Raw genomic sequence first — 110965 nt, 5'->3', positions numbered from 1 at the left:
CCGCGTCGCTGACCAGCCGCGATCCGGATTCCACGCGGTCCACGCTCGTGGCGATCAGCGTCTTGATCTCCTTGGCCGCCTGCGCGCTGCGCTGCGCCAGCGAGCGCACCTCGCTCGCCACCACCGCGAAGCCCCGGCCCTGCTCGCCGGCCCGCGCCGCCTCGACCGCCGCGTTCAGCGCCAGGATGTTGGTCTGGAACGCGATGCCGTCGATCACGCCGATGATGTCGGCAATGCGCCGCGAGCTGTCGCTGATCTCGCCCATCGTCGCCACGACCTGACCCATCACCGCGCCGCCGCGCTGCGCCGTCTCCGCCGCCGATCCGGCCAGTTGATTGGCCGTCGTCGCCGCGTCCGCGGTCTGCCGCACCGTGCCCGTCAGCTGCGTCAGCGACGCCGCCGCCTGCTGCAGGTTGGACGCCGTCTGCTCCGTGCGCGCCGACAGGTCCATGTTGCCCGTGGCGATCTCCGCGCTCGCCGTGCTGATGCTGTCCGTCGATCCGCGCACCTCGCCGATCAGGCGGACCAGCGCGCCCTGCATCTCGCTCAGCGACCGCAGCAGCTGGCCCGTCTCGTCGCCGCCCGTCGTCTCGATGCGGCCCGTCAGGTCGAAGCGCGCGATGGCATCGGCCACCTCCGCCGCCTGGGCGAGCGGACGCGTGATCGATCGCGTCAGCCACACCGCCAGGGCCCCGCCCGCCACCAGCGCCACCAGCCCGAACACCACCAAGGCGGTCCGCGCCCGCGCGTTGGTCTTCGCCAGCGCCTTCAGCGCCGAGTCGAGCTGATCACGCTGCTGCTGCGCGATCACGCGGATGCTCTCCAGATACGCCGCCGCGGCCGGCTTGAACTGCTCGTCGAAGAGCTGCTTCGCCCGCGCCGGATCGCCTTGCTTCTTCGCCTCGGTGATCGTGTCGCGCACCTTGATGTAGGTCTTGCGCAGATCGATCACGCGGTCGAAGGCGGCGCGTTCCTCCGGCGAGTTCAGCAGCTTGTCCATCCGACCCTGCAGCTCCGTCGAGGACTTGGTCGACTCCGCCGCCTGCTCGGCGAAGAAGGTCGCCAGGGCCGGGTCCGCGCTCACGGCGATCGCCGTCGTGCGCGTCCCGCCGTTGAAGACGTTGCGGTACCAGTCGGAGGCCACCCGCTCGGTGACGATGGTCTCCTGGTACATGGACTCCGTCTGCGCCGCCACGCGGCTCAGACCCAGATATCCCATCGCCGATCCGATCAGCGCAATCACCAGCACCAGGGCCTGCACCAAGCCCAGTCGCCGGCCGATGGACCCGCGGACGTTCACGTTGGACGCCATGTTTTTTCTCCTCGGTCGCCGGCCCGAAGGGAGATCGGACCCCGCGCGGCACGATGTTGGCACCCCCACCGTACACCCATCTCAAGCCGCCGTTAAGAGGCGTCGGCCCTGTGGAAAGCTTGGCACAGGTGTGGGCGATGCTCAGATCCGGGGCGTCAATCGCACCTGAGGGAGGGGCTTGAGCGAGCCGACATCCAGCGTGCGCGGCTGACCGGAAAGCTTGCGCGGCGTCGCGGCGCCGATGCGGTCCAGGCCGGTGAGGAACCGCGCCGCCTCGGCCCGCATCGCCGACGAGCGCTGGTAACGCGTATCCGTGTCGAGCAGCACCAGCCAGTCCGCCACCGTCCCCGACCCGGTGCTCCTGCTCGTGCCTGTCGCCATCACCGACGCCATCACCGACGCCAACTCCACGGTCGCCGGCTGCATCACGCCGAGGAAGGTCGTCAGCCTGGCGCGCCGATGGCTGTCCCAGCCTGCCCCGCCCTCGGCGCCCGACGGGTGGAAACGCGCCACCAGGCGCCGAGCCGCCATGTCGCCCGCCTCCGCCAGCGCGGCGATCGTGCCGGCGGGCATCGCGAGGTTGAGCCCGCCCTCGTCGGCCTTCTGGCTGATCTGGACGATGCGGTCGCGGAAGCCCGGCGTGGGGAACAGGATCTCGTCGCGCCAGTTCTGCATCGTGGCGACGATGCTCCACAGGAAGCCGGCCAGGCCCACCAGCGGCGCCTTCTCCCGCGCCTGCGGCGCTTGGTGCTCCCAGCCGTCGACCAGGTCCGGCTCCGGCCAGTAGCGCAGGCGGCCGCCGCGGTCGTCCTCGGGCAGGTAGATCCGCCCGCCCTCGTTGCCCGGGTCCTCGGGTCGGATCACGTGGTCCGGATGCGGGCGCTTCAGGTTGACCGCGAAGGTCGGATGGCGCGGCAGCATCGCGTCGAACAGGTGCAGCGGCAGGTTGCTGCCGATGCCGCCGTCCGAGAACCAGATGCGCGTCGCCCGCAGTCTCAGGCCGCGGCGCTCCTCGGCCGTCACCGCGGCGCGGACCGCGGCCTGCGTGCGCTGGTTGGCCGTGCGCGACCAGTCCACGGCGTACAGCGGTACCGCCGACAGCAGCAGCGGAAAGCTGAGGCTCATCCGGATCGCCACCACCACCGGCAGATCGCCATGCCGGGGCAGCGGGCGCAGCTCGCGGCCCTGGGCGCTCTCGATCACCGGACCGTCATGGCCACTGCCGAACTGGGCCACCAACGCCGCCATCACCGCAGGAGGGAACAGCCGCGACCACTCCGCCGGGTCGTAATAGAACATCGGCGTCCCGGGCCGGAACGGGATGCTGTAGACCATCTGCTGGCTGACCGCGCTGGTGATCACCTCGAGGTTGATGCGCCGCGTCGCCGGGTCCGGTCCCCACAGGTCGCCGAAGCTCAACGGCGGGCCATCGACGCTCTTGCCGGCGAGCTCGTTGAAATAGACGTGGAGCCAGTCGGTGAGCGCGGCTGGTCCCTCGTGGCCCGGCTGGGTCTGGCCGCTGCACAGGCCATAGCCGTTGTCCTTGAGCCCGCGGAGCAAGCCTCGGGTGAAGAGCAGCAGCACGGTCCCGGCAACGGCTGCCGCCACGAGTGCGACGATCACCGCCAGCCCCACGACCGCGAACAGCTTCTGCCAGGGCCCGGTCCCTGCGTCCGGCATGAGCAGCCCGGCATAGGGCACGAGCAAGGCGGCGCCAATGCCGGCGATCGCCAGTGCCGCGAAGCCGTGCATCGCGACCATCCCGCCGAGGACCGACGCCACCGCCGCGCCCACCGGCTTGCCGAGCGCCCGCGTCAGCACGTCGAAGTGGCGGCGCAGCGCGGGGACCGGCTGGAAGAGCGTGAACAGCCGACTGCGAGCGGGGCCACGTCTTGCCCCGGGGAGTTCGGCGCCGAGTTCCTCCGGCAGCCGGGCCAGCCGCTCGAAAGCGCCGGCATGGCCGCGCTGACGGCCGAATTCCGCCGCGGCGCTCGCCCCGGCCGCGATCGCGCCGGCCGAGGTGCCGCCGATGTTCTTGAACCGGTATCGATCGGAGAGCCCGGCCACCAGCCGCGGGTAGATGACGCCGCTGGTGACACCGCCCTTCATGACAAGGTCGCAATGACTGACCCCGTCCGCCTCCGGCACCGCCTCTGACTGCCGCATGTCGTCGCTTCCCACGTCGCCCTCCATGACGCCCGATTCTCAGGGTCCGGACGACGAGCGCTGTCAGGATCCTTCGGACTCGGCCTCGCGCACCCTGCCGTCGCGGAGCATCACGCGGTGGTCGCCGAAGCGCGCCAGATCCTCGGGGTCGTGCGTGATCATCAGCATCGGCACACCGACGCGCTCGAGCAGCGTATCGAGCTCCGTCCGCATGCGGCCGCGCAAGGCCGGATCCAGCGCGGAGAACGGCTCGTCGAGCAGCAGCGCGCGCGGCTCGTTCACCAGCGCGCGCGCCAGCGCGGTGCGCTGACGCTGTCCTCCGGACAACTGGTGCGGTCGCTGCTGCGCGACGCGTTCCAGCTCGAAGGCCTGGATCCAGCGGTCGACCGCCTCGCCGCCCTCGTGGCGTGACGGGTTCCGCCAACCGCGCTTCAGGGCGAAGGCGATGTTCTGCCGCACCGTCAGCCGCGGGAACAGCGCGTAGTCCTGGAACAGATAGCCCAGCCGCCGCTCGCGGGCCGGCACGTCGATGCGCGATGCGCTGTCGAAGACCGGATGACCGTCGATGTGGATCGTGCCGGCGTCGGGCTTCAACAGGCCCGCGATCGCCTGCAGCGTCAGGCTCTTGCCGGCGCCCGACGGCCCGTAGATCACCGTCCGCCGCGCATCGGTGCGGAAGGCGACATCGAGCTCGAAGCGACGCCCGCCGCCCTCGACGTGCTTGCGGATGCGCACCTCGAAGCTCATGCGCCGCTCCTCGGTCCGGCCAGCCGGCCGGCGGCCAGCAGCACCACGACACAGGTCAGCGACACGATCAGCACCAGCAGGTTGGCGGTGTCGTCCTGCCCGGCCTGCACCGCCTCGTAGACCGCGACCGACAGCGTCTGCGTCTTGCCCGGGATGCTGCCCGCGACCATCAGCGTCGCCCCGAACTCGCCCAGCGCGCGGGCGAAGGCCAGCAGCACGCCGGCCAGCACGCCGCGCCACGCCATCGGCAGTGTCACGCGGAAGAACAGCGCCCATTCATTGAGCCCCAGCACGCGGCCGGCGCGCTCCAGCTGCGGATCGACGCCCTCGAACGCGGCGCGCGCGGACTTCATGACCAGCGGGAAGGCGACGATCGTTGCCGCGATCACCGCGCCCTGCCAGGTGAAGATCAGGTTGATGCCGAAGGTCTCCCACAGCCACGCGCCCAGCCAGCCGCGCTTGCCGATGACCACGAGCAGGTAGTAGCCGAGCACCGTCGGCGGCAGCACCATCGGGAGCGTCAGCACGGCGTCGAGCAGCTCCCGGCCCGGAAAGCGCAGACGCGCGAGCGCGAAGCCGGCGACCACCCCGAGCACCAGATTGAGCGCGGTCGCCCAGCCGGCGACCTTCAGCGACAAGGCGAGCGCGATCCAGGCAGGTTCCACGGGGGTGCCGCTCCTCAGCCGGATATCAACGGCCGTTCAGGGCTTCTGGAAGCCATGTCTGGCCAGCACCGCCTGACCGGCGGCCGAGGCGACGAAGTCCAGGAACTGCCTGCCGCCCTGGGCATTCGTGCCGCCGTTGGTGACGGCGATCGGATAGGAGATCGGCGTCTCGGTCGGCACGCTGAACAGGATGCGGACCTTGTCCTTCAGCACGAGGGCGTCGGTCGCGTAGACGAAGCCGGCCTCGGTCTCGCCGCGCGACACGTAGTCCAGCGCCTGGCGCACGTTCTGCGCGTAGACCGCCTTCGGCTCGACGGCCGTCCACAGCTTGGCCTTCTCCAGCGCGCCCTTGGCATAACGGCCGGCAGGCACGCCTTCCGGCTTGCCGAGGGCGATGCGCTTCACGCCCGGCTGCTGCAGATCGGCGAGCGTCTTCAGCGCGACACCGTTCTCGGCCGGCGTGATGACGACCAGCGCGTTGCTGACGAAGTTGCGCCGCGTGCCGTCGACCAGCAGCTTCTGCTGCTGGGCCTTGTCCATCGTCTCCTGGTCGGCCGACGCGAAGACGTCGACCGGCGCGCCCTTGGTGATCTGTGCGAGCAGCGCGTCCGACGCGGCGAAGTTGAACTGGACCTTGGTGCCCGGATGCGCAGCCTCGAAAGCCGGGGCCAGTTCCTTGAACGCGTTGGTCAGGCTGGCGGCGGCGGAGACGGTCACGTCCGCTGCCTGCGCGAGGCTGGCGGCCATCAGCGCGAGGCCCAGCACGGCGGCTCGGCGAGCGATCTGGACGGGAAGAATCGAGCGCATGGCGAGTCCCTCGAAGGGCGGACACGGAGGAGGCTCGCAATATATCCCAGGATATTGCGCCTCAGGCGGCTAGGAGCTTCATCAGCTGCTTGATCTCGCCTTTGCAGGCTGCCAGTGCGGTCTCCTCGATCTGCCGATAGAGCGAGATCAGCGCCCGACCGGACTCGGTGAGCGCGCTCCCGCCGCCTTTGGCGCCACCGGCGGCGGTGGCAACGGCGGGTTCCTTGAGCGCGCGGTTGGTCTCATCGATCAGCAGCCACGCGCGGCGATAGGACATGTCCAGCGACTTCGCCGCCGCGGTGATGGAGCCGGTGTCGTCGAGCGCTTCCAGCAACGCGATCTTGCCCGGCCCGATGGCGATGACTTCGCCGATGGTGACGCGCATGCGGAACTTGAGCGCTGGCTTCAGCGCCGGTTTGGGCGTGGACGGAGCGGGAGTCGAGCGGGCAACCATGTCGCGCATTACACCCGAAGCCGCGCCCGGAGCGCGCGCTCAGTCCGCCAACTTCCAGCAGCCTCGTCCGGCGGCCTTCGCGGCGTAGAGCGCGTTGTCGGCGCGGCCCAGCAGGGCCACGTCGCCCTCGGCCCCGCCGTCATGGCAGGCGATGCCGATGCTGGTCGACAGCTGCAGGTCGTGTCCTTGCAAGGTCAGCGGCGCCTTCACCACCGCCAGCACCTTCTCCGCGACGAGCGCCGCCTCCTGAGGGGCATGCAGGTTCTCGATGATCAGGACGAACTCGTCGCCGGCCAGGCGGCAGAGCTGGTCGGTCTCGCGGATCGCGCCGCGCACGCGGTCGGCGAAGGCCCTCAGCACCACGTCCCCCGCCGCATGCCCCATCGAATCGTTCACCTGCTTGAAGTGGTCCAGGTCCAGGAACATCAGCGCCATCGTGCGCTCGTTCCGACGCGTGCGGGCGATGGCGTCGGCGAGGCGGGACTCGAACTGGCGCCGGTTCGGCAACCCGGTCAACGGGTCCACGCGGCTGAGCTGGTCCAGTTCCCGCTCCACCTGCTTGAAGGGCGTGATGTCGGTCGCCAACGTGTACACGCCCGCGACGCTGCCGTCGGGACGCAGGTCGGGCACGTACTCGGCGAGCATGTCGCGCACCACGCCGTTGGATTCGGAGCGCGTCTCGAAACGCTGCCGCACACCGGCCAGCGCCGCCTTCAGGAAGGGTTGCCGCTGCGCATGCAGCACCGGCCCGATGACCTCGGCCAGCGGCCGGTCCAGCGCGGCCTCCGGCTCCATGCCCATCCAGGTCCGGAAGGTCGCGTTGAGGAAACGCAGGCGCTCCTCCGCGTCGATGTAGGAGATCAGCACCGGGAGGTTGTCCGCGATCGTGCGCAGCCGGCGCTCGCTGGCCTCCTGTCGCAGCATCGCATCGTGCAGCTCCAGCGTGCGCGCCTCGACGCGCAGCTCCAGCGACGCGTTCAGCTCCGCCAGCGAGCGGTCCTGCGCCACCTGCCGTTCCGCCAGCTCGTTCAGCGCGTGCGACAGCACCGCCGCCTCGCGGTAGCCGCCGACAGTGGGGAGCGCGTCCTCGCTCAGGTGACGGCGCTGCGCGATCGCCTTGGCCAGCTGGTGCAGCGGCCGGCTCATGCGCCGCGCCAGCCACCAGCTCAGCGGCACGGCCATCGCCAGCAGCAGCAACGCGCTGAGCATGATCTGGCGCCGCAACCCGTAGTAGTCCGCCAGCGCCACCGCCACCGGCTGCCTCACCAGCACCGTCCAGCCCAGGCCGGGATAAAGGCCGTAACCCTGGCTGGGCACGCTGACGGCGAAGTAGTCGACCCCGTCGGCCTCGTGGTGCCGCAGGCCCTGGCCGTGCTCGGTGCCGATCGGCATCGGCTTGCCCTCTCGGTCCGACGGCCCCAGGATCACGACGCCATCCTTGCCGAGCACCAGTGCATCGGCCTGGTGGGAGGCCATCGTCGCGTCGATCAGCTCGCTCTTGATCTGCCGCGCCCAGCCCCAGCTCAGGTGAACGCCGAACACGCCCTGCAGCTGGCCGCGGCTGTCGAGCAACGGGATCGCGAAGTCGACGAAGCGCCACGGCTCGTTCTGGCGCGGCAGCAGCTTCTCCAGCAGCAGGGCCGCATGCACGTCGCCGACGAAAGGCTGGCCGCCCTTCGCCCCCTGCCACCATGGACGCTTGGAAACGTCGACACCGTCCAGCAGCCCCCCGGCGGCCGCCAGCACCTTGCCCTGCCCGTCGGTCACGCCCAGCCACGCGAAGTGGTCGAAGCCCACCTGCACCTGATCCAGCGCGCGGCGCATCGCCTCGGGATCGTCGAAACGTCGGAAGGGCTCCAGCTGGGCCAGCACCCGGACTTCCTTGAACTGCTGCGCCATGCCGCGATCGAGCGCGTCGCGGAAGTCGACCGCGACCTGCCGCAGCGACTCGACCGCGCGGCGCTCGGCATGGGCGCGGGCGAAGTTCTCGATCAGCACCGCGGAGGTCAGCAGCGCCACCGCCACCGCCGCGAGCACCATGGCGGTCAGCCAGCGGCCCAGCGAGGCGCGCGAGCCGCGCGGGGGGACGAAGCCGTCGGCGTTCACGCCGCCGGAACCGGGGGGACCGCCAGGGGCTGGCGGGGAGGGCAGGACCTGCGTGTTCTCATGCATCGCGACAGTTGTAGCGAGAGCCGGGCCGACCCGCAACGCGGGATAGTGCCACTGCACCAGCGGCGGGCAAAGACCGACCCTGCCCGGGCACCGTCGCGGGGCGGGCTTTGCAGGCGCACCAAAAGCGATCAAGCTGGAGGCGTTGCCCGCCCGTCCGCCGGACCGGGGTGGGCACGAGGCTTGCAACCTGCCCTTCCCGACCGCCAACCGGAGGCGGTCCGTCCCCTGGAGACCTCATGCATGCGCTGACCCTTCCGGCCGCTGGCCACTATGACGAGATGCTGCTGCAAAGCGGCGCGATCCGGCCCAGTTACCAGGACTTCGCGGACTGGCTGCACGCGCAGACGCCCGACGCCCTCGCCAAGAAGCGGGCCGAGGCCGACCTGCTGTTCCACAAGGTCGGCATCACCTTCGCCGTCTACGGGGACGAGGCCGGCGCCGAGCGCCTGATCCCCTTCGACACCGTCCCGCGCATCGTGCCCGCCGACGACTGGCGGATGCTGGAGCGCGGTCTGCGCCAGCGCGTCACCGCGCTCAACCGCTTCCTGTGGGACATCTACCACGACCATGAGATCGTGAAGGCCGGCCTGATCCCGGCCGAGCAGGTCTTCGCCAACGCGCAGTACCAGCCGGCGATGCAGGGGCTGGACCTGCCGCTGGGCGTCTACGCCCACATCACCGGGGTGGACCTGATCCGGCACTCCGACGGCGGTTATTACGTGCTGGAAGACAACCTGCGGGTGCCTTCCGGCGTCAGCTACATGCTGGAGAACCGCAAGATGATGATGCGGCTCTTCCCGGAGCTGTTCGCGAAGTATCCGATCGCGCCGGTCGCGCACTACCCGGCGCTGCTGCTGAACACGCTGCGCCAGGCCAGCCTGGCGGACAACCCGACCGTCGTCGTGATGACGCCGGGGCCGTTCAATTCCGCCTACTTCGAGCATGCCTTCCTCGCGCAGCAGATGGGCGTGGAGCTGGTCGAGGGCCAGGACCTGTTCGTCAAGGACGGCTTCGTGTTCATGCGGACCACCGTCGGCCCCAAGCGCGTCGACGTGATCTACCGCCGCATCGACGACGCCTTCCTCGACCCGCTGGCCTTCCGGTCGGATTCGATGCTGGGCGTGCCGGGGCTGCTGTCGGTCTACAAGCAGGGCCACGTGGTGCTGGCCAACGCGGTCGGCACCGGCGTGGCGGACGACAAGTCCATCTACCCCTACGTGCCGGACATGGTCCGCTTCTACCTCGGCGAGGAACCCATCCTGCACAACGTGCCGACCTGGCAGTGCCGCAAGCCGCAGGACCTGGACCACGTGCTCGCCAACATGGCCGAGCTGGTGGTGAAGGAGGTGCACGGCGCCGGCGGTTACGGGATGCTGGTCGGACCGGCCTCGACCGCCGCCGAGGTCGCGGCCTTCAAGGAACGCGTCAAGGCCGACCCCTCGAACTACATCGCGCAGCCGACGCTGTGCCTGTCGAGCTGCCCGACCTTCGTCGAGCGCGGCATCGCGCCGCGTCACATCGACCTGCGGCCCTTCGTGCTCTCGGGGCGCGAGGTCAACATGGTCGCCGGCGGCCTGACGCGCGTGGCGCTGAAGGCAGGCTCGCTGGTCGTCAATTCGTCCCAGGGTGGCGGCACCAAGGACACCTGGATCCTGGAGAACTAATGATGAAGCCCCCACGCTCACTTCGTTCGCTGCCCCCCGAGGGGGCGCACGCCCCCCTTGGGTCGGCCCGGCGGGAGGCTTGAATGCTCAGCCGTACCGCCGCACAGCTCTACTGGATGAGCCGCTACATGGAGCGCGCCGAGAACCTGGTGCGCATGCTCGACGTCACGCATTCGCTGTCGCTGCTGCCGCAATCGCGCGGCGCGGCGACGGAACTCGCCGCGCCGCTCGCCGTGACCGGCACGCTCGAGGCCTATCAGGCGCGGCATCCGCAGTTGAGCGCCGCGCAGCTCTTCCGCTTCATGGGGATCGACCTGGAGAACCCGGCCTCGGTGCTGTCCTGCATCCGGCAGGCGCGCGAGAACGCGCATGCGGTGCGCGGCCAGATCACCGCCGAGATGTGGGAAGCCATCAACACCAGCTGGCTGGAAGCCCGCGAGCTCGCGCGCAAGGGCGTGGCCGAGCCCTCGTCGTTCTTCGACTGGGTGAAGGAGCGCTCCCACCTCTTCCGCGGCGCGACCTACGGCACGCTGCAGCGCAACGACGCGTACTGCTTCATCCGGCTGGGCACCTTCGTCGAGCGCGCGGACAACACCGCGCGGCTGCTCGACGTGAAGTCGCAGCTGATCGCGCCGGCCGTGGACACGCTGGCGCCGGTCGACGCGCCGAGCGAAAGCGCGCCCGACTTCTACGCCTGGAACGCGCTGTTGCGGTCGCTGTCGGCCTTCGAGGCGTACCACGCGGCCTATCGCGACAGCCTGAACGGCCGCCGCGTGACCGAACTGCTGATCCTGCGTCCGGACGTGCCGCGCTCGCTGCGCGCCTGCTGCGACGAGATCCGCGCGGTGCTGCCGCAGATCGAAGCGCGCGAGGGCGCCGAGGACGCGGGCCGCAATGTCAAGCAGAGCGCCGGCCGGCTCGCGCTGCGGCTGGAGTATGGTGCGGTGGATGAGATCCTCGACCAGGGGCTGCACCCCTGGTTGACGGGCTTCCTGCAGGATTCGGCACGGCTGGGCCGCGACATCCAGCAGGCCTACTTCGAGGCGCAGTGACGGCAGGCGGCCGACCGCCCGGCCGCACGACCCCTTTGATCCTCCGGATCCGAGGGCCCCACCGCACAGAAAGAGCGCCATGCATCTGCACATCTCGCACGAGACCGTCTACGCCTATGACTCACCCGTGGCGCGCAGCACGCAGTACCTGCGGCTGACGCCGCGCCCGACGCGCGGCCTGCGCGTGCTGCACTGGCAGCTGGAACTGCCGTCGCCCGCCAGCGCCTGCAAGGACGCCTTCGGCAACACCATGCACGTGCTGAGCCTGGACGGGCCGCGGCGCGACATCGTGCTGCGCGCGATCGGCGAGGTCGACACCGATGACGCGCCGCCCACGCCGGACCCCGAGGAAGAGCTGCCCTCCCAGCTGTTCCTGCGCGACAGCGCGCTGACGCGGGCGGACGAGCAGTTGCGGCAGTTCGCCGGCGGCTTCGCGGACGCGGCGAAAGCCGACGCGCACGGCGCGCTGCTGGCGTTGATGGCGGCCATCGGCGAGCGCATGCCTTACGTGCGAGGCTATACCGATGCCGCGACGCCCGCGGCGGAGGCCTTCGAGACGGGTCACGGCGTCTGCCAGGACCATGCGCAGGTCTTTGTCTGCTGCGCGCGGCTGCTGGGGCTGCCGGCGCGTTACGTGTCGGGTTACCTCGCGACGGATTTCGAGCATGTGGCGAGCCACGCCTGGGCGGAGGTGCGCCTGCCCGCGGCCGACGCCACCGCCCCCGCGCACGGCATGGCCGGAGGCTGGCTGGGCTACGACATCAGCAACCAGTGCCTGGCGGACGGGCGCTACGTGAAGCTGGCGACCGGCGCGGACTACCTGGACGCCTGCCCGGTGCGCGGTGTGCGCACGGGGGGCGGACTGGAGACGATGCGGGCGGAAGTGCACGTGAAGCCCGGCACGACCGACCAGCAATGAGCATGCACCACGACGGCGCGCCGCCAGCCTGATGCGCTAACCTTCCGCCCATGACTTACTGTGTTGCCATGCGGCTGCGTGCCGGCCTGCTGTTCGCGTCGGACTCGCGGACGAATGCGGGCGTGGATCACATCGCCACGTTCCGCAAGATGAATCTGTTCGAGCAGCCCGGCGAGCGCCTCGTCACGCTGCTCACGGCCGGCAATCTGGCGACCACGCAGAGCGTGGTGAGCCTGCTGCGCCAGCGCGCCTCGGCCGACGGCCGGCACCTGATGAACCTGACGTCGATGTACGACGTCGCGGAGCTGGTGGGCAAGACGCTGAAGGAAGTCGTCGCGCGCGACAGCGACGGCGTCGGCCAGCTGAACCAGGGCGTGGACTTCGGCGCCAATTTCATCGTCGGCGGGCAGATCCGGGGCGAAGCGCCGCGCGTCTTCCACGTCTATCCGCAAGGCAACTTCATCGAGGCGACGGAGGACACGCCCTACGTGCAGATCGGCGAGTCCAAGTACGGCAAGCCGATCATCGACCGCGTCATCGACTTCGACAGCTCGCTGGCCGAGGCCACGAAGTGCGCGCTGATCTCGTTCGACTCGACGATCCGCAGCAACCTGTCCGTGGGGCTGCCGATCGACATGCTGCTCTACAAGACCGACAGCTTCGCGCCGGCCGAACCGCACCGGATCACCAAGGACGATCCCTACTTCAAGACGATCAGCCAGGGCTGGGGCGGCGGCTTGAAGCGGGTGTTCGAGCAGCTGCCGGACGAAGACTGGTTCGCGTGAGCGGACCGGGCCGCTGCTGGCGGCTCAAGAGCGAGAGGCTGTCGACGCCGCCTTGCAGCGGATCGCGAAGTCCACGTGGTAATGCTCGTCATGGCGCACCCACGGCTTGCTTCTCATGAAGCTGAGGTGCTTCTCCAGCCACGGGCCTCGTTTCGTGGCGAAGAGCTTCGGCAGATAGGCACGGTCGAAGATCACCTGCGCAATGCCCGTGCCCTCCGCTCTCGCCGCTACGTCGAGCTGGTAAAGATGCTCCGCCATCGCCTCGAAGTCGATGCGGTACTCGCCATGCCGCGCCGCCCGGTCGAACTCGATGTCGTAGCCGAAGCGCTGCGTGACGGGCGTGGGCAGCGGCACTGACCGGTCCTTGCCGTCCCTGACGGGGACGAAGAAGTCCACCGAGGTGCCGTTCTGATGGGTGCGATGCGGCTTGAAGCGCCCACCGTCGGCGAGGCCTGTTTCGCCATAGACGAAAACGGTGCCTGGGAGCGCGGTCTCCAAGGTCCGGTAGCTGCGCTCGACGATCTGCGCCACCGACGAGTGCACGTAGGTTCGGCCCGCACCGGCGGCGATCGTGCTGTACGCCGAGAAGTTCGGACCGCTCAACGGGAGGCGGACGCTGTCGGCGATGCGCCCGTTGGCCACGGTGCCGAAACAACGGCTTTCGGCGGCGGCTCCGATCGACGGGAGGAAAGCGATCGCCGCCGAGACGCCAAGGAGCCACGGCGTCGGTCGCCGCAGTGCTGTCGTGCGATTCAAGGCGCGGACGATCCGGATGTGGCCGCGCCACCCTCGGCCGCCGGCGGGATCGGCTTCGCGAGCTGCGCGTTGATCTCTTCGAGGATCCGTTCCAGCGAGTCCTCGCCGTAGCCGCGGTGCATCGCGGCGATGCGGCCGTCGCGGTCGATGATGAACAGATGCGGCAGCGCGTTCACGCCGTAGGCCCGCTGCGCAGACTTGTCGGCGTCGTTGACGAGCTGGAGCTTGAAGTCCTTCATGATGCCGGCCACGCGGCGGAAGACCTTCTTGTCCTCGGTGTTCACCGCGATCACCCGCAGACGCTCCTTGGCGACGCCCTGCAGGCTTTCGAGCTGAGGCAGCTCCTTGAGGCAGTACGGGCACCAGGTCGCCCAGAAGGTGACGACGACGATCTGCCCGCGATGCTTGGCGAGGTTCAGCTCGTCCCCGTCCAAGGTGCGGCCGAGCCGTTCAGGCGCGAGGTCGCCGCGCTTCAGGCCTTCGGCGTGCACAGTCCCTGCGATCAAGGCGCACGCGGCCAGCAAGGTTCCCGCCAGACGGCGCGCTCCGACCTCGAATCTCATGGGTGACTCCCTGTCACGGCTCGCGGTCGAGACGCCGCGTGCGTGGGGAGTGATGCTAACGCGGCGGCTTGCAGTCGCAGACCTCGCTGCCGTTGTCGAAGACGACCCGCCAGCGGCCGTCGGCGTCGAGCCGCCATGTGGAGGCGAAACGCGCGACCAGCTTGTCCTTCACATGCACCGGTCCGGTGGAGTACCCGAGCTTGCCGTCGGGCAGCACTTCGACGAGATCGGGCGCCCAGGAGAACGGCGCTTCTGCGCCGTCGAAGAAGCGCTTCCAGTGCGCCAGCACGGCGGCCCGGCCGCGCAGCGGCTGCTTCCCGTCGATGAAGACGGCGTCCTCGGCGATGAACTCGGCGAAGGCCTTGAAGTCCCGCTTCGCCATCGTGGCCGCGAAGGCGACTTCGGCGGCGCGCACAGGATTGCTGTCGCCGACGCTGGCTTTGGCGGAAGACGCCGCAGCCGTCGAGGAGGTCATGGCGGTCGCACTCAACGCACCGGACGTCAGCGCAAGCGAGGATCGAAGGATCAAGCGGCGGTCGGGCATGGCGGGGCTCCTCGGAGTTCGAGGCGAAGTCTAGGCACGAACCGATCTTCAGCAGGAAGTCAGCTGACGCGCCGTGCCCTTGTTCCAAGGAACGCGGTAGACGCCAGCGCTCGCGGTGCGCGCATGCAGGACGATGAGCGGCCACCAATCGACCAACCGGGAGGCCATCGGCCAGAACGTCTGGGACGCCCATTGGTTGTCGAGCACATAGGCGATCAAACCGTTTCGTCGTATCGCCTTGCGCTCTTCACCCGCCCGCTTGTTCAGCTGATCGCGCGTGATCACGACCCAGCAAGATCCCTGCACTCCGAGTCCATCCATGCCGTGTCGGCCATGTGCGCAGGAAACACTTCCTGCAGATGCACGACCCGCTCCGCGAGATGCTTCTCCTCGGACAGAACCGCCATCGCGCGAGCAATGGTCTCCGAAAGGTTGTTGTCGAACATCACCTTCATGCGGCGACCCTTTGCTCGAACTCGACGGCCGCCATGACTTCCTGAGGTGTCGCACGCCAGAGCCTCGAGACGAAGTCCAAGGCGCCCTTCTCTGCCATGTAGGACTGGTGGACGGTGATGGTCGGAACGCCGGTACGCTCGATGATGGGATGCCCGAACTGGCGGGACGGATCAATCACGATCAGTCGCTTCCTCGGCAACGGAAACCATCGCAAAGGCTGACCGTTGCCGTCGAAGTCGATCTGATCTTTCAAGGCCGGCCTGACGATCCGATCGAAAACGTACTGACGCCGCCGAACATCCACCAGCCGTCGATCCTGCGCGGAGGCGCCGACCACATCCATGAAGATGCGCTTTCCATCTGTCAGGAAGCGCTTGGACTGCAACGGGTATGGACCCAGGTCTTCCCGGGCCACTTCAATCGTCGCGCGGACCGCCTGCAAGGACACGCCTTGCCGGATCAGCTGCGTGACCATCCGCAGTTCCATCAGGTCCTTGAAACCCAGCACGTAGTCGCCGCCGATCTCTTCATCGTCGGCGTACTGGAGAAGCCACAAGGGCTGGGTGATCGACGTCCCTGAGGCCGTCCGGCGCGAATAGCCTTTCAGCCATCGGCGCACGTTGCGCACATCGGCGCCGACCAATTGGGCAGCGCGAGGAATGCGGTAAAGACCGGTACCGACAAGCGAATGACCTTGACTCATGACGAAGCAGTTTAGGAACGCCTCGTGAGTCCGGCATCGAGCCGGCGGGGGATGTTGCCGCTGGGACACGCCCCATCGGGCGCCCCCCTTCAGTGGGTACTCAATCGTCGAGTGATTTCAGGAACTGCTTCAACTCCGGCGTCCTCGGCGAGCCGAACACATCGGCGGGTGTGCCAATCTCATGCACCCGTCCCTGATGCATGAAGATCACTCGATCGGCGACCTTGCGCGCGAAGTTCATCTCGTGCGTGACCATCAGCAGCGTCATGCCCTCGTCGGCCAGCGACTCGACGACGCGCAGCACCTCGCCGACCAGTTCGGGATCGAGCGCCGAGGTGATCTCGTCGCACAGCAGCACCTGCGGCTCCATGGCCAGCGCCCGCGCGATTGCCACGCGCTGCTGTTGGCCGCCGGACAGCTGGTCCGGCATCGCGTCGAATTTCTCCGCCAGGCCCACGCGCGCCAGCAGCGCGCGTGCCTGCTCGGCGGCGTCCTTCTCGGAACGCCGCTTCACCAGCGTCGGCGCCAGCATCACGTTGCGCCCGACGCTCAGGTGCGGGAACAGGTTGAAGCTCTGGAAGATCATCCCGACCTGCTGCCGCAGCGCGCGCATCGCCATCGCGCTGTCGTGCAGCAGCGGCTTGTCGGCCACGCGCAGCGAGCCGTCCTGGAACTGCTCCAGCCCGTTGATGCAACGCAGCAGCGTGCTCTTGCCCGAGCCGCTCTTGCCGATCAGCGCGATCACCTCGCCGCGCATCACGTCCAGGTCGATGCCCTTCAGCACCTCGTTCGTCCCGTAGGACTTGCGCAGCGCGGTGATGCGCACGATCGGCACGCCCGGGGCAGGCATCGTCGTCGGTGCAGTCTCGCCGTCGATGGCGTGGTCGATCACGTGATCGATCGTCTTGTCAGGCAGTGCGGCCATGCTGCTTCCTTTCGAGGTGTTGGGCGGCCAGGCTCACGGGGAAGCACAGCACGAAATAGAACAGCGCCACGCAGCCGAAGACCAGGAAGGGCTTGAAGCTCGCGTTGGCGATCATCCCGCCGGCCTTGGTCAGTTCCACGAAGCCGATCACCGACGCCAACGCGGTCCCCTTGATGACCTGCACCAGGAATCCGACCGTCGGCGCGATCGCCAGGCGCGCGGCCTGCGGCAGGATCACATGTCGCAGCTGCTCGCCGAAGCTCATCGCCAGGCTGCGCGCGGCCTCCCACTGGCCGCGTGGCACGGCCTCGACACAACCGCGCCAGATCTCGACCAGGTAGGCGCTCGTGTAGAGCGTCAGCGCCAGCGAGGCCGCCGTCCAGGCCGAGACTTCGATGCCCAGCAGCGAGACGCCGAAGTAGGCGAGGAACAGCTGCATCAGCAGCGGCGTGCCCTGGAAGACCGCGACGTAGGCGCCGATCACGCGCTGCGTCTTGGCCCCCAAGCCGATGCGCAGGCACAGCAGCGTCGCGCCGACCAGGCCGCCGCCGATGAAGGCGATCAGCGACAGCGCCACCGTCCAGCGCAAGGCGAGCGCCAGGTTGCGAAGAATGTCCCAGAGGGTGAACTCAATCATGGGCGCCTCCCGTTCCGGTGCCGGCACCTGCCAGCCGTCGCCACAGCGGCGGCTTCAGGGCGACCGGCGTGCCGCCGAACAGCCACTTCGGCCCCGCCCAGAGCAGGAAGCGCCGCATGATCATCGACAGCGCCAGATAGATGGCCAAGGCGACGAAGGTCGCTTCGAACGCGCGGAAGTTGCGGCTGTGGATCAGGTTGGCGGCGTAACTCAGCTCCTCGGTGGAGATCTGTCCGCACACCGCCGTGCCGAGCATCACGATGACGATCTGGCTGGTCATCGCCGGCCACACGCGCTTGAAGGCCGGCGGCAGGATCACGCGCGTGAAGACCTGCGTCGGACCGAGGGCCAGGCTTTGCGCCGCCTCCCACTGACCCTTGGGCGCGGCCTGGATGCCGGCGCGCAGGATCTCGGTGCCGTAGGCGCCAAGGTTCAGCGTCATCGCGATGAGCGAGGCGGCCTCGGGCGACAGCTTCACGCCGAGCGCCGGCAGGCCGAAGAACACGAAGAACAGCTGCACGATGAAGGGCGTGTTGCGCAGCAGCTCGACGTAGACGCCGACGCCGCGTCGCAGCGCCGTCGACCCGCAGGCGCGGGCCCATGCGCCCAGCGTCGCGATCAGCAGGCCGAGCGGCACGGCGATCACCGTGAGGCCCACCGTCCACGCGAGGCCGCGCAGCAGCAGCGGCCATTCGGCGAGGACGGCGCCGAAGTCGAACTCGATCATGGGCGGCTCCCGGGGTGCCTGCTAGACGCGATCAATGCCGAGGTGCAGCGACGTCGCCGCTCAGAGCGGCAGTTCGCCCGCGCCGCGGCCCAGCCACTTCTTGGAGAGCGCTTCGAGTTCCCCGCCCTGCTTCGCCGCGGCGACGATCGCGTTGACCTTCGCGAGCAGGGCGTCCTCGCCCTTGGCCACGCCGATGAAGCACGGGCTGTCCTTGAGCAGCAGCTTGTATTCGATGTTCAGGCCGGGCTGGCGCTGCATCAGGTTGCCGGCGACGGCGGCGCTGGTGGCGACCACCTGCGTCTGGCCCGCGGCGAATGCGGCGATGGTGGCGTTGTTGTCCTCGAAGCGCTTGAACTCCAGCGTAGCCGGCGCGACCTTGGCGAGTTCCTGGTCCTCCATCGCACCGCGCGTCACCGCGACGGTCTTGCCGGCGAGGTCGGCGAAGCTCTTGATCGCCAGGCTCTTCGGCGCGAAGACCGCTTGGTAGAACGGCGCATAGGCCGAGCTGAACGAGATGACTTTCTCGCGCTCCGGGTTCTTGCCGAGCGTCGAGATGACGAGGTCGGCCTTCTTCGTCTGCAGATAGGGAATGCGGTTGGCGCTGGTGACCGGCACCAGCTCGACCTTCACGCCGAGCTTGGCGGCGATCAGCTCGGCCATCGCGACGTCCAGGCCTTGCGGCTTCATGTCGGGACCGACGAAGCCGTAGGGCGGGTAGTCGGTGGGGATCGCGATCTTGATGGTCTTGGACTTGGTGATCGTGTCCAGCGCGGTCTGCGCGTGCGCGCCCGGCGCCATGACACCGATGCTGAGGCCGAGGCCGGCGGCCAGCAGCAGGCGACGCGGCATGAGGGTGCGGACGGAGGGACGGGCGGCGTGGCTCATAACAGGGCTCCTAGGTAGGGGGCGGGGGCGGAATCGGCGGCGTCGGCCGCCACCGTGCGCGCGCGGGAACGGCGCGCCGGCGCGGCGGGGGAAGCTGAGGAAGACGCGGAGGCACTCGACGCCATCGGCGTGAGCGCCTGCCGCAGGTGATGCAGCGGGTCGTCGGTCTGTGTCTCGAGCTGCAGGCCGGCCTGCACGCTGGCGAGGTGCTCGGCCATCAGCGCCTCGGCGCGGACGGCGTCGCCCTGCTCGAGCGCGGCCACGATGGCGACGTGCTCCTGGCAGGACTGCGCCGCGTCGTGCGACGACTGGTAGAGCATCGCGATCAAGGTGGTGCGCGCGGTGTAGTCGCGCAGCGTGTCGGCGAGCAGGCTGTTGCCGAGGCACTCGGCCAGGCAGACGTGGAAGTCACCCAGCAGGAAGCTGCGCGCGCCGACGTCGTCGCCGCGCAGCGCGGCCTTCTCCTGCGCGAGGTGCTTCTTCAGACGCGTGAGCGCGGGCTTGTCGAGCGGTCGCCGACCGCGCAGCAGGCCGAGCTCGATGACGCGTCGTGCTTCAAACGCCTCACGGGCTTCATCGCGGGAGGGGGCAATGAGGTACCAGCCGCGGCGCGCGCTGACGGTCACGATGCCGCGCGCGGCGAGCCGCGTCAGCGCCTCACGGACGATGGTGCGGCTGCAGTCGAAGAGCAGCGCGAGCTGCTGCTCGCCGAGGCGGGTGCCCGGCGCCAGCTTCTGCGCGAGCACCGCATCGATGATGCGCTGGCTGATGTCGGTGGCGGTGATGCCCATGCACGGGGCTTTGCAGCTTCCGTGCCAGCGCGGGTCCACCCGACCTTCCCAGGCTCATCTGTCTTGTATGCAAGCCAGAACGACACCCGCGCACCGCCGTTGCGCACAAGATTGGTGTGGTGGGCACTGGCGAGGTGCCCGCCTTGCGTCGATGATCACGCCGCCAAGGCCTTGAGCAACGCTGGCCCCGCTTGGTCCTCTTCGCCCTTCAGAAAGGGAACACCCTTGATCCGGTCATAGAGATTGAGCAATCGCTTCTCCGCGCGTTCAAGGATCGTCTCGTAAAGCATCGGGCGGATCCGCACCGTGTCGCTGTAGACGGTCACCCGGTTCTCGCCGCGCGCGATGCAATCTCCCAGAACGTATCCATCGACGCGCGTGTGGGGCTTGAGGTATCCACGCTCGTCGAGCTCTCGGATGTACTCCCACACCTGCTCACGGTCCTTGCCCGTGATCGTGCGTCCGGTGGTCTTGAGTTCGATGATGGCCAGGTGATCGATGCCGTCCACTTCATGGACGTCGTCATAGGATGGACTGGCGTAGAGACCGATGCTGCTATCGGGGAGGACGACAAAATCCGGCCGACTGCGGGACCCAGTACCCACTTGATCCTTGAAGAGCTTTTGAATCACCTTGGTCATGCCAAGATTGGCGGTGAATTCCGCTGACTCGAACTGCGGCCCGAACATCCACAGACCGCGCTCGAAGACGGGTTGAAGTTCCCGGACTTCATCGACTCCGACGACGTCCAGCTTACCGCGCAGTTCTGTCATCAGCCGAAGCCGGCATTCGACCTCATTGAGCACCAACGCCGCCATGCTGGCCGACCAGCGGCCAAGGATTTCGCGGAGGGCACCCGCGTTCGCGTCGGGGACGCGATCATCATTGCTTGCTTCCATACTTGCTATCTCCTTCAGTAAGAAGACAGTCAGTGTCTGAAAGAAGTTCGGCGCCGAATATGGCGCCGAATTGCAGGAGTCGCTGATATGGAAGTCAGTGTCAGCCGTCGACCCGCATCGAGTAGTCAACCGCCTTCGCGTCTTTGGTCAACCGTCCGACCGAGATGCGGTCGACGCCCGTCGCCGCGATCCAGCGCAGCTGGTCGATGGCCACGCCGCCGGAGACTTCCAGCAAGGCCTGACCCCCGGCGATCGTCACCGCCTCGCGCATCATCGGCTCGCTGAAGTTGTCCAGCAGCACGCTGACCGCGCCGGCCTTCAGGGCCTCGCGCAGTTGCTCGATGGTCTCGACCTCGACCTGGATCGTCACGCCGGCGTCCAGCGCCTGCGCCTGTTGCAGCGCCTGCGTCACGCCGCCGGCCGCGGCGATGTGGTTCTCCTTGATCAGGATCCCGTCGTACAGGGCCAGGCGTTGATTCGCCCCGCCGCCCACGCGCACCGCGTACTTCTGCGCCAGTCGCAGGCCCGGCAGCGTCTTGCGCGTGTCCAGCACCGCGCAGCCGCGCGGGTTCGGGCTGGCGCCTTCGATCGCGCGTGCATGTGCGCGCGTCGTCGTCGCCGTGCCCGACAGCAGCTGCAGGAAGTTCAGCGCCGGCCGCTCGGCCGACAGCAGCGAACGGCCTTCCGCCTCGATGCGGCAGACCACCGTGTCGGGCGCCATGTCGGCGCCTTCCTCATACGACCACTCGATCCGCGACGACCCGTCCAGCGCCAGGAAGACGCCCTCGAACCAGTCGCGGCCGCACAGCACCGCCGCCTCGCGCACGCGGACATGCGCCGTCACGCGCCGGCCCGCCGGCACCAGCCGCGCGGTCCAGTCGGCGACGCCGATGTCCTCGAACAGCGCATCGCGGATGTTGCGCGCGCGGGCTTCGTCCAGGGTCTCGTTGTGATCGAACATCGTCGCGGGTCTCTGACTGGCGCCGGGTTACTCGGCCTCGCCGATCGAGATCGACAGCTCGCCGAAGCCCTCGATCACGCCGACGATCTTGTCGCCCGGCTTCACCGGACCGACACCTTCCGGCGTGCCCGTGTAGATCAGGTCGCCCGGCTCCAGGTGATAGAACTGCGACAGGTTGGCCACCAGCTCCGGAATGCTCCAGATCATGTCCGACAGGTCGCCGCGCTGCTTCTCCACGCCGTTCACCGACAGCGTGATCGCGCCCTTGCTCAGCTCGCCCTGCTCCGAACGCGGCACCAGCTCGGTGATCACCGCCGAGTGCTCGAAGCCCTTGCCCAGGTCCCACGGACGGCCGATGGCCTTGGCCTCGTTCTGCAGGTCGCGGCGCGTCATGTCCAGCCCGGCGGCGTAGCCCCAGACCGCATCGCCGGCCTGCTCGGGCGTGGCCTTGAACACCGGCTTGCCGATCGCGACGACCAGCTCCATCTCATAGTGCAGGTTCTTCGTGCCCGGCGCGTAGGGGATGGTGCCGCCCGACGGCGCCAGCGCGCTGGCCGGCTTGGTGAAGTAGAACGGCGGCTCGCGATCCGGATCGCTGCCCATCTCGCGGGCGTGGGCGGCGTAGTTGCGGCCGACGCAGAAGATGCGGCTGACGGCGTAGAGCGCGTCGGTGCCGCGCACGGCCACGGCGGCCTGCGGCGCTGGGGGGAAGAGGTAGTTGCTCATGACGGTGCGGACGTAACGATCGAAACGATCATGAAAGGAAAGAAGGGTGCGCGCAGCATAACCTTGGCAAATCCGCGCCGCATTGCTAGGGTTGCGACCATGTTTGAAGCCCGCCCCGCCGGTCAGCGCCTGACCGTCCTGACGTGTGCCCTGATCCTGGCCGCCTGCGCCAGCCCTGGCCCCTCCTCCACCCGTCCCTCCTCCGGCGGCGCCAAGGTCTCCTCCTGGCCCGACCGGGACGGCCCCGACGCCGTCGTTCCCCCCGATCTCAAGAAGGTCCCCGATGCGGTGCCCCGGCTGGAGTCCATCCGCAAGGGCGGCCCCAACAAGCCGTACGAAGTGCTCGGCGAACGCTACGAGCCGATCGCCGAGGACAAGCCGCTGGTGCAGAAGGGCCTGGCGTCCTGGTACGGCCGCAAGTTCCACGGCAAGCCGACGTCCAGCGGCGAGATCTACAACATGTACGCGATGACCGCCGCGCACGCGACGATCCCGATCCCGAGCTACGCCCGCGTGCGCAACCCGAAGAACGGGCGCGAGATCATCGTGCGCATCAACGATCGCGGCCCCTTCCACAAGGGCCGCATCATCGACCTGAGCTACACCGCCGCGCTCAAGCTGGACGTGCTCAACGGCGTGGCGCCGGTGGAGATCGAACGCATCACCTACGAGGACATCCGCACCGGCGCGTGGACACGCGACCGCGACACCCTCTCGCCCGATCCGAAGGTCGCCCCCGACACGCCGGTGTATGCCGCCGCCACGCCCAGCGGCGCGCCCGACCTGACGACCACCGCACAGATGCGCCCGCCGGTCACGCCGGTGCCGGCGCAAGTGCCGCTGCCGGCGCCGCTGATCCCGCCGGTGGCCAAGGCGGACCGGCCCGCCGCGTCCTCGACTTCCTCGACGGCGACGGCCTCTCCGTCGACGCTTCCTTCGACGTCTCCGTCAGCGGCGCCCGATGCGGGCATGACGCCGATTCCGATCACCGCGCTGCCGCCCGGCAGCGACCTGCCGCCGTCGGGCCAATCCAAGGCCGACGCGATGGCGACCGCCACCGCCGGCGCGATCGCCGCGACCGACTCGCAGGCACCGGTGCCCGCGCTGAAGATCGCCGCCGCGCAGGGTTACTGGCTGCAGTTCGGCGCGTTCTCCCGCATGGAAGGCGCCGAGCAACTGCGCGAGCGCTTCACGCGCGGCATGGAAGAACTCGCGCCGATGCTGACGATCTTCAAGGACAAGAACCTGCACCGCCTGCAGGCCGGCCCGTTCGCGAGCCGCGAGGATGCCCGCGCCGCCGCGGACCGCGTCCGCACGTCGATGGCGCTGACGCCGATCCTGGTCGAGCGGCGCTGAGGACTCAGCGCCCGCCGGCCACGTCCAGCGTGGCACCGACGGTGTAGCTGGCCGCGTCGGACATCAACCAGGCGATGACTTCGGCGATCTCCTCCGCGCGGCCGAGCCGGCCGATCGGAATGCCCTTGGCCGCTTCCGCCAGCCGGGCCTGCAGCGTTTCCGCGGGAAGGCTGTCGGCATGGATGTCGGTCTCGATGACGCCGGGGCGTACACCGTTGACCCGGATGCCCTGTCCGATCAGCTCATGCCCGAGGCTCAAGGTCAGCGTGTCCACCGCGCCCTTGCTGGCGGCGTAGTCCGAATAGAGATTCGCCGATCCGCGCTGCGCCGCGCGTGACGACAGGTTGACGATCGCGCCGCCGCGTCCGCCGTGCGCGGTGCTCATCCGCAAGGCGGCCTGCTGCGTGCAGTAGATGAGCCCGAAGACATTGACCTCGAAGACACGCCGGATGCGGTCGGGGGTCAGGTCGGCCAACGAGGCCATGCGTCCCACCATGCCGGCGTTGTTCACCAGCCCGGTGAGCCGGCCGAGCCGCGCATCGACCTGCGCGAACATCGCCGCGACCTGCTGCGGATCGGCAACGTCGGCGCGGATCGTCACCGCCCGCCGTCCCAGCGCCTGCACACGCCGCGCCATGTCTTCGGCGGCATCGACGTCCTGCCGATAGTTGAGTGCGAGGTCGTGGCCACGCGCCGCCAGCAGCAGCGCGGTCGCCGCGCCGATGCCGCGGCCGGCGCCGGTGATCAGCGTGATCGGGCGATCGGCCTCATCGGTCGTCGCGGCGGGCCCGCCGGCCCCCTCGGAGTCAGGGACATCATTCGTCATGCGCGCGATTGTGCGCGAGGCACCGCTTTGCGATGATGATCCGCATGCCGCCGCTCGACGCCGCCACGCTGCTGATGGTGATCGCCGTGATCGACGCCGTCGCGTGTGTCGTCTGGCTCGCGCTGGGCGAGGCGCTGCGCATCGCGCCGCGGGCCTCGCGGCGGATCTCGGCGTATCACGGCCTGCTCGCACTGGCCTGGTGGCCGACGCTCCCGGACTCGATGGAGCGGCTGGTCGCGCTGCCGCTGGACCTGGTCTCCGCGGGCCTGCTCACCGCCGGCGTGCGCGCGCTGACACGGGTCCGCGACGGCGCCTGGGACATCGTCGCCATCGTCGGCCTCGGGCTCGTCGCCACCGCCTTCACGGCCGGCGATCCGGACCTGGCGACCGCGCGCGCCATCTCCAACCTCGTCGGCGGGGTGCTGGCGCTGATGGCCGCATGGGATGTCGCCATCGGCGCGGGCTTCCGGATCGGACTCACCAGCGTCGTCGTGCTGCCGTACGGCGTGCTGGCCGCCGGCTGCTTCTGGCGCGCGGGCGGACTGCTCGGCTGGCTCCCGGCGGGACTGAGTCCCGCGGGCCTGGGCGCCAATGCGCCACTCGCGTTGTTGCGCCTGGTGGTGGATCTGTCGATCGCCACCGGCCTGGTCGCGCTCGTCATCCAGCGCCTGATCGCGCGGGTGCGCCATCTGACCCGTCGCGATGCGTTGACCGGCCTGCTCAACCGCCGCGCGCTGGAAGAGCACCTCGCCCGCCTGCAGGCGCAGGCCGAGCGCGGCCGCCGCCATGCCGTGCTGGTGCTGGACGTCGACCACTTCAAGCGCATCAACGACGAGCTCGGTCACGCCGGCGGCGACGCCGCGCTGCAGCACCTGGCGGGCGTGCTCGGGGCGACGCTGCGCGACACCGACTGTTTCGGGCGTCTGGGCGGCGAGGAATTCGCCGTGTTGCTGCCGGACTCCGACCTGGACGGCGCGATGCTGGTCGCCGAGCGCCTGCGCGAATTGCTGCAGAAGCAGCCGCTGGCGTGGGGCGACAAGCTCTGGCCGATCAGCGCGAGCTTCGGCGTCGCAACCATGCATCCGGGCGACGCCAACGGCCACGGCGCGCTGTCGCGGGCCGACGCGGCGATGTACGCGGCGAAGGCGCGCGGACGCAATCGCGTGCTGCGCGCCGCCGGCGAGCCGGAACTCGCCTGATGCTGCCCGTCGCCGATCCCGTCACGCTGATCGCCGCACTGGTGGCGCTGTTCGGCGTCGCAGCGGTGGTCTGGCTCATGCTCGCCGTCGGTCTGCGCGAGTCGCCCTGGGCCTGTGCCAGCGTGGCCGGCGCGAACGCGGCGCTGGCGGGCTCGTTCCTGCTGCATGAGGCGCTGGGTCTCGCACCGCGCATGAACGACGGGTGGTCGGACTTCCTGTCGCTGGCGGCCTTCGGCCTGGTCCGCGTGACGGTGCCGCTGGTCGGCGAGCGGCCCGCGCCATGGCGTTCGACCGCGCTGCTGATCGTGGCTGTCGGACTCGGCACGGCGCGGTTCACGGGCGGACCGGGGACGCTGCCGCACACGCTGGTGCTCTTCGGCGCCATGAGTGCGCTTGCGCTGCTGTCGGCCTCCGACGCCTGGCGGCTGATGCGCGCACGCGGGCTGAATGCACGGGCGGCGCTGGTGCTCGCCTCGCCGCTGGTGGTCGTCGGGTTGCTGCTGCTCTCGCGGCCGGTGGAGGCCTCGCTCGCGCCGGGCCGCACCGGGGACATCGACGTCGCCAGCGCCTTCAACATCGCGTGGTTGTGGGCCTCGTTGGTGCTGGCGCTGTTGATCAACGGCTGGATCGCGTTCCTGCTGCTGATGAAGCTGGTGCTGGAGATCCGCCGCCTGACCGAGCGCGACCCGCTGACCGACGCGCTGAACCGGCGTGCGCTGTCCGAGGCCGTGGACCTCGAGCATTCGCGCCAGATGCGCGGTCACGGCTACGCGCTGGTGCTGCTGGACATGGACCGCTTCAAGCAGCTGAACGACACGCTCGGCCACGCGGCCGGCGATGCGGCGCTGAGGTCGCTGGTGACGCTGCTGAAGCCGTGCCTGCGCGAGGTGGACCGCTTCGCGCGCCTGGGCGGCGAGGAGTTCTGCGTGCTGCTGCCCCACACCGGCATCGCCGGCGCCGCCCTGGTGGCGGAGCGGATGCGGACGCTGCTCGCGGAACACCCGTTCGCCTGGGAAGGACAGGGCTGGCCGCTGACGGCCAGCTTCGGCATCGCCGAGTCCATGACTGGAGACGCCACCGCCGCCGATGTGCTGCGACGCGCCGATCAGGCGCTCTACCGCGCGAAGGCGCAGGGGCGCAACGTGGTGCAGGCGGTGGAACTCGAACTGGCACGGAGGCCGGAGCGCTGATCCGCTCCGGCGATCCGCTTCAGGGGTCCGCTTCGGGGATCCTCTCTCGGCCTCCTTCGGCGAAGTGCCTGTGTGAAGCGTTCGGGTGCAGCCCCGTCAGAACCGGCCGCGCACGCTCAGCATCACGCTGCGCGGATCCCCGTAGTTGGGATAGTCGAGGTTGGCCCAGTAGGTCTTGTCCAGCGCGTTGCGGACCGACAGGCCGAGGCTGGAGTGGTCGTTCAACTGGTAGTTGGCATGCAGGTTCAGCAGCACGTAGCTGCCCTGCGTGACGGTCACCGTGCCCAACGTCGGATGCGGGATGCCATAGCCCGCCACCGTGCTCTGCGCGTTCACGCCGGCGCCGACGGTGAGCCGCTCCCACGCGCCGCGCAGGCGGTAGCTGGTGCTGATCTGCACCGTGTGGCGCGGCAGGTTGGCGTAGATCAGGTCCAGCGCGTTGCGCGTGATGCGCGTGTTGGCGTAGCCCGCATTCAAGGTCCAGCCGGGCGCGAGCTGGCCGGCAACGTCGAGCTCGAAGCCCTTGGTCTTCGTCCCGTTGACGCCGATGTAGGCGGAGCCGCCGTCGGGCAGCGTGCCCTCCGGCACCGACGAGTCGCGCACCGCGTAGTGGTCCTGCTTGGCCTCGAACACCGCGGCAGACACCGCCAGGCGCTTGTCGAGGAACTCGCCCTTGATGCCGAACTCGGTGTTGCTGCCGCGGATCGGCGCGAGCAGGTTGTCGTTCTTGTCCTTGTAGTTCTGCGGCTTGAACAGGTCGGTGTAGCTCGCGTACAGCGAGACCGCGTCGCTGATGTCGTAGACGACGCCGAAGTACGGCGATACCTCGTCGGTCACCTTGTAGGCGCCCGTCCGGGCCGTGAAGTTGCCGGACGCGTTGAAGGCGTCGGTGCCGGTCTTCCAGTAGCTCAGCCGCGCGCCGGTGATCACCGACAGCGGCTCCAGGATCTTCCACCGGCCCATCGCGAAGACGCCGCTCTGTTCGGTCTCGGCGACGCGCTTTGCGCCGGTGGCGCTGAAGGTCGGCGCGGGCGCGTTGCCGTCCCAGCTGCGGATGTCGGGGATGTTGTAGCTCCACGAGGCGACCGACGTCAGCGTCGGCGTGGTCGTCGTCGTCTTCACGCCGTTGGCGCCGATCACCAGATCGTGCTGGCGGCCGAACAGCGTCAACGTGCCCGAGGCGTAGAGATCCAGGCTGTCGCGCTTCTCCCAGCTCTTGCCGACGGCGGCGAGCAACTTCAGCCCCGCGCCGGTCTTCGGGTCCGGATAGCCGCTGGCATAGGTGCGCAGGCTGAAGGTGTTGCCTTCGCTGTGGTTGGCGATGGCCTTCAGCGTCCAGTCGCCGCCGAGCTTCTGCTCGAGCTGCGCGTAGCTCGTGCCGTTGTGGCGCGACCAGCGCGTCCACGGCGGCGAGAAGCTGGTCTCGCGTGGCAGGTCGGCGAGCGAGCCGTCCGACGCGAAGCGCGGGATCGTGCCCCAGATCGGCCCCTTGGGCACGTTGTTCTGGTCCTGGTAGCCGAGGGTCAGCGTCGTGCTGTCCGTCAGGTCGGCTTCGACGGTGGCCATGAAGGCGGTCTTGGTCTCGCTGTGCCGATCGCGATAGCCGTCCTTCTCCTGCGCCGAGGCGATCAGGCGTGCCCGCACGCGGCCGTCGCGGGTGATCGGCGTGTTGAGGTCGGCCTCGACACGATGGAAATCCTCGGAGCCCATCACCAGCCCGCCGTAGGCCGAGAACGCCTTCTCCGGCCGCTTGCGGATCATGTTGACCGTCGCGGACGGAATGCCGGCGCCGGTGGTCAGGCCGTTGGCGCCGCGCACGACGTCGATGCGGGAGTAGAAGACGGTGTCGTACTCCTGCTGCGTGCCGCCGCTGTAGGTCGGCACGCCGTCGGTCTGGAAGTCGGTGATCTGGAAGCCCCGCGCGAAGTACAGCGGACGCTGCGTGTCGTAGAAGGACACGTTCACGCCGGTGATGTTCTGCATCACGTCGTTGATGCTGATCAGCGTCTCGTTCTCCAGGCGGCTCGCGTCGAGGCTGCTCATCGACTGCGGCGTCTCGCGCGCGGTCAGCGGCAGGCGCGTGCTCGCTCCCTCGAGCTTCTTGCGCGCGGCGCTGATGGTGACGCGGTCCAGCGCACGGCGGCGATCGGCGCGGGTCGCGCCCTCGCCGGTGGATTCATTGGCAGCTTCGGCGGCAGGTTCAGCCGCAGCTTGGGCGGCATCAGCGTCGACATGCGGGACATCGGCATCGCGGCCGGACGCCGGCATCGACTGGGCCATGGCGGCACCGGCGGACAAGAGCAATGCGACCGCAGCCGCGACAGGGGTTCGAGAGGAGCGTGACATGGGAAGGAGCAGCAGCAAGCAGGCGTGAGCCCGCATACCGGCGCGCGCAAGGGCACCGGCCCCGGGGAGGGAGGTGAATGACGGAGGCTTGCGGGATCGGCTCCAGCGTCGCGCGGCGTGTGCAACGGACGTTGCAAGGCGCGGGGAGCAAAAGATCAGGCTGGCGGGAGGTTCATCGGCGGGGATTTACCCAACAGATGAGAACTGTTCTCATTGTAGAAACAGATCCGACCAGCAGTCGGGCAAGACCTGTCACCGTGTGCGGGCTTCAGGCTGGGCCTCATTCGAGTCGCCAAGCGCGGGCTCTCCACGGGGCATGGGGGATCCCTCCAGGACCCCCAAGCCCCATTCCGGCCCCAGTGGCATTCGTGGCGTTCGTAGCGTTCGTGGCGTTCGTGGCGTTCGTGGCGGCAGGTGTGTTCGTCGACGGCCGTGCTCAGGCCAGGGCGACACGGTTGCGGCCCAGGTGCTTGGCGCGTTCGACGGCGGCGTTGGCGCGCGCGATGAGCAGGTCGGTCGCGTAGGGCGGCGCGCTCGCCAGGCCCATGCTGAGCGTCACGTCCAGGCCCGGTGCGAGCTCATGCCACGGGTGCACGGAGACGCTGGCGCGGATGCGCTCGCAGACCTCGAAGCCGCGGTCCGCAATGGTGTCGGGGAACACGACGAGGAACTCCTCGCCGCTCCATCGCAGCAGCAGGTCGGAGCCGCGCGTGTTCTCGCGCAGGAGTTCGGCGAGCTCCTGCAGCACACGGTCGCCGATCTCGTGGCCGTGGCGTTCGTTGATGTTGCGCAAGCCGTCGGCGTCGATCAGGGCGACGGTCAGCGGACGCGCCTCCTGCTCCGCCGTGCGCAACAGCGGCGGCAGGCGGGTTTCCAGGCAGCGCCGGTTGCCCAGGCCGGTCAAGGGATCCTTGAACTCGGCGGCATCGCGCGCGGCGACGCTCGCCGGGTCGGTGGCGAATTCCGCCTCCATGCGCGAGACGAAGTACTGCGATTGCGCCATCAGCTGCGAGACCGCGCGCCGACGCTCCAGCGTGCGCGCCTGTTCGAGGTGGAACAGCGACGGCCCGAGCAGCGCGAGCGCCTTCGCGGCCCGATAGCTGGCCTGGTGCAGCCGCACGCGCAGGAACAGCGGCACGTCGTGAAGCGCGGGACTCGTCGCCGCTGCCGGTGCATCGGCGGTCGCGACGTGCTCGGTCTCCGCGCACAGCACCTGCAGCTGCTGCCAGGCCATGCGGGCCTGTCCGCGCGCGAGCTGCAGCTCGGCGAGCATGCAGCGCAGGCGCCAGTCCAGCAGCCGGAAGCCGGCGCGCTCGCATTCGTCGCGGGCCTCGATCAGCATCGGCTCGGCCTCGTCGAGGCGCCCCATCAGCAGCAGCACCTCGGCGAAGTTGGACGCGGTCAATGCGATGCCGTAGCGGTCGCCGAGCTGCAGCGAATGCGGACGCGCCTCGCGGGCGAGTTCCAGCGCGCGTTCGAGCGTGCGCGTCGCCTGCGCCGGCGCGGCGCCGTCGCGTTGCAGGTGGTAGGCGCCGAGCGCGACCGTGCACAGGTTGGTCAGCGTGACGACCTGCTCGAACGGCGTGGCATTGCTGCGGAGCAGGCCCGCGGCCTCGCTCATCAGGCGCTCGGCCTGCCAGGGATCGCCCATGCGCTCGAAGCAGGCGCCGAGGCCGTTCAGCGCGACCGCATGCAGCCGCATGTCGCCGAGCTCGCCGGCGAGCTTGAGCGCCTCATGCGCGCAGGCCAGCCCTTGTTCGTACGCGCCGAGCTCGCAGGCGGCGAGGCTCATCCAGCGCAGCAGCTCGCACATCGCGGGGCTCGCGCCCAGCGGACGCATCAGGCGCAGCGCCCGCTCGCCGACATCGAGCATGCCGGGCAGATCGCCCATGCGCAGCCGGAAGAAGCTGCACAGCTTGCCGGCCTCGGCCTGCTCGTTGATGAAGCCTTCGGCTTCGGCGCGATCCCAGATCGCATCGGCCAGCGCAACGCCGTCGTCAAGCCGCGCCTGCTGCTGCGCGAGCCGCGCGCGCTCGAGCAGCTCGCTCAGCGGAACGCCGTCGAAGGCGGGCGCCGGAACCGGGACGGAAGAGGAAGCACCATGCGGAAACATCCGGCAAGGTTAGCCGATCAGGCGGCATGCGACGGCTGCGGGCCCTGCGGGGCTTACTTGCTCGTGGGCATCACGAACTCGGCGCCCTTGGCGATGCTGGCGGGCCAGCGCTGCATGACGCTCTTCTGCTTCGTGTAGAAGCGGACGCCCTCTTCGCCGTAGGCGTGCATGTCGCCGAAGAGGCTCTTCTTCCAGCCGCCGAAACCGTGCCAGGCCATCGGCACCGGGATCGGCACATTGATGCCGACCATGCCGACCTGCACGCGGCGCGCGAACTCGCGCGCGACGTTGCCGTCGCTGGTGAAGCAGGCGACGCCGTTGCCGAACTCGTGCGCGTTGACGAGGTCCAGCGCCGCGCCGAAGTCCTTGACCCGCACACAAGCCAGCACGGGGCCGAAGATCTCTTCCTTGTAGATGCGCATCGACGGCTGGACGTGGTCGAACAGCGTGCCGCCGGTGAAGAAGCCGTCGGGCAGGCCGTCGACGCGGTGACCGCGGCCGTCGACGACCAGCGTGGCGCCTTCCTCGACGCCATGGGCGATGTAGCCCTCGATGCGGTCGCGCGCTTCGCGCGTGACGATCGGCCCCATCTCGGCGTCGAGCGCCATGCCGTTCTTGATCTTGAGCGCCTTCGCGCGCTCGGCGAGCAGCGGCACGATGCGGTCGGCGACGTCGCCGACCAGCACGGCCACCGAGATCGCCATGCAGCGCTCGCCGGCCGAGCCGTAGGCGGCGCCGATCAGCGCGTCGACGGCCTGGTCGATGTCGGCATCGGGCATGACGACCATGTGGTTCTTCGCGCCGCCGAGCGCCTGCACGCGCTTGCCGTTGCGGGCGCCGGTCTCGTAGATGTACTGCGCGATCGGCGTGGAGCCGACGAAGCTCAGCGCCCGCACGTCGGGGTGATGCAGCAGCGCATCGACGACCTGCTTGTCGCCCTGCACGACCTGGAAGATGCCGTCGGGCAGACCGGCCTGCTTGAAGAGTTCGGCAACGGCGAGGCTCGGCGACGGGTCGCGCTCGCTGGGCTTGAGGATGAAGGCGTTGCCGGTGGCGATGGCCAGCGGGGCCATCCACATCGGGACCATGAAGGGGAAGTTGAACGGCGTGATGCCGGCGACCACGCCCAGCGCCTGGCGCGTGGTCCAGTTGTCGATGCCGGTGGAGACCTGCTCGGTGTAGTCGCCCTTGAGCAGTTGCGGCACGCCGCAGGCGAACTCGACGACGTCGATGCCGCGGCTCACCTCGCCCTGCGCGTCGGTGAAGACCTTGCCGTGCTCGGCGGTGATCATCGCGGCGAGGCGGTCGCGATGCTGGTTCAGCAGCTCGAGGAACTTGAACATCACGCGCGCGCGGCGCAGCGGCGGCGCATCCGCCCAGGCGGGGAAGGCGGCCTGCGCGGCAGCGACAGCGGTGTTCACGTCCTCGACGTTGCCGAGCTGGAGCTGGCGGGCGACCTGGCCCGTGGCGGGATTGAAAACCGCTTGGCTGCGACCCGATGTCGCCGGGACTCGCTCACCAGCGATGAAGTGGGTGATGTCGGCGCTGTCGGTGAAGGCGGCGGGGGCATGGGCGGACGAGGTCACGGCGGTCTCCTGCTTCTTGGGGGGTGGGATGAGTCTAGGCACCGGGCCCTCCCCTGCCTAGCCCAGATCACCGATCACATTGTTCGATAGACTGAACAATCATGGCCACCCGTCCCTCCCCCCGCTCCCCCGCTCCTGCTGTGCCCGCCCCCGCAAGCCCGCCCTCGGAGGGTGTTGGTCCTTCGTCCATACGGGGGGACGCGCGCGATGAATTGCTGTGGTCGCAGCTGCGGGCGCTGATCGCGGTGGCGCGACTCGGCAGCTTCACCAAGGCAGCGCAGCGGCTGGGGCTGTCGAAGGCGGCGATCAGTCAGCGGGTGGCGGAGCTGGAACGCCACCTCGACCAGCAGCTGGTGCAGCGCACGACGCGCTCGGTGCGCCTGAGCGAGGCGGGGTTGCGGCTCGTCGAGCAGGCGGAGCCGGGCCTCGTCCTGCTGAACCGCAGCCTGAGCGAGGCGCGCGAGGCGGCCGGCGCGCCACGAGGATTGCTGCGCGTCACGGCGCCGGTGGCGCTGGGCAGGCAACACGTGGCCCCGGCGCTGCCGGCCTTCTTCGAGCGCTATCCGGAGTTGCGGATCGAGCTCGACCTGTCGGACCGGCTGGTGCCGCTGGCGCAGGAGGGCTTCGACCTGGCGATCCGGCACACGAGCGCGCCGCCGGAGACGCATGTGGCGTTCAAGCTGTGCGCGTCGCGGGCGCTGCTGACGGCGAGTCCGGCCTATCTGGAGCGGGCCGGCGTGCCGCAGCATCCGGCGGAACTGGCGCAGCACCGCTGCCTGCCGTATCTGCGGCCGGGCCCCGCGCAGTGGTTCTTCGAACGCAGCGCGGGCGACGCGGAGCCCGAGCGCATCCGCGTGCCGGTCCAGGGTCACTTCCGCGCCAGCAACAGCGAGGTGCTGCGGGACGGCGCGCTGTCGGGGCTGGGCATTGCGCTGTTGCCCGACTTCAGCGCGCGCGATGCGATGCGGGAGGGTCGGCTGGTCGAGGTCCTGCCCGACTGGCGCGCGGTCGGCTTCTTCGGTGATGCGATCTACGCGATCCACCCGTGGAGCAGCCACACCCCGCAGGGGGTGCGATTGCTGATCGACCACCTCAAGGGCGTCATGAGCGAGGGGTATTGACCGCGGCGCCGATCCCCGAAAGGGCATCCAGCCGCGCCCGAAGGTCGGCGATCTCGGCGGCGAAGTTGTCACGGGCGGTCGTGGCGCCGACGAGCTCCATCTCGGCGGCGAGGCGCTTGTCGGATTCCGCGGCGGAGGTCGCGACCTGGCGCTCCAGCTGCTGGCGGAGGTCGGCGAGTTGTCCGTCCTTGCCCGCGATGGCGAGCTGGTCCTTGGCCTTGCCGACGAGCGCGTCCGAGGCGATGTCGCGCGCGTGGCGCAACTCGATGGTGAGGCGCTCGATGCTGGCGTCGCGTTCGGCGACGCGGGAGAGCGCTTCGTCCCGGTCGGCGGCGGCCCGGTCCAGATGCGCCTGCAGCTCGTCGCGCTCGGCTTCCGCGCGCTCGTTCAGGTGCAGCAGCGCGGCGAGGTCCGTCTCCGTCCGCGCGAGGCTGTCGCGCCAACGGGCGGCGACGTCCTCCATCAGATGCCGGGCATCGCGGAAGGTCGCGGAGATGCCGGAGGTGGCGGCCGGCGCGGCGACGGCCGCGTCGTCGAGTGTCGTGTCCATGTCGGTTCCCAATGAGGTCCGTGAGCCGGAGGGATCACGGCGGCGACCGAGTCGTGTGTCGGGCGCCCATGGACGTGAAGGCGACCGTGGGATGTCGATGCTTTAATCGCCCCCTCCTGGAGGCTGACGTTTGGATGGCGAGCCCGTCACTGCCAAGATGACGACCAGCCGACGCCCGTCGCAGGCCGACCGCCAAGGAGTGACCGACCATGAGCACCGTCTCCATCCTGTCGAAGCTGTTCCGCCACCAGGCCTGGGCCCATGACGGGTTCCTTCAGGTCCTCGAGACGCCCGACGCCGGGCAGCACCCCGAAGAGCGCCAGACGGCCCTGCGGATCCTGAATCACTGCTACGTGGTCAACCAGATCTTCACGGGGCACCTGACGGGCCGGCCGCACGGGTACACGGCCAGCAACACCGTCGAGACGCCGACGCCGGAGGCGCTGCGTGCGGCGCACGCGGCGTCGGATCGATGGTTCCTGGACTACGTCGCGTCGGTCACGCCGGAGCAACTGGCCGAGCGCATCGCATTCACCTTCACCGACGGCGATCGTGGCGCGATGACGCGCGAGGAAATGCTGTTCCACGTCGTGACCCATGACGGGTTTCATCGCGGCGAGGTCGGGCGCCTCCTGAAGCAGATCTCGTTGTCGCCGCCGCGGGACACCTTGGCCGTGACGCTGCACCGGGAAGAGCCGGAGCGGCGCAAGCACGGCTAAGCCGCGATGTCCCGGTCCAGCGGACGGAGGTAGTAGCAATCGAACTCGCCTTCGTCGACGAGCTCGAATCCGTGCCGCTGGTAGAAGCGATTCGAGTCGCTCTGCTTCAGCGCCCCGACCCGCACCGGCAGGCCGAGCCGCCGCGATTCATCGAAGACGTCCGCCAGCACCGCAGCGCCGATGCCGCGACCTTGGCTCGACGGAGCGATGTAGAGGTGATCGAGCGACAGCCACTCCGCCTGCGGCGTCGTGACGACGAAGCCGACGCGATGTCCGTTGACGACGATGTGCCGCGTGCGCGCCGGATCGAAGCTCGACAGGAAGCGCTCGCGGGCGCGCTGGGGATCGAAGCGGCCGATGCGCTCGAGGCTTTCGCGCATGGCGGCGATGCGCAGGGCCACCAGAGCATCGGCGTCCGTGGACTCAGCGCGCTGGAACTGAACGATTGGCAGGGAGCCAGGAGCGTGGATCATGGCGACGGATTCTCCGCGCGTCCTCAGCGGTCATCCGGTCATCCGGTCATCGCGGAAGAACAGTCCGAGCCGCCTCCCCAGGCTCGCGATCCACAAAAAAGGACGCCCGACCAGCAGAGCTGACCGGGCGTTGCAAGTCCTAGAAAGGACGTCGTTGGGATCGGTGCCGTCCATCGGGGCCTTGCGGGCCGCGCCGTTGGAGGGCGTAGATGCACTCTAGGGCGAACCCTGAGCATGCGGCATCCCCTCAAGGTGGGATACATGCGAAAAATGGTCAGCAGGTGTAAGAGCGACTCCGCATTACGGAAAACTGCACGCTACCGCCTTGTTCGCACCATGACTTTCGTGCGGTGGCGAACAGAAGCCACGTGACAGACCTGCCGTGACGGGCCCACCCGGATAATCGCCCCCCATGACCGCGCCCAAGCACCCCAACAAGTCCGCGCCTCGCCGGCCCGCTCCCAAGACTTCCGGGAGCCCCGCCAAGGCTGGCACGCCAGCGCGGGGTCCGCGGCCGCAACAGGGATTCGCTGGCCCGGGCCCGTCCGCTCCGCCCGCCGCGGCGGCGCCTGGCGCGCCGCCCGAGGCCTGGAGCGATGCCGATCTCGAGGAGCTGCAAGCGCTGCTCGACGAGGTGCCCGCGCCGCTGGAACCGCTCGACGTGTCGATGCTCGACGGCTTCCTCGTCGCCGTGATCCTGCAACCCAAGCCGGTCCCGCTGTCCGACTGGTGGCGCTGGGTGCTCGACTCCGAGGAGGGCCGGCCCGCCCCCGCCCGCTACGACGCGCGGCCGCTGCTGCAACTCGTCCAGCGCCGCGAGCACGACCTCAAACAGGCCATCGCCGATCGCCAGTGGTTCGATCCGTGGGTGTTTGAACTCGACGAGGACGCCTCCGCCTCCGAGACGGTGCTGCCCTGGGTCGCGGGCTTCGCGCTCGCGGCCGATCTGTTCCCGGCATTGATGAACCTGGACGAGACCGAACTCACCGAACCGCTCGCCCAGCTCTACATGCATCTGGATCCCGAGGACCTCGAGGACGCCGATGCGCTGCTCGAGGAGATCGAGAGCCTGGAGCCGCCGGAAGAGCTCGACGACGCGGTCGAGAGCCTCGTCCGCGCCAGTCTGCTGCTGGCCGACGTCTCCCGGCCGCAGCCCGCCCCCAAACCGCAACGGCCAGGCGGCCATCGCGGGGGGCCTGGCGGTCCGGGCGGCCCGCGCCGCGGCGGACCGCCGCCCCGTCGCCTGCGCTGAGGTCGTCAGCGCAGCGCGACTTCAGCGCTCAGCGCTGAGGAATCGCCGCGCCGGGTCCGACCTGGCGTTTCATCCACTCGCTCATCTCCCAGAGCGTGTGTCCCACCGACTCGCGCGCCGAATAGCCGTGCGACTCGAACGGCAGCGTGACGTAGCGCACCGTGCCGCCCGTGCCCGCCAGGGCCTGGTACAGCCGCGCGCTCTGGATGGGGAAGGTGCCGGAGTTGTTGTCCGCCTCGCCGTGGATCAGCAGCAGCGGCTCCTTCAGCTTGTCGGCGTAGTTGAACGGCGAGAGCTTCTGGTAGACGTCCTGCGCCTCCCAGTAGGTGCGACGTTCGCTCTGGAAGCCGAACGGCGTCAGGCTGCGGTTGTACGCGCCGCTGCGCGCGATGCCGGCCTTGAACAGGTGGGTGTGCGCCAGCAGGTTGGCCGTCATGAACGCGCCGTAGCTGTGTCCGCCCACGACCATGTGCTCGCGGTCGCTGACACCCAGCTCCACCGCCTTGTCGATGACCGCCTGCGCGTTGGCCGTGATCTGCGCGATGAAGCTGTCGTTGACCGTCTTCGGGTCACCGACCACCGGCATCGTCGCGTCCATCAGGACCACGTAACCGTCCAGCAGCAGCATCAGCGGGCTGGTGGCCGCGAAGCTGTTGAAGCGGTTGCCGGAGCCGCTCACCTGACCCGCCGTCGACGCGTCCGTGTACTCCAGCGGATAGGCCCAGACAAACGTCGGGCGACGCTCGCCGGCCTGGTAGCCCGGCGGCTTGTAGAGCCAGAACGACAGCTCGACGCCGTCCGCGCGCTTGAAGCGGACGAACTCGCGCTGGATGTCGCGCAGCTGCGGCGACGGGTCCTTCACCTCCGTCAGCGCCTGCGCCGTCGCGAGCGCAGCGCCGCCGCGCAGCATCACGTTGCCGGGCTCGCTGACGCTCTCGCGTACGGTCAGGACGCGGGCGCCTTCGGTGTCGAGCACGGCCAGCGGGCGCTCGTAGTGCGCGCTGTCGCCACCGTTGGCCTCGGCGCCGGACTGGAACACGCGCGTCTTCTTGTTGTCCGCGAGCACGAGCCGGTCGATGAAGGGCTTGTCGCCTTCGGGGCTCGCACCCGTGCCGAAGTACCAGATCGCATCGCCGTCCAGGCGCACCACCGCCCGACCCGTCGGCTGCATCCGATGCACCGGCGTGCCCGGATCGCGATAGCGGTCGCGCACCGAGCGCTCGACCAGGCGTTGCGCCGGCGACGTGCCGTCCGTCGTGACGAGCTCGGTCGACGTGCGCATCTTCGTCAGGTCGAAGTCCTGCACCAGCGCCTGCTTGCCGCCTTCGAGGAACTCAAGCCGCGACAGCCGCTGCGGGACGCGATGCACCTCGCGCGCCTCGCCGGTGTAAGGCGCATCCAGGCGCATCAGCCGGTCGCGATGGGGCACCTGCGCGCGGTTGTCGCCGCCGTCCAGCGCCTCGACCCAATAGACCGCGCCGTCAGCGCCGGGGGAGGCGAAGAAGTGGCGCGGACCGGTGATCACGCCTTCGACCGGCACGCCTTCCTTCAGCTTCACCTTGCCGATCGCCGCGACCTTGCCGTCGATGCCGCGGACCTCGGCCTGCGCGGCGAAGTCATCCCAGCCGACCTGGTAGCTGAACGGGGGCAGCAGCCGCATCGTCAAGACCTGACCCGGCGTGCCCAGCGCCTCGAGGTGACTGAAGAGGCCCGGCTCGCCGACCGGACGCACCGCGCCGGTGTTCAGGTCGATGCGCGCCAGCTGCGAGGTCGCGTGATGCGCGAAGACGGTCGCCTCCTGCGCATTGGTCAGCAGGTCCTGCTGGGTGCGCTCCGGCGAGTTGCGTGCGATGGATTCCTGGATAGCCGGACCCGACGGCGCGGCGAAGGTCGGCGCCGGACCGCGCCTGGCCGGCACCGTCAGCGTGACGAGCTCATGATCATTGAGCCACACGACGTCGTTCTCGAGCATCGTGTGCAGCTTGAGCTTGGGCACGGCCTTGAGCTTGCCCGTCGCGACGTCGCCGACCCACAGCTCGACGGCCGTGTCGGTGCGACGGTTCAACAGGAAGCGCTTGCCGTCCGGCGAGAAACGCAGGTGATGGAAGGCACCGCCCGCGGGCAGCACGACGGGACGCGCGACGCCGTCCGCGCCGCTCTGAAGCGGGCGCAGCGACAGCGATTCGATCGTGGTGATCAGCTGCGGGCTGTCGGTCGCCGGGTCGTAGCGCAGGCCGGCCTGACGCAGCACCGGCCGCGCGAGCTCGGCGATCGCGCGCGACTTGCGGTTGACGACGATCGCCAGCGTGCGCTGGTCCGGCGAGACCTGGAAGACCGGCAAGGCCTTCGCGTCGAGCACCGCACGGATCGCCTCGGACGGCTGCTGATAGATCTGCGCCAGCGTCGCGGCGGAGGTCAGGGCCGAGGTCGACGCGGCCTCGTCCGCCGGCGCCGCGATCGCGGAGAGACCGCCGAACGCGGCGGACAGGGACAGGGTCAGCGGGATCAACGACGAGGCGCGAGGCGTGGGCATGTGTCGGCACCGTTAAGCAGAGGAAGGCGGCAATCTAGCAGCGCCCTCCCCCGATGTCCGACGTCAGCCCCCCGGGTGATCCCGAGGTTTCAGGCTCCCGGCCTCACGTCCGAATCACGCAGCGAACAGACGCGCCGCATGCAGGCCCAATCCGGTCGCGACTGACGCGAAACGGTCGCCGCGCACCGTCTTGGCGTCGGGGTAGTCCGCCGCGATGCGGTCGGCCAGCACGGTCAGGCCGGTCGAGCCGCCGGTGAAGTACAGCGCATCGATGTCCGACGGCTTCAGCCCCGCGCGCTCGACCGTCTCGCGACCCGCCTGCGCGATGCGCTCGATGTCGCCGCGCAGCGCATCCAGCGCCACGGCTTCCGAGAGCGGCACCGTCAGGCCGGACTCGATCAGCTGCAGGTCGATCGTGCAGTCGCCGCCGCCGGCGACTTCGATCTTGGCGTCTTCCGCGCGGTTCGCGAGCTCGTGGCCGAGCCGCTCGTCCAGCACCGTCATCAGTCGCTGGTGATGGCGCGGATCGCCGTAGAAGCCCTTCATGTTGCGCAGTTCCAGCACGCGCTGCGGGCTGTAGCAGGTGTTGATCAGGTGCCAGGTCGCGAGGTCGAAGTAGACGCCGCTGGGCACCTCGCGCGGCGTTTGGCCGGGCTTGACGGGGCCGAGCGCGCGATAGCCGAATTCGCGCAGGATGCCGGTCAGCTCGATGTGGCGGTCGAAGTCCGTGCCGGCGATGTGCACGCCGTGGTTGGCGAGGATGTCGTCACGGCGATCCAGCCGCTTCGCGCGGTCGGGGCCGACGCGCACCAGCGAGAAGTCGGAGGTGCCGCCGCCGATGTCGGCCACCAGCACGAGCTGCTCGCGGTCGGCCTGCTGCTCGAAGTCGAACGCCGCCGCGATCGGCTCGAACTGGAAGTGCACGTCCTCGAAACCCACCGCCCGCGCGGCGGCGGCCAGCGAGGCCTGCGCCGCGGCGTCGCGCTCAGGCTCGCCGTCGACGAAGTAGACCGGCCGGCCGAGCACGACGCGACGCGGCTCGTGCCCGTGGGCATCGGACAGGCCGGCCTGCTTGCGCAGGCGCTTCAGGTAGCCGCTGAGCATGTCGATGTACTTCACGCCGCGGCCGCCGCCGACGTCGGTGACCTGGTCGATCAGGCTGGTGCCGAGGATGCTCTTCATCGAGCGCATCAGCCGGCCGTCGACGCCCTCGACATAGGCGTTCATCGCCGCGCGGCCGAAGGCGCGCGGCGGGCCGTCGGCGTCGTGGCGCCCCTCGGCGAAGTAGAAGACCGCCGTCGGCATGGTCACGTTGCCGCCTTCGAGCGGCACCAGGCGCATCGCGCCGGGGCGTTCGATGTCGGGCACGGCGACCGCCGAGTTGGAGGTGCCGAAGTCGATGGCGCAGAAATCGCGCGGCAGGTCGGAAAGCAGAGAGGACATGGCGGCGCGGCGGAAATGCGAAAAGGGCGCGGATTCTAGCCGCGCCCTGGTTTCGGGGCTCCGGCGCTCCGATGACGCCGGGAGGGGTTCCGCCGGATCAGGCGGGCTGCAGGCTCCGCACGGCCTGGGCAGGCAACGCGTCGCCATAGAAGCCGAAGTCCAGTTCGGGCCGCTTGCCGCTCATCAGTTCCGCCAGCGCGCGGCCGGAGCCGGCGCCGTGCGTCCAGCCCAGCGTGCCGTGACCGGCGTTGATCCACAGGTTGGACGCCTTCTGGCTGCGGCCGATGTAGGGCACGTTGGTCGGCGTGCTCGGGCGCAGGCCGGTCCAGAAGTTCGGCTCGGAGAGGTCGGCGACGCCCGGGAACAGCTCTTCATAGCGACGCACCAGCGACTCGCAACGGACCTTGGAGGTCGGGCTGTCCAGGCTCGTGTCCAGGCCCACCAGTTCGGCGGTCCCGGCGATGCGGACGAAGTCGCCCAGACGCGAGATCGCGATCTTGCGCGCGTCGTCCAGCAGGCTCACGGTGCTGGCCTGCTCCGGCTTCTTCAGCCGCAGCGTGGCCGAGTAGCCCTTGGCCGGATAGATGTTGAGGTGCTCGCCCAGGGACTTCGTCAGGGCCGGCGCATACGACGCCAGCGCCACGACGTAGGCGTCGCCCTTGAGCCATTGCGTCTGGCCGGTCTCGCGCGACTGGATCTGCACGCCCGCGATCTCGGTGCCCTGCGCACCGCCTTGCGACTGCAGGGTCACGATGTCGTGGTTCCACAGGAACTGCGCGCCGCGCTTCTCGGCCAGCTTCGCCAACGCCTGCGTGAAAACGCGCGCGTCGCCGGATTCGTCGCTCGGCGTGTAGGTGCCGCCGAACACCGCATGCTGGGCCGAGCGCAGCGCGGGCTCGATCGCCAGGACTTCGTCGCGGCTCAGCACGCGACGGTCGACGCCGTGGCGGCGCATGATCTCGGCGCCCTGCGCGCCGGCCTCGAAGTCGGCTTCGCTGCCGAAGAAGTGCAGGATGCCCTTCTGGAGGCGGTTGTATTCGATGCCCGTTTCCGCGACGAGCGATTGCAGCGACTCATGGCTGTAGCGGCCCAGGCGCACGAGCTGCTCGACGTTGCGCTCGAACGCGGCCGTCGTGCACTGGCCCAGGAAGGACAGGCCCCAGCGCCACTGCGCCGGATCCAGCCGCGGGCGGAACAGCAGCGGCGCGTCGTCCTTCAACAGCCACTTGGCGACCTTGAAGGGCGCCCCGGCGTTGGCCCAGGGCTCGCAGAAGCAGACCGAGATCTGCGCGCCGTTGGCGAAGCTGGTTTCCAGCGCCGCATCGGGCTGGCGGTCGACGACGACGACATCGTGACCCTGGTCCAGCAGGTACCAGGCGGTGTGGATGCCGATGATGCCGGCGCCGAGAACGATGACCTTCATGGAGAGCTCCAGGTGAACTTGTGGTTCTGCTGCGGTTCAGCGTTGGACATGCATGCTTCAGGCCAGCGGGCGCAGGATCAGCTGCAGTCCCAGCACGGCCATCACGACGGCGATCAAGGCATCGATGCTGCGCCAGACCGCCGGCCGGCGCAACGCCGGCGCGACCGCCGCCGCGCCGAAGCCCAGCAGCGAGAACCACATCCAGGACGCCACCGAGGCGCCCGCCGCGAACGGCAATTGCAGGCCCGCCGGCTGCTGCGCACCGACGGTGCCCAGCAGCACCACCGTGTCCAGGTAGACATGCGGGTTCAGATACGTCATCGCCAGCGTGCTGCCCAGGACCGTCGGCAGCGAGGCACTGCCCGCCTGCGCCTGCAGACCGGCCCGGGGGGACAGCGCGCGCAGCGCCGCCTTCGCGCCGTAGGCCAGCAGGAAAGCGGCACCACCCCAGCGGAAGAATTCCATCAGCAGCGGGCTGGCGGCGATCAATCGGCCCAGCCCGAACACGCCCAGCCAGATCAGGAGCATGTCCGACAGCGCGCACACCACCACCACCGGCGCCACGTGCTGGCGCATCAGGCCCTGCCGCAGCACGAGCGCGTTCTGCGCGCCGATGGCGACGATGAGACCGGCTCCGGTGAGCCAGCCTTGCAACAGGGCTGCGCTGGACGATGACATCGGAGGGATCCGGCTGAAACGGGGCGGGAGGAAGAAGGTGTTGGGGCGAGCGTTGCCACCCGTCCGAAGGAACGGTTCGCCGGATTGTCGGGAGCACACCCGCTTTCATGAAGCGGGATTAATATCTCAGCGTCTCCATTAGGAACGCTTATGAAAGACCTGGACGCCGCCGGCCTGGATTGCCTTGCCGCGCTGGCCGACGAACGCAGCTTCGAACGGGCGGCAGAGACGCTGGCCATCACGCAGAGCGCCGTGTCGCAGCGGCTGCGCAGCCTGGAAGCGCAGGTCGGACAGCTGCTGGTCGTGCGCTCCCGGCCGCTGCGCCTCACCGAACCCGGCAAGCGCCTGCTGCGTTATGCGCGCCAGCTGGCGGCGCTGCGCTCCGACGTCGTCCGGGAACTCGGCGTGCAGGCGGCCCAGGCCGAGCGGCTGCCGATCGCGGTGAATGCCGACAGCCTGGCGACCTGGGTGCTCCCGGCGCTCGACCCGCTGGTGCAGCGCGGGATGCGGGAGGGATTCGGGCTGGAGCTGGTCGTCGACGACCAGGACTTCACCCATGACTGGCTGCGCCAGGGCGAGGTGCTGGGCTGCGTCACGACCGTGCCCCAGGCCCTGCGCGGATGCATCGCCCAGCCGCTGGGCGTGATGCGCTACATCGCCGTCGCCAGCCCCGACTTCGTCGCGAGGATGCTGCCCGACGGCCTGGGGGCGGCCAACTTCGCGCAGGTGCCCTTCCTGGTCTTCAACCGCAAGGACGACGCCCAGCAGCAGTGGGTCCGCCAGGCGATGGGGCTGCGCTCGGCGCGGCTGAACGCCCGATACGTGCCATCCAGCGAGGGCTACGTGAACGCGGTGCGGATGGGCTGGGGGGTCGGCGTCGCGCCGGAGCTGCAGGTCCGGCCGCTGCTCGCGAGCGGGGAACTGGTGGCACTGCGACCGGAGGTGCAGGTGGAGGTCGCCCTGTACTGGCACCAGTGGAAGCTCGGCGGGGAGACCGCCGCCGGCGCCGCGGGCGTCGCCAACGCCGCAAGAACCGGGAAAGCCGGACAGGCCTCAGCGCCGGAAGGCGGTGCGCCTCCGGCGTTGCTGGACCAGATCGGAGAAGCGCTGGCCCGGGGTGCCCGGGACGCCTTGATCAGCGCTTGAGCGACGCGACCTGCACCTGGGTGTCGGCTTGCGCTTTCAGATGCGCGGGGACCACGGCCGGCGCCGCCGATGCGGGCGTGGCGCGCTGCTCGGCCAGACGCAGCCGGTAACCGCCGCGCTCGTGCTTGTCCTGCACGGAATTGGCCAGCCAGGCGGAGGTCAGCACGACGCTGCTGACGATCGCCCAGGTCATCGATTTGTGAATCAGTGGAGACATGAGAAAGCAATGGCTTCCACGAACTAGGGAAGGTCCGGAGCATAGTCACCCCTGAATGAGGGGGGCATCACACCTAAGAGGGGCGCGTGGTTATTTCGCCGCACCTGTGGTGGGCACGCCCCAATCTGTGTGTATTTGTGAACGCGATTCCACCGCACCCGCGATCTGGGGATTTGCCTGAAGACAAAGACGCGCAAACTGTGTTTCACCGCGCGGCGCAGCATCGGCACCGGGCGGCGGTCACACCCCGTGCTTTTCGACGAGGTCCATCATGCGAATCACGTCTGCCCTGCGCCTTTTCCGTCGCAACTCGTCCGGCACTCACGAACCGGAGCCGGCCGATATGGGCACCGCCTTCGGGATGGAAGCCAGCTTTGGCGACGACAGCGAGTACGAGGACTTCCGGCGCAGCGACTACGGCCTGGAGTCCGAATCCGCCCCGCCGGCCACGATCGAGTCGCCCCTGTCCTGGATGGCCGCCCGGCGCGGCTGACGCGGCAAGGCGCCCTCTGCGGGCGCCTTTTGCATTCCAGTGACGCCGCCCATGCGGCTCTGGGCGCGGATCAGCGGATCAGCAGCACCGGCACGTCGCTGTGGGCCATGACCTTCGTGGCGACCGAACCCAGCACCAGCTTGCCCAGCGCCGTGTGGCCGTGCGAGCCCATCATCAGCAGATCGAAGCGACCCTTTTCGGCAACGGCCGTGATCGCTTCCGACGCATGCCCGGTCTTGACGACGTACTGGGCCTTGATGCCGCGCTTGTCCATGAACGTGCGGATTGGTTTGAGGACCTTCGCGGCCTCGTCCTCGTAATACTCGGCGAGCACGGCCTTGTCGAGGACCGCGGCGGCGCGCGGCGGCACGCCCGGGACCACGTGCACCACCGTGTAGTCATGCGATCCGCCCAGCCACTCGTCGTGGGCGGAGAGATAGGCCAGCATGCGCTTCGAGTACGTGCTGCCATCGACGGCGACGAGGATCTTCATCGTGGGGTCCCTCTCTGACGGCCGACGTCCGGCCACGGAACAGTGTGGCACAGGGTCGGTTCCGGAAAGCCGCTTGCGAGCCGCAGGTTGCTTCGTCCTTGACGTTGGACAATCGCGCTTTCCGCCCTCCGCTGATCCGCCGTGCGCCTGCAACTGATCTCCGACCTCCATCTCGAGCGCCAGACCGACTTCCAGACCGTGGCCGCGCCCGACGTCGACCTGCTGGTGCTGGCCGGCGATGTCGGCTCGTACCAGGCCGGCTCGCGGCTGGTGACGGACGACTTCGGCCTGGGCCGCTTCTCGCCGAAGCGCGACGGCGCGCCGTGGTCGCGGGTGCTCTACGTGCCGGGCAACCACGAGTACGACGGCATCGACTTCGCCACCGCCCATGCGCGGCTGCGCCAGACCTGCGCCGATCTCGGCATCGAGTGGCTGGACCGCGAGGAGATCGTCATCGGCGACGTGCGTTTCCTCGGGACGACGCTGTGGGCGGACTTCGACGCGCTGGCCGCGCGCGAGGCGACGCCGACCAAGCAGCTGGCGGCGCGCGAGAAGGCCTTCCGGGCGGCGAATCATTACCTGCGCCGGTTCTCGACGTTGGTCGACGGGCAGCACATGCTCGCCGAGCGGCAGCGCGACCTGGCGCTGGAATGCCAGGCCTGGCTGCGGGAAGCGCTGGCGCGGCCTTTCGACGGCCGGACGGTGGCGGTCACCCATTACGCCCCGACCCTGCGCAGCGCCGACCCGCGCTACGGTCTGACGCCGGGCACGGCCGGTTTCTGCAATTCGCTCGACGACCTGCTGCCCTTCGCGGACCTGTGGCTGCACGGCCACCTGCATTGCGGCCACGACTACGTCGTCGAATCGCCGTCCGGGCCACGCGGCGAGGTGCCGCATCGCTGCCGCGTCGTCGCGAATCCGCTGGGCTACGCCAACAAGGGCGAGCAGGAGGACTACCGGCCGGACCTCGTCATCGAGGTCTGAGCCCAGGCCCCCAGCGCGCCGAGTCCGGCCGCATGCGGCCAGATGTGGCTCGGCCTCAGCGCTTGGCTGGCGGACCGTCGTAGGTCCACAGGTACTCCCGCGGCATCGGGCCCTTGTTGCGACCGCCTTGCTGCGTCTGTTCCCACGCGTGCGCCAGGATCCCCACCGAGCGCGAGATGCAGAACAGCCCCCGCGCCAGGGGCGCCGGGAAGCCGAGCTCGGCGTAGATCACGGCCGTGGCGCCGTCGATGTTCATCGGAATGCGGCGGCCGTCCTTGCGCCGCCGCAGTTCCGCTTCCACGGCCCGGCCGATGGCTGCGAAGCGGCCCGACACGACGCCGAGCTGGGCCGCCTCGTCGACCAGTTCCAGCAGACGGGGCGCGCGCGGATCCACCGGATGGAAACGGTGCCCGAAGCCCGACACGAACTTGCCGCGCAGCTCGATCGCCTCGTCCAGGCCCGCGACGGTCGCGTTCTCGAGCGAGGCGCCGGCGTCCATCCGCGCCGCGATCGACTGCAGCATCTCCACACACTGCTCGCCCGCGCCGCCGTGGACGTCGCCGAGCACGTTGATCGCCGACGCCATCGCGTTGTTGAGTCCGACGCCGCAGGTCGCCGCCATGCGCGCGATGGCGATGCTCGGTGCCTGCGGGCCGTGGTCGACCGCGGCCATCAGCGCGACGTCCAGCAGCTTGGCCTGCTCCGAACCGGGCAGCTCGCCGCGCGTCATCAGCCAGATCATCTGCGCGAAGCTGACCTGTCCGATCAGGTCCTGGATGGCGTGGCCGCGATAGCGGATGACGCCCGGCGACATCTCGATGATCGAGGTGCGCCACCAGTCCGGCACGCGTTGGTCGTGCACCGGCCCGTCGCCTGCGGGCGCCTTGTCGTCGTTGGTGCTCATACGGCTTTCTCCTCTTTCAGCGCGGCGCGCTCGGCGGCGCCATAGCCCAGTTCTTCCAGGATCGCTTCCGTGTCCTGACCGAGCCGCGGTGGCGGCGTCGACACCGACGGCGCGTGGCCATTCAGCTTGAAGCCGGTGCGGAGCACGCGGACGTCCCGGCCGACGCCAGGCACGTTCTCGAAGTGGGCGACCATCCCGCGATCGGCCACCTGCGGATGCGCGAGCGCCTCCTTGACCGAGTACACCGGCCCCGCCGGCACGCCCGCGTCGTTGAAGCGCTGCCACCAATCCGCAGCGGGGCGGTCGCTCATCGCGGCCTCCAGCAGGTGCTTGAGTTCGGCGCGGTGCTTCAACCGCGCGTGACGATCGACGAAGCGCGCATCGGTCTTCCATTCCGGATGACCGACGGTGTCGCAGACCGCCTCGAACTGCTCCTGCTTGTTGGCCGCGATGTTGAGCAGGCCCTGCCCCGTCCGGAAGGTGCCCGAAGGACTGGCCGTCACGTTGTCGTTGCCCATCGGCTGGGGCTCGCGTCCTGCGACGAGCAGGTTCGACACCGCCCACCCCATCGTCGCCATCGCGGCCTCGAGCATCGACACGTCGATGAAGGTCGCCTCGGCGCGTTCCTTGTCGGCCAGCGCCGCGGCGATGGCCATCGCCGCGGTCAGGCCGCCGATCGTGTCCGCCACCGGATGGCCGACGCGATAGGGCGCAGTGTCCGGATCGCCGGTGATGCTCATCATCCCGGACATACCCTGGATGATCTGGTCGTAGGCGGGCAGGTCGCGCAGCGGGCCGTCCTGGCCGAAGCCCGAGATCGCGCAATAGACCAGCCGCGGATTCACCTGTCGCAGCTCGTCGAATCCGACGCCCAGGCGCTGCATCACGCCGGGTCGGAAGTTCTCGACGACGACGTCCGCCGTCGCCACCAGCTTGCGGAACACCGCCTTGCCGGCGGGCCGCTTGAGGTCGATCGTGATCGAGCGCTTCCCGGGGTTCTGCGCCAGGAAGGACACGCCCATGTGCGCCTGGTTCAGCGCCGTGTCGGCGCCGAGCTGGCGGGCGAGGTCGCCGGTCTCGCGCGCCTCGACCTTGATCACGTCGGCGCCCAGGTGAGCCAGCTGGTGGCAGGCGAAGGGGCCGGCCAGCACATTGGTCAGGTCGAGGACGCGGACGCCGCGGAGCGGAGATTGACTCATGCGAGGCTCCGTCGCGCGCTCAGTCGACCTTGACGTTGCCGCTGCGCACCACGTCGCCCCAACGCTTCTGCTCGCGCAGCAGGAACTGCGCGGCCTGCTGCGGCGTGCCGGCCATCGGCACGCTGCCTTCGGACTGCAGCTGCCCGATCATGGCCGCCTTCGAGAGCGCCTTCTGCACCTGCGCGTTCATCCGTGTCACGACTGCTGCCGGCGTGCCGGCAGGCGCGACGATCATCTTCCAGTCCGAGGTGTCGAAGCCCTTGAAGCCGCTCTCCGCCACCGTGGGCACGTCGGGCAGCACCGGCAGCCGCGCGGCGGAACTGATCGCCAGCGCGCGCAGCTTGCCGGCCTTGATGAAGGGCACGACCGTCTGCGGCGTCGCGAAGTAGTAATCGACCTGCCCGCCGAGCAGATCCGTCGCCGCCGGGCCGGCCCCCTTGTAGGGGATGTGGGTCACCTGGATGGCGGCCTGCCTGGAGAACAGCTCCCCCGTCAGATGGCCCACCGTGCCATTGCCGGCGGAGGCCATGGTCAAGGTGCCAGGTTTTGCCTTGGCGGCGGCAACGAGATCGCCCACGGTCTTGAAGCTCGAGGACGACGAGACCACCAGCACCACCGGCTGCCCAGCCACCAGCGCGACCGGCGTGAACGCCTTGGCCGCGTCGTAGGGCATCTTGGGATAGAGCGTCGGGTTGATCGCCAGGTTGGCGGTCTGGCCCATGCCCAGCGTGTAGCCGTCGGCCTTGCTCTTGGCGACGGCGTCCAGCCCGATGTTGCCGCCGGCGCCTGCCTTGTTGTCCGCGACGAAGGTCCAGCCGGTGTCCTCGCGCACCTTCTCGAGGATCAGCCGCGACACGATGTCGGTTCCACCGCCCGGCGGGAAGGGCACGATCAGCTTGATGGGCTGCGTCGGGAACGCCGCATCGGCGGCCTGCGCCGCCGTGGCGGTCATGCCTGCGCTCGCTGCGGCCATCAAGGTGAAGGCGGTGCCCCGGATCAGGAACTGCGTCATGTCGCGTCTCCGTGTTTGTTCTATCTAGCAGAACGTCGGTTTGTTTGATAGAACTGTAGGACGTCTCACCAGGCAAGAGACCAGGGATTACCCGTGGCCGACAACGACGACTCCTCTTCCGATACCGCCGACAGCACCGCCGCATCGAGCGGCGTGGCCGTGCTCGATCGCGCGTTCGCGCTGCTGGGCGCGTTCGGCCAGGACGACGACGCCCTGTCGCTGGCGGAGCTGTCGCGGCGCACGGGCCTCTACAAGAGCACCGTGCTGCGGCTGCTGGCCGCGCTGGAGCACGGCGGCTTCGTGCGGCGGCTGCCGGACGGCCAGTACGCGATCGGACCCGCGCCGCTGCGCCTGGCGACGATCTACCAGCGCTCGTTCCATGTCGGGCCGATCGTGGAACCGCTGCTCAAGCAGCTCAGCACCGACACGGGCGAGACCGCGTCCTTCTACGTCCGTCATGGCGAGGCGCGGATCGCGCTCTATCGCTGGGAGCCGGCGCGCTCGGTGCGCGCGGCGGTGGCAGTGGGGCAGCAGTACGCGCTGCACCAGGGCGCGTCGGGCAAGGTGCTGTGCGCGTTCTCGGGCGCCTTGAGCGATCGGGGCGAGGGCCTCTCGGCCATCCGCGAACGCGGATGGGCCGCCTCCTATGGCGAGCGCGAGCCGGATACGGCCTCGGTCGCCGCGCCGGTGTGGGCCATCGACGGGCGCGTGCAGGGCGCGATCGCCCTCTCCGGACCGCGCGTGCGGCTGTCGCCGCCGGAGACGATGCTGGTCGCCTGCCGCGCCGTGCTCGGCGCCGCGCGCGAGGCCAGCCGGCTGCTCGGCGGCGATGTCGCGTTGCTGGAAAACGCGTTGCGCACGGTGTCGGTCGCCGATTTCGCGACCGGCGGCTGAGCATGAAAAACGCCGGCACAAGGGCCGGCGTCGGAAGTCTCTACCGCTGCCTGGGAGCAGCGCAACGATCAGCGGCGATCAGGCCGCGCCGTGGCAGTTCTTGAACTTCTTGCCCGAGCCGCAGTGGCACGGATCGTTGCGACCCAGCTTGGGCGTGTCGCGGCGCACCTGCTCGACGTGGTAGCGCTGCTGCTCCGTCGCTTCCTGCAAGTCGACGACGGTCAGGATCAGGTCTTCGATGGCCTCGTCGATGTTCTTGAGCGGATGCTCCTCGTTCAACAGCTCGACGATCTCCACCTCTTCCGGCGTCTCGGCCGGCAGATGGCGATACAGGCGCGCCAGCAGCGCGTTGATGTTGTCGTCGGCCTGCTCATGCAGGTCGGGGAAGGTCACCGCGGCGTACTCGAAGCCGCCGACCCACGGCAGCAACGCCTGGGTGATCGGGTCTTCGGGCAACTGCGGCGCGTCCGGATCGACGGGCTCTTCAGCCACGGCGTCGACGGCGGCGTCGGCAGAAGCCTCCGCGGCGCCCTCGGCGGGGGCTTCGCCGTCTTCCGCAGCCGCTTCTTCGGCCTCCAGGTCCAGCACCACCGGGTAGAACCAGCCCTGCTCCAGCATGCTCTGGTTCAGCGAGGCGAAGCGGCGCTCCACCAGCGAGCGGATGCGCGCCAGCCAGGCGGGGTCGATGTCGTCGGGCAGCGCGCGGCCTTCGTAGTCGAAGATCGGCGGCAGCCATTCCTCGATCGGGATCAGGCGGGGCTGCACCAGCACGCTGGCCAGGTAGCCGTCCAGCATCGAGGCGTCCAGCGGCTCGAGCGGCTCGGGCGTGATGGCGAGGAGTTCGTCGAGTTCGTCGAACTCGGCGTCGGAAAGGTCGTGGGCAATGCTCATGGGGCGCGATTGTCGCCGGTCGCGTCGGCAGGGGTGTCGACGGACGGCGGCCGCACCGCGTCGATCAGCCGTTCACGCATCCAGCGCTGGGCGCTGCGGTCCTCGTTGCGCAGGTGCCAGAGCACGTCGACGTGCACCGGCGACAGCGGCATCGGCAGCGGCCGGTAGATCAGCGCCTCCTGGTAGCCGGTGGCGCTGATGAAGGACTGCGGCAGCACCGTCAGCAGGTCGGAATGCGCCACCACGCGGCCGGCGGTGAAGAATTGGTTGACGGTCAGCGCGATCCTGCGGCTGCGCTTGAGCGCCGCCAGCGCCTCGTCGACGAAGCCGTAGGGCCGACCCGAGAAGCTCACCAGCAGGTGATGCGCCTGGCAGAAGGCGTCGAGCGTCAGCTCCTGGTCGGCCAGCGGATGGCCGCGCCGCATCACGCAGACGTAGTACGAGTCGTACAGCCGCTGCTGCCGGATCGCCGCCATGTCGCCCTGCCCCTTCAGCGCGGCGACCGCGTTCGGGAAGTAGCCGAGCGCGAAATCCGTCTCGCCCTGTTCCAGCAGCAGGCGCGGGTCGCGGGTCGTCAGCGGCAGCACGTGGACGTTGGCCAGGGCCCGCATGCGCTCCAGCTGCTGCATCAGCGGCGGCAGGATCAGCGCGGCCGTCGCGTCGGCCATGGCGAGGCGGAAGGTGTATTCCTCCGACGTCGGCTGGTAGTCGCCGGGATCCAGCGCCACGCGCAGTCGCGTCAGCGCCGAACGGACGTCCGGCCAGAGCCCTTCCGCCCGCGATGTCGGCTTCATCCCGAAGGCCTGGCGCACGAACAGGTCCTCGCCGAGCGCCTCGCGCAGCCGCTTCAGCGCATGGCTGACCGCCGGTTGCGTCATCGACAAGCGCTCCGCGGCGCGCGTCATGGAGCGCTCGGCCATCACGGCGTCGAACACCTTCAACAGGTTCAGATCGAGGTTCCGGAAGCTCATGGAAGGCACTTTTTCACGGAAGACGCGCGGAGGTGGCGGTGGCGCAACGGGACGAAGAAGGCCCTCAAACAGGTCATCGTGGCCCCAGCTTGCGCATTCCTTGGCACTCGGCGCGGGGCGGCGTGACGGCCATCACGGGTTGAACGCGATCCGCCCAATGATATGCACGCTGTTTATACATTCGATGCTCATCTTTCATTGGCGGCATGCCTAGGGGAAACCCTATAGTTCGCTCATCGGTTCTACAGAGCCGACCCAACAAGCCAATCAAAGGAAATCGCCATGAGCGTCGCTACCCAAACCTTCGGTCTTCCGCTGAGCCGCACGGTGCGTCGCGGCGGCACGTTCGCCACCATCGGTGCCCGCGTCTGGGCCCGTACGATCACGAACGTCAAGGCCCGCATCGAGTCCGCCAAGATGGCTCGCGCCGAGCGCGAGATCCTGGCCCTCGCCGCCCAGTACGAAGAGAGCATGCCCTCCTTCGCCGCTGAGCTGCGCGCCGCGAACGCCCGTCGTAACGGCTGATCAGCCGACCCCGCCGGGCGCCGTATGGGCCCGGTCGCTGGTCCGGAGACGGTGTGATGTGAGCGCAGGCTCTCATTAGACATCGCACTCGGACTAAGCAAAAGAAAAGCCCGCTTCGAATCACTTCGAGCGGGCTTTGCCTTTTCGGGCTTCCCCGGACCCGCCTCTTCCGAGGCGGTCGCCGGGTGGAATTCGGGGAACGATCAGGCCTGGGCCAGACGCTGTTCGATCTTGGCCTTGGTGGCGGGCAATTCCGCCGGCAGGCCTTGGGCCAGTTGGACGAACAGTTCGTCGTGAAGCTTCAGCTCCGTCGCCCAGTCCTCGTTCGAGATGTGGGTGACGGTCTTGTACTGTTCCGGCGTGAAGGCCAGGCCTTGCCAGTTCAGGTCCTCGTAGCGCGGGCTGGTACCGAAGGCGTGCTCGACGCCCTGACCCTGGCCGTCGACGCGCTCGAGCATCCACTTCAGCACGCGCATGTTCTCGCCGTAGCCGGGCCAGACGAACTTGCCGTCGGCGCCTTTGCGGAACCAGTTGACGCAGAAGATGGCCGGCAGCTTGGCGCCGGACTGGGCCAGCTTGGCGCCCAGCGTCAGCCAGTGCTGGAAATAGTCCGCCATGTTGTAGCCCATGAAGGGCAGCATCGCGAACGGGTCGCGGCGCACGACGCCCTGCTGGCCGGCGGCCGCGGCGGTGGTCTCGGAGCCCATGGTCGCGGCCATGTAGACGCCTTCGGTCCAGTCGCGGGCCTCGGTCACCAGCGGCACGGTCGTCGAGCGGCGGCCGCCGAAGATGAACGCGTCGATCGGCACGCCGGCGGGGTTGTCCCACTCGGCGTCCAGCGCCGGGTTGTTGGTCGCGGCGACGGTGAAGCGGGCGTTCGGGTGGGCGGCCTTGGCGCCGGTTTCCTTGGCGATCGCCGGGGTCCAGTCCTTGCCCTGCCAGTCGACCAGATGGGCCGGCGGCGTGTCGGTCATGCCTTCCCACCAGACGTCGCCGTCGTCGGTCAGCGCGACGTTGGTGAAGATGACGTCCTTGTCCAGGCTGGCCATGCAGTTCGGGTTGGTCTGCACGTTGGTGCCCGGGGCGACGCCGAAATAGCCGGCTTCCGGGTTGATCGCGTAGAGGCGGCCATCCTTGCCGGGCTTGATCCAGGCGATGTCGTCGCCGATGGTGGTGACCTTCCAGCCTTCGAAGCCGGTGGGCGGGATCAGCATCGCGAAGTTGGTCTTGCCGCAGGCGCTGGGGAAGGCGGCGGCGACGTGGTGCTTCTTGCCTTCGGGCGAGGTCACGCCCAGGACGAGCATGTGCTCCGCCAGCCAACCCTGATCGCGACCCATCGTCGACGCGATGCGCAGCGCGAAGCACTTCTTGCCCAGCAGCGCGTTGCCGCCGTAGCCGGAGCCGTAGGACCAGATCTCGCGGGTCTCAGGGTAGTGGACGATGTACTTCGTCTTGTTGCAAGGCCACTTGACGTCGGCCTGACCGGCTTCGAGCGGCGCGCCGACGGTGTGGACGCAAGGGACGAACTCGCCGTTGTCACCCAGCGTGTCCAGCACCGCGCGACCCATGCGAGTCATGATGCGCATGTTCACGGCGACATAGGGGCTGTCGGACAGCTCGACGCCGATGTGGGCGATCGGGGAGCCGATCGGGCCCATCGAGAACGGCACGACGTACAGGGTGCGTCCGCGCATGGCGCCGCGGAACAGCGCGTTGTCGCCGTTCTGCAGCAGCGCGCGCATCTCGGCAGGTTCCATCCAATTGTTCGTGGGACCGGCGTCGAGCTTGTTCTTCGTGCAGATGAAGGTGCGGTCCTCGACGCGGGCGACGTCGCTCGGATCGCTCCACGCGAGGTAGCTGCCCGGGCGCTTGGCCGGGTTCAGCTTCTGGAAGGTGCCGGCATCGACGAGCTGCTGGCACAGGCGGTCGTACTCGGCCTGGCTGCCGTCGCACCAGTAGACGTCCTTCGCCTCGGTGAGGGCGGCGATCTCGGCGACCCAGGCGACGAGACGCTGGTGTTTGACGTAAGCCGGTACGTTCAGGCGCAAGCCTTCCATTACGGGTTGGTTCATGGCGGTTCCCAATTTGAGGATATGAAAAGCGGAATTGGGTCAGCTCCGTTCCGGTGGCTCCCGCCCCTGTTTTTCAGAGGAGGAGACCGCGGAGCTGACCCAATGCCGCGCCTCAGCGTGGTGCTTCGCCGAACACTGGTTCCAATGTAATCACGCCGTAACTCCAACGCTTGCTGGGGTTATGCGTTTCTGGAATGGATCGATGCTCGGCTAGCCAAGGCCGCGCGCAAAGGCGTGGGCAAGCGGGGTGCCGGTGTCGAAAGTCCTTTAACTCTGAACTTTCGCCGTCCAACTCTGAACTCCCGTGCATGGCGGTGGCCGCTGTGACCGCGGCGATGCCTACCGCCGAAGAATGGCCATGAAGAATCTTTAAACTTTTCTCAGAGTGTGCGCACACACTCATTTCGCCGTCAAGAGAAGTTCTTCACGGAAGATGTTCACAACTTTGTGAATACAAGGTAGAGTGGGTCCCAGTTGTTCCACCGTTCATTTTTTTCCAAGGATCGTCCATGAAGCTCACACCTTTCGGCGAGGCAGTCCGGCTGCTTCGTATGAGGTACGACGCGTCGCTCAAGGCCATGGCGGAAGCTCTGCAGATCAGTTCGTCGTATCTCAGTGGCATCGAGTACGGCGAACGCCGACTCACCGACAAGCACATTCAGGGCGCGCTCGCTTTCTTCGCCGGTAAAGCCAGCGCCGAGGAACTGGCCACGTTGGAAGCTGCAGCCGGGCGCTCCAAGGACATCATCGCGATGGACTCGTTGTCGCCCGACGCTCGCGGCTTGGTAGCTGCGTTTGCCCGTCGCTTGCAGGAGGGCGACGCGCCGACCCCTGAGATTCGCAACTGGATTGAGAAGAAAGGGCGCAGCAAATGACAACGCTTGGCAATGCGGGCCGCGGCGGTCGCACGCCAAAGGGCCTGAAGGTCGCAGCGATGAGCTACGACAAGCTTGAGGAGGTGGCGAACGGGCTGCGGCCCCTCCTACCTGTGCTCAAGCGTGTAGGACGTGATGGCTCCGCCATCGACTGCATGCGGGTACTTGAGCAGACGCTGCCGAAGGCGGGCTACAACTACATGTATGTGGAGAAGGAGGAGTTGCAAGACTGCGCCGCCTTCACGATCCCCGAGCAGAACATTGTGGTGCTGCGAGAGGACGTGTACGAGGGCCTGGCGAAGGACGGAGTCTTTGCTCGTAGCACCGTGGTGCATGAACTTGCACACATCGTCTTGAAGCACGCGGTCACCCTCCATCGAGGTGCTGCACTTGGACAGCACAAGTTCTATGAGGACTCGGAGTGGCAGGCCAACTCGCTGACGGCTGCGCTGATGATGCCGATCGAGATCTGTAGGCAGGCGCGTTCTGCGCACGAGCTGGCCCAACTCTGCGGCACCAGCGCCCAAGCGGCTGGCTACAGGATCGAAAACTTGGTGAAGCGTGGATTGATCGAGGCGAAAAAGGAGATCGGCTTGTTCGACAACCTGCGCTGAACGAAAAAACCCGCGAATCGGTTCCGATTGCGGGCTCTCGAGTGGGGTGAAACAGGGTCAAACCTCATTCACCTAGGTCCACTGGTTTGTCTGGGGAGACGACCAGAAGTGTATCTGCACTGAGGACTTGGGGACAAGCCAAAACCCTGCCACCTTCTTCACAGGAGGTAAGCATGGCTTACGCACGCGTGAAGAGCGTCTTCGTGCACGCCTACACCCGCTTGCGACTCGGCAAGCGGGAAATGGTGTGCCAGCACTGGCGCTCGCACCCGGGGCAGCTGTCGTTGTTCGACTGATCTGCCTCGTCATCAACTAGAGGCGGCCGCCGACGAGGGCGGCCGCTCATAGCGGCGCCATGAAAGCACCGCGCCCCAACCCACTTCCGCTATGACCACCATCACCGCGAACGACCTTCTGTATCGGGACTACACGTGGACCGCGCTGCCCGGAGACGACCCTCGTCGCACCGGTGCACCCGACAGCGTCCTGCTAAACCGCCACGAAGGATATGAGGTCCTCTACTTCATCAATCGCTTCTGCGCGGGCAATACCTGGAACCCAGGGCCGGCGGCGACCAAAGCCACCGCTCAGAAGGCTGAGCGTCTGATCCGCCTTCATCTCCCATCGACGGTCCGCTCGCGCGAGCGCATCTGGCAGTGGCTCCTGCAGAACTGGCAGATCCACATCTAGTGCATTGAGCCTGCCTGTCACGAGAACGTGTCAACGATGCAGCGGCCGCTGCCGCTGCAGTTCTTTCCTCGGAGCGAGTTCATGCAACCTGAACTGAGCACGCTGGTCCAATCTGCGCTGGCTTGGCTGTCGTCCCGCTGGGACGTGATCTTTACGGCCTTATTTGCCGTTGGTGGACTTCTTTGGATCTGCGCCAGGACTGGATCCACCCATGTGCTCAGGGCGCGCCTGTGGCAGCTGCTGTTAGGAAAGCCCGAGGAGCCCTCGGGCTTCCTCTCGAAGTTCCTGGCCGATCGCGACGCACTCATGCGCTTCAGGCACCTGACCGGCATCAGGGTGGCCACGACCGAGTGCGCCGAACGCCTTGTCAACTGGGCAACGGAGCGACGGATCGATCTGGACTTGGTTCGCGCAGCGGGAGACCACTTCAATGTGAACTTGCCCGGCTTCAATCGAAGACCGCCTAGACCAGGGGCGATCATCACGACGGCCATCTTCGCTTCCCTAAGCGTGTCGCTGGCCTTGCTTGTCACAGCGTTCGGAACAACGACCTTGGCTGGCATCAGGGTCGTCAAGACCAACACGTGGTATGCCGTCGACGAAACTGGCTCGCAGCGGCTCGAGCGTCTACGCCGAACAGGCCCCTTGGTCACCGCAGCGGCGTGCAAGAAGGATCATCTGACGGAGGCTGCTGCTACCAGTGTGAGCAGCTACGACATATCAGTCCTTTGCGAGCTGATGGGTTCGCCGGAAGGGCGGCAAGCCATCCAGTCGGCCAAGCGGGAGCAGATCGTTGCGACGGCGTTCATCGCGATCATCTTGACTTGGTGGGGCCTGATGGGCTTTCTCGCCGTTCGACGAGGTGGCGTGGCGCTAAGGCTCTACCGCATCGTGCACTTCGGGTACGCGTGAGGCATGTTGAGCGAAAGCATTCTTGCGCGGACACCTCCACAGTCCGCGATTGCTTCTCATCGCGAGAAGGCAAGCGCAGCCAAGCCCGCAATCACCGCGACCACCTGTACTTGACGCGACTCGCGCTTGCCCGTTGCCACATAGCGAGCGAAATGCTCGCAGTTGTGCCCGATAAGGTTGTACCGAGGATTCTGATGCGCTTTGCGAATTCGATCGATGGCATCGCGTTCGTCCGTAATGCGGCCCAGCACATCCCATTGACCGGTTTGTTGAAGCCACGCCAACTGGAGTTGGGGCGGCGTCTGATGAATAACCACAGGTTGCTGGCCACCGAACACATTCGGAATCTCTAGTCGATTTCCGACATCCAAGATTCCGAAGTGATCAACGCCCTTGGCGGCTGATCGTTGCTTGATCAGATAGAGCCCATCATCCAGATGCTCGAACGGCATGTTTAGTTCCTCCGTATGCGCAGATTCTTAGCGCTTACGAACATGCATTCGCTTAGTGGCTTCCTGAGCGGCACTGAGCTTGTCGCAAAACTGCACCGCCCGTCAGCGCGCTCCACGCGTCAACGGTCATGCAAACCTTCGCACGACGGACTCCCGTCTAGACAAACTGACCAGAGCACCAGAGCACCAGAGCACCGGGGCGCGTCGATTTCGCTCGGAGACGGAGGATTGGTCTAAACCTTGGCGGTGCTATCGCGGCTGGTCTGGCCATGCTGCCGGGCCCGCCAATCAGAGCGGCCACCTGGTGGCGAGAACCCACTGTGGGTTCCGGTCGATTTGACCACCTGTGCCGGTCCAAGTTGACCGGGTCACGGTTGACCGGTTGAGGCTGATTCGAGCCGTTCGCGGTTCACCACCTGAGTGGCGGCTCCCGCCAAAACCGACCGCCAAGCGCCGCTGGCCAGAACAGTAGCCTCACCGTCGAAGCTGGCCGCTTGTCTGTGGCGCTTGCCTCATGCATACCTTAACGAGCGCCTCCGCGCTGCGGGACAGACGCAAGTGGACCCCATGAAGTCAGTCACCGTGATCGCTGAACTGGCGGCTTTGCATTTGGCGTGCCGTCAAGAGGCCTCAGGGAACTAAGGCCCAAGGGCAACCGCAAAGGCAGGCATTTTGATCGCCTGCTCGCCTATACGCCGTAGGCTGCCATGAAGACCCGTACAGCCTCGCGCAGAAGAGCCCTGTTTTCTCGAGGATCCGGCATCTCAATCTTCAGCAGTCCGCGGATGTGCCCCGAGCCCAGGAACATCGACAGGAACAAGTCCGCTGCCTGAAGAGGGTTCCGCACGTTGAGCGTGCCCGCTGAGTGGGCGCGGCGCAAGTATGCGGCCAGCTCGCTGTTCACCCGCTCCGGGCCTTCCTTGTAGAACGCACGGCAAGTTTCCGGTTGAACGCCCGCGACGCCATAGACAGCGCGCATCGCGCCCAGGGCGTCCCCGCGCGCCAGCGCAAGAAACCGGGCGCCAACCGCCATCAGCGCCTCCTCCGGTTGGTCCGGGTCTAGCGCCTCGGCGCCCGGGGTCTCAGCCACCACCGCCGCCGTCCTGTTGCGCACGACAGCCTGGAACAGCCCCTCTTTGGAGCCGAAGTTGCTATAGACGGTCATCTTGGACACACCGGCGTCCGCGGCGATGGCATCCACGCTAGCACGCTCCAAGCCATGCTCGTTGAAGTGGTTTCGCGCGGCTTCCAAGATGCGCCTGCAGCGCTCGGGATCGCGCGGACGCCCCCGCTGGGGCTTGGGAGCAGGAACGGGGTCGGTGGACATGGGCAAATTTAGTGTACTTGACAGTTCACTATATCTGAACCACATTACTGTACTAGAAAGTACATCAATTCATCGTCTCATGACTTCCTCCTCCCGCCGCCGCAGATCGGTCTCCGCGGCAACCCGCCTCCCGGTGCTGGCGGCAGCGGTCGCGCTGTCGGCGTGCTCGACGCCCGCCGTCCAGCCGCCGTCACTTTCAGCGCCCCTCGCGACTGCATTTGCCCACTCCGATGACGTGCAGGCGCAAGGCGCGGCCGCGGGCCCTGAGTGGTGGGCCGCCTGGCAAGATCCCACACTCACCTCGCTCATCGAGGAAGCGCTGGGCGCCAACCAGGACGTCGCCATCGCGCTCCAGCGCGTCGCCCAGGCTCGCGCGGGCGCCGATGCCCAGGCCTCCCGCCTGTGGCCGACGGTGGGCGTGCAGGTCTCCGCATCGCGCAGCAGCAGCGGCCTGCCCGCGGCCGCAAAGCAAGGGACGCCCGACACGCAAGCGCTGCGCGTCGGCGTCGACGTCGCCTGGGAAATCGACTTAGCGGGGGGCGTTCGCGCGGCCCGTGACGCGGCGCAGGCCGACAACACGGCAGCGGTTGCAGGAGTGCAAGGCGCGCGCTTGTTGATCGCCAGCGAGATTGCGCGCCAATACTTCGTGCTGCGCAGCGCCGAGGAGCGGCTGCACATCGTGTCGGCCCTGGCCGATGCCCAGCGCCAGACCGCCGCACGAGTGGAGAGTCGTCTGCGCGAAGGCCAAGCCAGCGCATTCGACCACGACCGTGCCCGCGCCGAAGCTGACGCGCTGGACGCTCAGGTGCCAGCACTCCGGATGTTGGTCGGTATCACGCAGACCCAGCTAGCGGTGCTGCTCGGCCGCAGCCCGTCGGTACGCGTCCTCGACGACGACAAGGGCTTCGCGTGGCCTGCGGCGCGTGCCATCACGGCGGGCCAGCCCAGCGAACTGCTGAGGCGCCGCCCCGATCTGGTCGCTGCCGAGGCGCGTGTCGCTGCCGAAGCGCTGCGCACCGCCGAAGCCCGCGCCCAGTGGTGGCCCAAACTGTTCCTAAGCGCATTGGTGGGTCGCCAAGACTTGCGGCTGAACGCGCTCGAGCTCGCGCCGGCTCACTTCTCCAACGTCGCGCTGGCCTTTGCGATGCCGGTCTTCAACGCCGGCCGCATCGACGCGGGCGTTCGCGTGCAATCAGCGCGCGCCGACGAAGCACTGCTCGCCTGGCAGAAAGCGGTGCTCGTGGCAGTCCAGGAAGTGGAGGACAGCCTGCTCGTGCGCTCGCAGGAGGCCGAGCGCAACGCGGCCCTCGCACTCACCGTCGAACACCGCCGCCGTTCGCTGCAGCGTGCCGAGTCGTTGCAGCGCGAAGGACAGATTGACCTGCTGGCCCTGCTGGACGTGCAGCGCTCCGTGCTGGCCAGCGAACTGGCCTTGTCGGAAAGCCGCCTGCAGCGGGCGCTGGCCGACGTACAGCTCTTCAAAGCCCTGGGCGGTGGGTTCTCGATCACGCAGCCCGGCACCCACGTGACTTCACTTGCCGCAAGGACGTCCCAGTGAACAGGATCTTGCCCGCCCTCTCTCTTTCAAGCGTCGCCGTTGCCAGCCTGCTGCTGGCGGCCTGCAGCGAACGGCCCGCACCGGCCGTCGCCGTGAAACCAGTTTTCGTGACCACCGTGACACCGGCCAACGCCGCGCAGACCCGCAGCTTCACCTCGGTGGTTCGTGCCCGTGTGGAGACCGAGCTGGGATTTCGGACTGGAGGCAAGGTGGTCGAGCGACTCGTCGAAGTCGGGGACAGTGTCAAGGCTGGCCAGGTTCTGGCCCGTCTGGATCCGGCCGACTACCAACTGGCCGTGAAGGCGGCTGCGGACCAGGTGCTGGCCGCGTCCGTGGACGCGCAGCAGGCCGCTTCCGATGAGGCGCGCTTTCGCCGGCTGCTGGCGGACGGGTCGGTCGGCGCCGCCGATCACGAGCGCCAGAAGGCGCGCGCCGACGGCGCGGCGGCGCGCCTGGATCAAGCGAACCGCCAGCTCGAGCTGGCGCGCAATCGCGAGGCGTACGCCGCGCTGGTCGCGCCCTACGCAGGCGTCGTCACGACGCTGAGCTTCGAGCGCGGCCAAGTGGTCGCGGAAGGCCAGCCCGTGCTGTCGCTGGCCCGCGATGGCGACCGCGAGATCGTCGCCGAGCTGCCTGAGGACTGGGTCGGCCGGGCACGAAGCCTAACAGCCACGGCAGCCCCCTGGAACGACCCGACATCGCAGGTCCGCCTCGTGCTGCGCGAACTTTCGCCGCAGGCCAGCCCGCAAGGCCGGACCTACCGCGCGCGCTATTCGGCCGCGCCCGAATCGCACGAGACCGTGGCTGCGCTGCCGCTTGGCAGCACGATGCATTTGGCGCTGTCGGCACCGCATGCAGGCCCCGCGACCGCAGTGCTTCCCGTGAGCGCCTTGGTCAAGGGCAGCGGCCCCGCCGGCGTTTGGACGGTGAACGCCAATGGTTCGGGCCTCGTGCTCACACCGGTCCGAGTCGTGGCCATCGATGACGCCACAGTCCAGGTCACGGGCTTGGCCGCTGGCAGCAGGGTCGTCAGCGTCGGCGCTCAGAAGCTCGATGCGGGCATTGCCGTGCGCGCTGTCGAGCGCCCCCCCGAATCCGCCGCAACCCCTGTGGTCAAGAGCAGTTCATGAAACGCTTCAATCTTTCGGAATGGGCTGTCACGCACCGGCCCATGGTGCTGTTCCTGATCATCGCGACGCTCGTCGTCGGCAGCCTGTCGTTCAGCCGCCTCGGGCGGCTGGAGGATCCCAATTTTGACGTGCCGCAGATGACCGCCATCGTCGTGTGGCCCGGCGCCACGGCGCAAGATGTGCAGGACCAGGTGCTCAACCGCATTGAGCGCCGCCTGCAGGAGCTGGATCACTTCGACTACGTGCGCAGCTTTTCGCGCCAGGGCTACGGCGGCATCACGCTGTGGATGAAGGGCGGCAGCAGCAAGGAAGAACTGGAGAACGCGTGGTACCAGGTGCGCAAGAAGATCGGCGACACGCGCCAGGAGTTCCCCGAGGGCGTGCGCGGGCCGTTCTTCAACGACGAGTACAACGATCGCTACAGCGTGCTGTATGCGTTGAGCGCTCATGACTTGTCGATGGCCGAGCTGCTGGCCCTGACGGAGGACGTGAAGCGCCGCCTCCAGAGTGTGCCCGGCGCCGCCAAGGTGGACGTGCTGGGCAAGCAGGCCGAGCGGGTGTACGTGGAGTTGTCGACGCGGCGCCTGGCCTCACTCGGCATCGCGCCGACGGCGGTGTTCGACGCACTGGCGCGCCAGAACCTCGTGACGCCCGCCGGTTCGGCCGATGCCGCGCACGACCGTGTGCAGGTGCGCGTGGACGGCGGGCTCAAGAGCACCGCGGACGTTGCCAACGTGACGTTGGAAGTCGGTGGTCGGCTGCTGCGAATGGCCGACATCGCCACCGTGCGCACCGGCTATGAGGACCCGCCCAGCTTCAGCATCCGTCACAACGGCGTGCCGGTCCTGGCCATCGGCGTGACCATGCAGCAAAACGGCAATGTGCTGGACTTCGGCAAGGCGCTGGAGCAGCGGCTCGACCAGATCAGGCAAGAGGTGCCGGCAGGGGTCGAGATCCAGCAGTACGCCGACCAGCCGCGCGTGGTGGCCGAGTCGGTCTGGGAGTTCGAGCGCTCCTTCCTGGAGGCGCTGGCCATCGTGCTGGCCGTGTCCTTCCTGTTCCTGGGCTGGCGCACCGGCATCGTGGTCGCCGCATCGGTGCCCCTGGTGCTCGCGCTAGTCGCCGCCGTGATGCATGCCGCCGGCTGGAACCTCGACCGCATCTCGCTCGGGGCGTTGATCATCGCGCTGGGCCTGCTGGTGGACGACGCCATCATCGCCGTCGAGATGATGGTGGTAAAACTGGAGGAGGGTTGGGACCGCCTGCGCGCGGCCACTTACGCCTACACCTCCACGGCGTTTCCGATGCTGACCGGCACGCTGGTCACGGCCGCCGGCTTCATGCCGGTGGGCTTCGCCAAGTCGATTGCCGGCCAATACGCGGGCGGCATTTTCTGGATCGTCGGTACGGCGCTGATCCTGTCCTGGCTGGTGGCGGTGGTCTTCACGCCGTATCTGGGGGTGATGCTGCTGCCGAAGAACCTGGCGAGCCGACATGAACACGGCAACCACCACGACCCCTATGACCGGCCGGTCTACCGACGGCTGCGCGGCATCGTCGACTGGGCGGTGCAGCACCGAGCCTGGGTCCTGGCCATCACGGTGCTGGTCTTCGCCGTGGCCGGTGCCGGCATGCTGAAGGTACAGCAGCAGTTCTTCCCGACAGCGTCGCGGCCGGAGTTGCTTGTCGACCTGCGGCTGCGCGAGGGCGCGTCCTTCGCCGCCACCGAGCATCAGGTGAAGCTGCTGGAAGCCGAGCTGTCCAAGGACCCGGACATCGAGTTCTTCACGGCGTACACCGGCGCTGGTACGCCGCGCTTTTATCTGTCGATCCAACCGGAACTGCCCAACCCCGGGTTCGCCCAGTTTGTCATCAAGACGGCAGGGATTGAACAGCGCGAGCGCGTGCGCGCTCGTCTGATGGAACTCTTCGACAAGGATGAGGCCTTCCCCGATGTCAGGGCGCGCGTGCAGCGTCTGGAGTTCGGCCCGCCGGTGGGCTTCCCGGTGCAGTTGCGCGTCATCGGCCCGGACAAGGCGCAGGTGCGCGAGATCGCCTACCGCGTGCGCGATACGGTACGCCAGAGCCCGCTGGTACGCGACACGCAACTCGACTGGAACGAGCAGGTCCGCTCGATGCAGGTCCACGTCGACCAGGACAAGGCGCGGCTGCTGGGCCTGTCCACGGCCGACGTCCAGGGCCTGGTGCAGACCGCGCTGGAGGGAGCGCCGGCAACGCAGATCCGTCGCGGCGAGGAACTCGTGGACGTGATCGTGCGGGCGATACCCGACGAGCGCAAGCGCATTGGCCAACTAGGCGATCTTCAATTGTTCACGCGCAGCGGCGTCACCTTGCCGCTTTCGCAGGTGGCGCGGGTCGAGCCGGGCTTTGAAGAGCCGGTGCTGTGGCGGCGCAACCGCGACATGGCACTCACCGTGCGCAGCGACGTCGTCGATGGCGTTCAGGGGCCCGACGCCACGGCGAAGATCCGGCCGTCGCTCAAGCCGATCATCGACAGCCTGCCGGTGGGCTACCGCATCGAAGAAGGCGGCGCGATCGAAGAGAGCGACAAGGCCAACGAGGCGCTGTTCGCCGTGTTTCCCGCGATGTTTGCAGTGATGTTGACGCTGCTGATGATCCAGCTGCAAAGCTTCTCGCGCCTCTTCATGGTGTTCATGACGGCGCCGCTGGCGCTGATCGGCGTGGTGCCGGCGTTACTGCTGTTCAATGCCCCGTTCGGCTTCGTCGCGCTGCTCGGTGTGATCGCATTGAGCGGCATGATCATGCGCAACTCGATCATCCTGGTCGACCAGATCGACCAGGACATCGCGCGCGGCCTTGCGCCCTGGGTCGCCATCGTCGAGGCAACGGTGCGACGCTCGCGCCCGGTGGTGCTGACAGCGGCTGCGGCAGTTCTGGCGATGATCCCGCTCACGCGCAGCGTCTTCTGGGGCCCGATGGCAATTGCGATTATGGGTGGCCTGGTAGTGGCCACGGCCCTGACCCTCGTCTTCGTGCCTGCGCTGTACGCGGCTTGGTTCCGCATCCGACGCGACAGCCCCGCGCAGGCGCCTGCGGAATCGACGCCAGGGCTCGCCGCGCGACTTGCGGACGGAGAGGCCCATGCTTGAGTACAGAGGTCCCCAGGGCGCCGGACCGCCGCATCGGCATTCACTCACAAGGAGGATGTCGATGACTACTGATCGAGGCGCGAATCGTTCCGGTCGAAGTGCTCGCTCCAAAGCCGGCTCAAGCATCGCCGGGCGCTGAGCGTGATCCCGCATGACAACCACATCGAGCCGACTGTCGGTCGGTCAGACGGTCAGCCTTCCATGCAACGACGAGCCCTTCTGACGCTGGCCGCGCTCTCCACCACCGGCCTCGCCATCGCCCAGTCCACTGCCAAGCCCAGCCCACCTCCCTCTGGCCACAAAACGGAGCCCATCACCATGAATGACGTCATCATCATCGGCGGCAGCTTTGCCGGCCTCGCCGCCGCCCTGCAGCTCGGACGTGCCGGCCGCAAGGTCACCGTTCTCGACACCGGGTTGCCGCGCAATCGCTTCGCCGGTCACTCCCATGGCCTGCTTGGCCACGATCACAAGCCGCCGCTGGACATCCTGGCCGAGGCGCGGCGGCAACTGGCGCGATATCCCGCGATCAAGCTCGTCAATGCCAAGGCCGACAGCGTCGCTGGCGCCATCGATGATTTTTCCGTGGTCACTGGCGACGGCGAAAGCTTTAGGGCACGCCGCGTGGTCCTGAGCTATGGCGTCGCCGACCAGATGCCTGATGTGCCAGGCTTTGCCGAAAGCTGGGGCACGTCCATCGTTCCCTGCCCCTATTGCGACGGCTTTGAAGTCGCCGGCCAGCATTGGGGCCTTGTCTGGTCGGGGCCGCCGTCCCACCAGTCCGCCAAGCTGTTTGGCGATTGGACCGACAAGTTGACGGTGTTCGCCGATGGTCACTACATCGCGCCCGATATCCAGGCCGATCTGGCGCGCCGCAAGATACCTGTCGTCGATGGCCGCATCATCGAGATCGCCCATCGCAAGGGCCATATCTCCACCGTCAATCTCGATACCCACGGCAATGTCGCGGTCGATGTCCTGTTCGCCCATCCGCGTAACAAGCCGTCGGCAGGCCTGCATGAATCACTGGGCCTCGTCACGGTCGATACGCCCGCCGGCATCGCCCTTAGGGTCGACGAGCGCCGCCAAACCAGCATGCCCGGCATCTACGCCGCCGGCGACCTCGCCACGCCCTTCCTCCCCTCAGTCACCCAGGCCTCGTGGCAGGGCGCGATGGCGGGCATCTTCGCCCAGCAGTCGATGCTGACCTGAGGGCCTGATCCCTTCTCCGGTGCCCGCAGGCTGCCGCGGCACCGGCATCCGCATGACGAGGCGTCACGCGTGCATTGGTACGTGTGCGGCCGCGCTTCGCCCGCATTCGCCTGATTCAACCAGAGATCTTCATGACCAACCAACCCACTATCCTAATCACAGGCGTTTCCTCCGGCATCGGGCTCGCGACAGCCAAGAAGTTCGTCGCGTGCGGCAGCCGCGTTTTCGGAACGGTGCGCAGCCTCCAGAAGGCCACCCCGATCGCCGGTGTCGAGCTGGTCGAGATGGACGTTCGCAAAGACGCCTCGGTGCTCGCCGGCGTGCTGACAGTGATCGGCCGCGCCGGGCGGGTCGATGTCCTCGTCAATAACGCCGGCGTCAGCATGATCGGCGCGGTGGAGGAGACCATGCCTGCCGAGGCGGCCGCCCTGTTCGACACCAACGTGCTGGGCGTTCTCAGAGTCTCGCAGGCGGTCCTGCCGCACATGCGGGAGCGGCGGCAGGGCAGGATCATCAATGTCAGCTCCGTGCTGGGTTTTCTGCCGGGACCCTACATGGGACTCTACGCCGCATCCAAGCACGCCATCGAAGGGTTGTCGGAATCGCTGGATCACGAGGTTCGCCAGTTCGGTATCCGCGTCACTCTGGTGCAGCCTTCCTACACGAAGACCAGCCTCGAGGCCAACTCGCCCCACGCGGCCACGTTGATCAATGCCTACGACAAAGAACGCCAACGCGTCACGCGGTCGTTCTCTACCAATGTCAATGGCGGCGGCGACCCGGCGACCGTCGCCAACACCATCGTCGATGCGGCATTTGGAGCCAGGCGGATGCGACGCCCGCCCCCGGGCCAAGCCTCACTTCTGAGCAAGTTGCGCCGCTTTATGCCCGCCGGCCCTGTCGACAAAAGCCTGCGCAAGCAGCTGGGCCTGGGCTGAGGCCAGGCCCATTCGGATTCCCTTCGGCAAGTCATTGCCGTGCGACGCCCCCGCGCGGGGCCTACGTGAAGGAGCTCACCCATGAAAACTTACCTTCGTGCTTACGTCCTGGCGGTGCTCGCTGCGCTAGCGGGCTGTGCAGCATCGGTCGACGAGAAGACGTGCGATGCGCCTCAGATTCAGCGAGAGCTCGGCTACACGCCTCCAGGCTGTGAGCAGGCCCCCTGAATTCAACCGTGGCCAGCGTGAGCCGTTAGTCCGTCATCCCAACTAAAACCAATCCCGGGAAAGGGTGAACCTTCGCACTCGCGTCGGCGTTGCAGCCGCACTTGAGTGAGCCAACTGCGAGCGCAAAGCCAGTTCATGTAGGCAAAGGTCCGACACCAAGAAGCGGCGACTCCGACTTTCCGAATTTTGTCGTACGGCGCACAGTACCACCCATCAGCCCTGCAACCGCGCGGGTTTCCTCTGCCAACTTGAACGGGTGTGCCAATGTCGCGTTTATCTGTGAAGCAGCTTCTTGTGCTGGCGTTTGGTCTACTGGCGGCGTGTGTGACCGCTGTGTCCCTTCTGGCGCTTCACGATCTTGGTGCCACGAGCGGCCGTTTCACCGACTTTGTGAACGGTATTGCCCAACGGGAAGGGCTGGCGGTCGACCTACGTATCGAGGCGAACCGCCGCGCGATCGGGGTGCGGGACATGGCCATCGCTCAGTCCCCCGGCGAGTTGCAGGCAGGCAAAGAGATGGCGCTCAGTGCGCATGCGCAGCTCGGTAAAACGCTTGAGAAGCTGAAGAGCACCGTCCAGCGCTCCTCCACGAGCGATCGCGAGCGCGCAATCCTGGCACGCATCCTGGAAATCGAGGCCAAGTACAGCCCGGTGGCTGCCGGCATCGTTGCGATGGCGGACGCGGGCAAGCGTGAGGAGGCTACGCAGGCGATCAGCCGGGATTGCCGCCCGCTGCTTTCCGCCCTTCTCGCCGCGGCGCGCGAATACGTCGACGAGACCCGGGCCCAAGCCGACCAAAGCGTGCGCTCCGCTGAAACCGACTACGCGGGTCAGCGCTGGTGGCTCGGGATCGCAAGCGCAGTGGCCGTTGCGGCCGCGATCGCGCTCGGACTCTTCATCACCCGGCGCATGCTGCGAGCGCTCGGCACGGAGCCCGCCGTGCTGAGCGAGGTCGCGCAACGCGTGGCACAGGGGGACCTGAGTACCGTTAGCGGTGCCGACTCGGCACCTTACGGTAGTGTGCTCGCGTCGATGGGCCAAATGCAGCAGCAGCTCGTCACCCTGATCGGACAGGTGCGCCAGGCTGCGCAAACCATCGCCGGCGCCAGCGAAGAGATTGCGCACGGCAACAACGATTTGTCGAACCGGACCGAGGAGCAAGCGTCCGCACTTGAGCAAACAGCTTCTTCCATGGAGCAGCTCAGTGCCACCGTTCGGCAAAACGCCGACAACGCCGTGCAAGGCAGCCTGCTAGCTCGGGGTGCTAGTGAAGTGGCGGGCCGGGGCGGCGAGGTCGTCAGTCAAGTGATCGGGAAGATGCGAGGCATCCAGGACAGCAGCAAGCGGATCGGCGACATCATCGGAACCATCGATGGGATCGCATTCCAAACCAACATCCTGGCGCTGAATGCGGCAGTGGAGGCTGCGCGCGCAGGTGAACAGGGGCGCGGATTCGCAGTTGTGGCGTCGGAGGTTCGCAGCTTGGCTACACGCTCGGCACAAGCGGCGAAGGAGATCAAACAGCTCATTAACGACAGTACCACCCGTGTTGAGGAGGGTACCGCCCTCGTGGATAAAGCTGGCGCCACGATGGAAGAGGTAGTTGCCGCGATCGGGCGCGTGACTGACGTCATGGCTGAGATCAGTGCAGCAAGCGCAGAGCAGAGCACCGGTGTGTCCCAGATCGGTCAAGCAGTCGCACAGATGGACCAAGCCACCCAGCAAAACGCTGCGCTCGTCGAAGAGTCCGCGGCTGCCGCAGACAGCCTGAGGGAGCAAGCCAATCGGATGGTCGAGTCGGTCGACGTATTCAAGATCGACGTCGGCGGAACGCACGCTGCCGCTGCTGCGCAGGCGGGGGGACGCATTCGCCATGTGTCGCTGAATGGCGTGAACGAGAGGCGCATGAGGGCCGCGCCACTGACCTCGTCAGAGCATTCGGCACGGAGGACCTCCTCAGTGCCGTCGACTAGCGATGGCGTCTGGGCCGTCATCTGACCCGCGTGGGGGCTTCGCAGCCCGCCGCCTCAACGCGGGCCGCTTCAGTTGGCCCCGCGACGTGACCGGCACGCTGAGCCTAGCCGCACTCAGTTCGACGCCCTGGTGCTAGGTCTGCCCTGGCAGTACGTGGGCGAGGCGGGCAACGGTTTCGTCATCAGCAATGAAAATCTCCACGCGCTTCTCGGTCTCTTGCGCCAAGTAGCCGGCGTGGTCAGCAAGAGGCGCCGCGCTTGGATAATGGGGCTGAGGCGTGGGGGCAGCCTGCCTGGGACGGTGCGACGGGCCGTGCACCTGAGCACGGAGTCGGTGCTCTTGGATGGCGGACCGCTGGTGAATGCTGAAGAGAGCTGGCCCCTCCCGGCGCGCCCGGTCGGCGGCTATTCCGCCACAAAGGCTCAGGCGGAACGCGAGGCGCTCGCCGCGTCGCAAGCCCGGCTGGACGTTGTCGTCGTCCGCCCGCGATTCATCTGGGAACGCGACGACACGACCGCGCTGCCGCAATTGTTGAAGGCTGTGGATTCTGGCAAGTTCGCCTGGATCGACGGTGGGCGGTAACCGGCGGGCGCTGGAGTCTGCCGGTCACAAGGCAGGCGTTGGCGCCCTCAGCCGTTGAGGTGACGTTGAACGTCGGAAAGGCGCGCCGCGACTTGAACTATGTGCGGCCCGTCACCCGCGCGCAGGGGTTGGCAGAGCTGTGCGCCGTCCCTCCCGGCTGATGGCGCTCTCGGCTTGTTGCTACGGCCGCGGCACCGAAGTTCTCCCGCTGCTGCGGTTAACGAACGTCCGCTTCCGCTGGCGGATTCAACCGGTCGATGCAACACACTGATCGCTGTGTTCCAAGGCCAAGCGGAAGCTCTCGATGCACAACGCTCAGGTCAATCGATCGACGATGCGATCGTGATGCTCGCCAACTGGATGGAGCTCCCTCACGATAGGCTGACAGAAGACGACCGCGCGGTCCTGATCACGATTGGCGGCTTGCTCTATCGCGAAGGTCTAAGTCAGCGACGTCTTTAGCGACACGTTTTCAGGGCAGCAGGCCATCCGGATCGATGGCGAGAATTGAACCCGCGAGCGGCCTCAGCCAGACAGCGTCTAGGCACTATCCGTGCGAATTTGGTGCGAGCTCCCCTCGGCGCCTCTGCTTCAGGACTGGAAGCGGAGGTCGACTCAGTCGTCGCAGCGAGGCCCGCGCCGCCAATGAATCACGATTGCACATGCTCAGTTACGGACACTCTGCGAGACGGCCTCTTGCTGAAGGCTCCAGCGAACGGGCAATCTCCTCGTTCACCGGCGCAACCTGCGCAAGCCAAGACACTGTGAGGCCAAATCCGGGCGTGATGTGCACCAGCGCACTGAGCGCGGCTTCAGATGGTGCCAGCATAGTCGCATGGTACAAATTTCCACCGCGACGAGCGAGCAGCTTCATCTTGCCCTGGCGAGATGGGTAGTTTCTGTTGAAGCCCTCTTGCAAGAAATTGACCGCGTTACAAAGGGTGGACATCCGAACCCAGCAGTAATGTGCCATTTAATCGCCGCAGCTGAAGCTAATCTCCTGCGATGCGAGGAGGCCCAATCATTGTGAACGCTAGGCTTAATTGCCACGATTCTGAACAGGGAGGTCATCGATGGATAGAGCCACCCAGCGAGCTTTGAAGTTCTGGCGACAGACTGATACCGAGGCTCGACCGCGAGAGCGAGCTACCGGCGGACATGAGGCCAAGGTAAACGCTGGGGAGTCGACATGGATTACCTCGTCGGAATGCACTAGGTCGTCGTGCTTGAGAGTGACCACAACAGCACCGAGCGCACGATTCGCCGGGAGCTGGAGCGGAGCCTGGGCGGCGCCGCAGGCGTGGTCGAGGCGCTTCTCGCTGGCGGCAGAGGGGACTACGGGGTCAGAACAGCAGCAGGTGCCGCAAGCGAGCGCTGGCGCGACGCGATGCTCGCCGCGTTGGATGCGGCCCACCTCGAGTTTGCTGCCTTAATTCTGCGACTGGCCGGCGACGAGCTCGATGAAGCGCTGGCGGATGAGCTTGTGACGGTCGACAGCCGGGCAGTGGCCCTTATGGAGGCTACTCCAGCAATGTGAGAGCTCGGTGGCAGATTACGAGTTCCTCTATCGCAATGCCGAGTTCGGACTTTTTGCGCCGCCAGATCTCAAGTGCTCGCTGGGCCTCATCCCCCACAAACGGCGCTTGGGCACCCTTGCGGGGGCTCGCGTCCTTCCAAGCAAGCTGCTCAGCCACGACGCAGCGCTGCAAGTGCAGCATTGCAGCTGAAACCCTGAGACGGCTAATCATGCGAACTCTCGGATACGCGTCGCGCGGCCCGGTGTCTGACATAGATCTCAAAGGCAGCCAGCGTGATGAGGCTACACCGTAGAGCGTTTTCGCGCGATGGCTTTACGTGAAATCTGAGCGACGCCAGCATGACTTGCTGAATCGCGTCTTTGTCCTGGCCCAGTTGGAGGAGAAGAGCGTCGGTCCTGACCGCGTCGGCCTGATCGAAAAATCGGCCGGCCGCGGGCGGATCAGCAGCTGGGCACCATCGACAGGCCCCGCAAGCCAGGCCGCCCAGTCCTCAGGCTCACCGTCGACCACAGCGCGCTTGTCCTGCTTGTCGGCAGGCAGGTTCGGATCTGGCTTGTGCAGTCGGGCCAGCATCGAATGGCCGTCGCAGTTTCACGTCAGCATCGTGTAGTTAGGAACGATCTCGCCCGTGGCCCAGTCCGTCCAGTGGTTCCAGGTCCCGGCGAGCATCCACGGCAGCCCGTCGGCGCGCTTAAGTTACCACCACGCATTGCGCCCCGTCTCCCAGTTGGGTTACCGGTACCAGCTCGCGGGAATCAGACAGCGGCGCCCTTCTCCCAAGCTGCGCGAAACGTCGGGCTCGTCCCGACCGTCTCCCTACAGTGTTGATCAGGTTGAGGGCGGATGTGAGGTCCTGTCCGATGACGCCTTTGAACAGTTGCCTATGCCAAAGGCCAGGATTACTCGGCAAGCGTTCTCCCGAAGAGCGGAACTCGATAAAGGTCTTGAAGACCAATGCCGCTGAGGTTTGCCCTGTTTCCGGGGCCGTCCTGTGGCTGTGAGAGGGGCTATCGACCATGCCACGCGGGCAGCCGCGCACGGAGCCCGATACGGCAAACTGCCAGACAACGTGAGTACGCTGGCGGAGATGAGCGACAGCAAACGCTGCGTGGTTGCCGCGGCTCTAGGCTGGCTGCAGGCGCTCGATTTCTGCGGGCCGACGACCGCTGAGTGCGGTACCGGTCATCCGACGTGTGCGGGACCGTGTGACTGGTGAACCTCCGGAACCCGCCGCTCGGCCGACTCGGTGCATTGGCCCGCGCGACGCCGCCGTCAACAGCAGCTATGACGCGGTGCGAACTAGCGGTCTCGACCCATAGCAGCCGGTCGCGCTTTGTCGAAGCCGATGTCGGTTTGCGCACAGCCCAAAACTGAAAACCGGCCCCGATCAGCCACTTGGCGCTGAACGAGTCAGCGGGCTTTGAACCCGTGTCTCATTCAAGTCTGAACTTTCAGTTTTTCGTTTCGCTCAACTTTGAATTTTCAGCGCCGACACGGCAGGTCTTCCAGCCTCCCGGCGGTGAGGCTGTGCGCGCAAACAACCGGGCTGCCAGCGACCGCGGACAGCCATCAGGTGTGAGCGCCGCCTCCTGAGGAACTCGTTGAGCGCGGTGGCCCACACGGTGATGTTGCGGGCGCATCCTCATGTCTGAGGATGCGCCCCGCAGATCGGCTACCTATAACGAGACTTGCTTGCGGGACACCGCCCCCACCGCGGGCTGTCGAATCGGCAAAGGCAGTCCCGTGGGTATCAACAGGCCAAGCCACTCATTTGGTCACGACGCCAGTCAAAAGGAGGAAACATGCTCTCTCCAGCGGAAATCGCAGCCGTTGTCGCTGCGACTAAGGGCGCCGTCGACCTTTTCGACAGGTTGGCAGGGCCGATCAAGCGGGTCATTCTGGGTCACCCTAAGTTCGAGCAGGCAGAAGCAAAGGATCAGCGTTGGCGTTTTCGCGTGGAGACCGAGGGAAAGGATGTCGTCGTCAAGGAAGGCGATTACACCCGCCAAACGATCACCGATGCGGACCTCTCAAAAGCACTTGGTCCCCAGGATCTCGCGCTCGTTCAAACCTACGAACGCAAGATGCAGGACTACTTTGACCTGTGGACCAGCGTCTACGCTGCCAAGGACATGTCACAGGACCCTCTGGTGAACGCCAAGACGGACGCCCAGTTGAAGAAGCTGATCGGCAATATGAGGGGAGAACTGCTCGGCATCCTCTCCTTCCTACAAAAGATCGGCGTGCATCTTGATGACCACTACATGCATGTTCGTTCTTTGGTCGAGCAAACAGTTCCCCAGTAGCTCCCGCGCGTTCACAACTTCGTTGCGCAAGCCGCAACGACCAGCCGATCCCTCCTGCTCGGCACGCCTCTCCTGCACCGCCTCATGCACGCTCTGAGCCAAGCCCGCCTCGCTAGTGTGCTTGAGCAGCCGCTTGGCACGTCCTGCAGATGATGCAAGTAAGCTCTTGCGCCATGGCGGCCGTTGGGGCAGCCACCAAAGGCGGGGTGCTTGTGAAGGCGTCCGGTGCGAGCGCCTCGGTGAAGATTAAAAAGATGGATAACCAGTTCCAGGAGGGACGCACCTACCCGCGCAGTGTTGACCCCAACGCCCGCTGCCGAACGTCTCGCTGTTCCTCATAGACTGCGACATCTCCCACGGAACACGTCACCATGCGAAGGAAACCGGAACCGCTTTATCCCACCCGGCTTGCGCGCACGATTGATGCGTCGGAGATCCCGGGCTTTGAACCATGGAGCGATCCAGGAGGCGACTACCAGGCGGGCCGGCCTTATGGCGAACTCACTCGTGAAGGCAGAGTGCGCTTCCTCGTCATGTCGCTTCACATGCAGATGCGTTGGCGAGGAGAGGACGGACAAGATGAGCTGCAAGTCTTCGGACCGGCCGGACATGTGCAGGCTCGCTCCAGCTATCCGGACGTGGATGAGCTACTTCCGACCGTGCTGACGGCGTTGGCCTATTTCTGGAATATTCAGCCCGCCGTATTTGTCGGGCTTGTCAATGACATCTTTGGCGCAGACTTCGGTGTTGACTCAACGGTTCCGCAGGACTGCTATCGACGTGCGGGAATGCTTCCAGGTGCCTCACTCGCCAACCATTGGCTGCGAACCAGGTCGTAACCGCTTCTTGTCGACGTTGGAATCGGTCGGAGGCCACGGCTGATTCTGTGGGCCGCCTCATACCCGATGCGGAAGCCTGAGTGGAGGGCAGCTGAGGGTCGAGTGTGGCTGTTCGCCACCGAAGGCAGCGGTCATTCGACCGACGCTAGCGCGCCTCGGAACTCACCATGTCGGCTGCAAATCCATCAGCGGTCATTGAGCGCGCGCGATCCGCGCCGGTCCGATGTCTGCTAAGCACCATTGACTGTGCGCCGAAGTCGCGTTATCCATCGGCCGCAACCGCTGCAGAACGACCGGCGGCATCAGGCTGGTCAGACTCCTTCGCTCTCAGCAATCCGGGCGGCGGCGCTGATCGGGAACTGCCATTCGACCGACAGCGGCGCGTATGTCCGCCGCACCTCCGAGACCGGATGTTCGACCAAGCGCAAGCCTCGAGGGATCTTGAACAACCGGTCTGGTCCGTGGTGACCGGGTGATGCCGATGCATTGCAGACTTCGGGGCAACCGTGGCGAAGCCCGGTGCGATGGCCTTCCGCCTTTCCGGCCTGACAAGGTCACGATGAACGCGTGGGCTTCTTTCGCGGCGTGACGGAGCCCAGGCTGCCCGCGAAACGGCGCGCAAAGTCCTCGCGTTCGAACGCCGCCATCACCATGTCGATGAAGGCTCGCGTCTTGCCAGGCAGCAGGTTGCGACTGGCGTAGTACAGCGAGATGGCGCCGGCGTCCGCCCACCAATGCGGCAGCACCCGCACCAGCTCGCCCGACTCCAGCCAGGGCAGCACGTCTGGCACCGCCACCATGGCCACGCCCAGGCCCAGCCGCGCCGCCTCGCGCAGCGCCGCCGGATCATTGACGACGATGCTCTCGCGCAGCACCGCCGGGATCTCTTCGCCGTGCGCGTTTCGCATGGCCCAGGTGCGAATGCGGCCGGACGAGAGCGACCGCATCACGACGCCGTCCAGTTCCGCCAGGCCCGCGGGGTCGGAGGGAGACAGGCGCCGCGTCAGGTACGCCGGTGACGCCACGGCGACGATGTGAGCCGGCGCCAGCGGGCGGGCCACCACGCCGGGCGACAGCTCGAAGCCGCCGCCGATGGCCGCGTCATAGCCCTCAGCGATCAGGTCCACGGCGCGGTTCTCGAAATGCCACTCCGGCCGGATGCGCGGATAGCGAGCGAGGAACTCGGGCAGCAGCGGCAGTAGGTGGCTCAGTCCGAAGGTCGGTGCCAAGCTGACCTTGAGCACGCCGGCCGGCTCACCGTCTTCCGCCGTGACCGCCGCGATCGCGGCTTGCAGCGCCTCCAGATTGCCACCGATAGCCCCTAGGAAGTTCTCGCCGGCCTCGGTTAGCGTAAGTCGGCGGGTGGAGCGCTGAAACAGCCGCACGCCCAGGTTGCGTTCCAGCATCGCGACATTGCGACTCACGGCCGCCGGCGTCAGCGCTAGCCGGCGGGCCGCCTCCGAGAAGCTGCGGGCCTCGGCGCTGCGCATGAAAGATTCCAGATTGGTGAGGGTCTCCATGCGTGCAGCTTAAACGAATGCTTGAAGATGATCCAATCAACTGCTGACTAATCAAGTGGTAATGAAAGCGGGACATTCACGCCACCGATCTTCTCGGCAACCCAAACGGAGTGAAACCATGAACGCCGCTATCCTGAACACCACCGCTTCCCAAGCCCTGCCCCTGGCTGGCAAGACGGCTCTCGTCACAGGCGGTTCGCGCTCGATCGGCGCGGCGATCGCCAAGCGTTTGGCCGCCGACGGCGCCCAGGTCGCCTTCACCTATGTCGGCTCGGCCACACTGGCCGAAGAAACCGTCGCCGCCATCGAGTCGGCTGGCGGCCGTGCGCTGGCCATCGTGGCCAACGCGGGTGATCCGGAGGCCGTACGTGCTGCCGTCGCTCAGGTTGTCGACACCTTCGGCGGTCTGGACATCCTGGTCAATAACGCCGGCATCGCGCTTGGTGGCCCCATCGAGCAGATCAAGTTCGAGGACTACCAGACCATGATCGCCGTCAACGTGACCGGCGTCTTCGTCGCCACGCAGGAGGCTGTGCGCCACATGAAGGACGGTGGCCGTATCGTGCACATCGGCAGCTCGATGACAAAGTACGCATCCTTCCCCGGCGCTTCGCTGTACACGCTGACCAAGGGCGCCATCACTGGCTTCAACCGCAGCCTAGCGCGCGATCTGGGCCCGCGTGGCATCACGGTCAACACCGTGCACCCCGGTCCCACCAACACCGACATGAACCCGGCCGATGGCGAACTGGCCAAGCTGCTGGTCCCGCACATGGCAGTCGGCCGCTACGGCCAGCCGGGTGAGATCGCCAACGTCGTGACCTTCCTCGCCAGCCCGCAAGCCTCGTTCGTCACTGGCGCCGACATCGTGGCCGATGGCGGCTTCACGTCCTGAGTCCGAGACCCGCCTCAAGGAGTCCAGCATGAACACGTCTATCGCCCCCATCGGCATCATCGGCGCCGGTCACATCGGCACCGCCTTCGCCCGCGCCTTGGCGCGCTGCGCCATCCCGGCCATCCTGTCCAACAGTCGCGGCCCGCAAAGCCTGCAGGCGCTGGTCGATTCGATCGGCCCCAGCGTGCGCGCTGGCAGCCGCGAGCAAGCCGCGGCGCAGCGCATAGTGCTGGTCGCGGTGAACTGGTCCAAGCTGCCTGCGGCGCTGGCCGGCCTGCCGGACTTCGCCGGCCGCATCGTCATCGACGCCAACAATCCCATCGAGGCGCCGCTGTTCAGGCCGGCCGAACTGCACGGCCGCGCGTCGACAGAAGTGTTCGCCGACCGGGTGCCGGGTGCGCGCGTGGTCAAGGCCTTCAACCACCTGAAGCCCGAGCAGTTGGCAGCCGACCCCGCCGCAGAAGGCGGCCGCCGCGTGCTGTTCTATGCCGGGGATGAGCCCGCAGCCAAGGCTGAGGTCGGGGCGCTGATTGAACGTCTGGGCTTTGCCGGCATCGACCTCGGTTCTGTTGCGCTCGGTGGCCGGCTGTCTCAATTCCCCGGCGGCCCGCTGCCGGCCCTCAACCTCGTTCGCTTCGATTGAAGCGCGGCCTTGATCCTAGACAGCAGAAGTTCCATGGCCTCATGCCTGCTGCTCGAAAGGGCGAGCTGGGCGGCACGAAGGTCAACTGCGGACGCCGGTCACAATTGACCGGCACGCTTGCCCTGACCGGATGGCAGCTCTGCGGCGTAATCGTCTTTCAAGAAGGCTTCTTTGAATGACCGCTCCCGCTGCGAAGCTGCCTCTCGCCGGCGTCAGGCAGCTTCAGGCTGGCTGCAGGCGCTCGATTTCTGCGGGCCGACGACCGCTGAGTGCGGCATTGGTCATCCAACTGGTCCGGCACCATGTGGCCGGCGCCTCCTAGCTTGCGGTATTGCCCATCATGGTGGGGCAGAGCCTCCGCCGGCGCCTCGACAATCCTCCTTCAGCCGTCATCGCATCCGGTCGCCTCTTCCTGCTAAGGGGAAGAACAGTTGATCTACGTTCGCATCTGCTTCTGCATCGCCGGCACGGCGTTGGCAATTCGCCATGCGTGGCATGGCCACTTGCTTCTGGCGCTGGCTGGAGCTCTGACCGCAGTCATCGCACTCACAGGGGTGCTTTGGGGCGGGGAGCGCCGCTCGGCGAACCCGCTTGGTGGAGCTCTTAGCTGGGTTGGGCCTCGTTGCTGGCCTGGGCGGCATGCTCAACGACAGCCCTACTTTAGACATGGAGCTCCAGCACGCATACGCCGACGCGACGCACTACCTGTTCTTCGCGGAACAGACCTGCCGTGCCGCGCCTTATGGGATGGTGGGGCGCGCATCAACGGCCTGCATGATGCAAGGCCCCACCGAACAGGTCTCGCTTGCCAGGGACCTCAACAAGGCGCTGCACAACCCGTCGCCGGCATGGCCGATCTTGGACGAGGCGCGCCAGGCCCGTGAGGGGCCTCAGAGAAACGCTTGTGCGGCCGCCTTCGCGGAGGTGTACACACACTGCGGTACAGGCTTCATGGAGCCGCGAAGCATCAAGCACCTCCTGAGCGAGGCTGGCGGACCGGCTTCGAAGTAGGCGTCGTCGGCGTGGTCAGCCATCGTGCCCGCGCGATTCCCCGGAGGCCCATCGGACGGGCAAGGGCCGGCATCATCGTTGTCGGTTCGCGGCAGGCGCTGTATTTCTCGCCTGGCGCTGTCAGCGGGCGGGGGCCTGCGTTCAGACCATGGCTTCAACCGCTGGATGGGCCCACCCAAAACTTGGCGCTGAAGTTGCTCAGGTGCCGCGAATGAGGATCGGGCTTGGCCTGGAACGATGCAGGTATGTCGCCACCGGCGCCGCCGTTCCTGAAGTATTCCTTCACGGCGTGGAGCGCCAGCAATAGCAGGCGCTCCCACTCGCGATGGAGCTGTTCTTGACGCTCCTCAGCAAGCTTTGCTGCGCTGGGCTTTCTGGTGGGCGGCGGCACTGAGTAGTCCGGTCGAAGGTCTACGTCGTGGTGGAACGTCATGCTGCCGTAGTCCCACGCATCCTCAGGCGTTCGCCGCCAGCTGTAGTTCACCCGAACGCTCAGGCGTTCGCTGAGCAGGCTTTGGGTGCAGGACGTTGTCCTCGACGTGGAAGAGTTGGTCTTCCTGCTCCTCCGTTTCGACGCGCTGCTTCATGTCCTCCACGGCGGCCACCAGGTCGCCTCTCTCGCCGGCAAGACGCTGCAAAGCGATTCCGCGATTCCGCGAGTGCGCTGCAGCGCTCACTCGCGGGATCCGCTCTCCGTCAAGCCGGCACGGCCGCCCAAACCGGCGCCAAGACTGAAACGAAGGCCGGCGGTGCCTTGGACAACGCGCGGTCGGCAACCACCACCAAGACGCTGGCAGGTTCAGTCGTGTGGCAGTCGAACCGGAAGCGCTGAACGCGGCTGAGCGCCGGGCAGGGCGTGAGGTCTGGCCGCCGCCCGACACACGGGTGCCGATCTTGGGTTACCAGTCGACAAGGCGAGCATGGGGGTTGGGCCAGTGCTTGCGGAGCATCGTCAACACCGTGTTGACCCACTCGGGGTCTTGCGCGGCGTCGATCCCGACATAGCCATTGCCTCGCGCCCAAGTCTCCAGGCGGAACGGCAGCTCGTCGATGTCCTTATTGCCGACCACGTCGGACAAGTACGCACCCCGGGAGCCTGGACCAGTTCGGGGCTGTTTTTCGTCCTACGACAACCGTTCAGTCCTGGCGGACTCGCCTGGCACCGGGGACTTGCTGGTTGCACGATCAGGCCCAGTACTTGAAAAGCGTCGAACTGAGGCTGTTCAGATTCAGCGGCTTGAGGAAGAAGTGTTCAAACAGTCCCTGCTCCTGCCCCGGCAATATGTTCCCGCTCATGGCGTCAAGGTGCAGCGGCGGATTTCCAAAGCGCCGGATGGCGCGAGCAAAATCGCATCCGCTCATGCCCGGTAGGTCGATGTCGGTCAGAACTGCCCTAACCGGCTCGGCGCAATATGCGGCAAGCCCGCTCTCCGCATCCCGAGCGCCGACGACTTCGAAGCCACAAAATTGCAGGTACGTCACGAGGCTATCGAGGGAATCCTCGTGGTCCTCCACAACTAACAAACGCATAGCCGCTCCAGGGGGGACCGCAAGCTCAGCGTGTCGCTAGCGGCTATGGTGTCCCTCCGGCGCTGCACGGACGGTGAACCCATTGGGGCAATCTGATCTCCCGATGGCTGCACGTTTCCGGCAGTAGATACCCTTGGCTGTAATCACTTGCAGTTGCGTTGCTCACTCATCGAACCGATCATCCGCGCGTGGATATTGCAACCCCCACAGTCCTAGTGCTGGATGACTACCAGATGCCGCCGAGGCTCTGGGAACTTGGTTTTCCATTCAAGGTTGGAGGGTGACGATAGCCCAGTCGGAGTCGGAGGCTGTGCGACGGCTTGGTGAGGAGGCCCCCAGCGTCCTCGTGATCGAGCCCTATCTCCGGGAAGGGCGTGGTATGGCTGTTGCGGCCCTCGCGCGCGTCCAGCCAACGAGCGGCACCTGGATCATTGCTGTGACCTCGCATGTCCGACGCGGCGACGAGGCCGGATACGAACCTACGCTCTTTGACCGCGTCCTATACAAGCCGGTTACCGAAGGGGAGCTTGAGAGCGCCCTCGCCGCAAGGCCATCACGTCGGCAGTGTCCATAGCAAAGACGTTAGCCGAAGAAGTCCCAACAGATTGAAAAGACTGACGCCCATGTCCGGCTGCGACAGTGAACTTGAAGCCTCCTCGAAATCTTGATCCAGCCGGAATCCACTGGCCATCGGTCGGTGGCTACTGATTTTTCGGAAGCCTGCAAGCTCAGCGTCCCGCAGCCTGAGGCGGAGAAGACGGCGGCGTGCTTGCGTTGTCCATGTCCGACACGATGCGCCGCCCGTCGGCACTCTTGCGCAGCACGAGTGTGAACTTGCCGAAGTCAGGCCGATCTGCCGAGGAGCCCCATGTGCCAATGACATACGCCAGCTCCCCCCGAAGTGCAGAACGCGATGGGGCGCAAATGCAGAGGCATGCCCGCGCCATGCGAATACGCCTTGCGGATGGCTTCTGCGCCGCGAGCCGGCGGCTGACCACTTGGCAGCGCCATGCCGTCGGCCTCGAAGAGCGCGGCGAGTGCCTCGGGCTTATTGGCCTCCCAGGCCCGCGCGTAGTCCTTCAGAACGCGGTCTACATCAGGCGGCAAGCTGATGGTCGGCTGGGCCTGGGAAGCGACGGTACTAGACGCCAAGGCGATGGCGAGTACGAGGGTCTTCATGAATGAGCTTCGCCGATGGTCCTGACTTGCCTTATTGAGCCGACCTGAACACGCTTCGTCGGGCGACCACGATTCCAAAGCTTGTCAGACGTGTCCTGCATGCGAACAAGATCAACTCCGGCCTGAACACACTCTTTGGCTTGGCAACATCACGCGTATCCAGGTGATTTGCCGTCATGAGTTCAGAAACCGACCCGCGGGACAAAGCCCCGCATATGCCACGCCACGATGCACGAGTGCAGACGCAGGGGTTTGCGTCGGGCGGCCATGGACGCGACATTTTCTTCGCCGCAGTGCAGGCGACACGCATGCCGATGGTCGTCGCCGACCCGCGCCAGCCGGACGCGCCACTGGTGTTCGCGAATCAGGCATTCCTTGAAATGACGGGGTACGCCCTTGAAGAGATCCTCGGTCGAAACTGCCGCTTTCTTCAAGGGCCGGAGACTGATCCGGGCACGGTGGCGCTCGTCCGCGAGACCCTGAAATCCGAGCGCGAGTTGACGGTCGAGCTGCTGAACTATCGCAAGGACGGGTCAACCTTCTGGAACGCGCTGTTCCTGACTCCGGTGCGTAGCGAGGACGGCGAGTTGATCTACTACTTCTCATCCCAGCTCGATGTCAGTCGGCGGCGCGATGCGGAAGCTGCATTGCGCCAGGCGCAGAAGATGGAGGCATTGGGCCAACTGACCGGCGGCATCGCGCACGACTTCAACAACCTGCTACAGGTCATTACTGGCAATGCCGAGATTGCGGCTCATCGCGCGCGGTCGGCCGCGCCGGAAGACGCGTTGCTTGCGAGATCGATCGCCAACGTCAGAGCGGCGGCGTCGCGGTCCGGCGCACTGACTCAGCAACTGCTCGCGTTCGCCCGAAAGCAGCAGCTTCAAGGCCGTGTGGTGAACGTCAACGAGACCATTTCAAGAACTGCGGACATGGCTGCGAACTCGCTCAGTGACGTGCGGGTGGTTCTTGAGCTCGATCCCTTGCTGGCGAACGCCCGTGTCGACCCCTCGCAGTTTGAGACGGCGCTGCTGAATCTGATGGTGAATGCTAGAGACGCTATGCCACGCGGCGGCCGCATCTGGATCCGGTCAGCGAATCTCCGCGCGAACCAGGAGGACGCCGCCAGTCATGGCCTCGCGTTGCCCGGTGACTACGTGACGGTCTCCGTCAGCGATGAGGGCGTCGGCATCGCTGCGCCGATCCTGGCTAGGGTGATGGACCCGTTTTTTACGACAAAAGCAGAGAGCGGGGGTACCGGACTGGGCCTCTCCATGGTGTACGGCTTCGCTAAGCAAAGCGGCGGCGCGGCCACGATCTACTCGGAGGAAAGGGTAGGCACCACTGTTCGCCTCTATTTTCCGGCGATTGCGGACTCCGCCGCAGCCACAGAAGCTCCGAAGATCCAGCCAAGGGCCGGCCAAGGCGAGCATATTCTCGTCGTGGATGACCGACCAGAGGTCGCACAGACCGCCGCGGCGATGCTGGAGGCCGCCGGCTACACATGTTCAGTCGCCCACAGCGCGCAGGAGGCGATGCAGTCGCTCCGGCAGCATCCCGACGTGAAACTCTTGCTGACCGACATCATCATGCCCGGCAGCAAGAACGGGGTCTTGCTCGCGCAGGATGCGCAGCGGCTGAAGTCCTCGCTCAAGGTGCTGCTCATGACCGGGTTTGCAGACGGCAGCCCGGGTCGATGGGGCGGAGAGAGCTACGACATCGTCTTCAAGCCGTTCACGTCGGAAGACCTGCGCATTAGGGTTCGTCGGGCACTAGATGGTCAGGCTTAGAAGGTGCGTCCTGTCCTCATGAGTCGACTCTACAGTGTTGATCAGGTTGAGGGCGGATGTGAGGTCCTGTCCGATGACGCCTTTCAACAGTTGCCTACGCCAAAGGCTGCAGGATTAGCGAGTTGCTGCCACACCTCTTGACTTCAACGGCGCCGTAGATTGCGTCATAGAGCCAGCGGAGCTGCGAACAGCGAGAGCTCTGCACGCGTTCGAACCTCCGCATGACCTCGCAAGCATCAATGCAGGCCCTGATCGGCAGCTTTACGCTCGACAGCGGTCATCGTTGCCGGCGCGTCGACAGGTGCACCGATGACGGCTTTGGATCCCGGACCGTGAACCCGGCTACGTTCTGCGGATGACGGCACCCGCTGCGGTGCTGATCGTCATCCCTGGATTTGTACTTCGGCTTTGGGCACGAAGCTGCCGCCCGATGCGCGGCGCCGAGTATCTGGAGATGCCGGAACCTCCCTCCACTCCTACTTCCTGGAAGCCGCCGTTGCCGGCGGCCGATCCCGCTAGTGACAACCGCCTTCGGCTTCGTCAGATCTCCGTCTGCTCGGAAATCTCCAGTGCGTCATCGACCTCAATGCCGAGGTACCGGACCGTCGACTCCAACTTGGAGTGCCCGAGCAGCAATTGCACGGCGCGCAGGTTTTTGGTCCGCCGATAGATCAGCGTCGCCTTGGTCCGTCGCATCGAATGCGTCCCGTAGTCGGCAGGGTCTAGCCCGAGTTCCTCCACCCAGCCTTCCAAGATTCGGGCGTACTGCCGCGTCCCAAGATGCGGCGAGCGGTGCATGCGACTGGGGAACAGGAAATCCTCCGACCTCAGTCCCGCTTGCTTGATCCATCGCTGCACCGCATCGCGGGTCGCCGGCGTGATCTCGAACTGAACAGGGCGCTGAGTCTTGTGCTGCATTACCACCGCGCGGCTAGCCACAGCGTCACCGTGACAGACATCTCGCACCTTGAGCGAGACGAGGTCGCAACCTCGAAGCTTGCTGTCGATTCCGAGGTTAAACAGCGCGAGCTCGCGGACGCGGTTCTCCATCTGGAGCCGGACTCGGAGTGCCCAGATGTCCTTGACTTTGAACGGCGCCTTCTGGCCGACGATCTTGCCCTTGTTCCACGGCTCGCGCGAAAGGGTGTTGACTGCTGATCCCATGATGGTCTCCCATCGAGTTGAGGGACATCCACGATGCGCCATGTCGATGCCGGGCCCATGACGGTGTAGCCGGACGACAGCTCACAGGGAGGCTGGCCAACTGTCAGTCGCGGCCAGGAGCGAACTTCGGCGAGCGACCGGTTTCGGGTAGGCTACGCCTCGATCGGCGTTCACCGATATATAGAAAGACGGGAGGGAAGAGATGGCTTGGGACGTTTCGCTGTTCAAGTTCAGTCGGAGATACAAGGATGCCTCCGAGATTGCCGAGGACGAACAGATCGAAAGCATTGGCTGTTTGAGCGAAGTACAGACCACCATCTCGTCTGTATTCCCAAACACTGACTGGACAGATCCCCGCTGGGGAATCTTCTCCAGCGAGATTGGTTCAATCGAGTTCAACGTGGGAAAGGCTGACCCGGTGGAAAGCATTGGCCTTCATGTGCGGGCCGATGACTTCATCGTGGACGGAATTCTGTTGCTCTGCGATCGATTTGGCTGCCAAGCGTTGGATGCGTCCGATGGAAGCTTCCTCAGCCGGTCGGATCATCCCGAGCGGAACTTGCAGAAGTGGCGCGCATATCGGGATCAGATCGTCGCCGGCAGTAGATAGCTGCAAGCGGCCAGGGGCGGACGTCCTCGGGTGACCGATGGTCGCGTCCCTTGCCTCAGGAATCGACAGCCGCTTCAATTGAGGCGGCGCTTGGCCGCGAATGCCAGTCCACCCAGGCCCAGAGCCAGAAGCACGGCGGTGGACGGCTCCGGCACCGGCGCCGGCGCCGGCATTTGCATTGGCATCATGGTGACGAATCGCGCCTCCCCTCCGCCAGTCTGCCCCTCGAAGCCGAGGCCGACGCTGAAGATGCCAGGCGCCTGCATCCCGCTGCCTACGAGTAGTCGGCCGTCGTGGGTCACGAACATGTCTTCTCCGGAAAAGTACGTCTCCATCCCGGTGATGACGTTCGAACTGCCGGCGAGCGCGAGCACCTTGAAGCTCATGTTCGCTAGATTATTACTGTAGCCCAGCATGGTCACGAAGGTCGTGTCGGTGCCCGGGTCGTATTCGACACCGCGTACGTCGGCGAGCTGAAGGAAGGGATCATGCGTGATGCCTTGGGGGTCCGACAGAGCGGACACTTCGCCGAGAAACTGGCCGGTGCTGTCGAAGCGATTCAACGAGTACTTGCTGGCAACGAGGAGGTCGCCATTCGGCAGCGCTTCGACGTCGAAGCCCTCCACGCTCTTGTACAGCGAACCCGAAGTCCCAGCGACGTCGAACTTGAAGACCCCGTTGGCTGCGCCCACGAAGAAGTGATTGCCAGTGGCATCGAAGCTGATCTTGCCGAGGCCGAGGTTGCCCCCGATGGAGCCGGAGAACGCGTAGGAGCGCACGACTGCACCCGAAGCGTTGATTGCCAGCACCGAGGCTGAGGGCGAGAACGTGCCGCTCGAGCGCACCACGTACAGCAGTCCGTCTGAACCGAAGCTCAGGCCCCGGAGGTCGCCGCCGGTCAGGGACAGGCTACCGATCAGGTCGCCTGTCGACGTGTATTGGTTGATGACCGAGTCGTTGGTCGAATAGATGCTGCCCGACGTGAAAGTGATTGATGCCAGTGCGGCAATCGGGAATGCAGCGAGCGCTAGAACGGCGGCTCGAAGAATCTTCTTCATTGGAATCCTCCCTGTCCCTTGGCTGGGGGCCAGATGGTATGTGTGCCCCAAGCCACCTCGCCCCCCCATGTGCGGGGTTCGAGACATCGCACGGGAACTCGCGGTGGAAGCGTGGTTGCACGCCGTTGCAGGTGTTGCTGGCTTGTCGGCGGTTTGGCCCGCCCAGGCGGTGGACCGCTTTGGGTCGACCAGAGTCTGCCGCGCCAGGGACCGGTCATGCACGCCGCCACGCCGGTGCCAGGTGTCGCGATCGGCCGCTGTCCGACAGGTCGCCGTTGTCCATGGCGGGACCGGCCACCGAAGCGAAGGTCGGCTTGATGGAGATCAGCGTGAGTTCATCCGATCGGCGCGACTGGCTCCTCACGCTGCGATGCCGTCGCGGCACGGACGCCTTGTTGACCCAGCTGATATAGGCAGCAAGGCGGGAGAGAAGCGCGGCACCTGTCATCCGGCGGACTCGAAGTCCCGCTGTCCATTCGGAGTTCCGCACGGCAATCCCCAGCGATGGACCGAGCTCGAGGCTCCATGTGCGGCCCGGGATCAACTGTCGTGCGGCGCTTCGCCGCGCTTCCCAGCAGCATTGTGTGCTTTCCCCTTGAAGGGAACGGACTGCCAGGCTGCGGTTTCTTGAAATTGCGTGCCGTCGATGAGCATCTGGCAACTCGTCCGTGCAAGGCGCGCAGCATGAGCGGTCACAGCGATCGAAAAGTGCTTTCGGTTCAGCAGCGAGACAAGGCTGACCGGGCCCTCGGCCTTCCGATAACAGCACATCGCCGCGCTGCGACTCGCGAGGAACAGGGCACGTCGAAGGCATTGGTCGCCGCCGCGCCCGATGTGTCCGAGGCGGGTCAGATCACCGGATGATTTTTGGATGGGGACAAGGCCGAGGTAGGCGGAGAACGCTCGGCCACAGCTCCACGGCGGCGGATCTGGAATCGACGCCGCCAGCGCAGTCGCCGCGCAATATCCGATGCCGGGGACGGTCGACAAGGAGATGCTTCTTGGCTGGGATGCGTGCCAGCGGAGGAGCGCCTTCTTGATGGCCGCGTTCTCCGAATGGGCCGCGCGAAGCCGAGCCAGGCTTGAGCGGATCGTGAACTGCATCTCGTGCGGCATGCCTTCGAGCTCGGTCTCCACCTCCTCATCAGACGCCTGTCTAAGTCCCGCGGCGGTCCTCCATCGCACGCTGCCCATCTCCAGAAGAAAGCCCAGCACCTGGTTCGCACAGGCGGTCTCGTGACGTACGACCAACTCCCTCATCCGATGTAGCGAGAGCGCTGCAATCTGATCGCGTGACTTCACCAGCACTGCGCGAGCGTCAGGGAGGCGGGCGGCGAGCAAGATGAGTGCTGAATCCTTCTTGTCATTCTTCGGGCCCATTCGAAGGCGTGCGACAGCGCGCGCGTGGAGCGGAAGGGGGGTATGCCCCTGCGCAGCAAGAACGTCGCACCAGTGCCCCGCGCCCACACACGCTTCCATGGCAGCGATCGACGGTGGCAGTGAAGCAAAGAACGGCTCCATCTCGTCCCTCGCCAGACTACGGCAGCCGAGATCGCGGCCGTCTTCAGCCTGCATTTGCACTGAGAAGACGCGTCTCGCGAGGTCTAGTCCTACGAAGCGCACATCGCATAGGTCCACGGCAGCCTCCAACGAAGCTGTGCAAGGTCCCGATTCTGTTGCGGGGTTCGGCTGCCGTGCCGAATGCCCCTTGGGGCCAGGTGTCCGTAGTCGGCGTGGGTCTTGACCAAGGCGACCCGGTGAGGACGGACGCCTTGTGGGCTAACTGATCTAGGGCAAGGGCGCTTTGGATTTGACGCAGGAGCTAGAGGACATCTTCCTGGTCGCTATCGCTGCTGTTGCCGTCTCGATCAATCCCCCCGTACTCGTAGGCATAGTGCATGTATTCCTCCAGTTCTGCCGCCTTGCGGTTCGTCGCCTGCGAGAACAGAAATCCGTCCGCGACCGGTGCAAGCGACATGGCGCCCTGCGGGTTGTGGTACTGCTGGAAGCCGATTTGCTGAGCATGGCCCAGGGCGCCGATCTGTTGTTGGTGCAGGACGTTCACTGTGTTTGGAAGCGGTTGCGGGTTGCCCTGGAAGGTCAGTTCCCCCTGCAAGGCTTCCTCGCGTGTTGCGTAAACTTGCCCAGTGACATCGCTGTAGAAGGTCCCGTTTGGCCGCTCGGTGACAACCCGCTGGATAGGGGCTTTGGAGGCTTGGCCGAGCGCATTGGCGCCCGTCAGGGCGTCAATTTGCTGCCGCTGCGCGAGAACGCGGGGACTGTTGTCAATTGCTCGCTGTAGAGCTGATAGGCGTGACTCACGGCCAGCGTCGTGCGCGCGGCGTGCGACATAGTCTGGCTGTGCCGCCGCGCGTCGTTGTGACGCTTGGGGGCTTGAATCCTGACGGTTCTGCATGAGAGATTCCTCCGGATGATCAAGGCATGCCAATTTATCCTTGGCTCTCTCCACGCTACATTGGGTAGGGGCTGAAATTTGCATGGCGAATTGACCGAGGGCATCAGCCTCGGCCCCAGCCGCGGGTGGCTGGCAGGTTCCCTTCTGGCCGAGGCTGTGTGAAAACGCTGCTTCGTTGCTCACCGGCGAGAAGTCGACCTTTCAGATCCGCTCAGGATCGACGATCGCACGGACGCCAATGCTGTCGAGACCCCGGAAACAGCGCGATCGCCGAGTTTTCACACGGCCTCGGCCTGAAGTGGACTTCAGTTTTGCAGCGGAAGCGGACGTTCGTTAACCGCAGCAGCGGGAGAACTTCGGTGCCGCGGCCGCAGCAACAAGCCGAGAGCGCCATCAGCCGGGAGGGACGGCGCACAGCTCTGCCAACCCCTGCTCGCGGGTGACGGGCGGCACATAGTTCAAGTCGCGGCGCGCCTTTCCGATGTTCAACGTCACCTCAACGGCTGAGGGAGCCAACGCCTGCCTTGTGACCGGTGGGCTCCAGCGCCCGCCGGTCAGCGCCGACAGCCCATCCCAGATGCTAGCCACGGCTCGCACGAGGCGGCCGGGCACCTCTTTGGTCGGAACGTCTCTCCCCTGGCTCTGCAGCAGAGCGCTAATGAACGCGCGGAATTCGACGACGTCGTCATCGGTGATGAAGTAGCACGAGCCTGTCTCGCCCGCAATCAGCGCACGCTCGATTCCGTGCATCAGATTGGCGATGTGCGTCGTCGAGGTGCGATACCGCCCACCGTCGATCCAGGCGAACTTGCCGGAGTCCACAGCCTGCAGCAATTGCGGCAGCGCGGTCGTGTCGTCGCGTCCCCAGATGAATCGAGGGCGGACGACCACGACGTCCAACCCGGCTTGCGACGCGGCGAGCGCCTCGCGTTCCGCCTGAGCCTTTGTGGCGGAGTAGCCGCCGACCGGGCGCGCCGGGAGGGGCCAGCTCTCATCGGCGTTCACCAGCGGTCCGCCATCCAAGAGCACCGACTCCGTGCTCAGGTGCACGGCCCGTCGCACTCCCGCTCGCGCAGCGGCTGCGAATACCTGCCGAGTGCCTGCGACGTTGGTCTGCACCTGCGCGGCCGTCGCAGGACCGTGATCGGTGTCCGCTGCTGCGTGGATCAATGCATCGCAGCCAACCATGCCTTTCGCCAAATGGGCGGATAGCAAGCTGCCTTCGAAGGGCTTGGCGCCCAACGCGCGAACCGCGGTGCACGCGGCTTCACTGCGCGCCAATGCAACAACCTCGACACCGTGCGACACGAAATGGCGAATCAGATTGCGGCCAACGTAACCGCTGCCACCCGTGAGGAACAGGCGGGCCGGCAACGCCGACGACGAGGGCTGGGACGATTCAGGGGCAACAGGGTTCATGTTCGATGGTGCGTACAGACGTGAGAGGGCCGCGGGCTGGCGTACCGGCCCGGGCGCGGGAAAGTGAAAGAACGGGGAGGTGCGTCAGCGGCGGCGGGCTGCTGCCGCTGGTTCAAGGAGCACTGGGCGGTTGACCAAGCCGTCGATTTCAAGCAGCAACCGATCACGCTCCGCCTTTGGGAACGTGTGGAAATCCAAGCTCTCCAACAGCTTCAGCCCCTCCAGGGCCAAGTAGGCGAGCAGGGCGCCCCGCGGTTGTGCCGCGTCGGCCTGAACCGCAGCGATGACGGCCGATTGATTGGCCTGCATGGATTCCCGCAGGCTTGCGTCCTGTACCAGCGCAGCGCTCAGGCTCAGCGCCGCGGCACGTTGCGCGAGAGGCAGCGGTTCAGCAGCGGCGGCAATGCGCCCGCGAACCGTCCGGGCATCAATCTCGGCGAGGCCCTCCGCCGCCGCAGCGTTGAAAGCGTTGTCCCGTGCCAAGGCGCGCTGCACGAGCGCCTGGATCAGCGCCTGTTTGCTCCCGTGGTCGTACAGCACGCTTGCCTTGCTGACGCCGGCCTCGGCGGCAACTGACTCAAGCGTCAGCTTGGCTGGGCCCTCTCGCGCTACCACGGCCTCCGCAGCGTCCAGCAATCTGTCTTGGTCAATTACACGCGTGCGCCCCATGCTTAATCCGTTTATTTCCGACCGGATGGATATTAATTTCCAAGAGCACCTAGCGTCAAGGACACTGGGACGCGCAGGGCCTCGCGGTCAGAGCGCAACGCCCTGCACTGCCGCCGCCAGCGGCGCGATCACGGCCATCTCCAGTTCGCCCAATGACATGGACGCGGCAGCGACGTTCTCCAACAGGCGCGTCCTGCGGCGCGTCCCTGGGATGGGCACGACGGTCACGCCCAGCTGGGCAGCACGGGTCTGGAGCCAGGCGAGCGCCAGTTGCGCTGTGGAGATACCCCGCGCAGCGGCCAGCCCGTCCAGCGTTGCTACCAACTGGGCGTTCGACGCTTGGTTGTCAGCCTGGAAGCGTGGGAAGTGCCGACGGAAGTCGTCTGCAGCCAGAGCCTTGCCGAAGGCGGCTCCAGTGAGCAGTCCGCGGCCCAACGGCGCGAACGGGACGACCGCAACGCCGAGTTCTGCGGCCAAGGGAGCGACTTCCTGCTCGATCTGGCGACTGAACACCGACCATTCGGACTGCAGCGCGGCGATGGGGTGAATGGCATGCGCAGCACGCAGTTCTTCCGCGCTGACTTCGCAAAGGCCGAGCGCACGCACCTTTCCGGTCTTCACCAGCTCCGCCATCGCACCCACCGAATCCTCCAAGGGCACATCCGGCGTGCGGCGATGCATGTAGTAGAGGTCGATGGTGTCGATGCCGAGACGCTGAAGCGATTGATCGACCGCGTGCCGAATGTATTCCGGACGGTTGCTGAGACTCCAGTCGTCGGGCCGTTCGACGGTGCGCGTGTAGCCAAACTTGGTGGCGATCACCACACGCTGCCGATTCGCCTTCACGAAGGGCGCGAGGAACGTCTCGTTGGCGCCCAGACCGTACATGTCCGCCGTATCAAACAACGTGACGCCCATGTTCAAGGCCTGCTCCAGAGTCGCACTCGCCTCCGTGGTGTCGGTGGTGCCGTAGAACTCGCTCATGCCCATGCAACCGAGCCCCTGGGTGCCCACGAGGGGACCGCCTGTGCCGAGATGAACGCGAGGGAGTTGGGAGAGAGGTGATTGCATGTCGTTGAATCCAGGCTGGGGAAATCCCAGTTATAACCACGTAGTGAACTACAGGGTCAAGGGCTCGACATGCTACTGTCGGAATTTGCGAAGGAGACGGGGCTGTCGCCAGAGACGGTCCGCTTCTATGTCGGAAAAGGCTTGCTGAATCCGGGCCGAGGTGTGCTTGGCGGCAGCAATCCGTACCAGGTGTTCTCTGCCGATGACGTGACGGCGGCGCGGATGATTCAGCTCCAGAAATCGCTGGGCTACTCGCTGGGCGAAATCGCGGTGCTCAACCGCGAGTACCGGGAAGGGGCGAAGTCCGCCGCGCGGACGGCACAGGTGTTGCGGGATCAGATCGACAAGCTGCAATCACAGCGTGCGGCGCTGGATGCAGCCCTAGCCTTCCTGACCGAGAAGCTCGCATGGGTGGAGGCCGGCAAGCCCGGTCCCGCTCCACAGTTCCCGTGTTGAATTACGGATGCCAGCTGCACCGTTGGCAGAACCACTCGACGGTCAGGCGCCAAGTCTCTTCCTGCGCCGCATGGGCAAGAAATGGAAGCGCAAGAAGCCGACGCAGTTGCTGAGCAGGAACGCAAGCTCGGCCAGCGCGCTCACCCACGCCCCCAGCCACAGGTTGTGGGCGATCCAGAGCAACGTGCCGAGCATCAGTTACACCCTCATCCGTTTGTCATCCCGAACAAAGGCCGCGTGCGTCTGCACGCAGTGCCCCAGCCAGGCGAGCGTGCTGACCGTTGAGAGCGGCAGGATCAAGTAGATGGATGAGGCTGTCGCCAGAAACACAGCCTCCATGCGGGGGGTACTCCAGTGGCAACTGACGAGAAACCGGGCGCTGGCGAGCAGCATCAGCCCCGCTGACGACCAGGCGCTGAGCAAGAAGAACTGGATGGCAAACAGGGTCGTAGACAGGCTCAGCAGGACAAGCACGCCCTTTCGCCCCCGGATTTGGAACGAGACCAGATCAATCAGCAGCGAGCCCGCGGCCATCCGTGTTGGCAGGGATCTGGAAGGCGCCGTCGACTCGTCCCAGTCGTAAGGCGCCTTCGGCGCGCAGAACCCTGTGCGCTCAGCGATTGAGCAGGCGACCGCCGTCGACCACGATTTCCGTGCCAATCGACCAGCGGGATTCATCGGAGGCCAGGTACAGCACGGCCTTGGCGACCTCTTCAGGCGTGCCGAAGCGGCCAAGCGGGATGGTGGCCGCGATGTCCTTGTTCAGTTGTTCGCGGTAGGACTCGGGGATGCCCAGCTTGTCGTACAGCGGCGTGTCGATGGGCCCCGGGCTGACCGCATTGATGCGAACCCCGCGCCCGAGCAGCTCGGTCGACAGCGTCTTCGACAGGTTCAGGACCGCTGCCTTGGTGGCCGCGTAAACGGAGGAGCGGTCTGCGCCCACATGCGCGCTGATGGACGTGTTCAGGACGACCGATGCGGAGGGAGCGAACACCGGCAGCAGCGACTGGATCAGGAAGTACGGGCCCTTTACGTTGACATCGAATGAACGGTCGAACATCTCTTCCGTCCAGTCTTCGAGCGGCAGCCAGACGGAGATGCCCGCGTTGAGGAAGGCCACGTCCAACTGGCCGTAGTGGTTCTTGACGGCTTGTGCCAGGTCCCTCTGCGCTGCCACGCTGGCCGAATCGGCGCGCAGAACCAGCACCTCAGGTCCGAGTTCGGCCTTGGCCTTGGCGATGGAATCCGGGTTGACGCCGGTGACGATCACGCGGGCGCCTTCGGCCAGAAACTGCTTGGCAGTTTCCAGGCCAATGCCGCTGGTGCCGCCAGTGATGAGGGCGCGTTTGCCTTGCAAGCGTGACATGACTTTCTCCTGTAGACGGCCACCCACCGTGGCCGATGAGGAGAATGTGAATCCATGTCTGAATTTCTATAAGATGGCTCGATTGAATACCATCCATGCATTTTGGGTATGAATTGGAGGGGCACTTGGACCGACTCCTGCTGATGACCTGCTTCGCGCGTGCCGTGGAGACGGGGAGCTTCACGGCCGCAGCTCGTGACCTGGGCCTGGGGCAGCCGAACGTGAGCCGCTACGTCGCAGCGCTGGAGGAGCACCTCCAGACCCGGCTCCTGCACCGATCCACACGGAGGCTTGCCCTCACGCCAGAGGGGCAGCGCTACTACGCGGACGTCCGCCGGATTCTTGATGCTGTGGACGAGTCCGAATCGTCTTTTAGGAGCAATGTCGACCCCTCAGGGCTCTTGCGGGTAGCCTGCCCCACCGCGCTGGCCCATGCTTTCGTGTTGCCGCACGTCCCGACTTTTCTTGAGCGCTATCCGAAGTTGACGCTGGACCTGCAAATCAATGACCGCTATGTCAACCTCGTCGATGAGGGGACGGAGTTGGCGATTCGCATCGGACACCTGGAGGACAGCGCGCTGCGCGCCCGACGCATCGGGTCTTACGAGCGGGTGTTCGTGGCGAGTGAAAGCTACTTGGCGCGGCGCGGCGTGCCGCAAACGCCTGACGACCTCCGAGACCACGACTGCGTCATCTATACGCTGCTGTCGTCGGGTGCTACTTGGCGCTTTCGTGAGACCGATGTGCCCGTTTCCGGCAGGCTCAGAGTGAACTCACCTGAAGCGGTCTGCGCGGCGGTCGTTGCAGGCTTGGGAATCGGCCACGGCCCGGCATGGCTCTTCGACGAAGGGTTGAGGAGTGGGCGCTTGAAGTTCATCTTGACGGGCTACTTCGCGCCAGCCGTGCCTGTCCAGATCGTCTACGTCGCCAATCGACTTTTGCCGACGCGAGCAACCGTGTTCATGGATTTCATTGCCGACGTCTTCTCCCGGATTCCTGCCGTTGGCGGCACCGTCAAGCCAGTCATCGCCGGTCAGCAATGACGGCCACCCACGGATGGTTTTGCCTCAATCGCACGGCCCCGCGCCGGTGCTGAAACCGTGCAGTGGTGCGGCTGGTGCCTGCAGATGGGAACTGCCATTCATCCGCGATTTTGGGCAACGAGAGATAGACGCCGTTGCCACCGATGCGGCCTTGAACTACGAACGACTTAGACAAGTCGAACCCCTAACTCGGACCTAGCACTGCTGGCGGCTCGAAACTTGCGGCCACGACGGTCGCACGCCGGCCATCGACAAATGTGGCCTACGGATAGTTGGCTGGCGCGCCCCCTCTCAACGACCGACTAGACATGATCGACTGCTGTTCGGCAGAGAGATCGACGAGTCCAAGAGCCGCTTAGGGTCGTTTGCGTGAGTCCGCGGAGACCCGCAGCGGACCTCCGATGAGGTGCACCTCGACCCGGCCCGGTGAGCCACAACGAACGGCAGCTCCAACTCGCGGACCGGTCGCTCAGGCCGTATCCCGGCTCACATCATGATGGCCGGAATGGGACTGCCACTGTGATCACGCAGAACGGCGCCGACCGACTGAGATTGCTGCTGTGCTGACTTGCGACCCGCCGAGAGCGGGCCAGCATCTCTGCGCTGTGGCCGCTCGCTGCCCGCCCAGCGTTGCAAGGCCGCCCGCGGGACTCACTCGGTCCCGCTGCCAACGCTTGCATCACCGCACCCAAGCCCTAGACTGACGGCACGCCACCCCACCCAGACGGCAGTCGACCGAGGCGCGGTGCCGACACCATGCGTGATCGCCCGTCCGCCGCCGCCGCGAAGTTCGAACAGCTGGCTCGTGAACTCGAGCAACAGATCAGCGCTGGCGTGCTGCGGGCTGGTGATCGCCTGCCTTCGGTGCGCCAGACCTGTGCCAGTCGGGGCCTGAGCCCGAGCACGGTCTTCCAGGCCTATTACCTGCTCGAATCGCGCGGGCTGGTCCGTGCGGAGCCGCGCTCCGGCTACTACGTCGCCGCCCGCGCGAGCGGCGTGCTGCTCGCCGAGCCCAAGACGTCGGCACCGCAGTCCGGATCGCAGCCGGTCGAGGTCAACGACCTGATCTACGCCTGTCTTGGCGCGGCACGAGCGCGCGATATCGTGCCCTTCGGTTCCGCGTTCCCCAGCCCGACCTTGTATCCCCTGGATCGGCTGCGCCGCGCGCTGGTCTCCAGCACGCGCCGGCTCGACCCCTGGAGCATGGTTGAGGACCTGCCGCCGGGCAATCTGCGGCTCAAGCGCGAGATCGCCAAGCGTTACCTGCTGCAGGGCATGGCGATCGCCACCGATGAGATCGTGCTGACCCATGGCGCGATGGAGGCGCTGAACCTCTGCCTAAACGCCGTGACGCGGCCGGGTGACGCAGTGGTGGTGGAGTCACCGACCTTTTACATGGCGCTGCAGGCGCTGCAGCGCCTGGGCTTGCGCGCCATCGAGGTGCCGACGCATATGCGCGAGGGCATCGACCTGAGCCGTCTGGCACAGGTCCTCGAGCTCCACCGCCCGAAGGCCTGCTGGCTGATGACGAGCTTCCAGAACCCGCTCGGCAGCCTGATGCCCGAGGCGAAGAAGCGCGACCTCGTCGAGCTGCTGGCCCGCCACGAGGTGCCGCTGATCGAGGACGATGTCTACGCCGAACTCTACGAAGGCAAGACAGCGCCGCTGCCGGCCAAGGCCTTCGATCGCCGCGGCCTGGTGCTGCACTGCTCGTCGTTCTCGAAGAGCCTGTCGCCGGGCTACCGCGTCGGCTGGGCGGCGCCCGGCCGGCTGTCGCGCGAGGTCGAACGCCTCAAGCTGATGACCAGCCTGTCAGGATCGATCCCGGTGCAGGCGGCGCTGGCCGAGTACCTGCAGGAGGGCGGCTACGATCGCCATCTGCGCGGCCTGCGCGAGGCGCTGCGGTCGCAGCGGAACAGTCTGTTCGACGCCGTGAGCCGGCACTTTCCCGATGGCAGCAAGGTGCTGCGGCCGGCGGGCGGCTATTTCGTTTGGGTGGAGCTGCCGGTCGGCGTCAATGCGATGGCGCTGCACCAGGCCGCGCTGGCGGAGCGCATCAGCCTGGCCCCGGGCCCGATGTTCTCGGCACGCGCCGAGTTCCAGCACCACATCCGGCTGACTTGCGGGCAGCAATGGGACGGCACGCTCGAACGCGCCATGCGCGCCCTGGCGCGCCTGGTCGACGACGCCGTGCGCGCTGGGCAGCCGACGCCTGCACCCATCTGATCCGGTCGCCGGCGGCGGCAACTGATCACGCCAGCGGTGCATGCCGCCGCGCAGAGTGAAGGCATGCCCCAACCCACCCTGCCTCGCGTATGCCGCACCGCCATGCCGCGCTGACGCTGGTGCCGGCCAGCCATCCCGCATCCGGCCCCAACCTGTCCCTGCACGAGGTGATGGACAAGCTGGGCCCCTCGGTCTTTGCCGGCCTGCTCGATGTCGACGGCAGGCTGCGCTATGCCAACCAGGCCGCACTGCAGGCCATCGGCCGCACGCCGGAACAGGTGCTCGGCCAGCGCTTCGAGGCCACGCCCTGGTGGCAGGGCTGCGAGTTGTCCCGGCAGCGCGTGCAGGAGGCACTGGCCAGCGCGACACGCGGCGAAGCCTCGCGCTTCGATGTGCGTATCGCCAGTGCCAGCGGCTCCATGCTGGCCATGGATTTCTCTTTGCTGCCGCTGTTCGGCCCCGACGGACGCGTGCTCTGGCTGATCCCTTCCGCTCGCGACGTCAGCGAACGCGAGCAGGCGCAGCAGCAATTGCTGCTAACTCGCCACGCGGTCGAGCAAGCCAACGATGCCCTGCTCCAGGTCGGCCCGGACGGTGCCGTTCTCGATGCCAATGCCGCGGCCTGCCGGCTTCTCGGCCTGGAGCACGCCGAACTGTTGCGGCTGCGGGTGCCCGACATCGACACCCAGGTCGACGAGGCGCAGTGGCCGCAGCGCTGGCGCGAGCTGTGCGAACGCGGCGCGCTGCGGTTCGAGACCAGCCTGCGTCACCACGCGGGCCATGAGATTCCGGCCGATGTCTCCGTCAGTCTGGTGACCAGCGGCGGCACCTCCTTCGCCCATGTCTGCATCGACGACCTGCGTGAACGACGCGCCGCCGAACGCCGCATCCAGCAACTGCTGCAGTTCGACGAACTGACGGGCTTGCCGAACCGCCAGTTACTCGTGGAGCGCCTGGACGCGATCCTGCATACCAGCGCCGAAACCGCGGTGCTGATGCTGGAGCTCGACCGCTTCAAGCGCATCAACGACGGGCTCGGCCCCCATGTCGGCGACGCCGCGCTGCGCGAAGTCGCTCGGCGCATCGCCGCCACCGTGCGCACCGTCGACCTGGTGGCGCGCCGCGGCGGCGATGAGTTCGTGGTCGTGATGCCCGCTCCTGCGGACGCGGCGACGCACATGGGGCAGGCACTGCTCGACAGCATCGCCCGGCCGATGACGATCGAAGGCCACGAGATCCACCTGACCTGCAGCATCGGTACTGCCGTGGCGCCGGCCGACGGCGACCATGCCGACACCCTGCTGCGCCGCGCCAACGCCGCGCTGCACCAGGCCAAGCTGCTGGGCCGCAACCAGGTCAGCGCCTATGCCGGTGCGCCGCATGACGACGACCCCGAACGGCTGACGCTGGAGACCGCGTTGCGCCATGCGCTGCGCGACGAACAGCTCGAACTGCACTACCAGCCGCAGCTCGACCTGGGCCATGGCCGCATCGTCGGCGTCGAGGCCTTGCTGCGCTGGCAGCACCCGACCCTGGGTCGCATTGCCCCCGACCGTTTCATCCCCATCGCCGAGGAAACCGGCCTGATCGTGCCCATCGGTGACTGGGTGCTGCGCCACGCCATCGAGCAGGCGGCGCATTGGCAGCGCGCCGGGCTTCCGCCGCTGCGCATGGCGGTCAATCTGTCGGCGCGCCAGCTGCTGCAGCCGGACCTGGCGCGGCGCATCGAGGCCCTGCTCGCGGCCAGCGGCCTGGACCCGCGGCGGTTCGGCGTCGAGGTCACCGAGAGCATGCTGATCGCCAACTTCGACCAGGCGGTGCAGCACCTGAGCGCGCTTCGCGCCCTCGGCGTCGAGGTCTCGCTCGATGACTTCGGCACCGGCTATTCCAGCCTGAGCTATCTGCGCCGGCTGCCGGTGGACGTGGTCAAGATCGACCGCTCGCTGGTGCCCGACGTCAGCGCCCCGGCGGAAGCGGTGTCGATCACGCGCGCCATCATCACCATGGCCCAGCAGCTGCAGATGAAGGTGCTCGCCGAGGGCGTCGAAAGCGAAGGCCAGGCAGCGCTGCTGGCCGCCAACCGCTGCGACCAGATGCAGGGCTACTGGTTCAGCGCCGCGGTGCCGGCGGAGGCCATCGAAACCATGTTGCGCGAGGGCCGGCAGATTGATGCAGCGCTGATCGGCCGGCGTTCGCGGCAGCGCACCCTGCTACTGGTCGACGACGAGGAGAACATCCTCGCCGCGCTGCGACGGCTGCTGCGCGCCGAAGGCTGGCTGGTGCTCAGCAGCACCAGCGCCGAGCAGGCGCTTGAGCAGATGGCACGGCACGAGGTCGACGTGATCCTGTCCGACCAGCGCATGCCGGGCATGACCGGGGTCGAGCTGCTGCGCCGCACCCGCCAGCTCTACCCGGAGACCATCCGCCTGGTGCTGTCGGGCTACACCGAGCTGCAGTCGATCACCGACGCGATCAATGAAGGGGCGATTTACAAGTTTCTCGCCAAGCCCTGGGACGACGAACAACTGCGCGCTCATCTGCGCGAGGCCTTCACGATCAAGGAGATGGCCGACCAGAACCGCCGCCTCGGCCAGGAGGTGCAGGCCGCCAACCAGGAATTGGCCCAGCTGAACCGGCGCCTGCAGACGCTGCTGAGCGCCCAGCGCGAGCGCAACCTGCGCGAGGTCGGCAGTCGCGAGGCGGCGCAGGAGCTGCTGGATGCCGTACCGGTGCCCGCGTTCGGCATCGACGACGAAGGCCTGCTGGTGTTTGCCAATGCGCCGGCTCGCGCGCTGTGCGGTCTGGCCGTCGATCGGCTGGGTGAGCCGGCCGGCGAGCAGTTGCCGCCCAACCTGCGGCAAGCGCTGGACGGCGACGCCATGCTGGTGACGCTGGCCGGGCGCCGCTGGTGGGCGATCAGCCGTCTGTTGGACGGCAATGCGCGCGGCCGCCTGCTCGTGCTGCTGCCGCAAACCGAGGCTCCGAAATGAAAAGTCCAGAAACCCCTGAGAAAACGCCGGTGGAGCCGGCTGCGCTGGCGCAGCTGTTCCGTCACAGCCTGCGCGACGGGCGGGTGCACCCGCTGCTGCATCCGATGCGTCGGTATCGCCAGGAGTCGCCGCGATGAGCACGGCCTTGCGAGCCATCACCCGCGACGAGTTGCTTGCCGCGCTGCGCGACCTGCCGCCGCTGCCCTCGCTGGTGCTCGAACTGGTCGAGTCGCTGGGGCAGGAAGGGCTCAGTGCCGAGCAGTTCGCCACCAAGATCTCCCAGGACCAGGCCTTGGCCGCCAAGACCCTGCGCTTGGCGAACTCGTCCTTCTACGGTCGTGGCAGGCGGGTTGGGTCAGTGGCCGAGGCGATCGGCGTGCTAGGCCTGCGCACCGTGCGCGGGGTCGTGACGGCCGCTGGCCTGGCCGGCAGCTTCGGCCACCCCGCTGATTTCGATCACGATGCCTTCTGGCGCCACTCGCTAGGCAGTGCCCTGTGCGCGCAGGCGCTTGCCAGCGAACTGGGGCGCGACGACGCCGACCTGGCCTTCACTGTCGGCCTGTTGCATGACATCGGGCGGCTGGCCCTGGCCAGTGCGTTTGCGCCGGCCTACGCCGAGGTCGGACGCTGGCGGCACGAGCAGGACTGCCCCGCCGATGATGCCGAGCGCGGCGCGCTCGGCATCGATCACGCCGAGGTCGGCGGGCTGATCGCCGGGCATTGGAACTTCTCACCGGCCATCGTCGACGCCATCCGCGAGCACCACGCACCATCGGCCGCCGCCGGGCTGACGCTGACCGGCATCGCTCATGTCGCCGATGCCATCGCCCATGCGCTGGGACTGACCGGCGATGCCGACGAGGCGGTGCCGAGCCTGGCACTGCCGGTCTGGGCCGCATGCGGCCTGGACGACGCCGCCTGCCAGCGGGTGTTTGCGCACACCGAGGCCCAGTTCGAGGCCATCTGCGAGGCGCTGCTTCACTGAAGGACCCCCATGACCAACGCCGAACTCCTCTCTTTGCAGCGCGCCAACCAGGAGCTGCGAGCGCTGAACGACAGCCTACGCAGCGCGCAGGACCAGTTGCTGCAGTCCGAACGGCTGGCCTCGATCGGGCAACTCGCCGCCGGCGTGGCGCACGAGATCAACAACCCGATCGGCTATGTGTTCTCCAACTTCGGCACGCTGCAGGCGTATCTCGTGCGTCTGTTCGAGATGCTTGAGGCCTACGAGCAGGCCGAGGCGGCGCTGGCCGGCAGCGCCGTCGCGGAGCGGCTCGCGGCCTTGCGCGAACGGGTCGAACTGGACTATCTGAAGCAGGACATCCCCATGCTGATGGGCGAGTCCAAGGAGGGCCTCTCCCGGGTGCGCCAGATCGTCCAGGACCTGAAGGATTTCTCGCGCGTCGACACCCACCAGGAATGGGTTTGGGCCTCGCTGCACCAGGGCATCGACTCGACACTGAACATCGTCGCCAATGAGATCAAGTACCGGGCCGACGTGAAGCGCGAGTACGGCGAGCTGCCCGACGTCGAATGCCTGCCCTCGGAGCTGAACCAGGTGTTCCTGAACCTGCTCGTCAACGCGGCCCATGCAATCGGCCCGGAACGTGGCCTGATCGTCGTGCGCAGCGCCGACGCCGGCGACAAGGTCTGGGTTGAGGTCGAGGACGATGGCTGCGGCATCGCGCCCGAGCACCTGGCGCGTGTCTTCGACCCCTTCTTCACTACCAAGCCGGTCGGTCGCGGCACCGGCCTGGGCCTGTCGCTGGCCTATGGCATCGTGCAGAAGCACCAGGGCCGCATCGACGTGCGCAGCGAACCGGGCCGGGGCTCGTGCTTTCGCGTCACGCTGCCGGTGCGGCGTCCGGGTACCTCCGGGGCTGCAGCATGAGCGCTGAACCCACGCCCTGGACCCTGCTCGCCGTCGACGACGAGCCCAACATCCTGGCCGTGTTGCGGCGGCTGTTCCGCAGCACCGGCTGGCGCATCCTGACCGCCGGCAATGCCGAAGAGGCGCTGGCCCTGCTCGCCAACGAGCCCGTCAACGCCGTGCTGTCAGACATGCGCATGCCGGGCATGGACGGCGTGCAGCTGCTCGAACGCGTCGGCCAGGGCTGGCCGCAGACCGCGCGCCTGCTGCTGACCGGCCAGGCCGATCTGGGCTCGACCATCGCCGCCATCAACCACGGCCGCGTGCACCGCTACATCGCCAAGCCCTGGAACGACGACGAGTTGCTGCTGACCCTGAGGCAAGTCGCCGAGATCCAGCAGCTCGAAGCCGACAAGCGGGCGTTGGAGCGCCTGACGCAACAGCAGAACGACGAGCTGAAGACGCTGAACGCGAGTCTGGAGGCCCGCGTTGCCTTGCGGACCGAGGAACTGGCCGCGGCCAACGACAGGCTCAAGCGCAACTACCTGACCTCGATCAAGGCCTTCACCGCGCTGATCGAGCTGCGCGACCGCGCCCAGGTCGGCCATGCCCGCCAGGTCGCCGATCTGACGCGGCGCATCGCGCAGGTGATGACGCTGGACGCCAACACGGCGCACGATCTGCCCATCGCCGCACTGTTGCACGACGTCGGCCACATCGGCCTCAGCGACGCGGTGCTGGCGCGGCCCCTGAACAAGCTCGACCGCGATGAGCTGCGCCGCTACCGGCTGCACCCGGTGCTCGGCGAGCAGGCGCTGCTGGCCAACGACGACATGCAGGACGTGGCGCCGCTGATCCGCGCCCACCACGAGCGCTGGGACGGGCAGGGATTCCCCGACGGCCTGCGCGGCACGGCGATCCCGCTTGGTGCTCGCATCCTGGCGGTGGCCGACGCCTACGAGGACCTGCGCAGCGGCCATCTCGACGGCCAGGCCCTGAGCCCCTTCGAGGCCCGTCAAGCGGTGATCGCCGGGCGCGGCAGCCAGTTCGACCCCGGCGTCGTCGATGCCTTCGTGAGCCTGTTCTCGACCGCGCCGCCCAGGCCCAAGCCGGCCATGCTGCGGCTGGCCACTGCGGAGCTTCGCGCCGGCCAAGTCCTGGCCAAGGACTTCATGTCGCCCGAGGGCGTGCTGCTGCTGTCGGCCGGCCAGCGTCTCAGCGACGACCTGATCGAGCGCATCCGGGGCTTCGAGCGCAAGCATGGCCTGAGCCTGCTGCTGTCCGTGCAGTCGCCGCAGGAGAGCGGGTTATGAAGCGCCTGCTCATCGTCGACGACGAGATGCCGGTGCTGCAGGCCCTGCGCCGCCTGCTTCAGCGCCAGTTCATACCGCAGCAGCTCAGTGTCGCGCTGTGCAGCGATCCGCTGCAGGCCCTGCAGCGCCTGCAGCACGAGCGCTTCGATGTGCTGATCAGCGACTACCGCATGCCGGGGCTGGACGGCGTCAGCCTGCTCGCCCGCGCCCGCGAACTGGACCCGCGAGCGGTGCGCCTGATGCTCAGCGCCGCGACCGACTTCGGCACCCTGCTGGCCGCAGTGAATCGCGCCGGGGTGTTCCGCTTCGTCCCCAAGCCCTGGAGTGAGGCGCAGCTGCTCGCCGATCTGCAGGCCGCGCTGGCCTTCGACCCCTGCGCCATGCCCAGCGCCTACGAGCTGGAACGGCGCCGGCTGGAAGCGATGGAGCCAGGCATCACCCAGGTCGACTGGGGCCCGAACGGCGAGGTGTTGATGCCAGGCCCGCTGCCAACGGGACCGGGCGGGTTGTGAAGAAGGGCCAGGTCAAGTTTGCCAAAGCCGCCAGGTCGAGGTAAACGAGCGTGAACAGCTGCGGGCTGGGCGCCTTGATTGACTGATCTACGACTAGTACTCCCGCACATGCGGTCGACTGCTTTGGACTTTGCAGCGGTCAGATCTGGATCCGGGCCGAAAGACCGTAATCGCTGCAGACCAGACGCAGCTGCACACGCTTTAGAACGCGGCCTGACATGTGCAATAACTTCAGCCTGAGCGGCCACCCCGGTCACGATCAGCGACAGGGTCACGACAAGCAACGTCCGGCTACCATCGCGAATGGCGGTCATGACCAGTGCCTGTGGTCAAAGTTGGCCGGCACGGTGGTCACGGGGTACCAGCATGAGCAAACCTACCGATCGACAGGCGTCGCAAAGAGGGCATCGACGTCCATCAGAGGGCCTGTCGACAGTCCTCAAGCTTGTCTGTGGTTGCCGCTCGAAAGGGCTCCACGGCAGCACACCCATTCCCGCGTCAATGCGCGAGCCGGCCTTTCGCCTTCAGCATGACGACTCACCCGTCGAGATTGGTTCGCCGGGCTTGGCAGCCAACATGTTCGGCGGCTACTGGCTCCTCGAAGCCCTCCCGATCAGCCTCCACACTTTCCACTACCTTGTACGAGCGACGCTGCTCAACTGGTGGGACTCGATGGCACAAGAGTCCCCCGCGAACGCCTAAGACGGCGCGAGCGATGCTCCTCAAGTTCGGCCTCCCGCAGCTTTGGCTTTAACGGCCTCCGCCGCAGCTGCATCGTTCATGTCCTCGACCGATAGGTGGCGGGACGTGGCAAACAGGCCTTTCAACCCCGAGACATCGCGGTTCCGCGGCACGAGTAGATAGCACCCGCCATCGTGAGGAATGAACTCCACGATGTCACCGCCCTTCAACGTCAAGTCGGCTAACACTTCTTGCGGTACTGCCAGATGGCCGCCCGCGTCGACTTGAGAACGCGTCATGTAAGTCTCCTTAGGACGCATCACCTAGACGCGTCAGTTCAGCTACGGACGCTGCAGAGCCCTGTCCGTCAGGGTGGATCTTCGAACAGTTCCTCCTGTCTTTGCAGCTGCGAGCGAATGTTTCGCCAAGTCGGTCTCGCCGCCACATGACGCAGCGCAAGGGCCGCCGCAGATCGGTCACGTTGAGATACCCCTCGAACCGTCTGCTCCGCGAGCGCACTCGCCACCGCCGCCGACCCATCGACCCGGCCCCAGATCTCCAGACGCGCGAGTGAAGAGAGGCCCTCCTGCACCAGTACATGGACGGCGGCAGAGTTCAACCAAGTGGTTGTCGCATCTAGTACCGCGCCTCGGTAGGCCCTCCCCCCACCAGCGAAGGCCTGCACGAGACGAGCTGCTCCGTCCAAGCTGAGACCACGAAACGGCGCGAGCGTCAGCGGTACGTCGGCTACGGCACCACCTAGGTGGTAGGCCAGCCTAGAAGAAAGCATGGAGCACCACGCAGTTACCTCGGGGGTGGCTGCCGTTGATCTCGGGGTATCGGTGAGGTATGCCCCGCATCTGCACATCTCCAGCGCCGGTCGACTCGCTTGAATGGAACTTCCACAGGCGTGACACATATCGACAAGCATCGTGCCATGGACATGACACGCACAGTACATCAGCAGATCCCACTCCAAGCACCCCACACCGGCCGCCTCGAGGCAGAGCGGGCAGATCTGCTGGCGTGTGCCCCTAAGCAGGAGATCGTCGCGCCAGCGGGTTCCAAAGAGCTCTATCTCGAACCACCTGTCCGAGCGCACTCGCCTCGGCAAGCGAAGCTCAAACCATGTGCACGGTTGACCAGACCACTCGGCGAAGAGCTGGGCGTCAAGGTCTCCGATCCGCCGGCGCGAATCTTCTTGGACGGCCCTCTGCGCCTCGGTTGCTGTCGCGCCGTTCTCGCGGAGCAATCGAAGAACGAAGCTGTGGACTGACTCCTCCGGCCGCGGTGCTAGCTGGATGGGAAGAGGCATCATCGGTTGGACCACGGGTTCTGGTTGGAAATGACACCGCCGAGCGAACGATCAAAGCCGACCGCCAGGTCTGCCTGATCGAGCGCGTGCTTTCCGCTGTCCACGGAAACCAGGATCGCTTCGATGAGAAGTAGCTTGAGCCACCGCAGATTCCCGAGCACTGCTCCGTGTAGCAGCTTGGCAGCTCCGGGGTTGCTCAAGAACGTAAGGTCGTGGTGCTGGCTGCGCGCCACCAAGGCTCGGACAAGGCCGATCCACGGCGGCCCAAACGCAAAAGCTTCGAGCTCCACCTTTGCACCGCAACGGCTGTGGAGATAGCGATCGCGATCCTTCAGGCCCAGGAGCGCAGGACCGCCGCAGAGCACAAGCCCAACTCGGCTATCGACGACCTCGCGGAAGAAGTCTGAGGTGATGGACCCTTCAGGCGAGGACTCGCTGGGCCGAGCACTGGCGTTGCAAAGATGTTGAGCCTCATCGACGAGGACGAGCTTGGTCCTGTATCGCTTCAGGACGTCGAGCGCCACTGCCCGCTTTCTTGCAAGCTGGCCGCCGGTCACCCTAGGGAACGGATAGTGCGCAGCGGTGAGGATGGCCTCGATGGCTCCCTTGAGCGTGGGCACGCGGGAGAGTCGAAGGCTAATTACAGGGCGGTGGCCCGGGGTCTCTTCGCTTAGTGGCAACGAGGCCGCGAAATACTGCAGCAAGGTAGTCTTCCCGCTGCCAGGGCCTCCGTACACAATCAGCCCCGTAGGGGCGCTCAGTGCGCTGCCAAGCTGAAAGGCCCGGTCCATCGAACGCAGCGCTTGCTCGAAACCTGTATGAAGAACGACTGCTTGGTCGACCTCGATGCAGCGCGAGATGGCCAGAGGCGAATACAGCGTCTGCCGCCGAGCCACCACCCGCGCGTACTGCTCGCGTTGCGCTTCTTCGCCGATGTCTTGGGCGTGCATCAGAGACCACCCAAATCCAAGGATTCGAATTCCGGGATCTCGTGGTCTGGAATCGTCATGTCGGCAGCCGCAACCACCGATTCCGTCCGGAACGAAGAGAGCTTGGCAGCCGGAACCCCTACCCCCACCAATGCCTCCGCGGAGGTGAGTCCTGATAGGCCGCGCAGAGTCTCCTGCTTCAACCGTTTCCCAGAGATCACTCCGCTGTTCCACATGTCCATGAGGTCCAGCTTGGTCCGATGGAGTCGCTCCGGGATCTCCCGGCGACGCAGCTCACCCTTCAAGAGCGCTCGAATGGCCTTGTGCTGAATGATGGACAACCCATCGGCATAGTCGGGATCGCAGCTCGGTGTTTCAAGCCAGCCGCCCGAGACTGGATCGCGCACGAACACGCTTCCCAAGTTCATCCCATTGAATTTGACTGCAGTCTTGAAGTTGCAGCCCCGTCGACGCCGCAGCGCTTGGAGCTCACGCGAGTTGTATCGGAGGTACTGGGTCACCACCCCTTCATTGCCAACTGTGAGCTCGATGCTGGGCGCAACGATGATGTCTAGCTCTCGCGTGCTGGCTGGCAAACGCGGCGGAAGCAGCTTATCGATGCCAGTCGAGTAGCGATCGAAGGGGGTGCTCAGCGTTCGCTCATTGATCTGGAAGGGCAGTTGATCTACAACCAGCTTCAGAAGCCCGTTGCAGAAGGCGCCGAACGTGATGGCAGCCGTCTTGTCCGGGTTGAGCGGTAGGTAGTTGTCCAACGGCTTGTTGACCCGTCCTTCCTTCGGCAACTGACCGGTGATCTCGCCGATGATGCGTTCGACGTTGGGCTTCATCCACGGATGACGAACGGGGCAGAACGTGAGATCCATGTTCAGGTGCTTAGCAACCTGGTGGAACTGCTTCGAATGGAATTCGAGCCCGTTGTCGAGGGCAACCATCATGGGAATTCCATACGGTAGCCACGGGTTCCGCAGGCCCTGCCCCGCCGTGTATTCGTCCTTCGGAGAGATCGCCACCTTGAGCGCTGCGAGGGCCGTAGTCAGACCTGTTCCCCAGAAGCTGACGAAGAAGCCCGTGACGTAGTGTCCGAACGCATCAACGACGATCGTCAGCGTGGGGCGGCCCAGAGGCATCCCATTCAGGTCGCTTACAACCACGATGTCCAGAATCGTGTGGTCGATTTCGTATCGCTGCTGCGGCCGCTCGACGTCAACGCCTGCCAGCGAATACCGCCAGCGATTCTTTGCGTAGGCCGGCCCAAAGCGTGCGACATCCCGCTCGTATGGAGGCGTCTCCTGCATGAGCCTGCGCAGGGTCGACAAGCTCATCGACGCATCGTCCTCGGAGACCACCCCGGCCTGCGCCAGCGATTCCAGCTTGCACGCCACAAGTTCATGTGTCTTAACCAACGGCTGTCGCGCCCGCTGCAGATAGTGCTTGCGAATGAGGCTACGAGCAGCCTCCAACACGGCAGGATCCTTGCGTGGAGGCGATCGCCGAACGGCAGATCGACTCAGCAACGATGCGATGTTGCCCTCGCTGTCCAGCCACCGCCGCATCCACTCCATGACGGTGGATGCCCGCGGAGGGTGCGGATCCTTGATAGGCTCGCTCTCATCGGTCATGGGCAGGAACCCGTCGAGTCCCTTCAGCTCCTTGGCGATGGCGCTTCGCTGTCCCCTGGTGAGTCCCGTGCGTTGGAGGTACAGCACATATCGATGGCGACGATTGATCTCCTCTTGGTGATGCGGCGCCAAGTCAGCCAAGGTGGTCATGAGCAACGGTGCTCGGTCATCCGACTTCGCGAGCACCGGCGTGGATGCGCTTACAACGACGATTTCTCCCTTCAAAACCTGGCGCTGCAGCGCCGAGAGGCTCATGGTCCTCGGCGCACGAGTGACCTGGTCGATGAAGACCAGCGTCTTGGCGTCGTCCCCCAGCTGACGTTCAAGCTCCCACGTCCGCTCCCCATGGCGGACCACCAAGCCAATCGCTACGACGTACGAGTTCACTCTCCGGCTCCAAGGAATGAAGCCAGTTCATCGGGGTTAGGTCGAGTGCGCAGCCTACGGTCAGATATCTGCGGCCCACAGCGTGAGCGATGACAGCCCGATCAAGGCCAGCCGCAATCGCCGCAGCGATTTCGAGGCCTCCGCTGTCTCGCACGAGCCGAAGCAGTCGCCGCAGTTCCTGACCCGGCGCGACACGGCGTGCAGCGTCCCTCAGCTCTGACGCACGACGCCTGAGATCCTGATGAAGCCTTGCATCGGTACACACGTACAGCGACTGTCCTCGCTTCGCCAGGATGCTTGCGCAAGCCATCAACTTCGCGCGGTGCTTCTCCAAAAACCGTTGAGGTTTGACCTCGACCACGATGCTTTCGCCGTCGTCGAACGTGAGTTCGAAGTCCGGTGTGTAGGTCTGCTTAGGTCGACCAAGCTCGTAGTTGATCGTCAGCGGCTGATGCCGAATACCTCGAAGGCCTGGCATTAGAAGTGCGACCTCGATAAAGCTTCGCTCAAGCCGAGATTCATGATGAATCTCGCGCTCTTGAAACCAAGTCGCGTGTATGACACCCACCTCACGGTGTGGCGCCCGCGAAATAACGACACGCGCTGGTTTCATTTCCCCGAGAAATGGCAATAGATGTCCACCCTCCGGCGAGCGGAGGGACTTGACGGGGAGCTCGGGGGAGTTGAAACTAAGGCTTCCTACAGCGGTTGTTTCGGCAACCCCGGACGCCGGCCCGTCGAAAGATTGGTCGGCGTTTGTCTTTCTACATGAGTGCGCCCTCCCGGCTCAGCGGCTCTCGCGCGCTGGTGACAGCCTGAGGTCGGCGCTTCAGGCCCAGTTCTACAGCGATCCTATGAGCCTCCCCTCGCAGCGCGAGGCTGCGGCCACTGAGCACTTGGTAGACAGCGCTCGCGGAGAAGCCGTGTTCCCGAGCCCACTCCGCGATCGACTCCCCACGCTCGTGGAAGGCCTCCCGTGCTTGGCGAACTTCGTCGGCAGTAAACGTGTTCATGGCGGCTGTCGGTCAGGAAACAACCGGTCCAATATATCTTTGTCAATTCGATTCAGCAAGTTTATATAGGTTGCCTCAGTCGCCATCAGATAATGTTCACCGAGTCCTGAACTTCCAAATCCACAAAGTTCTCAACTCACGCTGCCAATATGCCCAATTTTGGGAATCGGATTTATACGTCGTGGTGAGCGAGGTCGGCGCGCGCACTCGGACTTGGAGCCAAACACATCTATTGGCGGCACGGCCGACGCTTTGACGGGTGCATAGGTTTGAGCGCTGGCCTGCGCGGGTTAGTGACATTCCCAATCAGAGACGTCGCCAAGAGTCGCAAGCGCGATGACTCAACGCCATCAGCAACCGTAGCAATGCCGTGAGGTCATTCCAGCGTCATGTCAGCCAGCGCATCCAATGCAGCGAATCTGGCGTGCTCGGCTGAGGGGTACTCGCCCGGGAGCACTCGCCTCATGGGTGGTCCCACTTCCGCCGGCGGGACGAGGATCAGCACGGGTGCGTACAGTCCGGAGCTGAGCGGTTGTGCATCGATGTCGGCAGTCCAGTCTTCGTCCACTTTCCGACCCTCCACGGCTCCTGATCATCCGCTCGAAGCGGGAGACTTCGTAGCCGAGCATCCCCGCGTAAAGCGCCGTGCGGTCAGAGTTTGCGACACCTAGCCCGAAGGCAGCGATGGAGTGCCCAGCTGCCACACCGTTTAGTGACGTCAGCCACGTTGATCATGCCGGAGCCGAAGTCGTAAGGCTCTGTACGAAGCGGCGCAGAAGCTCGGAACGGGACAGAGAATGTGAGCAGCAGCATTCGCGGTTCCGCAGACCTTACCGCCCGCGAGTTGCGGTTCCTAGGGGCAATGACGGCGGCCGTTGAGGTGGATGTTGCTTGCGCTCAGGCCGTATTTGACCCGGGTCATTTCCATGGAAACTGACCCCGTGTTGATTGCCGCCGAATCCTGACCCACCGACCGCACTGATTTCCGTTCAAACCTGACCCACGTATGAACCCTAGC

The 110965-nt window shown here is 66.7% G+C and carries 107 protein-coding genes, 1 tRNA gene and 3 pseudogenes (1 of these 111 cut by a window edge); 48 read left to right on the top strand and 63 right to left on the bottom strand.

Annotated elements, in window-relative coordinates:
* From AC07PR_RS22535 to AC07PR_RS22505, 7 genes are all read right to left on the bottom strand, one after another.
* Positions 1 to 1312: the 5' portion of a methyl-accepting chemotaxis protein gene (locus AC07PR_RS22535; protein WP_495136637.1), read on the bottom strand. The gene continues 242 nt to the left of window position 1, outside the view; 1312 of the gene's 1554 nt are visible here — the first part of the coding sequence; its start codon is at positions 1310 to 1312; its stop codon lies off the left edge, out of view.
* Positions 1313 to 1453: 141 nt separating this feature from the next.
* Positions 1454 to 3493 (bottom strand): hypothetical protein, encoded by a 2040-nt coding sequence (locus tag AC07PR_RS22530; RefSeq protein WP_495136636.1) that lies wholly within the window; start codon positions 3491 to 3493, stop codon positions 1454 to 1456.
* A gap of 48 nt (positions 3494 to 3541) precedes the next feature.
* Positions 3542 to 4225 (bottom strand): sulfate/molybdate ABC transporter ATP-binding protein, encoded by a 684-nt coding sequence (locus AC07PR_RS22525; RefSeq protein WP_377158643.1) that lies wholly within the window; start codon positions 4223 to 4225, stop codon positions 3542 to 3544.
* Positions 4222 to 4890, bottom strand: a complete 669-nt coding sequence (modB, locus tag AC07PR_RS22520; RefSeq protein WP_377158645.1) for a molybdate ABC transporter permease subunit — start codon at positions 4888 to 4890, stop codon at positions 4222 to 4224. The genes AC07PR_RS22525 and modB overlap by 4 nt, the downstream gene beginning before the upstream one ends.
* A gap of 36 nt (positions 4891 to 4926) precedes the next feature.
* Complete coding sequence (gene modA / locus AC07PR_RS22515; RefSeq protein ID WP_483108413.1) at positions 4927 to 5697, bottom strand: molybdate ABC transporter substrate-binding protein; 771 nt, start codon at positions 5695 to 5697, stop codon at positions 4927 to 4929.
* Between the two features lie 61 nt (positions 5698 to 5758).
* Positions 5759 to 6082 carry a winged helix-turn-helix domain-containing protein gene (locus tag AC07PR_RS22510; protein ID WP_483108412.1) on the bottom strand — a complete coding sequence of 108 codons (324 nt, stop codon included), beginning with the start codon at positions 6080 to 6082 and terminating at the stop codon, positions 5759 to 5761.
* Between the two features lie 108 nt (positions 6083 to 6190).
* Positions 6191 to 8323, bottom strand: a complete 2133-nt coding sequence (locus AC07PR_RS22505; RefSeq protein ID WP_495136635.1) for a diguanylate cyclase domain-containing protein — start codon at positions 8321 to 8323, stop codon at positions 6191 to 6193.
* Positions 8324 to 8559: 236 nt separating this feature from the next.
* Here AC07PR_RS22505 and AC07PR_RS22500 point away from each other — a divergent pair, with 236 nt between their 5' ends.
* The 4 genes from AC07PR_RS22500 to AC07PR_RS22485 all read left to right on the top strand — a co-directional run bounded on the left by AC07PR_RS22500 (position 8560) and on the right by AC07PR_RS22485 (position 12743).
* On the top strand, positions 8560 to 9987 hold the full coding sequence (locus AC07PR_RS22500) for a circularly permuted type 2 ATP-grasp protein (RefSeq protein WP_377158653.1): 1428 nt from the start codon (positions 8560 to 8562) through the stop codon (positions 9985 to 9987).
* Between the two features lie 83 nt (positions 9988 to 10070).
* Positions 10071 to 11039, top strand: a complete 969-nt coding sequence (locus AC07PR_RS22495) for an alpha-E domain-containing protein (RefSeq protein WP_377158654.1) — start codon at positions 10071 to 10073, stop codon at positions 11037 to 11039.
* A 79-nt stretch (positions 11040 to 11118) separates the two neighbouring features.
* Complete coding sequence (locus AC07PR_RS22490) at positions 11119 to 11958, top strand: transglutaminase family protein (RefSeq protein WP_495136634.1); 840 nt, start codon at positions 11119 to 11121, stop codon at positions 11956 to 11958.
* A 50-nt stretch (positions 11959 to 12008) separates the two neighbouring features.
* The gene (locus AC07PR_RS22485; protein ID WP_377158657.1) at positions 12009 to 12743 is read left to right on the top strand and encodes a proteasome-type protease; all 735 of its coding nucleotides are present in this window, start codon (positions 12009 to 12011) and stop codon (positions 12741 to 12743) included.
* A 24-nt stretch (positions 12744 to 12767) separates the two neighbouring features.
* On the opposite strand, the gene AC07PR_RS22480 is transcribed toward AC07PR_RS22485, so the two are convergent.
* The 14 genes from AC07PR_RS22480 to AC07PR_RS22415 form a co-directional block, all read right to left on the bottom strand.
* Entirely contained in the window at positions 12768 to 13499 is a 732-nt protein-coding gene (locus AC07PR_RS22480; protein WP_495136633.1) for a penicillin-insensitive murein endopeptidase, read from the bottom strand.
* Complete coding sequence (locus AC07PR_RS22475) at positions 13496 to 14062, bottom strand: TlpA family protein disulfide reductase (RefSeq protein WP_495136632.1); 567 nt, start codon at positions 14060 to 14062, stop codon at positions 13496 to 13498. Before AC07PR_RS22475 ends, AC07PR_RS22480 begins: the two co-directional genes overlap by 4 nt.
* 55 nt (positions 14063 to 14117) lie before the next feature.
* Positions 14118 to 14606, bottom strand: coding sequence for a YybH family protein (locus AC07PR_RS22470; RefSeq protein ID WP_495136631.1), 489 nt, complete (start codon positions 14604 to 14606; stop codon positions 14118 to 14120).
* Between the two features lie 48 nt (positions 14607 to 14654).
* A complete protein-coding gene (locus AC07PR_RS22465) occupies positions 14655 to 14891 on the bottom strand; it encodes a hypothetical protein (protein WP_495136630.1) in 237 nt (78 codons plus the stop codon).
* The gene (locus tag AC07PR_RS22460; RefSeq protein ID WP_495136629.1) at positions 14888 to 15061 is read right to left on the bottom strand and encodes a PIN-like domain-containing protein; all 174 of its coding nucleotides are present in this window, start codon (positions 15059 to 15061) and stop codon (positions 14888 to 14890) included. The genes AC07PR_RS22465 and AC07PR_RS22460 overlap by 4 nt, the downstream gene beginning before the upstream one ends.
* Complete coding sequence (locus tag AC07PR_RS22455) at positions 15058 to 15765, bottom strand: DUF433 domain-containing protein (protein WP_495136628.1); 708 nt, start codon at positions 15763 to 15765, stop codon at positions 15058 to 15060. The genes AC07PR_RS22460 and AC07PR_RS22455 overlap by 4 nt, the downstream gene beginning before the upstream one ends.
* 100 nt (positions 15766 to 15865) lie before the next feature.
* Positions 15866 to 16615: an amino acid ABC transporter ATP-binding protein gene (locus AC07PR_RS22450; protein WP_377161652.1), complete on the bottom strand. Its 750-nt coding sequence runs from the start codon at positions 16613 to 16615 to the stop codon at positions 15866 to 15868.
* A 58-nt stretch (positions 16616 to 16673) separates the two neighbouring features.
* Positions 16674 to 17327, bottom strand: a complete 654-nt coding sequence (locus tag AC07PR_RS22445; protein ID WP_377158664.1) for an amino acid ABC transporter permease — start codon at positions 17325 to 17327, stop codon at positions 16674 to 16676.
* Positions 17320 to 18054, bottom strand: a complete 735-nt coding sequence (locus AC07PR_RS22440; protein ID WP_495136627.1) for an amino acid ABC transporter permease — start codon at positions 18052 to 18054, stop codon at positions 17320 to 17322. Before AC07PR_RS22440 ends, AC07PR_RS22445 begins: the two co-directional genes overlap by 8 nt.
* A 60-nt stretch (positions 18055 to 18114) precedes the next feature.
* The gene (locus tag AC07PR_RS22435) at positions 18115 to 18939 is read right to left on the bottom strand and encodes a transporter substrate-binding domain-containing protein (protein ID WP_483108407.1); all 825 of its coding nucleotides are present in this window, start codon (positions 18937 to 18939) and stop codon (positions 18115 to 18117) included.
* On the bottom strand, positions 18936 to 19730 hold the full coding sequence (locus tag AC07PR_RS22430) for a GntR family transcriptional regulator (protein WP_495136626.1): 795 nt from the start codon (positions 19728 to 19730) through the stop codon (positions 18936 to 18938). The genes AC07PR_RS22435 and AC07PR_RS22430 overlap by 4 nt, the downstream gene beginning before the upstream one ends.
* Before the next feature lie 155 nt (positions 19731 to 19885).
* Positions 19886 to 20629 (bottom strand): hypothetical protein, encoded by a 744-nt coding sequence (locus AC07PR_RS22425; protein ID WP_495136625.1) that lies wholly within the window; start codon positions 20627 to 20629, stop codon positions 19886 to 19888.
* A gap of 100 nt (positions 20630 to 20729) precedes the next feature.
* Positions 20730 to 21590: a carboxylating nicotinate-nucleotide diphosphorylase gene (nadC, locus tag AC07PR_RS22420; protein WP_495136624.1), complete on the bottom strand. Its 861-nt coding sequence runs from the start codon at positions 21588 to 21590 to the stop codon at positions 20730 to 20732.
* Positions 21591 to 21617: 27 nt separating this feature from the next.
* On the bottom strand, positions 21618 to 22316 hold the full coding sequence (locus tag AC07PR_RS22415; protein WP_483108404.1) for a fumarylacetoacetate hydrolase family protein: 699 nt from the start codon (positions 22314 to 22316) through the stop codon (positions 21618 to 21620).
* A gap of 99 nt (positions 22317 to 22415) precedes the next feature.
* On the opposite strand from AC07PR_RS22415, the gene AC07PR_RS22410 reads away from it, so the two are divergent.
* Positions 22416 to 23672 (top strand): septal ring lytic transglycosylase RlpA family protein, encoded by a 1257-nt coding sequence (locus tag AC07PR_RS22410; RefSeq protein WP_483108403.1) that lies wholly within the window; start codon positions 22416 to 22418, stop codon positions 23670 to 23672.
* Positions 23673 to 23676: 4 nt separating this feature from the next.
* Here the strand turns inward: AC07PR_RS22410 and AC07PR_RS22405 are convergent, their stop codons facing one another.
* On the bottom strand, positions 23677 to 24498 hold the full coding sequence (locus AC07PR_RS22405) for an SDR family oxidoreductase (RefSeq protein ID WP_495136623.1): 822 nt from the start codon (positions 24496 to 24498) through the stop codon (positions 23677 to 23679).
* A 44-nt stretch (positions 24499 to 24542) separates the two neighbouring features.
* Between AC07PR_RS22405 and AC07PR_RS22400 the strand changes: the two genes are divergently transcribed.
* Together AC07PR_RS22400 and AC07PR_RS22395 are read left to right on the top strand one after the other, a co-directional pair.
* Entirely contained in the window at positions 24543 to 25697 is a 1155-nt protein-coding gene (locus tag AC07PR_RS22400; protein ID WP_483108401.1) for a GGDEF domain-containing protein, read from the top strand.
* Positions 25697 to 26887 carry a GGDEF domain-containing protein gene (locus tag AC07PR_RS22395; protein WP_495136622.1) on the top strand — a complete coding sequence of 397 codons (1191 nt, stop codon included), beginning with the start codon at positions 25697 to 25699 and terminating at the stop codon, positions 26885 to 26887. Before AC07PR_RS22400 ends, AC07PR_RS22395 begins: the two co-directional genes overlap by 1 nt.
* A 96-nt stretch (positions 26888 to 26983) precedes the next feature.
* Here the strand turns inward: AC07PR_RS22395 and AC07PR_RS22390 are convergent, their stop codons facing one another.
* The 3 genes from AC07PR_RS22390 to AC07PR_RS22380 all read right to left on the bottom strand — a co-directional run bounded on the left by AC07PR_RS22390 (position 26984) and on the right by AC07PR_RS22380 (position 32932).
* On the bottom strand, positions 26984 to 29167 hold the full coding sequence (locus tag AC07PR_RS22390) for a TonB-dependent siderophore receptor (protein WP_495136621.1): 2184 nt from the start codon (positions 29165 to 29167) through the stop codon (positions 26984 to 26986).
* 502 nt (positions 29168 to 29669) lie between these two features.
* Positions 29670 to 31346 carry a diguanylate cyclase domain-containing protein gene (locus AC07PR_RS22385; protein ID WP_495136620.1) on the bottom strand — a complete coding sequence of 559 codons (1677 nt, stop codon included), beginning with the start codon at positions 31344 to 31346 and terminating at the stop codon, positions 29670 to 29672.
* A 53-nt stretch (positions 31347 to 31399) separates the two neighbouring features.
* Positions 31400 to 32932 (bottom strand): CoA-acylating methylmalonate-semialdehyde dehydrogenase, encoded by a 1533-nt coding sequence (locus AC07PR_RS22380; protein ID WP_377158678.1) that lies wholly within the window; start codon positions 32930 to 32932, stop codon positions 31400 to 31402.
* 212 nt (positions 32933 to 33144) lie between these two features.
* Here AC07PR_RS22380 and AC07PR_RS22375 point away from each other — a divergent pair, with 212 nt between their 5' ends.
* On the top strand, positions 33145 to 34053 hold the full coding sequence (locus AC07PR_RS22375) for a LysR family transcriptional regulator (protein WP_495136619.1): 909 nt from the start codon (positions 33145 to 33147) through the stop codon (positions 34051 to 34053).
* Here the strand turns inward: AC07PR_RS22375 and AC07PR_RS22370 are convergent.
* Positions 34034 to 34603 (bottom strand): hypothetical protein, encoded by a 570-nt coding sequence (locus AC07PR_RS22370; protein WP_377158680.1) that lies wholly within the window; start codon positions 34601 to 34603, stop codon positions 34034 to 34036. The two genes, AC07PR_RS22375 and AC07PR_RS22370, sit on opposite strands and share 20 nt — an antisense overlap.
* A 209-nt stretch (positions 34604 to 34812) precedes the next feature.
* On the opposite strand from AC07PR_RS22370, the gene AC07PR_RS22365 reads away from it, so the two are divergent.
* The gene (locus AC07PR_RS22365) at positions 34813 to 35322 is read left to right on the top strand and encodes a DinB family protein (RefSeq protein ID WP_495136618.1); all 510 of its coding nucleotides are present in this window, start codon (positions 34813 to 34815) and stop codon (positions 35320 to 35322) included.
* Here the strand turns inward: AC07PR_RS22365 and AC07PR_RS22360 are convergent.
* Positions 35319 to 35795, bottom strand: a complete 477-nt coding sequence (locus AC07PR_RS22360; protein WP_495136617.1) for a GNAT family N-acetyltransferase — start codon at positions 35793 to 35795, stop codon at positions 35319 to 35321. The genes AC07PR_RS22365 and AC07PR_RS22360 overlap by 4 nt on opposite strands.
* Before the next feature lie 412 nt (positions 35796 to 36207).
* Between AC07PR_RS22360 and AC07PR_RS22355 the strand changes: the two genes are divergently transcribed.
* On the top strand, positions 36208 to 37047 hold the full coding sequence (locus AC07PR_RS22355; RefSeq protein WP_495136616.1) for a YecA/YgfB family protein: 840 nt from the start codon (positions 36208 to 36210) through the stop codon (positions 37045 to 37047).
* Between the two features lie 28 nt (positions 37048 to 37075).
* On the opposite strand, the gene AC07PR_RS22350 is transcribed toward AC07PR_RS22355, so the two are convergent.
* From AC07PR_RS22350 to AC07PR_RS22335, 4 genes are all read right to left on the bottom strand, one after another.
* On the bottom strand, positions 37076 to 39580 hold the full coding sequence (locus AC07PR_RS22350; protein ID WP_495136615.1) for an alpha/beta hydrolase family protein: 2505 nt from the start codon (positions 39578 to 39580) through the stop codon (positions 37076 to 37078).
* 114 nt (positions 39581 to 39694) lie between these two features.
* Positions 39695 to 41023: an Hsp70 family protein gene (locus tag AC07PR_RS22345; RefSeq protein ID WP_495136614.1), complete on the bottom strand. Its 1329-nt coding sequence runs from the start codon at positions 41021 to 41023 to the stop codon at positions 39695 to 39697.
* Between the two features lie 97 nt (positions 41024 to 41120).
* Entirely contained in the window at positions 41121 to 42446 is a 1326-nt protein-coding gene (locus AC07PR_RS22340) for a D-amino acid dehydrogenase (RefSeq protein ID WP_377158688.1), read from the bottom strand.
* Between the two features lie 57 nt (positions 42447 to 42503).
* A complete protein-coding gene (locus tag AC07PR_RS22335) occupies positions 42504 to 43124 on the bottom strand; it encodes a LysE/ArgO family amino acid transporter (RefSeq protein ID WP_495136613.1) in 621 nt (206 codons plus the stop codon).
* 150 nt (positions 43125 to 43274) lie between these two features.
* On the opposite strand from AC07PR_RS22335, the gene AC07PR_RS22330 reads away from it, so the two are divergent.
* Positions 43275 to 44270 (top strand): LysR family transcriptional regulator ArgP, encoded by a 996-nt coding sequence (locus tag AC07PR_RS22330; protein WP_483108391.1) that lies wholly within the window; start codon positions 43275 to 43277, stop codon positions 44268 to 44270.
* Here the strand turns inward: AC07PR_RS22330 and AC07PR_RS22325 are convergent.
* Positions 44260 to 44487, bottom strand: coding sequence for a hypothetical protein (locus tag AC07PR_RS22325; protein WP_483108390.1), 228 nt, complete (start codon positions 44485 to 44487; stop codon positions 44260 to 44262). The two genes, AC07PR_RS22330 and AC07PR_RS22325, sit on opposite strands and share 11 nt — an antisense overlap.
* A 271-nt stretch (positions 44488 to 44758) precedes the next feature.
* On the opposite strand from AC07PR_RS22325, the gene AC07PR_RS22320 reads away from it, so the two are divergent.
* A complete protein-coding gene (locus tag AC07PR_RS22320) occupies positions 44759 to 44980 on the top strand; it encodes a hypothetical protein (protein WP_377158694.1) in 222 nt (73 codons plus the stop codon).
* A 70-nt stretch (positions 44981 to 45050) separates the two neighbouring features.
* On the opposite strand, the gene AC07PR_RS22315 is transcribed toward AC07PR_RS22320, so the two are convergent.
* Positions 45051 to 45473, bottom strand: a complete 423-nt coding sequence (locus tag AC07PR_RS22315; protein ID WP_483108389.1) for a universal stress protein — start codon at positions 45471 to 45473, stop codon at positions 45051 to 45053.
* Between the two features lie 141 nt (positions 45474 to 45614).
* Here AC07PR_RS22315 and AC07PR_RS22310 point away from each other — a divergent pair, with 141 nt between their 5' ends.
* Complete coding sequence (locus tag AC07PR_RS22310) at positions 45615 to 46457, top strand: metallophosphoesterase (RefSeq protein WP_377158695.1); 843 nt, start codon at positions 45615 to 45617, stop codon at positions 46455 to 46457.
* Between the two features lie 55 nt (positions 46458 to 46512).
* Here AC07PR_RS22310 and AC07PR_RS22305 read toward each other — a convergent pair whose 3' ends face one another.
* Genes AC07PR_RS22305 through AC07PR_RS22295 form a run of 3 tightly spaced genes read right to left on the bottom strand, consistent with a single transcriptional unit; the run spans position 46513 to position 49572 of the window.
* The gene (locus AC07PR_RS22305) at positions 46513 to 47361 is read right to left on the bottom strand and encodes a citryl-CoA lyase (protein WP_495136612.1); all 849 of its coding nucleotides are present in this window, start codon (positions 47359 to 47361) and stop codon (positions 46513 to 46515) included.
* Complete coding sequence (locus AC07PR_RS22300; protein ID WP_495136611.1) at positions 47358 to 48560, bottom strand: CaiB/BaiF CoA transferase family protein; 1203 nt, start codon at positions 48558 to 48560, stop codon at positions 47358 to 47360. The genes AC07PR_RS22305 and AC07PR_RS22300 overlap by 4 nt, the downstream gene beginning before the upstream one ends.
* Positions 48561 to 48579: 19 nt before the next feature.
* Positions 48580 to 49572 carry a Bug family tripartite tricarboxylate transporter substrate binding protein gene (locus AC07PR_RS22295; RefSeq protein ID WP_495136610.1) on the bottom strand — a complete coding sequence of 331 codons (993 nt, stop codon included), beginning with the start codon at positions 49570 to 49572 and terminating at the stop codon, positions 48580 to 48582.
* A gap of 93 nt (positions 49573 to 49665) precedes the next feature.
* Here AC07PR_RS22295 and AC07PR_RS22290 point away from each other — a divergent pair, with 93 nt between their 5' ends.
* Complete coding sequence (locus AC07PR_RS22290) at positions 49666 to 50466, top strand: IclR family transcriptional regulator (RefSeq protein WP_495136609.1); 801 nt, start codon at positions 49666 to 49668, stop codon at positions 50464 to 50466.
* Between the two features lie 78 nt (positions 50467 to 50544).
* Here the strand turns inward: AC07PR_RS22290 and AC07PR_RS22285 are convergent, their stop codons facing one another.
* Both AC07PR_RS22285 and AC07PR_RS22280 read right to left on the bottom strand, forming a co-directional pair.
* On the bottom strand, positions 50545 to 51357 hold the full coding sequence (locus AC07PR_RS22285; protein ID WP_495136608.1) for a UPF0149 family protein: 813 nt from the start codon (positions 51355 to 51357) through the stop codon (positions 50545 to 50547).
* Positions 51354 to 52328: a LysR family transcriptional regulator gene (locus AC07PR_RS22280; RefSeq protein WP_483108382.1), complete on the bottom strand. Its 975-nt coding sequence runs from the start codon at positions 52326 to 52328 to the stop codon at positions 51354 to 51356. The genes AC07PR_RS22285 and AC07PR_RS22280 overlap by 4 nt, the downstream gene beginning before the upstream one ends.
* Before the next feature lie 282 nt (positions 52329 to 52610).
* Between AC07PR_RS22280 and AC07PR_RS22275 the strand changes: the two genes are divergently transcribed.
* Positions 52611 to 52853, top strand: coding sequence for a hypothetical protein (locus AC07PR_RS22275; RefSeq protein WP_067279865.1), 243 nt, complete (start codon positions 52611 to 52613; stop codon positions 52851 to 52853).
* 203 nt (positions 52854 to 53056) lie between these two features.
* Here AC07PR_RS22275 and AC07PR_RS22270 read toward each other — a convergent pair whose 3' ends face one another.
* Positions 53057 to 54925 (bottom strand): phosphoenolpyruvate carboxykinase (GTP), encoded by a 1869-nt coding sequence (locus AC07PR_RS22270; RefSeq protein ID WP_495136607.1) that lies wholly within the window; start codon positions 54923 to 54925, stop codon positions 53057 to 53059.
* 509 nt (positions 54926 to 55434) lie between these two features.
* Between AC07PR_RS22270 and AC07PR_RS22265 the strand changes: the two genes are divergently transcribed.
* The 5 genes from AC07PR_RS22265 to AC07PR_RS22245 all read left to right on the top strand — a co-directional run bounded on the left by AC07PR_RS22265 (position 55435) and on the right by AC07PR_RS22245 (position 58016).
* The gene (locus AC07PR_RS22265; RefSeq protein ID WP_495136606.1) at positions 55435 to 55800 is read left to right on the top strand and encodes a helix-turn-helix domain-containing protein; all 366 of its coding nucleotides are present in this window, start codon (positions 55435 to 55437) and stop codon (positions 55798 to 55800) included.
* Positions 55797 to 56414: an ImmA/IrrE family metallo-endopeptidase gene (locus AC07PR_RS22260; RefSeq protein ID WP_495136605.1), complete on the top strand. Its 618-nt coding sequence runs from the start codon at positions 55797 to 55799 to the stop codon at positions 56412 to 56414. The genes AC07PR_RS22265 and AC07PR_RS22260 overlap by 4 nt, the downstream gene beginning before the upstream one ends.
* Before the next feature lie 173 nt (positions 56415 to 56587).
* Positions 56588 to 56710 (top strand): hypothetical protein, encoded by a 123-nt coding sequence (locus AC07PR_RS22255; protein ID WP_495136604.1) that lies wholly within the window; start codon positions 56588 to 56590, stop codon positions 56708 to 56710.
* Between the two features lie 91 nt (positions 56711 to 56801).
* Positions 56802 to 57104, top strand: coding sequence for a hypothetical protein (locus AC07PR_RS22250; protein ID WP_495136603.1), 303 nt, complete (start codon positions 56802 to 56804; stop codon positions 57102 to 57104).
* Between the two features lie 81 nt (positions 57105 to 57185).
* Positions 57186 to 58016: a DUF6216 family protein gene (locus AC07PR_RS22245; RefSeq protein ID WP_495136602.1), complete on the top strand. Its 831-nt coding sequence runs from the start codon at positions 57186 to 57188 to the stop codon at positions 58014 to 58016.
* Between the two features lie 56 nt (positions 58017 to 58072).
* On the opposite strand, the gene AC07PR_RS22240 is transcribed toward AC07PR_RS22245, so the two are convergent.
* Together AC07PR_RS22240 and AC07PR_RS22235 are read right to left on the bottom strand one after the other, a co-directional pair.
* The gene (locus AC07PR_RS22240; protein WP_495136601.1) at positions 58073 to 58468 is read right to left on the bottom strand and encodes a hypothetical protein; all 396 of its coding nucleotides are present in this window, start codon (positions 58466 to 58468) and stop codon (positions 58073 to 58075) included.
* A 688-nt stretch (positions 58469 to 59156) separates the two neighbouring features.
* A complete protein-coding gene (locus AC07PR_RS22235; RefSeq protein ID WP_495136600.1) occupies positions 59157 to 59795 on the bottom strand; it encodes a TetR/AcrR family transcriptional regulator in 639 nt (212 codons plus the stop codon).
* Between the two features lie 79 nt (positions 59796 to 59874).
* On the opposite strand from AC07PR_RS22235, the gene AC07PR_RS22230 reads away from it, so the two are divergent.
* The 10 genes from AC07PR_RS22230 to AC07PR_RS22185 all read left to right on the top strand — a co-directional run bounded on the left by AC07PR_RS22230 (position 59875) and on the right by AC07PR_RS22185 (position 75231).
* Positions 59875 to 61353 (top strand): efflux transporter outer membrane subunit, encoded by a 1479-nt coding sequence (locus tag AC07PR_RS22230; protein WP_495136599.1) that lies wholly within the window; start codon positions 59875 to 59877, stop codon positions 61351 to 61353.
* A complete protein-coding gene (locus tag AC07PR_RS22225; RefSeq protein ID WP_495136598.1) occupies positions 61350 to 62483 on the top strand; it encodes an efflux RND transporter periplasmic adaptor subunit in 1134 nt (377 codons plus the stop codon). Before AC07PR_RS22230 ends, AC07PR_RS22225 begins: the two co-directional genes overlap by 4 nt.
* Positions 62480 to 65614, top strand: coding sequence for an efflux RND transporter permease subunit (locus AC07PR_RS22220; protein WP_495136597.1), 3135 nt, complete (start codon positions 62480 to 62482; stop codon positions 65612 to 65614). The genes AC07PR_RS22225 and AC07PR_RS22220 overlap by 4 nt, the downstream gene beginning before the upstream one ends.
* Positions 65615 to 65932: 318 nt before the next feature.
* On the top strand, positions 65933 to 66826 hold the full coding sequence (locus AC07PR_RS22215) for an NAD(P)/FAD-dependent oxidoreductase (protein ID WP_495136596.1): 894 nt from the start codon (positions 65933 to 65935) through the stop codon (positions 66824 to 66826).
* Between the two features lie 131 nt (positions 66827 to 66957).
* Positions 66958 to 67764 (top strand): oxidoreductase, encoded by an 807-nt coding sequence (locus AC07PR_RS22210; protein ID WP_431100843.1) that lies wholly within the window; start codon positions 66958 to 66960, stop codon positions 67762 to 67764.
* A gap of 507 nt (positions 67765 to 68271) precedes the next feature.
* Positions 68272 to 69990: a methyl-accepting chemotaxis protein gene (locus AC07PR_RS22205; RefSeq protein ID WP_431100842.1), complete on the top strand. Its 1719-nt coding sequence runs from the start codon at positions 68272 to 68274 to the stop codon at positions 69988 to 69990.
* Positions 69991 to 70278: 288 nt separating this feature from the next.
* On the top strand, positions 70279 to 70548 hold the full coding sequence (locus AC07PR_RS22200) for a hypothetical protein (RefSeq protein WP_495136595.1): 270 nt from the start codon (positions 70279 to 70281) through the stop codon (positions 70546 to 70548).
* A 1222-nt stretch (positions 70549 to 71770) separates the two neighbouring features.
* Positions 71771 to 72085 carry a hypothetical protein gene (locus tag AC07PR_RS22195; RefSeq protein ID WP_495136594.1) on the top strand — a complete coding sequence of 105 codons (315 nt, stop codon included), beginning with the start codon at positions 71771 to 71773 and terminating at the stop codon, positions 72083 to 72085.
* Positions 72086 to 73888: 1803 nt separating this feature from the next.
* Complete coding sequence (locus AC07PR_RS22190; RefSeq protein WP_495136593.1) at positions 73889 to 74392, top strand: hypothetical protein; 504 nt, start codon at positions 73889 to 73891, stop codon at positions 74390 to 74392.
* 371 nt (positions 74393 to 74763) lie between these two features.
* The gene (locus tag AC07PR_RS22185; protein ID WP_495136592.1) at positions 74764 to 75231 is read left to right on the top strand and encodes a hypothetical protein; all 468 of its coding nucleotides are present in this window, start codon (positions 74764 to 74766) and stop codon (positions 75229 to 75231) included.
* Positions 75232 to 75785: 554 nt separating this feature from the next.
* Here the strand turns inward: AC07PR_RS22185 and AC07PR_RS22180 are convergent.
* Complete coding sequence (locus AC07PR_RS22180; RefSeq protein WP_495136591.1) at positions 75786 to 76751, bottom strand: LysR family transcriptional regulator; 966 nt, start codon at positions 76749 to 76751, stop codon at positions 75786 to 75788.
* A gap of 118 nt (positions 76752 to 76869) precedes the next feature.
* On the opposite strand from AC07PR_RS22180, the gene AC07PR_RS22175 reads away from it, so the two are divergent.
* From AC07PR_RS22175 to AC07PR_RS22160, 4 genes are all read left to right on the top strand, one after another.
* Complete coding sequence (locus AC07PR_RS22175) at positions 76870 to 77646, top strand: 3-oxoacyl-ACP reductase family protein (protein WP_495136590.1); 777 nt, start codon at positions 76870 to 76872, stop codon at positions 77644 to 77646.
* A 28-nt stretch (positions 77647 to 77674) separates the two neighbouring features.
* Entirely contained in the window at positions 77675 to 78289 is a 615-nt protein-coding gene (locus AC07PR_RS22170) for an NADPH-dependent F420 reductase (protein WP_495136589.1), read from the top strand.
* A gap of 41 nt (positions 78290 to 78330) precedes the next feature.
* Positions 78331 to 78468 carry a hypothetical protein gene (locus AC07PR_RS22165; RefSeq protein WP_495136588.1) on the top strand — a complete coding sequence of 46 codons (138 nt, stop codon included), beginning with the start codon at positions 78331 to 78333 and terminating at the stop codon, positions 78466 to 78468.
* A gap of 460 nt (positions 78469 to 78928) precedes the next feature.
* Positions 78929 to 79300, top strand: a complete 372-nt coding sequence (locus AC07PR_RS22160; protein WP_495136587.1) for a hypothetical protein — start codon at positions 78929 to 78931, stop codon at positions 79298 to 79300.
* 154 nt (positions 79301 to 79454) lie between these two features.
* Here the strand turns inward: AC07PR_RS22160 and AC07PR_RS22155 are convergent, their stop codons facing one another.
* The 5 genes from AC07PR_RS22155 to AC07PR_RS22135 form a co-directional block, all read right to left on the bottom strand.
* The gene (locus tag AC07PR_RS22155; RefSeq protein ID WP_495136586.1) at positions 79455 to 79733 is read right to left on the bottom strand and encodes a hypothetical protein; all 279 of its coding nucleotides are present in this window, start codon (positions 79731 to 79733) and stop codon (positions 79455 to 79457) included.
* Positions 79734 to 79755: 22 nt separating this feature from the next.
* Positions 79756 to 79977, bottom strand: a complete 222-nt coding sequence (locus AC07PR_RS22150) for a hypothetical protein (protein WP_495136585.1) — start codon at positions 79975 to 79977, stop codon at positions 79756 to 79758.
* Positions 79978 to 80199: 222 nt separating this feature from the next.
* Positions 80200 to 80379 carry a hypothetical protein gene (locus AC07PR_RS22145; RefSeq protein WP_495136584.1) on the bottom strand — a complete coding sequence of 60 codons (180 nt, stop codon included), beginning with the start codon at positions 80377 to 80379 and terminating at the stop codon, positions 80200 to 80202.
* Between the two features lie 106 nt (positions 80380 to 80485).
* Positions 80486 to 80830: a response regulator gene (locus tag AC07PR_RS22140; protein ID WP_495136583.1), complete on the bottom strand. Its 345-nt coding sequence runs from the start codon at positions 80828 to 80830 to the stop codon at positions 80486 to 80488.
* Positions 80831 to 81673: 843 nt separating this feature from the next.
* Positions 81674 to 82009, bottom strand: a complete 336-nt coding sequence (locus AC07PR_RS22135) for a YybH family protein (protein WP_495136582.1) — start codon at positions 82007 to 82009, stop codon at positions 81674 to 81676.
* Between the two features lie 176 nt (positions 82010 to 82185).
* On the opposite strand from AC07PR_RS22135, the gene AC07PR_RS22130 reads away from it, so the two are divergent.
* A complete protein-coding gene (locus AC07PR_RS22130; protein ID WP_495136581.1) occupies positions 82186 to 83799 on the top strand; it encodes a histidine kinase famiy protein in 1614 nt (537 codons plus the stop codon).
* 540 nt (positions 83800 to 84339) lie between these two features.
* Here AC07PR_RS22130 and AC07PR_RS22125 read toward each other — a convergent pair.
* Complete coding sequence (locus tag AC07PR_RS22125) at positions 84340 to 84963, bottom strand: tyrosine-type recombinase/integrase (protein ID WP_495136580.1); 624 nt, start codon at positions 84961 to 84963, stop codon at positions 84340 to 84342.
* A 202-nt stretch (positions 84964 to 85165) separates the two neighbouring features.
* Here AC07PR_RS22125 and AC07PR_RS22120 point away from each other — a divergent pair, with 202 nt between their 5' ends.
* Complete coding sequence (locus AC07PR_RS22120; RefSeq protein ID WP_495136579.1) at positions 85166 to 85573, top strand: hypothetical protein; 408 nt, start codon at positions 85166 to 85168, stop codon at positions 85571 to 85573.
* Positions 85574 to 85647: 74 nt separating this feature from the next.
* Here the strand turns inward: AC07PR_RS22120 and AC07PR_RS22115 are convergent, their stop codons facing one another.
* The 7 genes from AC07PR_RS22115 to AC07PR_RS22085 all read right to left on the bottom strand — a co-directional run bounded on the left by AC07PR_RS22115 (position 85648) and on the right by AC07PR_RS22085 (position 92206).
* Complete coding sequence (locus tag AC07PR_RS22115; RefSeq protein ID WP_495136578.1) at positions 85648 to 86631, bottom strand: PEP-CTERM sorting domain-containing protein; 984 nt, start codon at positions 86629 to 86631, stop codon at positions 85648 to 85650.
* Positions 86632 to 86845: 214 nt separating this feature from the next.
* Positions 86846 to 87079, bottom strand: coding sequence for a hypothetical protein (locus AC07PR_RS22110; RefSeq protein WP_495136577.1), 234 nt, complete (start codon positions 87077 to 87079; stop codon positions 86846 to 86848).
* Between the two features lie 92 nt (positions 87080 to 87171).
* Positions 87172 to 88254, bottom strand: coding sequence for an IS110 family RNA-guided transposase (locus tag AC07PR_RS22105; RefSeq protein ID WP_495136821.1), 1083 nt, complete (start codon positions 88252 to 88254; stop codon positions 87172 to 87174).
* Between the two features lie 199 nt (positions 88255 to 88453).
* On the bottom strand, positions 88454 to 89047 hold the full coding sequence (locus tag AC07PR_RS22100) for a hypothetical protein (RefSeq protein ID WP_495136576.1): 594 nt from the start codon (positions 89045 to 89047) through the stop codon (positions 88454 to 88456).
* A gap of 393 nt (positions 89048 to 89440) precedes the next feature.
* A complete protein-coding gene (locus AC07PR_RS22095) occupies positions 89441 to 90466 on the bottom strand; it encodes an NAD-dependent epimerase/dehydratase family protein (RefSeq protein ID WP_495136575.1) in 1026 nt (341 codons plus the stop codon).
* An 84-nt stretch (positions 90467 to 90550) separates the two neighbouring features.
* Entirely contained in the window at positions 90551 to 91135 is a 585-nt protein-coding gene (locus AC07PR_RS22090) for a TetR/AcrR family transcriptional regulator (RefSeq protein WP_495136574.1), read from the bottom strand.
* An 87-nt stretch (positions 91136 to 91222) separates the two neighbouring features.
* Positions 91223 to 92206 (bottom strand): aldo/keto reductase, encoded by a 984-nt coding sequence (locus AC07PR_RS22085; protein ID WP_495136573.1) that lies wholly within the window; start codon positions 92204 to 92206, stop codon positions 91223 to 91225.
* Between the two features lie 69 nt (positions 92207 to 92275).
* On the opposite strand from AC07PR_RS22085, the gene AC07PR_RS22080 reads away from it, so the two are divergent.
* Complete coding sequence (locus tag AC07PR_RS22080; protein ID WP_495136572.1) at positions 92276 to 92662, top strand: MerR family transcriptional regulator; 387 nt, start codon at positions 92276 to 92278, stop codon at positions 92660 to 92662.
* Positions 92663 to 92704: 42 nt separating this feature from the next.
* Here the strand turns inward: AC07PR_RS22080 and AC07PR_RS22075 are convergent.
* Both AC07PR_RS22075 and AC07PR_RS22070 read right to left on the bottom strand, forming a co-directional pair.
* Positions 92705 to 93196: pseudogene (locus tag AC07PR_RS22075) on the bottom strand (YgjV family protein).
* Positions 93197 to 93275: 79 nt separating this feature from the next.
* Positions 93276 to 94028, bottom strand: a complete 753-nt coding sequence (locus tag AC07PR_RS22070) for an SDR family oxidoreductase (protein WP_495136571.1) — start codon at positions 94026 to 94028, stop codon at positions 93276 to 93278.
* A gap of 125 nt (positions 94029 to 94153) precedes the next feature.
* On the opposite strand from AC07PR_RS22070, the gene AC07PR_RS22065 reads away from it, so the two are divergent.
* The 10 genes and pseudogenes from AC07PR_RS22065 (at position 94154) to AC07PR_RS22020 (ending at position 103982) form a co-directional block, all read left to right on the top strand.
* On the top strand, positions 94154 to 95071 hold the full coding sequence (locus AC07PR_RS22065; RefSeq protein ID WP_495136570.1) for a LysR family transcriptional regulator: 918 nt from the start codon (positions 94154 to 94156) through the stop codon (positions 95069 to 95071).
* Between the two features lie 756 nt (positions 95072 to 95827).
* A complete protein-coding gene (locus tag AC07PR_RS22060; protein ID WP_495136569.1) occupies positions 95828 to 97297 on the top strand; it encodes an aminotransferase-like domain-containing protein in 1470 nt (489 codons plus the stop codon).
* Between the two features lie 89 nt (positions 97298 to 97386).
* A pseudogene (locus tag AC07PR_RS22055) lies at positions 97387 to 97980 on the top strand (PAS domain-containing protein); the annotation flags it as partial.
* Positions 97981 to 97994: 14 nt separating this feature from the next.
* A tRNA-OTHER gene (locus AC07PR_RS22050) sits at positions 97995 to 98069 on the top strand.
* 40 nt (positions 98070 to 98109) lie between these two features.
* The gene (locus AC07PR_RS22045; RefSeq protein WP_495136568.1) at positions 98110 to 100287 is read left to right on the top strand and encodes an EAL domain-containing protein; all 2178 of its coding nucleotides are present in this window, start codon (positions 98110 to 98112) and stop codon (positions 100285 to 100287) included.
* Entirely contained in the window at positions 100284 to 100424 is a 141-nt protein-coding gene (locus AC07PR_RS22040) for a hypothetical protein (protein WP_495136567.1), read from the top strand. The genes AC07PR_RS22045 and AC07PR_RS22040 overlap by 4 nt, the downstream gene beginning before the upstream one ends.
* The gene (locus AC07PR_RS22035) at positions 100421 to 101272 is read left to right on the top strand and encodes an HDOD domain-containing protein (protein ID WP_495136566.1); all 852 of its coding nucleotides are present in this window, start codon (positions 100421 to 100423) and stop codon (positions 101270 to 101272) included. Before AC07PR_RS22040 ends, AC07PR_RS22035 begins: the two co-directional genes overlap by 4 nt.
* 9 nt (positions 101273 to 101281) lie before the next feature.
* Entirely contained in the window at positions 101282 to 102178 is an 897-nt protein-coding gene (locus AC07PR_RS22030) for an ATP-binding protein (RefSeq protein WP_495136565.1), read from the top strand.
* Complete coding sequence (nosR, locus tag AC07PR_RS22025; protein WP_495136564.1) at positions 102175 to 103470, top strand: response regulator c-di-GMP phosphodiesterase, NosR family; 1296 nt, start codon at positions 102175 to 102177, stop codon at positions 103468 to 103470. The genes AC07PR_RS22030 and nosR overlap by 4 nt, the downstream gene beginning before the upstream one ends.
* Positions 103467 to 103982, top strand: coding sequence for a response regulator (locus AC07PR_RS22020; protein ID WP_495136563.1), 516 nt, complete (start codon positions 103467 to 103469; stop codon positions 103980 to 103982). Before nosR ends, AC07PR_RS22020 begins: the two co-directional genes overlap by 4 nt.
* A gap of 722 nt (positions 103983 to 104704) precedes the next feature.
* Here the strand turns inward: AC07PR_RS22020 and AC07PR_RS22015 are convergent.
* From AC07PR_RS22015 to AC07PR_RS22000, 4 genes are all read right to left on the bottom strand, one after another.
* Complete coding sequence (locus AC07PR_RS22015; RefSeq protein ID WP_495136562.1) at positions 104705 to 104962, bottom strand: hypothetical protein; 258 nt, start codon at positions 104960 to 104962, stop codon at positions 104705 to 104707.
* A gap of 68 nt (positions 104963 to 105030) precedes the next feature.
* Positions 105031 to 105978, bottom strand: a complete 948-nt coding sequence (locus AC07PR_RS22010; protein WP_495136820.1) for a TniQ family protein — start codon at positions 105976 to 105978, stop codon at positions 105031 to 105033.
* Entirely contained in the window at positions 105978 to 106928 is a 951-nt protein-coding gene (locus tag AC07PR_RS22005) for a TniB family NTP-binding protein (RefSeq protein ID WP_495136561.1), read from the bottom strand. The genes AC07PR_RS22010 and AC07PR_RS22005 overlap by 1 nt, the downstream gene beginning before the upstream one ends.
* The gene (locus AC07PR_RS22000) at positions 106928 to 108934 is read right to left on the bottom strand and encodes a TnsB C-terminal domain-containing protein (RefSeq protein ID WP_495136560.1); all 2007 of its coding nucleotides are present in this window, start codon (positions 108932 to 108934) and stop codon (positions 106928 to 106930) included. The genes AC07PR_RS22005 and AC07PR_RS22000 overlap by 1 nt, the downstream gene beginning before the upstream one ends.
* Before the next feature lie 82 nt (positions 108935 to 109016).
* Here AC07PR_RS22000 and AC07PR_RS21995 point away from each other — a divergent pair, with 82 nt between their 5' ends.
* The gene (locus AC07PR_RS21995) at positions 109017 to 109154 is read left to right on the top strand and encodes a hypothetical protein (protein ID WP_495136829.1); all 138 of its coding nucleotides are present in this window, start codon (positions 109017 to 109019) and stop codon (positions 109152 to 109154) included.
* A gap of 48 nt (positions 109155 to 109202) precedes the next feature.
* On the opposite strand, the pseudogene AC07PR_RS21990 reads toward AC07PR_RS21995, so the two are convergent.
* Positions 109203 to 109412 (bottom strand): annotated as a pseudogene (locus AC07PR_RS21990) (Tn7 transposase TnsA N-terminal domain-containing protein); the annotation flags it as partial.
* Positions 109413 to 109698: 286 nt separating this feature from the next.
* Entirely contained in the window at positions 109699 to 109947 is a 249-nt protein-coding gene (locus AC07PR_RS21985; RefSeq protein WP_495136559.1) for a DNA-binding protein, read from the bottom strand.
* Positions 109948 to 110965: the final 1018 nt, after the last annotated feature.

It is taken from the genome of Roseateles sp. GW821-FHT09H11 (genome assembly GCF_059415845.1).
This window is presented reverse-complemented; position numbering and strand designations above follow the sequence as displayed.

Excerpts from the sequence above, each read along its gene's own strand:
- AC07PR_RS22525 (WP_377158643.1), bottom strand. The coding sequence starts at position 4,225 with ATGAGCTTCGAGGTGCGCATCCGCAAGCACGTCGAGGGCGGCGGGCGT.
- modA (WP_483108413.1), bottom strand. The coding sequence starts at position 5,697 with ATGCGCTCGATTCTTCCCGTCCAGATCGCTCGCCGAGCCGCCGTGCTG.
- AC07PR_RS22510 (WP_483108412.1), bottom strand. The coding sequence starts at position 6,082 with ATGCGCGTCACCATCGGCGAAGTCATCGCCATCGGGCCGGGCAAGATC.
- AC07PR_RS22505 (WP_495136635.1), bottom strand. The coding sequence starts at position 8,323 with ATGCATGAGAACACGCAGGTCCTGCCCTCCCCGCCAGCCCCTGGCGGT.
- AC07PR_RS22500 (WP_377158653.1), top strand. The coding sequence starts at position 8,560 with ATGCATGCGCTGACCCTTCCGGCCGCTGGCCACTATGACGAGATGCTG.
- AC07PR_RS22495 (WP_377158654.1), top strand. The coding sequence starts at position 10,071 with ATGCTCAGCCGTACCGCCGCACAGCTCTACTGGATGAGCCGCTACATG.
- AC07PR_RS22490 (WP_495136634.1), top strand. The coding sequence starts at position 11,119 with ATGCATCTGCACATCTCGCACGAGACCGTCTACGCCTATGACTCACCC.
- AC07PR_RS22485 (WP_377158657.1), top strand. The coding sequence starts at position 12,009 with ATGACTTACTGTGTTGCCATGCGGCTGCGTGCCGGCCTGCTGTTCGCG.
- AC07PR_RS22475 (WP_495136632.1), bottom strand. The coding sequence starts at position 14,062 with ATGAGATTCGAGGTCGGAGCGCGCCGTCTGGCGGGAACCTTGCTGGCC.
- AC07PR_RS22470 (WP_495136631.1), bottom strand. The coding sequence starts at position 14,606 with ATGCCCGACCGCCGCTTGATCCTTCGATCCTCGCTTGCGCTGACGTCC.
- AC07PR_RS22460 (WP_495136629.1), bottom strand. The coding sequence starts at position 15,061 with ATGAAGGTGATGTTCGACAACAACCTTTCGGAGACCATTGCTCGCGCG.
- AC07PR_RS22455 (WP_495136628.1), bottom strand. The coding sequence starts at position 15,765 with ATGAGTCAAGGTCATTCGCTTGTCGGTACCGGTCTTTACCGCATTCCT.
- AC07PR_RS22450 (WP_377161652.1), bottom strand. The coding sequence starts at position 16,615 with ATGCCTGCCCCGGGCGTGCCGATCGTGCGCATCACCGCGCTGCGCAAG.
- AC07PR_RS22445 (WP_377158664.1), bottom strand. The coding sequence starts at position 17,327 with ATGATTGAGTTCACCCTCTGGGACATTCTTCGCAACCTGGCGCTCGCC.
- AC07PR_RS22440 (WP_495136627.1), bottom strand. The coding sequence starts at position 18,054 with ATGATCGAGTTCGACTTCGGCGCCGTCCTCGCCGAATGGCCGCTGCTG.
- AC07PR_RS22435 (WP_483108407.1), bottom strand. The coding sequence starts at position 18,939 with ATGAGCCACGCCGCCCGTCCCTCCGTCCGCACCCTCATGCCGCGTCGC.
- AC07PR_RS22430 (WP_495136626.1), bottom strand. The coding sequence starts at position 19,730 with ATGGGCATCACCGCCACCGACATCAGCCAGCGCATCATCGATGCGGTG.
- AC07PR_RS22425 (WP_495136625.1), bottom strand. The coding sequence starts at position 20,629 with ATGGAAGCAAGCAATGATGATCGCGTCCCCGACGCGAACGCGGGTGCC.
- nadC (WP_495136624.1), bottom strand. The coding sequence starts at position 21,590 with ATGTTCGATCACAACGAGACCCTGGACGAAGCCCGCGCGCGCAACATC.
- AC07PR_RS22415 (WP_483108404.1), bottom strand. The coding sequence starts at position 22,316 with ATGAGCAACTACCTCTTCCCCCCAGCGCCGCAGGCCGCCGTGGCCGTG.
- AC07PR_RS22410 (WP_483108403.1), top strand. The coding sequence starts at position 22,416 with ATGTTTGAAGCCCGCCCCGCCGGTCAGCGCCTGACCGTCCTGACGTGT.
- AC07PR_RS22405 (WP_495136623.1), bottom strand. The coding sequence starts at position 24,498 with ATGACGAATGATGTCCCTGACTCCGAGGGGGCCGGCGGGCCCGCCGCG.
- AC07PR_RS22400 (WP_483108401.1), top strand. The coding sequence starts at position 24,543 with ATGCCGCCGCTCGACGCCGCCACGCTGCTGATGGTGATCGCCGTGATC.
- AC07PR_RS22395 (WP_495136622.1), top strand. The coding sequence starts at position 25,697 with ATGCTGCCCGTCGCCGATCCCGTCACGCTGATCGCCGCACTGGTGGCG.
- AC07PR_RS22390 (WP_495136621.1), bottom strand. The coding sequence starts at position 29,167 with ATGGCCCAGTCGATGCCGGCGTCCGGCCGCGATGCCGATGTCCCGCAT.
- AC07PR_RS22385 (WP_495136620.1), bottom strand. The coding sequence starts at position 31,346 with ATGTTTCCGCATGGTGCTTCCTCTTCCGTCCCGGTTCCGGCGCCCGCC.
- AC07PR_RS22370 (WP_377158680.1), bottom strand. The coding sequence starts at position 34,603 with ATGGACACGACACTCGACGACGCGGCCGTCGCCGCGCCGGCCGCCACC.
- AC07PR_RS22365 (WP_495136618.1), top strand. The coding sequence starts at position 34,813 with ATGAGCACCGTCTCCATCCTGTCGAAGCTGTTCCGCCACCAGGCCTGG.
- AC07PR_RS22360 (WP_495136617.1), bottom strand. The coding sequence starts at position 35,795 with ATGATCCACGCTCCTGGCTCCCTGCCAATCGTTCAGTTCCAGCGCGCT.
- AC07PR_RS22355 (WP_495136616.1), top strand. The coding sequence starts at position 36,208 with ATGACCGCGCCCAAGCACCCCAACAAGTCCGCGCCTCGCCGGCCCGCT.
- AC07PR_RS22350 (WP_495136615.1), bottom strand. The coding sequence starts at position 39,580 with ATGCCCACGCCTCGCGCCTCGTCGTTGATCCCGCTGACCCTGTCCCTG.
- AC07PR_RS22345 (WP_495136614.1), bottom strand. The coding sequence starts at position 41,023 with ATGTCCTCTCTGCTTTCCGACCTGCCGCGCGATTTCTGCGCCATCGAC.
- AC07PR_RS22340 (WP_377158688.1), bottom strand. The coding sequence starts at position 42,446 with ATGAAGGTCATCGTTCTCGGCGCCGGCATCATCGGCATCCACACCGCC.
- AC07PR_RS22335 (WP_495136613.1), bottom strand. The coding sequence starts at position 43,124 with ATGTCATCGTCCAGCGCAGCCCTGTTGCAAGGCTGGCTCACCGGAGCC.
- AC07PR_RS22330 (WP_483108391.1), top strand. The coding sequence starts at position 43,275 with ATGAAAGACCTGGACGCCGCCGGCCTGGATTGCCTTGCCGCGCTGGCC.
- AC07PR_RS22325 (WP_483108390.1), bottom strand. The coding sequence starts at position 44,487 with ATGTCTCCACTGATTCACAAATCGATGACCTGGGCGATCGTCAGCAGC.
- AC07PR_RS22320 (WP_377158694.1), top strand. The coding sequence starts at position 44,759 with ATGCGAATCACGTCTGCCCTGCGCCTTTTCCGTCGCAACTCGTCCGGC.
- AC07PR_RS22315 (WP_483108389.1), bottom strand. The coding sequence starts at position 45,473 with ATGAAGATCCTCGTCGCCGTCGATGGCAGCACGTACTCGAAGCGCATG.
- AC07PR_RS22305 (WP_495136612.1), bottom strand. The coding sequence starts at position 47,361 with ATGAGCACCAACGACGACAAGGCGCCCGCAGGCGACGGGCCGGTGCAC.
- AC07PR_RS22300 (WP_495136611.1), bottom strand. The coding sequence starts at position 48,560 with ATGAGTCAATCTCCGCTCCGCGGCGTCCGCGTCCTCGACCTGACCAAT.
- AC07PR_RS22295 (WP_495136610.1), bottom strand. The coding sequence starts at position 49,572 with ATGACGCAGTTCCTGATCCGGGGCACCGCCTTCACCTTGATGGCCGCA.
- AC07PR_RS22285 (WP_495136608.1), bottom strand. The coding sequence starts at position 51,357 with ATGAGCATTGCCCACGACCTTTCCGACGCCGAGTTCGACGAACTCGAC.
- AC07PR_RS22280 (WP_483108382.1), bottom strand. The coding sequence starts at position 52,328 with ATGAGCTTCCGGAACCTCGATCTGAACCTGTTGAAGGTGTTCGACGCC.
- AC07PR_RS22275 (WP_067279865.1), top strand. The coding sequence starts at position 52,611 with ATGAGCGTCGCTACCCAAACCTTCGGTCTTCCGCTGAGCCGCACGGTG.
- AC07PR_RS22270 (WP_495136607.1), bottom strand. The coding sequence starts at position 54,925 with ATGAACCAACCCGTAATGGAAGGCTTGCGCCTGAACGTACCGGCTTAC.
- AC07PR_RS22265 (WP_495136606.1), top strand. The coding sequence starts at position 55,435 with ATGAAGCTCACACCTTTCGGCGAGGCAGTCCGGCTGCTTCGTATGAGG.
- AC07PR_RS22260 (WP_495136605.1), top strand. The coding sequence starts at position 55,797 with ATGACAACGCTTGGCAATGCGGGCCGCGGCGGTCGCACGCCAAAGGGC.
- AC07PR_RS22255 (WP_495136604.1), top strand. The coding sequence starts at position 56,588 with ATGGCTTACGCACGCGTGAAGAGCGTCTTCGTGCACGCCTACACCCGC.
- AC07PR_RS22250 (WP_495136603.1), top strand. The coding sequence starts at position 56,802 with ATGACCACCATCACCGCGAACGACCTTCTGTATCGGGACTACACGTGG.
- AC07PR_RS22245 (WP_495136602.1), top strand. The coding sequence starts at position 57,186 with ATGCAACCTGAACTGAGCACGCTGGTCCAATCTGCGCTGGCTTGGCTG.
- AC07PR_RS22240 (WP_495136601.1), bottom strand. The coding sequence starts at position 58,468 with ATGCCGTTCGAGCATCTGGATGATGGGCTCTATCTGATCAAGCAACGA.
- AC07PR_RS22235 (WP_495136600.1), bottom strand. The coding sequence starts at position 59,795 with ATGTCCACCGACCCCGTTCCTGCTCCCAAGCCCCAGCGGGGGCGTCCG.
- AC07PR_RS22230 (WP_495136599.1), top strand. The coding sequence starts at position 59,875 with ATGACTTCCTCCTCCCGCCGCCGCAGATCGGTCTCCGCGGCAACCCGC.
- AC07PR_RS22220 (WP_495136597.1), top strand. The coding sequence starts at position 62,480 with ATGAAACGCTTCAATCTTTCGGAATGGGCTGTCACGCACCGGCCCATG.
- AC07PR_RS22215 (WP_495136596.1), top strand. The coding sequence starts at position 65,933 with ATGAATGACGTCATCATCATCGGCGGCAGCTTTGCCGGCCTCGCCGCC.
- AC07PR_RS22210 (WP_431100843.1), top strand. The coding sequence starts at position 66,958 with ATGACCAACCAACCCACTATCCTAATCACAGGCGTTTCCTCCGGCATC.
- AC07PR_RS22190 (WP_495136593.1), top strand. The coding sequence starts at position 73,889 with ATGCTCTCTCCAGCGGAAATCGCAGCCGTTGTCGCTGCGACTAAGGGC.
- AC07PR_RS22185 (WP_495136592.1), top strand. The coding sequence starts at position 74,764 with ATGCGAAGGAAACCGGAACCGCTTTATCCCACCCGGCTTGCGCGCACG.
- AC07PR_RS22180 (WP_495136591.1), bottom strand. The coding sequence starts at position 76,751 with ATGGAGACCCTCACCAATCTGGAATCTTTCATGCGCAGCGCCGAGGCC.
- AC07PR_RS22175 (WP_495136590.1), top strand. The coding sequence starts at position 76,870 with ATGAACGCCGCTATCCTGAACACCACCGCTTCCCAAGCCCTGCCCCTG.
- AC07PR_RS22170 (WP_495136589.1), top strand. The coding sequence starts at position 77,675 with ATGAACACGTCTATCGCCCCCATCGGCATCATCGGCGCCGGTCACATC.
- AC07PR_RS22165 (WP_495136588.1), top strand. The coding sequence starts at position 78,331 with ATGCCTGCTGCTCGAAAGGGCGAGCTGGGCGGCACGAAGGTCAACTGC.
- AC07PR_RS22160 (WP_495136587.1), top strand. The coding sequence starts at position 78,929 with ATGCTCAACGACAGCCCTACTTTAGACATGGAGCTCCAGCACGCATAC.
- AC07PR_RS22155 (WP_495136586.1), bottom strand. The coding sequence starts at position 79,733 with ATGACGTTCCACCACGACGTAGACCTTCGACCGGACTACTCAGTGCCG.
- AC07PR_RS22140 (WP_495136583.1), bottom strand. The coding sequence starts at position 80,830 with ATGCGTTTGTTAGTTGTGGAGGACCACGAGGATTCCCTCGATAGCCTC.
- AC07PR_RS22135 (WP_495136582.1), bottom strand. The coding sequence starts at position 82,009 with ATGAAGACCCTCGTACTCGCCATCGCCTTGGCGTCTAGTACCGTCGCT.
- AC07PR_RS22130 (WP_495136581.1), top strand. The coding sequence starts at position 82,186 with ATGAGTTCAGAAACCGACCCGCGGGACAAAGCCCCGCATATGCCACGC.
- AC07PR_RS22125 (WP_495136580.1), bottom strand. The coding sequence starts at position 84,963 with ATGGGATCAGCAGTCAACACCCTTTCGCGCGAGCCGTGGAACAAGGGC.
- AC07PR_RS22120 (WP_495136579.1), top strand. The coding sequence starts at position 85,166 with ATGGCTTGGGACGTTTCGCTGTTCAAGTTCAGTCGGAGATACAAGGAT.
- AC07PR_RS22115 (WP_495136578.1), bottom strand. The coding sequence starts at position 86,631 with ATGAAGAAGATTCTTCGAGCCGCCGTTCTAGCGCTCGCTGCATTCCCG.
- AC07PR_RS22110 (WP_495136577.1), bottom strand. The coding sequence starts at position 87,079 with ATGACAGGTGCCGCGCTTCTCTCCCGCCTTGCTGCCTATATCAGCTGG.
- AC07PR_RS22100 (WP_495136576.1), bottom strand. The coding sequence starts at position 89,047 with ATGCAGAACCGTCAGGATTCAAGCCCCCAAGCGTCACAACGACGCGCG.
- AC07PR_RS22095 (WP_495136575.1), bottom strand. The coding sequence starts at position 90,466 with ATGAACCCTGTTGCCCCTGAATCGTCCCAGCCCTCGTCGTCGGCGTTG.
- AC07PR_RS22090 (WP_495136574.1), bottom strand. The coding sequence starts at position 91,135 with ATGGGGCGCACGCGTGTAATTGACCAAGACAGATTGCTGGACGCTGCG.
- AC07PR_RS22085 (WP_495136573.1), bottom strand. The coding sequence starts at position 92,206 with ATGCAATCACCTCTCTCCCAACTCCCTCGCGTTCATCTCGGCACAGGC.
- AC07PR_RS22080 (WP_495136572.1), top strand. The coding sequence starts at position 92,276 with ATGCTACTGTCGGAATTTGCGAAGGAGACGGGGCTGTCGCCAGAGACG.
- AC07PR_RS22070 (WP_495136571.1), bottom strand. The coding sequence starts at position 94,028 with ATGTCACGCTTGCAAGGCAAACGCGCCCTCATCACTGGCGGCACCAGC.
- AC07PR_RS22060 (WP_495136569.1), top strand. The coding sequence starts at position 95,828 with ATGCGTGATCGCCCGTCCGCCGCCGCCGCGAAGTTCGAACAGCTGGCT.
- AC07PR_RS22040 (WP_495136567.1), top strand. The coding sequence starts at position 100,284 with ATGAAAAGTCCAGAAACCCCTGAGAAAACGCCGGTGGAGCCGGCTGCG.
- AC07PR_RS22035 (WP_495136566.1), top strand. The coding sequence starts at position 100,421 with ATGAGCACGGCCTTGCGAGCCATCACCCGCGACGAGTTGCTTGCCGCG.
- AC07PR_RS22030 (WP_495136565.1), top strand. The coding sequence starts at position 101,282 with ATGACCAACGCCGAACTCCTCTCTTTGCAGCGCGCCAACCAGGAGCTG.
- nosR (WP_495136564.1), top strand. The coding sequence starts at position 102,175 with ATGAGCGCTGAACCCACGCCCTGGACCCTGCTCGCCGTCGACGACGAG.
- AC07PR_RS22020 (WP_495136563.1), top strand. The coding sequence starts at position 103,467 with ATGAAGCGCCTGCTCATCGTCGACGACGAGATGCCGGTGCTGCAGGCC.
- AC07PR_RS22015 (WP_495136562.1), bottom strand. The coding sequence starts at position 104,962 with ATGACGCGTTCTCAAGTCGACGCGGGCGGCCATCTGGCAGTACCGCAA.
- AC07PR_RS22010 (WP_495136820.1), bottom strand. The coding sequence starts at position 105,978 with ATGCCTCTTCCCATCCAGCTAGCACCGCGGCCGGAGGAGTCAGTCCAC.
- AC07PR_RS22005 (WP_495136561.1), bottom strand. The coding sequence starts at position 106,928 with ATGCACGCCCAAGACATCGGCGAAGAAGCGCAACGCGAGCAGTACGCG.
- AC07PR_RS21985 (WP_495136559.1), bottom strand. The coding sequence starts at position 109,947 with ATGAACACGTTTACTGCCGACGAAGTTCGCCAAGCACGGGAGGCCTTC.